At 64.4% G+C, this 110,071-nt stretch carries 108 protein-coding genes, 6 pseudogenes and 1 other annotated feature (1 of these 115 cut by a window edge); of the genes and pseudogenes, 79 read left to right on the forward strand and 35 right to left on the reverse strand.

Annotation, left to right across the window (positions count from 1 at the left end; all coding sequences use genetic code 11):
* The 8 genes from AC07Y4_RS03825 to AC07Y4_RS03860 form a co-directional block, all read left to right on the forward strand.
* Nucleotides 1-617 (forward strand): YbfB/YjiJ family MFS transporter (locus AC07Y4_RS03825; protein WP_495274192.1); only part of this gene is annotated, 617 nt, incomplete at its 5' end.
* Nucleotides 618-804: 187 nt separating this feature from the next.
* Nucleotides 805-1,434: a ribosome maturation factor RimP gene (gene rimP, locus AC07Y4_RS03830; RefSeq protein WP_487846888.1), complete on the forward strand. Its 630-nt coding sequence runs from the start codon at nt 805-807 to the stop codon at nt 1,432-1,434.
* Nucleotides 1,435-1,451: 17 nt separating this feature from the next.
* Nucleotides 1,452-2,936 (forward strand): transcription termination factor NusA, encoded by a 1,485-nt coding sequence (nusA, locus tag AC07Y4_RS03835; protein ID WP_487846889.1) that lies wholly within the window; start codon nt 1,452-1,454, stop codon nt 2,934-2,936.
* A gap of 23 nt (nt 2,937-2,959) precedes the next feature.
* Entirely contained in the window at nt 2,960-5,947 is a 2,988-nt protein-coding gene (infB, locus tag AC07Y4_RS03840; protein ID WP_062479820.1) for a translation initiation factor IF-2, read from the forward strand.
* Between the two features lie 21 nt (nt 5,948-5,968).
* Nucleotides 5,969-6,340, forward strand: coding sequence for a 30S ribosome-binding factor RbfA (rbfA, locus tag AC07Y4_RS03845; protein ID WP_070060772.1), 372 nt, complete (start codon nt 5,969-5,971; stop codon nt 6,338-6,340).
* Nucleotides 6,341-6,342: 2 nt separating this feature from the next.
* Nucleotides 6,343-7,299 carry a tRNA pseudouridine(55) synthase TruB gene (gene truB, locus AC07Y4_RS03850; RefSeq protein WP_487846890.1) on the forward strand — a complete coding sequence of 319 codons (957 nt, stop codon included), beginning with the start codon at nt 6,343-6,345 and terminating at the stop codon, nt 7,297-7,299.
* Nucleotides 7,296-9,134 (forward strand): translational GTPase TypA, encoded by a 1,839-nt coding sequence (gene typA / locus AC07Y4_RS03855; RefSeq protein ID WP_095745387.1) that lies wholly within the window; start codon nt 7,296-7,298, stop codon nt 9,132-9,134. Before truB ends, typA begins: the two co-directional genes overlap by 4 nt.
* Before the next feature lie 16 nt (nt 9,135-9,150).
* Nucleotides 9,151-10,068: a DMT family transporter gene (locus tag AC07Y4_RS03860; RefSeq protein ID WP_487846891.1), complete on the forward strand. Its 918-nt coding sequence runs from the start codon at nt 9,151-9,153 to the stop codon at nt 10,066-10,068.
* Nucleotides 10,069-10,081: 13 nt separating this feature from the next.
* Here the strand turns inward: AC07Y4_RS03860 and AC07Y4_RS03865 are convergent, their stop codons facing one another.
* From AC07Y4_RS03865 to smpB, 6 genes are all read right to left on the reverse strand, one after another.
* A complete protein-coding gene (locus tag AC07Y4_RS03865; protein WP_487846892.1) occupies nt 10,082-10,759 on the reverse strand; it encodes a hypothetical protein in 678 nt (225 codons plus the stop codon).
* A gap of 99 nt (nt 10,760-10,858) precedes the next feature.
* Nucleotides 10,859-11,254 carry a COG4315 family predicted lipoprotein gene (locus AC07Y4_RS03870; protein ID WP_062479812.1) on the reverse strand — a complete coding sequence of 132 codons (396 nt, stop codon included), beginning with the start codon at nt 11,252-11,254 and terminating at the stop codon, nt 10,859-10,861.
* A gap of 77 nt (nt 11,255-11,331) precedes the next feature.
* Entirely contained in the window at nt 11,332-12,156 is an 825-nt protein-coding gene (locus tag AC07Y4_RS03875) for an anti-sigma factor family protein (protein WP_487846893.1), read from the reverse strand.
* 16 nt (nt 12,157-12,172) lie between these two features.
* Nucleotides 12,173-12,679: a sigma-70 family RNA polymerase sigma factor gene (locus tag AC07Y4_RS03880; RefSeq protein WP_487846894.1), complete on the reverse strand. Its 507-nt coding sequence runs from the start codon at nt 12,677-12,679 to the stop codon at nt 12,173-12,175.
* Between the two features lie 24 nt (nt 12,680-12,703).
* The gene (locus AC07Y4_RS03885; RefSeq protein WP_487846895.1) at nt 12,704-13,087 is read right to left on the reverse strand and encodes a COG4315 family predicted lipoprotein; all 384 of its coding nucleotides are present in this window, start codon (nt 13,085-13,087) and stop codon (nt 12,704-12,706) included.
* Between the two features lie 95 nt (nt 13,088-13,182).
* Nucleotides 13,183-13,659, reverse strand: a complete 477-nt coding sequence (gene smpB / locus AC07Y4_RS03890; RefSeq protein WP_062477854.1) for an SsrA-binding protein SmpB — start codon at nt 13,657-13,659, stop codon at nt 13,183-13,185.
* A gap of 62 nt (nt 13,660-13,721) precedes the next feature.
* On the opposite strand from smpB, the gene AC07Y4_RS03895 reads away from it, so the two are divergent.
* Nucleotides 13,722-14,168, forward strand: a complete 447-nt coding sequence (locus AC07Y4_RS03895; RefSeq protein WP_062477851.1) for a type II toxin-antitoxin system RatA family toxin — start codon at nt 13,722-13,724, stop codon at nt 14,166-14,168.
* A complete protein-coding gene (locus tag AC07Y4_RS03900; protein WP_139701627.1) occupies nt 14,168-14,515 on the forward strand; it encodes an RnfH family protein in 348 nt (115 codons plus the stop codon). Before AC07Y4_RS03895 ends, AC07Y4_RS03900 begins: the two co-directional genes overlap by 1 nt.
* A gap of 15 nt (nt 14,516-14,530) precedes the next feature.
* On the opposite strand, the gene AC07Y4_RS03905 is transcribed toward AC07Y4_RS03900, so the two are convergent.
* Nucleotides 14,531-15,049 (reverse strand): DUF4124 domain-containing protein, encoded by a 519-nt coding sequence (locus tag AC07Y4_RS03905; RefSeq protein WP_447744302.1) that lies wholly within the window; start codon nt 15,047-15,049, stop codon nt 14,531-14,533.
* 128 nt (nt 15,050-15,177) lie between these two features.
* Between AC07Y4_RS03905 and guaB the strand changes: the two genes are divergently transcribed.
* The 5 genes from guaB (at nt 15,178) to AC07Y4_RS03930 (ending at nt 20,588) form a co-directional block, all read left to right on the forward strand.
* Nucleotides 15,178-16,647: an IMP dehydrogenase gene (guaB, locus tag AC07Y4_RS03910; protein WP_062477841.1), complete on the forward strand. Its 1,470-nt coding sequence runs from the start codon at nt 15,178-15,180 to the stop codon at nt 16,645-16,647.
* A gap of 77 nt (nt 16,648-16,724) precedes the next feature.
* Nucleotides 16,725-16,973: a type II toxin-antitoxin system Phd/YefM family antitoxin gene (locus tag AC07Y4_RS03915; RefSeq protein WP_070060762.1), complete on the forward strand. Its 249-nt coding sequence runs from the start codon at nt 16,725-16,727 to the stop codon at nt 16,971-16,973.
* 11 nt (nt 16,974-16,984) lie between these two features.
* A complete protein-coding gene (locus tag AC07Y4_RS03920; protein ID WP_083259193.1) occupies nt 16,985-17,404 on the forward strand; it encodes a type II toxin-antitoxin system VapC family toxin in 420 nt (139 codons plus the stop codon).
* Nucleotides 17,405-17,415: 11 nt separating this feature from the next.
* Nucleotides 17,416-19,035 (forward strand): glutamine-hydrolyzing GMP synthase, encoded by a 1,620-nt coding sequence (guaA, locus tag AC07Y4_RS03925; RefSeq protein WP_487846896.1) that lies wholly within the window; start codon nt 17,416-17,418, stop codon nt 19,033-19,035.
* Between the two features lie 296 nt (nt 19,036-19,331).
* Nucleotides 19,332-20,588, forward strand: coding sequence for a tyrosine-type recombinase/integrase (locus tag AC07Y4_RS03930; protein WP_494797425.1), 1,257 nt, complete (start codon nt 19,332-19,334; stop codon nt 20,586-20,588).
* Here the strand turns inward: AC07Y4_RS03930 and AC07Y4_RS03935 are convergent.
* The 6 genes and pseudogenes from AC07Y4_RS03935 to AC07Y4_RS03960 form a co-directional block, all read right to left on the reverse strand.
* Nucleotides 20,566-20,937 carry a helix-turn-helix transcriptional regulator gene (locus AC07Y4_RS03935; RefSeq protein WP_494797424.1) on the reverse strand — a complete coding sequence of 124 codons (372 nt, stop codon included), beginning with the start codon at nt 20,935-20,937 and terminating at the stop codon, nt 20,566-20,568. The genes AC07Y4_RS03930 and AC07Y4_RS03935 overlap by 23 nt on opposite strands.
* Nucleotides 20,938-21,032: 95 nt before the next feature.
* Complete coding sequence (locus AC07Y4_RS03940) at nt 21,033-21,296, reverse strand: DUF2274 domain-containing protein (RefSeq protein WP_494797423.1); 264 nt, start codon at nt 21,294-21,296, stop codon at nt 21,033-21,035.
* Nucleotides 21,293-22,579, reverse strand: coding sequence for a TraB/TrbI/VirB10 family type IV secretion system protein (locus tag AC07Y4_RS03945; RefSeq protein WP_494797422.1), 1,287 nt, complete (start codon nt 22,577-22,579; stop codon nt 21,293-21,295). The genes AC07Y4_RS03940 and AC07Y4_RS03945 overlap by 4 nt, the downstream gene beginning before the upstream one ends.
* A complete protein-coding gene (gene trbG, locus AC07Y4_RS03950; protein WP_494797478.1) occupies nt 22,576-23,553 on the reverse strand; it encodes a P-type conjugative transfer protein TrbG in 978 nt (325 codons plus the stop codon). Before trbG (AC07Y4_RS03950) ends, AC07Y4_RS03945 begins: the two co-directional genes overlap by 4 nt.
* Nucleotides 23,554-23,597: 44 nt before the next feature.
* Nucleotides 23,598-24,128: pseudogene (trbF, locus tag AC07Y4_RS03955) on the reverse strand (conjugal transfer protein TrbF); the annotation flags it as partial.
* A gap of 728 nt (nt 24,129-24,856) precedes the next feature.
* Nucleotides 24,857-25,939: an IS630 family transposase gene (locus AC07Y4_RS03960; protein ID WP_494797420.1), complete on the reverse strand. Its 1,083-nt coding sequence runs from the start codon at nt 25,937-25,939 to the stop codon at nt 24,857-24,859.
* Between the two features lie 468 nt (nt 25,940-26,407).
* Here AC07Y4_RS03960 and AC07Y4_RS03965 point away from each other — a divergent pair, with 468 nt between their 5' ends.
* The gene (locus AC07Y4_RS03965) at nt 26,408-27,097 is read left to right on the forward strand and encodes a fatty acid desaturase (RefSeq protein WP_494797419.1); all 690 of its coding nucleotides are present in this window, start codon (nt 26,408-26,410) and stop codon (nt 27,095-27,097) included.
* 245 nt (nt 27,098-27,342) lie between these two features.
* On the opposite strand, the pseudogene AC07Y4_RS03970 reads toward AC07Y4_RS03965, so the two are convergent.
* A pseudogene (locus AC07Y4_RS03970) lies at nt 27,343-28,574 on the reverse strand (IS3 family transposase).
* Nucleotides 28,180-28,296 (reverse strand) — a sequence feature (AL1L pseudoknot). (Overlaps the previous pseudogene by 117 nt.)
* Before the next feature lie 471 nt (nt 28,575-29,045).
* On the opposite strand from AC07Y4_RS03970, the gene AC07Y4_RS03975 reads away from it, so the two are divergent.
* The 9 genes from AC07Y4_RS03975 (at nt 29,046) to AC07Y4_RS04015 (ending at nt 38,490) form a co-directional block, all read left to right on the forward strand.
* On the forward strand, nt 29,046-30,470 hold the full coding sequence (locus AC07Y4_RS03975; protein WP_494797418.1) for an FAD-binding oxidoreductase: 1,425 nt from the start codon (nt 29,046-29,048) through the stop codon (nt 30,468-30,470).
* Nucleotides 30,467-30,769 carry a hypothetical protein gene (locus AC07Y4_RS03980; RefSeq protein ID WP_494797417.1) on the forward strand — a complete coding sequence of 101 codons (303 nt, stop codon included), beginning with the start codon at nt 30,467-30,469 and terminating at the stop codon, nt 30,767-30,769. The genes AC07Y4_RS03975 and AC07Y4_RS03980 overlap by 4 nt, the downstream gene beginning before the upstream one ends.
* Entirely contained in the window at nt 30,766-32,325 is a 1,560-nt protein-coding gene (gene xylB, locus AC07Y4_RS03985) for a xylulokinase (protein WP_494797416.1), read from the forward strand. Before AC07Y4_RS03980 ends, xylB begins: the two co-directional genes overlap by 4 nt.
* A complete protein-coding gene (locus AC07Y4_RS03990) occupies nt 32,325-33,422 on the forward strand; it encodes an ABC transporter ATP-binding protein (RefSeq protein ID WP_494797415.1) in 1,098 nt (365 codons plus the stop codon). Before xylB ends, AC07Y4_RS03990 begins: the two co-directional genes overlap by 1 nt.
* Before the next feature lie 85 nt (nt 33,423-33,507).
* A complete protein-coding gene (locus AC07Y4_RS03995) occupies nt 33,508-34,857 on the forward strand; it encodes an ABC transporter substrate-binding protein (RefSeq protein ID WP_494797414.1) in 1,350 nt (449 codons plus the stop codon).
* 9 nt (nt 34,858-34,866) lie between these two features.
* Nucleotides 34,867-35,754 (forward strand): carbohydrate ABC transporter permease, encoded by an 888-nt coding sequence (locus tag AC07Y4_RS04000; protein ID WP_494797413.1) that lies wholly within the window; start codon nt 34,867-34,869, stop codon nt 35,752-35,754.
* A complete protein-coding gene (locus AC07Y4_RS04005; RefSeq protein ID WP_494797412.1) occupies nt 35,751-36,590 on the forward strand; it encodes a carbohydrate ABC transporter permease in 840 nt (279 codons plus the stop codon). Before AC07Y4_RS04000 ends, AC07Y4_RS04005 begins: the two co-directional genes overlap by 4 nt.
* A gap of 5 nt (nt 36,591-36,595) precedes the next feature.
* Entirely contained in the window at nt 36,596-37,369 is a 774-nt protein-coding gene (locus AC07Y4_RS04010; protein WP_494797411.1) for an SDR family NAD(P)-dependent oxidoreductase, read from the forward strand.
* On the forward strand, nt 37,366-38,490 hold the full coding sequence (locus tag AC07Y4_RS04015; protein WP_494797410.1) for a glycerol dehydrogenase: 1,125 nt from the start codon (nt 37,366-37,368) through the stop codon (nt 38,488-38,490). Before AC07Y4_RS04010 ends, AC07Y4_RS04015 begins: the two co-directional genes overlap by 4 nt.
* A gap of 4 nt (nt 38,491-38,494) precedes the next feature.
* On the opposite strand, the gene AC07Y4_RS04020 is transcribed toward AC07Y4_RS04015, so the two are convergent.
* Nucleotides 38,495-39,532 carry a LacI family DNA-binding transcriptional regulator gene (locus tag AC07Y4_RS04020; protein WP_494797409.1) on the reverse strand — a complete coding sequence of 346 codons (1,038 nt, stop codon included), beginning with the start codon at nt 39,530-39,532 and terminating at the stop codon, nt 38,495-38,497.
* A 155-nt stretch (nt 39,533-39,687) separates the two neighbouring features.
* On the opposite strand from AC07Y4_RS04020, the gene AC07Y4_RS04025 reads away from it, so the two are divergent.
* The 3 genes from AC07Y4_RS04025 to AC07Y4_RS04035 are packed head-to-tail and all read left to right on the forward strand — an operon-like array spanning nt 39,688 to nt 41,809.
* Nucleotides 39,688-40,944 (forward strand): tyrosine-type recombinase/integrase, encoded by a 1,257-nt coding sequence (locus tag AC07Y4_RS04025; RefSeq protein ID WP_494797408.1) that lies wholly within the window; start codon nt 39,688-39,690, stop codon nt 40,942-40,944.
* Between the two features lie 60 nt (nt 40,945-41,004).
* Nucleotides 41,005-41,280: a hypothetical protein gene (locus tag AC07Y4_RS04030; protein WP_494797407.1), complete on the forward strand. Its 276-nt coding sequence runs from the start codon at nt 41,005-41,007 to the stop codon at nt 41,278-41,280.
* 4 nt (nt 41,281-41,284) lie between these two features.
* Nucleotides 41,285-41,809: a helix-turn-helix transcriptional regulator gene (locus tag AC07Y4_RS04035; RefSeq protein ID WP_494797406.1), complete on the forward strand. Its 525-nt coding sequence runs from the start codon at nt 41,285-41,287 to the stop codon at nt 41,807-41,809.
* 14 nt (nt 41,810-41,823) lie between these two features.
* On the opposite strand, the gene AC07Y4_RS04040 is transcribed toward AC07Y4_RS04035, so the two are convergent.
* A complete protein-coding gene (locus tag AC07Y4_RS04040; protein WP_494797405.1) occupies nt 41,824-42,222 on the reverse strand; it encodes a helix-turn-helix transcriptional regulator in 399 nt (132 codons plus the stop codon).
* 125 nt (nt 42,223-42,347) lie between these two features.
* On the opposite strand from AC07Y4_RS04040, the gene AC07Y4_RS04045 reads away from it, so the two are divergent.
* The 3 genes from AC07Y4_RS04045 to AC07Y4_RS04055 all read left to right on the forward strand — a co-directional run bounded on the left by AC07Y4_RS04045 (nt 42,348) and on the right by AC07Y4_RS04055 (nt 44,669).
* Nucleotides 42,348-43,220, forward strand: a complete 873-nt coding sequence (locus tag AC07Y4_RS04045; RefSeq protein ID WP_494797404.1) for a hypothetical protein — start codon at nt 42,348-42,350, stop codon at nt 43,218-43,220.
* Between the two features lie 40 nt (nt 43,221-43,260).
* Nucleotides 43,261-44,022, forward strand: a complete 762-nt coding sequence (locus AC07Y4_RS04050) for an abortive infection family protein (RefSeq protein ID WP_494797403.1) — start codon at nt 43,261-43,263, stop codon at nt 44,020-44,022.
* Between the two features lie 296 nt (nt 44,023-44,318).
* Entirely contained in the window at nt 44,319-44,669 is a 351-nt protein-coding gene (locus AC07Y4_RS04055) for a DUF2958 domain-containing protein (RefSeq protein ID WP_494797402.1), read from the forward strand.
* Between the two features lie 30 nt (nt 44,670-44,699).
* Here AC07Y4_RS04055 and AC07Y4_RS04060 read toward each other — a convergent pair whose 3' ends face one another.
* The 4 genes from AC07Y4_RS04060 to AC07Y4_RS04075 form a co-directional block, all read right to left on the reverse strand.
* Nucleotides 44,700-44,975: a DUF6988 family protein gene (locus AC07Y4_RS04060; protein WP_494797401.1), complete on the reverse strand. Its 276-nt coding sequence runs from the start codon at nt 44,973-44,975 to the stop codon at nt 44,700-44,702.
* A gap of 342 nt (nt 44,976-45,317) precedes the next feature.
* Nucleotides 45,318-45,734: a hypothetical protein gene (locus AC07Y4_RS04065; protein WP_494797399.1), complete on the reverse strand. Its 417-nt coding sequence runs from the start codon at nt 45,732-45,734 to the stop codon at nt 45,318-45,320.
* Between the two features lie 9 nt (nt 45,735-45,743).
* Entirely contained in the window at nt 45,744-47,309 is a 1,566-nt protein-coding gene (locus tag AC07Y4_RS04070) for a hypothetical protein (RefSeq protein WP_494797398.1), read from the reverse strand.
* 24 nt (nt 47,310-47,333) lie between these two features.
* Nucleotides 47,334-48,143, reverse strand: coding sequence for a hypothetical protein (locus AC07Y4_RS04075; RefSeq protein ID WP_494797397.1), 810 nt, complete (start codon nt 48,141-48,143; stop codon nt 47,334-47,336).
* 621 nt (nt 48,144-48,764) lie between these two features.
* Between AC07Y4_RS04075 and AC07Y4_RS04080 the strand changes: the two genes are divergently transcribed.
* From AC07Y4_RS04080 to AC07Y4_RS04100, 5 genes and pseudogenes are all read left to right on the forward strand, one after another.
* Entirely contained in the window at nt 48,765-49,592 is an 828-nt protein-coding gene (locus AC07Y4_RS04080) for a DUF932 domain-containing protein (RefSeq protein WP_494797396.1), read from the forward strand.
* Between the two features lie 69 nt (nt 49,593-49,661).
* Nucleotides 49,662-51,720, forward strand: a pseudogene (locus AC07Y4_RS04085) (ParB/RepB/Spo0J family partition protein).
* A 94-nt stretch (nt 51,721-51,814) separates the two neighbouring features.
* Nucleotides 51,815-52,159, forward strand: coding sequence for a hypothetical protein (locus AC07Y4_RS04090; RefSeq protein ID WP_495274226.1), 345 nt, complete (start codon nt 51,815-51,817; stop codon nt 52,157-52,159).
* Between the two features lie 92 nt (nt 52,160-52,251).
* Nucleotides 52,252-53,004, forward strand: coding sequence for a hypothetical protein (locus tag AC07Y4_RS04095; RefSeq protein ID WP_494797395.1), 753 nt, complete (start codon nt 52,252-52,254; stop codon nt 53,002-53,004).
* Between the two features lie 809 nt (nt 53,005-53,813).
* Nucleotides 53,814-54,128, forward strand: a complete 315-nt coding sequence (locus AC07Y4_RS04100; protein WP_494797394.1) for a DUF736 domain-containing protein — start codon at nt 53,814-53,816, stop codon at nt 54,126-54,128.
* Nucleotides 54,129-54,487: 359 nt separating this feature from the next.
* Here the strand turns inward: AC07Y4_RS04100 and AC07Y4_RS04105 are convergent, their stop codons facing one another.
* Nucleotides 54,488-54,781 carry a helix-turn-helix domain-containing protein gene (locus AC07Y4_RS04105; RefSeq protein WP_494797393.1) on the reverse strand — a complete coding sequence of 98 codons (294 nt, stop codon included), beginning with the start codon at nt 54,779-54,781 and terminating at the stop codon, nt 54,488-54,490.
* Nucleotides 54,782-54,996: 215 nt separating this feature from the next.
* Here AC07Y4_RS04105 and AC07Y4_RS04110 point away from each other — a divergent pair, with 215 nt between their 5' ends.
* From AC07Y4_RS04110 to AC07Y4_RS04150, 9 genes are all read left to right on the forward strand, one after another.
* Nucleotides 54,997-55,344, forward strand: a complete 348-nt coding sequence (locus AC07Y4_RS04110) for a DUF2958 domain-containing protein (RefSeq protein ID WP_494797392.1) — start codon at nt 54,997-54,999, stop codon at nt 55,342-55,344.
* A 339-nt stretch (nt 55,345-55,683) separates the two neighbouring features.
* The gene (locus tag AC07Y4_RS04115) at nt 55,684-56,466 is read left to right on the forward strand and encodes a DUF2285 domain-containing protein (RefSeq protein ID WP_494797391.1); all 783 of its coding nucleotides are present in this window, start codon (nt 55,684-55,686) and stop codon (nt 56,464-56,466) included.
* 83 nt (nt 56,467-56,549) lie between these two features.
* Nucleotides 56,550-56,831 carry a helix-turn-helix transcriptional regulator gene (locus tag AC07Y4_RS04120; protein WP_494797390.1) on the forward strand — a complete coding sequence of 94 codons (282 nt, stop codon included), beginning with the start codon at nt 56,550-56,552 and terminating at the stop codon, nt 56,829-56,831.
* Nucleotides 56,832-56,857: 26 nt separating this feature from the next.
* A complete protein-coding gene (locus tag AC07Y4_RS04125) occupies nt 56,858-57,715 on the forward strand; it encodes a replication initiator protein A (RefSeq protein ID WP_494797389.1) in 858 nt (285 codons plus the stop codon).
* Nucleotides 57,716-57,968: 253 nt separating this feature from the next.
* Nucleotides 57,969-58,607 (forward strand): ParA family partition ATPase, encoded by a 639-nt coding sequence (parA, locus tag AC07Y4_RS04130; protein WP_494797388.1) that lies wholly within the window; start codon nt 57,969-57,971, stop codon nt 58,605-58,607.
* A 47-nt stretch (nt 58,608-58,654) separates the two neighbouring features.
* The gene (locus AC07Y4_RS04135; RefSeq protein ID WP_494797477.1) at nt 58,655-58,888 is read left to right on the forward strand and encodes a chromosome partitioning protein ParB; all 234 of its coding nucleotides are present in this window, start codon (nt 58,655-58,657) and stop codon (nt 58,886-58,888) included.
* Entirely contained in the window at nt 58,885-59,430 is a 546-nt protein-coding gene (locus tag AC07Y4_RS04140; RefSeq protein ID WP_494797387.1) for a DUF2840 domain-containing protein, read from the forward strand. The genes AC07Y4_RS04135 and AC07Y4_RS04140 overlap by 4 nt, the downstream gene beginning before the upstream one ends.
* A complete protein-coding gene (locus tag AC07Y4_RS04145; protein ID WP_494797386.1) occupies nt 59,427-60,026 on the forward strand; it encodes a S26 family signal peptidase in 600 nt (199 codons plus the stop codon). The genes AC07Y4_RS04140 and AC07Y4_RS04145 overlap by 4 nt, the downstream gene beginning before the upstream one ends.
* A gap of 456 nt (nt 60,027-60,482) precedes the next feature.
* Nucleotides 60,483-62,468, forward strand: coding sequence for a relaxase/mobilization nuclease domain-containing protein (locus AC07Y4_RS04150; protein ID WP_494797385.1), 1,986 nt, complete (start codon nt 60,483-60,485; stop codon nt 62,466-62,468).
* A gap of 617 nt (nt 62,469-63,085) precedes the next feature.
* On the opposite strand, the gene AC07Y4_RS04155 is transcribed toward AC07Y4_RS04150, so the two are convergent.
* From AC07Y4_RS04155 to gcvA, 6 genes are all read right to left on the reverse strand, one after another.
* On the reverse strand, nt 63,086-63,817 hold the full coding sequence (locus tag AC07Y4_RS04155; RefSeq protein ID WP_495274193.1) for a helix-turn-helix domain-containing protein: 732 nt from the start codon (nt 63,815-63,817) through the stop codon (nt 63,086-63,088).
* A 72-nt stretch (nt 63,818-63,889) separates the two neighbouring features.
* The gene (locus AC07Y4_RS04160) at nt 63,890-64,987 is read right to left on the reverse strand and encodes an acyl-CoA dehydrogenase family protein (RefSeq protein WP_494797383.1); all 1,098 of its coding nucleotides are present in this window, start codon (nt 64,985-64,987) and stop codon (nt 63,890-63,892) included.
* 8 nt (nt 64,988-64,995) lie between these two features.
* Nucleotides 64,996-66,177, reverse strand: a complete 1,182-nt coding sequence (locus AC07Y4_RS04165) for an acyl-CoA dehydrogenase family protein (protein ID WP_494797382.1) — start codon at nt 66,175-66,177, stop codon at nt 64,996-64,998.
* Between the two features lie 58 nt (nt 66,178-66,235).
* Nucleotides 66,236-66,979, reverse strand: coding sequence for an enoyl-CoA hydratase-related protein (locus AC07Y4_RS04170; protein WP_494797381.1), 744 nt, complete (start codon nt 66,977-66,979; stop codon nt 66,236-66,238).
* A gap of 85 nt (nt 66,980-67,064) precedes the next feature.
* Nucleotides 67,065-68,048, reverse strand: coding sequence for a Bug family tripartite tricarboxylate transporter substrate binding protein (locus AC07Y4_RS04175; protein WP_494797380.1), 984 nt, complete (start codon nt 68,046-68,048; stop codon nt 67,065-67,067).
* A gap of 457 nt (nt 68,049-68,505) precedes the next feature.
* Complete coding sequence (gene gcvA / locus AC07Y4_RS04180; RefSeq protein WP_494797379.1) at nt 68,506-69,399, reverse strand: transcriptional regulator GcvA; 894 nt, start codon at nt 69,397-69,399, stop codon at nt 68,506-68,508.
* 102 nt (nt 69,400-69,501) lie between these two features.
* On the opposite strand from gcvA, the gene AC07Y4_RS04185 reads away from it, so the two are divergent.
* From AC07Y4_RS04185 to AC07Y4_RS04200, 4 genes and pseudogenes are all read left to right on the forward strand, one after another.
* Complete coding sequence (locus AC07Y4_RS04185) at nt 69,502-70,716, forward strand: CaiB/BaiF CoA transferase family protein (RefSeq protein WP_494797378.1); 1,215 nt, start codon at nt 69,502-69,504, stop codon at nt 70,714-70,716.
* Nucleotides 70,713-71,837: pseudogene (locus tag AC07Y4_RS04190) on the forward strand (acyl-CoA dehydrogenase family protein); the annotation flags it as partial. The gene AC07Y4_RS04185 and the pseudogene AC07Y4_RS04190, both read left to right, overlap by 4 nt.
* A 96-nt stretch (nt 71,838-71,933) precedes the next feature.
* Nucleotides 71,934-72,920, forward strand: coding sequence for an acrylyl-CoA reductase (NADPH) (acuI, locus tag AC07Y4_RS04195; RefSeq protein ID WP_494797476.1), 987 nt, complete (start codon nt 71,934-71,936; stop codon nt 72,918-72,920).
* Nucleotides 72,921-73,052: 132 nt separating this feature from the next.
* The gene (locus AC07Y4_RS04200; RefSeq protein WP_494797377.1) at nt 73,053-74,021 is read left to right on the forward strand and encodes a tripartite tricarboxylate transporter substrate binding protein; all 969 of its coding nucleotides are present in this window, start codon (nt 73,053-73,055) and stop codon (nt 74,019-74,021) included.
* A 43-nt stretch (nt 74,022-74,064) separates the two neighbouring features.
* On the opposite strand, the gene AC07Y4_RS04205 is transcribed toward AC07Y4_RS04200, so the two are convergent.
* Nucleotides 74,065-74,865: an IclR family transcriptional regulator domain-containing protein gene (locus AC07Y4_RS04205; RefSeq protein WP_494797376.1), complete on the reverse strand. Its 801-nt coding sequence runs from the start codon at nt 74,863-74,865 to the stop codon at nt 74,065-74,067.
* Nucleotides 74,866-74,989: 124 nt separating this feature from the next.
* Here AC07Y4_RS04205 and AC07Y4_RS04210 point away from each other — a divergent pair, with 124 nt between their 5' ends.
* From AC07Y4_RS04210 to AC07Y4_RS04245, 8 genes are all read left to right on the forward strand, one after another.
* Nucleotides 74,990-76,018 (forward strand): Bug family tripartite tricarboxylate transporter substrate binding protein, encoded by a 1,029-nt coding sequence (locus AC07Y4_RS04210; RefSeq protein ID WP_494797375.1) that lies wholly within the window; start codon nt 74,990-74,992, stop codon nt 76,016-76,018.
* An 82-nt stretch (nt 76,019-76,100) separates the two neighbouring features.
* Nucleotides 76,101-76,961, forward strand: a complete 861-nt coding sequence (locus AC07Y4_RS04215) for a VOC family protein (protein WP_494797374.1) — start codon at nt 76,101-76,103, stop codon at nt 76,959-76,961.
* A gap of 1 nt (nt 76,962) precedes the next feature.
* Entirely contained in the window at nt 76,963-78,387 is a 1,425-nt protein-coding gene (locus tag AC07Y4_RS04220) for an aldehyde dehydrogenase family protein (RefSeq protein ID WP_494797373.1), read from the forward strand.
* Between the two features lie 17 nt (nt 78,388-78,404).
* A complete protein-coding gene (locus AC07Y4_RS04225) occupies nt 78,405-79,670 on the forward strand; it encodes a CaiB/BaiF CoA transferase family protein (protein ID WP_494797372.1) in 1,266 nt (421 codons plus the stop codon).
* Nucleotides 79,670-79,819, forward strand: a complete 150-nt coding sequence (locus AC07Y4_RS04230) for a hypothetical protein (RefSeq protein WP_494797371.1) — start codon at nt 79,670-79,672, stop codon at nt 79,817-79,819. The genes AC07Y4_RS04225 and AC07Y4_RS04230 overlap by 1 nt, the downstream gene beginning before the upstream one ends.
* The gene (locus AC07Y4_RS04235; RefSeq protein WP_494797370.1) at nt 79,816-80,565 is read left to right on the forward strand and encodes an enoyl-CoA hydratase/isomerase family protein; all 750 of its coding nucleotides are present in this window, start codon (nt 79,816-79,818) and stop codon (nt 80,563-80,565) included. The genes AC07Y4_RS04230 and AC07Y4_RS04235 overlap by 4 nt, the downstream gene beginning before the upstream one ends.
* A 41-nt stretch (nt 80,566-80,606) precedes the next feature.
* On the forward strand, nt 80,607-81,356 hold the full coding sequence (locus AC07Y4_RS04240) for an electron transfer flavoprotein subunit beta/FixA family protein (RefSeq protein WP_494797369.1): 750 nt from the start codon (nt 80,607-80,609) through the stop codon (nt 81,354-81,356).
* Nucleotides 81,357-81,358: 2 nt separating this feature from the next.
* Nucleotides 81,359-82,291, forward strand: a complete 933-nt coding sequence (locus tag AC07Y4_RS04245; RefSeq protein WP_494797368.1) for an electron transfer flavoprotein subunit alpha/FixB family protein — start codon at nt 81,359-81,361, stop codon at nt 82,289-82,291.
* Between the two features lie 130 nt (nt 82,292-82,421).
* On the opposite strand, the gene AC07Y4_RS04250 is transcribed toward AC07Y4_RS04245, so the two are convergent.
* Genes AC07Y4_RS04250 through AC07Y4_RS04265 form a run of 4 tightly spaced genes read right to left on the reverse strand, consistent with a single transcriptional unit; the run spans nt 82,422 to nt 86,314 of the window.
* Entirely contained in the window at nt 82,422-82,982 is a 561-nt protein-coding gene (locus AC07Y4_RS04250) for a tripartite tricarboxylate transporter substrate-binding protein (RefSeq protein ID WP_494797367.1), read from the reverse strand.
* A gap of 5 nt (nt 82,983-82,987) precedes the next feature.
* A complete protein-coding gene (locus AC07Y4_RS04255; protein WP_494797366.1) occupies nt 82,988-83,404 on the reverse strand; it encodes a Bug family tripartite tricarboxylate transporter substrate binding protein in 417 nt (138 codons plus the stop codon).
* Between the two features lie 55 nt (nt 83,405-83,459).
* Nucleotides 83,460-84,707 carry a CaiB/BaiF CoA transferase family protein gene (locus AC07Y4_RS04260; RefSeq protein ID WP_494797365.1) on the reverse strand — a complete coding sequence of 416 codons (1,248 nt, stop codon included), beginning with the start codon at nt 84,705-84,707 and terminating at the stop codon, nt 83,460-83,462.
* Between the two features lie 2 nt (nt 84,708-84,709).
* The gene (locus tag AC07Y4_RS04265; protein ID WP_494797364.1) at nt 84,710-86,314 is read right to left on the reverse strand and encodes an FAD-binding oxidoreductase; all 1,605 of its coding nucleotides are present in this window, start codon (nt 86,312-86,314) and stop codon (nt 84,710-84,712) included.
* 146 nt (nt 86,315-86,460) lie between these two features.
* Between AC07Y4_RS04265 and AC07Y4_RS04270 the strand changes: the two genes are divergently transcribed.
* From AC07Y4_RS04270 to AC07Y4_RS04280, 3 genes are all read left to right on the forward strand, one after another.
* A complete protein-coding gene (locus tag AC07Y4_RS04270) occupies nt 86,461-87,168 on the forward strand; it encodes a LysR family transcriptional regulator (RefSeq protein ID WP_494797363.1) in 708 nt (235 codons plus the stop codon).
* 110 nt (nt 87,169-87,278) lie between these two features.
* The gene (locus AC07Y4_RS04275) at nt 87,279-87,734 is read left to right on the forward strand and encodes a hypothetical protein (protein WP_494797362.1); all 456 of its coding nucleotides are present in this window, start codon (nt 87,279-87,281) and stop codon (nt 87,732-87,734) included.
* Nucleotides 87,677-88,555 (forward strand): helix-turn-helix transcriptional regulator, encoded by an 879-nt coding sequence (locus tag AC07Y4_RS04280; RefSeq protein WP_494797361.1) that lies wholly within the window; start codon nt 87,677-87,679, stop codon nt 88,553-88,555. The genes AC07Y4_RS04275 and AC07Y4_RS04280 overlap by 58 nt, the downstream gene beginning before the upstream one ends.
* Before the next feature lie 79 nt (nt 88,556-88,634).
* Here AC07Y4_RS04280 and bsrA read toward each other — a convergent pair whose 3' ends face one another.
* On the reverse strand, nt 88,635-89,582 hold the full coding sequence (bsrA, locus tag AC07Y4_RS04285) for a LysR family transcriptional regulator BsrA (protein WP_494797360.1): 948 nt from the start codon (nt 89,580-89,582) through the stop codon (nt 88,635-88,637).
* A gap of 151 nt (nt 89,583-89,733) precedes the next feature.
* Here bsrA and AC07Y4_RS04290 point away from each other — a divergent pair, with 151 nt between their 5' ends.
* Nucleotides 89,734-90,645: a TauD/TfdA dioxygenase family protein gene (locus AC07Y4_RS04290; protein ID WP_494797359.1), complete on the forward strand. Its 912-nt coding sequence runs from the start codon at nt 89,734-89,736 to the stop codon at nt 90,643-90,645.
* Nucleotides 90,646-90,733: 88 nt separating this feature from the next.
* Nucleotides 90,734-92,092, forward strand: a complete 1,359-nt coding sequence (locus tag AC07Y4_RS04295; protein ID WP_494797358.1) for an MFS transporter — start codon at nt 90,734-90,736, stop codon at nt 92,090-92,092.
* A gap of 292 nt (nt 92,093-92,384) precedes the next feature.
* On the opposite strand, the pseudogene AC07Y4_RS04300 reads toward AC07Y4_RS04295, so the two are convergent.
* Nucleotides 92,385-92,752, reverse strand: a pseudogene (locus tag AC07Y4_RS04300) (IS701 family transposase); the annotation flags it as partial.
* A 74-nt stretch (nt 92,753-92,826) separates the two neighbouring features.
* On the opposite strand from AC07Y4_RS04300, the gene AC07Y4_RS04305 reads away from it, so the two are divergent.
* The 16 genes and pseudogenes from AC07Y4_RS04305 to AC07Y4_RS04380 all read left to right on the forward strand — a co-directional run.
* A complete protein-coding gene (locus AC07Y4_RS04305; RefSeq protein ID WP_494797357.1) occupies nt 92,827-93,741 on the forward strand; it encodes a LysR family transcriptional regulator in 915 nt (304 codons plus the stop codon).
* A 26-nt stretch (nt 93,742-93,767) separates the two neighbouring features.
* Nucleotides 93,768-93,995: an EexN family lipoprotein gene (locus AC07Y4_RS04310; protein ID WP_494797356.1), complete on the forward strand. Its 228-nt coding sequence runs from the start codon at nt 93,768-93,770 to the stop codon at nt 93,993-93,995.
* A 215-nt stretch (nt 93,996-94,210) separates the two neighbouring features.
* Nucleotides 94,211-96,223: a conjugal transfer protein TraG gene (locus AC07Y4_RS04315; RefSeq protein WP_494797355.1), complete on the forward strand. Its 2,013-nt coding sequence runs from the start codon at nt 94,211-94,213 to the stop codon at nt 96,221-96,223.
* Entirely contained in the window at nt 96,220-96,684 is a 465-nt protein-coding gene (locus AC07Y4_RS04320; protein WP_494797354.1) for a CopG family transcriptional regulator, read from the forward strand. Before AC07Y4_RS04315 ends, AC07Y4_RS04320 begins: the two co-directional genes overlap by 4 nt.
* Nucleotides 96,681-97,748, forward strand: coding sequence for a P-type conjugative transfer ATPase TrbB (trbB, locus tag AC07Y4_RS04325; protein ID WP_494797353.1), 1,068 nt, complete (start codon nt 96,681-96,683; stop codon nt 97,746-97,748). Before AC07Y4_RS04320 ends, trbB begins: the two co-directional genes overlap by 4 nt.
* Nucleotides 97,745-98,137: a TrbC/VirB2 family type IV secretion system protein gene (locus tag AC07Y4_RS04330; RefSeq protein WP_494797352.1), complete on the forward strand. Its 393-nt coding sequence runs from the start codon at nt 97,745-97,747 to the stop codon at nt 98,135-98,137. The genes trbB and AC07Y4_RS04330 overlap by 4 nt, the downstream gene beginning before the upstream one ends.
* Nucleotides 98,134-98,406: a VirB3 family type IV secretion system protein gene (locus AC07Y4_RS04335; protein ID WP_494797351.1), complete on the forward strand. Its 273-nt coding sequence runs from the start codon at nt 98,134-98,136 to the stop codon at nt 98,404-98,406. The genes AC07Y4_RS04330 and AC07Y4_RS04335 overlap by 4 nt, the downstream gene beginning before the upstream one ends.
* 10 nt (nt 98,407-98,416) lie before the next feature.
* Entirely contained in the window at nt 98,417-100,888 is a 2,472-nt protein-coding gene (trbE, locus tag AC07Y4_RS04340; protein ID WP_494797350.1) for a conjugal transfer protein TrbE, read from the forward strand.
* A complete protein-coding gene (gene trbJ, locus AC07Y4_RS04345) occupies nt 100,885-101,640 on the forward strand; it encodes a P-type conjugative transfer protein TrbJ (protein WP_494797349.1) in 756 nt (251 codons plus the stop codon). Before trbE ends, trbJ begins: the two co-directional genes overlap by 4 nt.
* Nucleotides 101,641-101,649: 9 nt before the next feature.
* Nucleotides 101,650-103,011, forward strand: a complete 1,362-nt coding sequence (gene trbL / locus AC07Y4_RS04350; RefSeq protein ID WP_495274194.1) for a P-type conjugative transfer protein TrbL — start codon at nt 101,650-101,652, stop codon at nt 103,009-103,011.
* A gap of 11 nt (nt 103,012-103,022) precedes the next feature.
* A complete protein-coding gene (gene trbF / locus AC07Y4_RS04355; RefSeq protein ID WP_494797347.1) occupies nt 103,023-103,727 on the forward strand; it encodes a conjugal transfer protein TrbF in 705 nt (234 codons plus the stop codon).
* Complete coding sequence (gene trbG, locus AC07Y4_RS04360; protein ID WP_494797346.1) at nt 103,724-104,704, forward strand: P-type conjugative transfer protein TrbG; 981 nt, start codon at nt 103,724-103,726, stop codon at nt 104,702-104,704. Before trbF (AC07Y4_RS04355) ends, trbG (AC07Y4_RS04360) begins: the two co-directional genes overlap by 4 nt.
* 2 nt (nt 104,705-104,706) lie before the next feature.
* Nucleotides 104,707-105,975: a TraB/TrbI/VirB10 family type IV secretion system protein gene (locus AC07Y4_RS04365; RefSeq protein ID WP_495274195.1), complete on the forward strand. Its 1,269-nt coding sequence runs from the start codon at nt 104,707-104,709 to the stop codon at nt 105,973-105,975.
* Nucleotides 105,972-106,217 carry a DUF2274 domain-containing protein gene (locus AC07Y4_RS04370; RefSeq protein ID WP_494797344.1) on the forward strand — a complete coding sequence of 82 codons (246 nt, stop codon included), beginning with the start codon at nt 105,972-105,974 and terminating at the stop codon, nt 106,215-106,217. Before AC07Y4_RS04365 ends, AC07Y4_RS04370 begins: the two co-directional genes overlap by 4 nt.
* Before the next feature lie 462 nt (nt 106,218-106,679).
* Nucleotides 106,680-107,129 (forward strand): hypothetical protein, encoded by a 450-nt coding sequence (locus tag AC07Y4_RS04375; protein ID WP_494797343.1) that lies wholly within the window; start codon nt 106,680-106,682, stop codon nt 107,127-107,129.
* 168 nt (nt 107,130-107,297) lie between these two features.
* Nucleotides 107,298-107,675: pseudogene (locus AC07Y4_RS04380) on the forward strand (FAD-dependent oxidoreductase); the annotation flags it as partial.
* Nucleotides 107,676-107,708: 33 nt separating this feature from the next.
* Here AC07Y4_RS04380 and AC07Y4_RS04385 read toward each other — a convergent pair.
* Nucleotides 107,709-108,623: a LysR substrate-binding domain-containing protein gene (locus AC07Y4_RS04385; protein WP_494797475.1), complete on the reverse strand. Its 915-nt coding sequence runs from the start codon at nt 108,621-108,623 to the stop codon at nt 107,709-107,711.
* 452 nt (nt 108,624-109,075) lie between these two features.
* Between AC07Y4_RS04385 and AC07Y4_RS04390 the strand changes: the two genes are divergently transcribed.
* Nucleotides 109,076-110,071, forward strand: the 5' portion of a protein-coding gene (locus AC07Y4_RS04390) for a tyrosine-type recombinase/integrase (RefSeq protein ID WP_495274196.1). It continues 348 nt past the right edge of the window; 996 of the gene's 1,344 nt are visible here — the first part of the coding sequence; the start codon lies at nt 109,076-109,078; its stop codon lies beyond the right edge, outside the window.

Below are 110,071 nucleotides of genomic sequence, written 5' to 3' on the forward strand. Positions count from 1 at the left end.
GGGCGGCGGCGAGTCCGGCTGTTGCAGCGGGCAGTGCCTCTGGATCGGCGTCAGCCCGAAGCGATGCGATCTGGCTGGTCGCGCTCTATGGGCTGGCAGGCTTTGGTTACATCATTACGGCCACCTTCCTGCCGGTGATCGCCCGGCAGGCGCTGCCGGGATCGCCGTGGCCGGATTTCTTCTGGCCGCTGTTCGGCGCGGCCATCATTCCGGGCGCATTGATCGGCGCCCGCGCCCCGGTGCATTGGGACAACCGGCTGCTGCTGGCCGCCGCTTATGCATTGCAGGCGCTCGGCGTCGTTTTTTCGGTGGCCTGGCCGACGATTGCGGGTTTTGCGCTGGGCAGCCTGTTGCTCGGCATGCCTTTCACCGCCATCACTCTTTTCGCCATGCGGGAAGCCCGCCGGCTGCGCGGCAATGCCGCGGCCGGGCTGATCGGCTATGCCACGGCGTCCTACGGGGTGGGGCAGATCATCGGGCCGCTTTTTGCGGCGCCGTTGGCCCAGCGCACCGGTTCTTTCGAGCTGCCTTTGCTGGTGGCGGCGGCCGCATTGGCCCTGGGCGCGGTGCTGTTTGCCGTGGTCTGGTCGAAATACCGGCGCCCTGTGGCCGCCTGAATACCGATGTCCTTCATTTATGCACGCGAATAGCATATAATTCGAGGCTCACGACCAAACGGGCGGGTACCAACCGCCCGTTTTTTTTGGTCTATGCATTCTCAAGCAGCAATTATTTGGCGTCGTGGCATCCGTGGTGGGCGGGTGCTGCGGCTTGGGCATTGATTCAGAAGGCGCTTTCAAACACGTGGCATTGCAGCAAACAGTAGAACAAACCGTGGCCGGTCTCGGCTACGACCTGGTCGAGGTCGAACGCTCGGCCGGTGGATTGCTGCGCGTGACGATTGATTTGCCCTGGACGCCCCCCACCTCTGAAGATGTGGCGGCCGGCGTGCCCGAACCCTTCGTGACGGTGGAAGACTGCGAGAAGGTCACGCGCCAGCTGCAATTCGCGCTGGAAGTCGATGCGGTCGATTACAAGCGGCTCGAGGTCTCCTCGCCCGGTATCGATCGCCCCTTGCGCAATGAACAGGATTTCGAGCGATTCGTGGGCGCGGTGATCGACATCACCCTCAAGGCGCCCATGGGTGCTGCCGCGGCGGGCCAGGTGTCGGCCAATCGCAAGAAGTTTCGCGGCACGCTGGAGCGTGCTGAAGGCGGTTCGGGTTGGCAGATCGTCTGGAGCGATGCGCCCGAGACCAAGCCGGGTCAAAAAGTGAGCAAGAAGCGCGCGCCTGCACCGTTGCATGCGCTGGGCTTCGTATTGGACGAGCTGCGCGATGCGCGGCTCGCGCCGATTGTGGATTTCAAGGGCCGCAAGGCCAAAACCCAACCGGGTTTTTCGGATATTGACGACGGAACGAACGTTTCGGACTGAACAAGAGGAGTGGTGGCATGAATCGCGAAATGTTGATGTTGGTGGATGCGATCTCGCGCGAGAAGAACGTCGAACGCGACGTGGTCTTCGGCGCGGTCGAATCCGCACTGGCGCAAGCCACCAAGAAGCTCCATCAGGGTGACGTGGATATCCGCGTGGCGGTCGATCGCGACAGCGGCGACTACGAAACTTTCCGCCGTTGGCACGTCGTTCCCGATGAAGCCGGCCTGCAGCTGCCCGACCAGGAAATCCTCCTGTTTGAGGCCAAGGAAGAAATGTCGGACATCGAAGTCGGCGAGTACATCGAGGAAGCGGTGGACTCGGTGCCGATCGGCCGCATCGGCGCCATGGCTGCCAAGCAGGTGATCCTGCAGAAGATCCGCGACGCCGAGCGCGAGATGCTGCTCAACGACTTCATGTCGCGCGGCGACAAGATCTTCGTGGGCACCGTCAAGCGCCTGGACAAGGGCGACATCATCGTGGAAGCCGGGCGCGTCGAAGGCCGCCTGCGCCGCAGCGAGATGATCGCCAAGGAAAACCTGCGCAACGGCGACCGCGTGCGGGCCATGATCATGGAGGTCGACCTGACGTTGCGCGGCGCGCCGATCATCCTGTCGCGCTCGGCCCCCGAGTTCATGATCGAGCTGTTCCGCCAGGAAGTGCCCGAGATCGAACAAGGCCTGCTCGAAATCAAGAGCTGCGCCCGTGACCCCGGCTCGCGCGCCAAGATCGCTGTGCTCTCGCACGACAAGCGTGTCGACCCGATCGGCACCTGCGTCGGCGTGCGCGGCACTCGCGTCAACGCCGTGACCAACGAGCTCGCCGGTGAGCGCGTGGACATCGTGCTGTGGAGTGAAGACCCGGCCCAGTTCGTGATCGGCGCCCTGGCGCCGGCCAACGTCTCGTCGATCGTGGTCGATGAAGAAAAGCACGCCATGGACGTGGTGGTCGACGAGGAAAACCTCGCGATCGCCATCGGCCGCGGCGGCCAGAACGTGCGTCTGGCTTCCGACCTCACCGGTTGGAAGATCAACATCATGGACGCCAACGAGTCGGCCCAGAAGCAGGCCGTCGAAACCGATACCAGCCGCAAGCTTTTCATGGAAAAGCTCGATGTCGACGAGGAAATCGCCGACATCCTGATTTCGGAAGGGTTCAACAGCCTCGAGGAGGTGGCCTACGTGCCGATCTCCGAGATGCTTGAGATCGAGGCCTTCGACGAAGACACCATCAATGAGCTGCGCGCCCGTGCAAAGGATGCGCTGCTGACCATGGAAATCGCCAAGGAAGAAGGTGTCGAAACCGTCTCGCAGAACCTGCGCGACCTCGAAGGCCTCAATCCCGACCTGATTCCGCAGCTGGCTGAAGCGGGTGTGAACACCCGTGACGACCTGGCCGACCTCGCGGTCGATGAACTCACCGAAATCACCGGCCTGAGCGCCGATGACGCCAAAGCCCTCATCTTGAAAGCCCGCGAACATTGGTTCGCCGGCCAAGAGTGACGGTATGGAGGCACGAAAGCAATATGTCCAGTACCACTGTCGCCGAGTTCGCGAACGAGCTCAAGAAGACTCCCGAAACCTTGCTTGACCAGCTCAAGAGCGCAGGCGTGCCCAAAGCGGCCGCCACCGATGCACTCACGGAGGCCGACAAGCAGCGCTTGCTCGGCTTCCTGAAGGCCAGCCACGGCACGGCCGAGCCCGAGCGCAAGAAGATCACGCTGACCAAGAAGTCGACCAGCGAGATCAAGCAGGCCGACGCCACCGGTCGCGCCCGCACCATCCAGGTCGAAGTGCGCAAGAAGCGCACCTTCATCCAGCGCGATGAAGGCCACCCGGCCACGGCCGAAGGCGCGCAGCAGCAGGCGGCCGAAACGTCCGCCGCACCGGCCGCGCCCCAGATCGACGAAGCCGAACTGGCCCGTCGCGAGGAAGATGCACGCCGCCAGGCCGAGCTGATCCGCCGCCAGGAAGAAGAGCTGGCCGAGAAGCGTCGCCAGCGCGAAGAGACCGAAGCCCGCGAACGCGAGCAGGCCGAAAAGGCCGAGCGCGCCGAACAGGCCGAGCAGGAAGCTGCGCGCATCGCCGCCGAGAAGAAGGCCGCTGAAGCCGCCGCCGCCTCGGCCAAGGAAGCCGCGAAGCAGCCGGTGGCTGCCCCGGCCGCGCCGGCCGCTGTGGCCGCCGCCGCTGCGGCTGCAGAAACCGCTGCCGTTGCCGAGAAGCAGGCTGCCGACACCAAGCTGGCCGCCCAGAACGCCGCTACGCAGGCCAAGGAAGACGCCAAGGCCAAGGCCGCCGCCGAATCGAAGGCCCGTGCCGACGAAGAAGCCGCCCGCGCCAAGGACCTCGACGAGCGTCGCCGCAAGGCCCTGGCCGAAGCCGAAGCCATCCGCGCCATGATGAACGCACCGGCCCGCGTGCTGGTGCCGCACAAGGCGCCGGAGAAGCCGCAGCCTGAAAAGTCGACGGTCAAGGGCACGCTGCACAAGCCGGCCACGCCGCCGGGCCGCCCGGGCGCCCCTGCGGCCCCTGGCGCCGCAGCGCCGGCCGCCGCCGGTGCTGGCAAGGAAGTCAAGTCCGCCAAGCTCTCGTCGAGCTGGGCTGGCGATCCTGCCAAGAAGAAGGAAATCAAGACCCGCGGCGATGCCAGCGGGGGGGTCAGCCGCGGGAACTGGCGCGGAGGCCCGCGTGGCCGTCGTGGCAACGACCGTGGCGGTCATGACGAGCAGCACGCACCGGCCGCACCGGTCGAGGCGCGCGTGCTCGAAGTGCACGTGCCCGAGACCATCACGGTCGCCGAGCTCGCGCACAAGATGGCCGTGAAGGCGCAGGAAGTCATCAAGCAATTGATGAAGCTGGGCATGATGGCGACCATCAACCAGTCGCTCGACCAGGACACCGCGATGATCATCGTGGAGGAAATGGGCCACAACGCGGTGGTTGCCGCGCTGGACGACCCCGAAGCCTTCACCGACGAGGACGTGTCGGCGCAACAGGCCGAAGCCCTGCCGCGCGCACCGGTCGTGACCGTCATGGGTCACGTCGACCACGGCAAGACCTCGCTGCTGGACTACATCCGCCGCGCCAAGGTCGCCGCGGGCGAAGCCGGCGGCATCACGCAGCACATCGGTGCCTACCACGTCGAAACCGAACGCGGCATGGTGTCGTTCCTCGACACCCCGGGTCACGAGGCGTTCACCGCCATGCGTGCCCGCGGTGCGCAGGCCACCGACATCGTGATCCTGGTGGTGGCGGCCGACGACGGCGTCATGCCCCAGACCAAGGAAGCCATCAAGCACGCGAAGGCGGCAGGTGTGCCGATCGTGGTTGCGATCAACAAGGTGGACAAGCCCGACGCCAACCTGGACCGCGTGAAGCAGGAACTGGTGGCTGAAGAGGTCGTGCCCGAAGAGTACGGCGGCGACGTGCCGTTCGTGCCGGTGTCGGCCAAGACCGGCCAGGGCATCGACGACCTGCTCGAGCAGGTGCTGCTGCAGGCCGAAGTGCTGGAACTCAAGGCGCCGGTGGATGCCGCCGCCAAGGGCCTGGTCATCGAAGCCCAGCTCGACAAGGGCCGCGGCCCGGTCGCGACCGTGCTGGTGCAGTCCGGCACACTCAAGACCGGCGACGTGGTGCTGGCCGGCTCGACCTATGGCCGCGTGCGCGCCATGCTGGACGAAGACGGCAAGGCCACCAAGTCGGCAGGTCCGTCGATCCCGGTCGAAATCCAGGGTCTGACCGAAGTGCCGCAGGCGGGCGACGAGTTCATGGTGATGGCCGACGAGCGCCGTGCGCGCGAAATCGCAACCTACCGTGCGGGCAAGTTCCGCAACACCAAGCTGGCGAAGGCGCAAGCCGCGAACCTGCAGAACATGTTCACCGACCTGTCGGCCGGCGAAGTGCAGACGCTGCGCATCATCATCAAGGCTGACGTTCAGGGCTCGCAGGAAGCACTGGCCCAGTCGCTGCTCAAGCTGGCGACCGAAGAAGTCAAGGTGCAGATCGTGTACGCCGGCGTCGGCGGCATCAGCGAAAGCGACATCAACCTCGCGATCGCGTCGAAGGCGGTGGTCATCGGCTTCAACGTGCGGGCCGATGCCGGTGCGCGCAAGCTGGCCGAAGGCAATGGCGTTCAGCTGAACTACTACAGCATCATTTACGACGCCGTCGACGAGATCAAGGTCGCGATGTCGGGCATGCTGGCACCGGAGCGCCGCGAAGAGATCATCGGCTCGGCCGAGATCCGCACGGTGTTCGTGGCCTCGAAGATCGGCACCGTGGCCGGCTCGTACGTCACTTCGGGCTCGGTCAACCGCAGCGCGCATTTCCGCCTGCTGCGCGACAACGTGGTGATCTACACCGGCGAAGTCGACTCGATCAAGCGCATGAAGGACGATGTCCGCGAAGTCCGCGAAGGTTTTGAGTGCGGTATCAAGCTCAAGAACTACAACGACATCAAGGAAGGCGATCAGCTCGAATTCTTCGAGATCAAGGAAATCGCCCGGACGCTGTAAGCGTTCGACGCGAAAGAGTCCATGCCGAAAAGAAAAGCAGCCGCACCCAACCGCGCGTTCAAGGTCGCCGACCAGATCCAGCGCGATCTGACGGAGCTGATCGCGCGCGAGTTGAAGGACCCGCGCGTGGGCATGGTCACGATCCAGGCGGTCGAGGTCACGCCTGACTATGCGCATGCGAAGGTCTTCTTCAGCCTGCTCACGGGCGACGTGGCCGAGACCACCGAAGCGCTGAACCAGGCCGCAGGCTTCCTGCGCAATGGCCTGTTCAAGCGCCTGCACATCCACACCGTGCCGACGCTGCACTTCCTGTTCGACCGCACCACCGAGCGTGCGGCCGACATGAATGCGCTCATCGCACAGGCCGTTGCTTCGCGCTCGAAAGACGACTAGCGATGAACGCGCCACGCACACGGGTGCAGCGGCGCCCTGTGCATGGGGTGTTGCTGCTCGACAAGCCGCTGGGGTTTTCCAGCAACCAGGCCTTGCAAAAGGCCAAGTGGTTGCTGCGCGCCGAAAAAGCGGGCCATACCGGCACGCTCGATCCGCTCGCCACAGGCGTGCTGCCGCTGTGTTTCGGCGCCGCCACCAAATTCAGCCAACTGCACCTGGACGCCGACAAGACCTACGAGGCAGTCGCGCGCCTGGGTGTCAAGACCGCCACGGGTGACGCCGAAGGCGAGGTGATCGCCGAACGCCCGGTACAGGTTTCATCCGACGACCTGGCCCGCGTCCAGGCCCAATTCACCGGCCCGATCCGCCAGGTGCCGCCGATGCACAGCGCGCTCAAGAAAGACGGCAAAGCGCTGTACGAGTACGCGCGCGAAGGCATCGAGATCGAGCGCGCACCGCGCGACGTCGTCATTCACCAGCTTGCGCTGACCCGGCTGGATGACACCAGCATTCGCATCGTTGCGAGCGTGAGCAAGGGCACCTACATTCGCACCCTGGGCGAGGACATCGGCGAGGCGCTGGGTTGCGGCGCGCACCTGACCTCGCTGCGCCGCACGGCCACGGGCGGATTCGGGCAGGCGCAGTGCGTCACCATCGAAGCGCTCGAAGCCATGACCGAAGACGAGCGCCTGGCACGCCTGTTGCCTCCCGAAGCGCTGGTCGACGGCCACAGCCGCGTCACGCTCGCGGCCGAAGATGCCGCACGTTTTCTCTCGGGCCTGCGCCGCCGCGGCGGCTGGGCCGATGCCGAGGCGGTGGCCGTGTTCGGCACCGACCCGCAGGCGTTCCTGGGCACCGCCCACGTGAGCGCCGGCGAACTGATCCCGGGGCGCTTGCTGAACCCCATCGAAATTCAGCAAATTCTTTTGAACGCACCACAGACCGAAGCGACACCATGAGTACCAAGCAAATCCGCAATATCGCCATCATTGCCCACGTGGACCATGGCAAGACCACCATGGTCGACCAGCTGCTGCGCCAGTCGGGCACCTTCGCCGAGCACGAGAAGGTCGTCGACACGGTGATGGACAACAACGCGATCGAAAAGGAACGTGGCATCACGATCCTGGCCAAGAACTGCGCCGTGACCTGGGAAGGCACGCACATCAACATCGTCGACACCCCGGGTCACGCGGACTTCGGCGGTGAAGTGGAACGCGCACTGTCGATGGTCGACGGCGTGGTGCTGCTGATCGACGCGCAGGAAGGCCCGATGCCGCAGACGCGTTTCGTGACCAAGAAGGCGCTGGCCCTGGGCCTGAAGCCCATCCTGGTCGTGAACAAGGTCGACAAGCCCGGCGCGAACCCCGACAAGGTGGTCAACGCCGCCTTCGACCTGTTCGACAAGCTCGGCGCGACCGACGAACAGCTCGACTTCCCCGTGGTGTACGCCTCGGGCATCAATGGCTGGTCGTCGCTCGAAGAAGGCGCGCCGGGCGAGCAGTGGGGCCCCGACATGTCGGCCCTGTTCAACACCATCCTGAAGCACGTGCCGTCGCAAAAGGGTGACCCGAACGCGCCGCTGCAGCTGCAGATTTCCGCCCTCGACTTCTCGACCTTCGTGGGCCGCATCGGCGTGGGCCGCATCAGCCAGGGCACGCTCAAGCCCATGACCGACGTGCTGGTCATGGAAGGTCCGGACGGCAAGACCGTCAAGGGCCGCGTCAACCAGGTGCTGACCTTCCAGGGCCTGGACCGTGTGCAATCGACCGAAGCCGGCCCCGGCGAAATCGTGCTGATCAACGGCATCGCCGACATCGGCATCGGCGTCACCGTGACCGACAAGGACAAGCCTGCGCCGCTGCCCATGCTCAAGGTCGACGAGCCGACCCTGACCATGAACTTCTGCGTGAACACCAGCCCGCTGGCCGGCCGCGAAGGCAAGTTCGTGACCAGCCGCCAGATCTGGGACCGCCTGCAGAAGGAACTGCAGCACAACGTGGCCCTGCGCGTGAGCGAGACCGACGAAGAAGGCATCTTCGAAGTCATGGGCCGCGGCGAACTGCACCTGACCATCCTGCTGGAAAACATGCGCCGCGAAGGCTATGAAATGGCCGTGTCCAAGCCGCGCGTGGTGTTCCGCACCGTGAACGGCGAAAAGCACGAGCCTATCGAATTGGTCACGGCCGACATCGAGGAAACCCACCAGGGTGGCGTGATGCAGGCACTGGGCGAACGCAAGGGCGAGCTGGTCAACATGGAACCGGACGGCCGTGGCCGCGTGCGCCTGGAGTACCGCATTCCGGCGCGTGGCCTCATCGGCTTCACGAACGAATTCCTGAACCTGACGCGTGGCTCGGGCCTCATCAGCAACATCTTCGACAGCTACGAAGCCCACAAGGGCGAGATCGGCAGCCGCAAGAACGGCGTGCTGATCTCGATGGACGACGGTGAAATCTTCACCTACGCGCTGGGCAAGCTGGACGACCGCGGTCGCATGTTCGTGAAGGCGAACGATCCGGTGTACGAAGGCATGATCGTCGGCATCCACAGCCGCGACAACGACCTGGTCGTGAACGCCACGCGCACCAAGCAGCTGACCAACTTCCGCGTCTCGGGCAAGGAAGACGCGATCAAGATCACGCCCCCAATCGACCTCACGCTGGAATACGGCGTCGAGTTCATCGAGGACGACGAGCTGGTCGAAATCACGCCCAAGAGCGTGCGCCTGCGCAAGCGTTTCCTGAAGGAAAGCGACCGCAAGCGCGCCGGCCGCGACACGTCGAACGGCTGATCGCCTTCGATCGGCCATGCGCTTGACGCACGGCGCCGCTGTCGGGCTGATGGTCGTCGTGACCCTCATGTGGGGCACGGCGGGCGTTGTCACGCGGCACCTGGCGCAGGCGCACAGTTTCGAGATCACCTTCTGGCGCAGCCTCTTCACGATGCTGGCGCTGCTGGTGATCTTGCCGCTTTGGCGGGGGCGGGCGGTGTTCTCGCTGCTGCGCCGCGGCGGGCGGTCGTTGTGGATCTCGGGCGTCTGCTGGGCCGTGATGTTCACGGCCTTCATGGTGGCGCTGACCCTCACCTCCACCGCGAGCGTGCTGGTCACGATGTCGCTCGGGCCGCTGTTCACCGCACTGGCCGCACGCCTCTTCATCGGGCACAGGTTGCCCGCACGCACCTGGGCGGCCATCGTGGTCGCCGGGCTGGGCATCGGCTGGATGTACGGCACGCAGCTGCTGGGCGGTGGCGGTGGGTCGCTCGTCGGCACGCTGGTGGCGCTGTGCGTGCCGCTGGCCGGCGCGACGCAATGGACCGTGGTCCAGCATGCGCACGCCAAGGGGCAGGATGTCGACCTGGTGCCCGCGGTGCTGATCGGCGCGACCCTCTCCGCACTCGTCACCTTGCCGCTGGCCTGGCCGTTCCATGCCGGCCCCCATGACCTGGGACTGCTGGCCTTCCTGGGGGTGTTTCAGCTGGCGATTCCCTGCGTGCTCTCGGTGCTGTGCGCGCAGGTGCTCAAGGCGCCCGAGGTGGCGTTGCTGGCGCTGCTCGAGGTGATCTTCGGCATCGCGCTGGCCTGGCTCGGCGCCGGGGAGGCGCCTGCGGCCAGCGTGCTGACGGGCGGCGTGCTCGTGATCGGCGCGCTGGTATTCAACGAGCTGCTCGCGCTGCGCGGGCGCCGCACCACGCTGGCGGACAGCGCGCTGCCCGGCGCGCACTGACCTTTCGCCGCCCTCAGCGGCCGAAGAGGTACCAGCCGATCACGATCACGACGGCCACCACGATCATTCCGAAGTTGCGCCAGCTGGCTTGCTGGCTGCGCGCGAACTCTTTGAGCATGTCGGCGGTCTCCTGCTCGTCGGCAGCGACGATCGCCTGGGCCTCGTCGAGGATGCGCCGATGGTCGGCTGCCGTCGCAAAGGCCGGCTCGGCGGCGACTCGGGTGCGGAGCGCTTCGAACGGCGCCGTGTCGAGCAGGCCGTCGGTCACCAGCCAGCCCAGCGTGGGGCCCAGGGCGGCGGGCGCGCCGGTCAGAGGCGCGGCACGCAGCGCCAGGTCGCGGGTCTCGGTGTCGATCAGTCCTTCGTTGAACAGCGCGACCACGGCCTCGTGCGTGATGCCGGTCTTGCCGAGGTCCAGCAGGTCGTCCGCGTCGTAGGCGATGTCTTCCGCTTCGGTGAACGCCGTGACGGCCGGCGAGGCGGCTTCGAGGCGTTCCACCGCTGCATCCAGTTCTTCCTCGGCGATCAGGTTCTTGAGGCGCATCCAGGCCAGTGCATGCGCGGGGCCGGGAATCGGTGGCAGGGCTGTGGCCTCGGGGTGTGCGAGCGCGGCATCGTGCTGCGCGTCGGTGATGAGGCCGTGAGACACAAGCGCGTGGAAGGCATCCGGGGTGGTGTCGGCAAAAGTCATCGGGCCATTCTGCCGTGCACCATGAAAAAAGCCCCGGCGGATGCCGAGGCTTTCGTGGGTGGCGGCGCCGGTCAGGCCGACGCCATCACATCAGCGGCATCAGGGACGGGCAACCTTCCAGGCACCGTTGGCCACGCCGTCACCGGTCTTGTCGCCGGCCTTGGTGTCCTTGGCCCAGTAGTACAGCGGCCAGCCCTTGTAGGCCCACTGCTTCTTGCCGTCTTCACGCACGATGATGGTGTAGCCGCCCATGGGCTTGGCGGCGTCGGCCACGGCGAGCGGCGGCCAGTTGGTGGCGCATTGGCCGTTGCAGGCGGAGGTCCCGGCATTGGCGGTGTCGCGGGCGAAGGTATAGAGCGTCATGCCGTTCGGGCCGACCAGCACGCCGTCGGCGGTGCGGGTGGGCGTGTCGGGCGCTCCAGCGGTCTTGGTGGACATGCCGCCGCAGCCGGCGAGCAGTGCCGCTGCGAGGATCGAGGCGCTGAGCAATTTCATGCAGTTTCTCCTTCAGTTGAAAAATCAATCGCGAAAACAAGCCAGGTGAATGCGCGAACCGGCAGTTTATGCCGTCGCTACGATAACTCGCGGTAGGCCAGGGTCGCGAGTCTCAGTAGCGCATCGCGCGGCAGGCGACCGGCCACGGCATAGCCGAAACCCCGGTCGACCCAGTAGAAGCTCGGCACGGCGCCGTCCGAAGCAAAACGGAAGGCGGTTTCGCGCGAGGCAGCGGCGTCCGCGGCCTGCGCGTCGAGCGTGCCGATGTACAGCGTGATGCGTTCACCCGCCGCGTCCTCGAACATGAACTGGGCGCGCGCGCCGGTTTCGCCGGGCAGCAGGCGTCCGCCGACCAGCGTGTAGCCGAGTGAGGACAGATCGGGCACCTTGAGCGGGTGATCGAGGCGCTTGGACAGCCACTGCACCAGGTGCTGCTGCTCGGCGGCGGCCACTTCGACGGGGTGCCGTTTCTCGGGGGTGTAGACGACGTGGGCCACCGAGGCGTCGCGCACGAACTCGCGCACGGCCGGTACGCGTGCCAAGGAGGCACCGGCCGCGCGCGGCGCGCTCGACCACTGGGCATTGCCGAGCCAGCCGGCCGCGAAGGCGGCCAGCAGGCCGGCGGCCATGCCGCCCCAGCGTAGCCAGGGGGCCGAGCGACCGGCCTCGGCACGGCGCCGCTCGAGCACGCCCATCAGCGGCGCAGGCACGGGTTCGTCGAGCAGGCCGCCGTGCAGGCGGCGCAAGGCGTCGCGCTGGGCATGCCAGGCCGCCACGCGGGCCGCCACGGCCGGATCGCGCGCCAGCGCATCCTCGACCGCCTCGCGGCGTTCGGGCGGCAACTGGCCGTCGACCCAGGCGTGCAGCTCGTCGTCGGTGGGGGGCAGGGTGGGGCGGTTCATGGCGGAGTGCTTCACGTCACTTGAGGCGGCGCAGGCCGGGGCGGCTGGACGCGGCGGCGCCGTCCATCAGCTCCTGCAGGCGAAGGCGGGCGCGCGAGAGGCGCGACATCACGGTGCCGATCGGAATGCCGAGCACCTTCGCCACTTCGGCGTAGGACAGGTCTTCGAGCGTCACAAGCAGCAGCACGGCGCGTTGCTCTTCGGGCAGCTGCATCAGGCAGCGCTGCAGGTCGAGGCCCAGGCCCGGATCGACGCCGCCCTGCAGCTGCTCGGGCGCTACATCCTCCAGCGGCACGACCGCATGCGGCGGCGGCCGGCGCCGCACCTGGCTGGCGAAGAGGTTGTGCATGACCGTGAAGAGCCAGGCGCGCAGGTCGGTGCCCACCACCCAGAGCCGCCACTTGCCGCAGGCGCGCTCGAGCGTGTCCTGCACCAGGTCGTCGGCCGCCCAGGCATTGCCCGTGAGCGCACGCGCATAGCGGCGCAGGCTCGGGATGTGCTCGACCAGCAGGCGGGCGTCCATGGGTAGACCGTGAGCCTGTCCGTGTCAGGGCTTGGCGGTTTTCCAGGTGCCGTTGACGCCGTCGCCGGTCTTGTCGCCCGGCTTGGTGTCCTTCACCCAGTAGTACAGCGGCCAGCCCTTGGCGGCCCATTGCTTCTTGCCGTCGTCGCGCGTGACGATGGTGAAGTCGCCGCTGGGCTTGTCGCTGTCGGCTGCCATGAAGGGCGGCCAGTTGGTGGCACAGCCGCCGTTGCAGGCCGACTTGCCGCTGCCGGCCGTGTCCTTGTCGAAGGTGTAGAGCGTCATGCCGTTCGCACCGACCAGCGCGCCATCGGCGGCCTTGGGCTGGGCGAACGCGGGGAGGGCGAGCAGGCTGCCGAGCAGTGCGGCGGCGATGCCGACGGAGGACGACATGCGGATAGGTGACATGGAAAGACTCCTGGGTTGATGGCATCGAGGATCGATGACACCGCACAAACGCCCGCAGAGCGCGTTTTATTCCATGCCGCCCAAAAAAAGAAAAATTAGCGGTTGCGGCTCTTCATCGCGCGCTCGACTTCGCGCTTGCCTTCGCGGTCCTTGATGGTGTCGCGCTTGTCGTGCTCGGCCTTGCCCTTGGCGAGCGCGATCTCGCACTTCACCTTGCCGGCCTTCCAGTGCAGGTTCAGCGGCACCAGCGTGTAGCCCTTTTGCTCGACCTTGCCGACGAGGCGCTTGATCTCTTCCTTGTGCAGCAGCAACTTCTTGGTGCGGACCGAATCAGGATTGACGTGCGTCGAGGCGCTCTTGAGCGGGTTGATCTGGCAGCCGACCACGAACAGCTCGCCGTCGCGGATCACCACGTAGCCGTCGGTCAGCTGCACCTTGCCTTCGCGCAGCGACTTGACTTCCCAGCCCTCGAGGACCATGCCGGCCTCAAAGCGTTCTTCGAAGAAATAGTTGTAGGCGGCCTTCTTGTTGTCGGCGATGCGGGAGGAGGTGTCTTGTTTCTTGGTGGCCATGGCTCGAGAAGTTGGGGGCGCATGGCTTCAATACAATCCGTCGCGCACGCTGTGCCGATTCTATGAAAACAGTCCACAAGTCCGTCCTCATCTGGTACAGCGCCGAAGAAATGTACGCGCTCGTCACCGATGTGGCGAAGTACCCGCAGTTCCTGCCTTGGTGCGACAAGTCGCGCGTCATCGAGCAGGACGAGGGCGGCATGACCGCCGAAGTCGGCCTGGCCTTCGCCGGGCTGCACCAGAGTTTCACCACCCGCAACACGCACATTGCGGGCCGCGAGGTGCAGCTGAAGCTGGTCGACGGGCCGTTCTCCAACCTCGACGGCACCTGGAAATTCCACCCCGTGGGCGAGCAGGGTGAACGCGCCTGCCGCGTCGAGCTGCAGATGAGCTACGGCTTCAGCAACTTCGCGCTGCAGGCCCTGGTGGGGCCGGTGTTCGACACCATCGCATCGAGCCTGGTCGAAGCCTTCGTCAAGCGCGCCGAACAGGTCTACGGCGAAGGCTGATGGCCGACAGCCGCATCGAGGTCACGCTGAGCTGTTCGCCGGCGGCGCGCGAGGTGTTCGAGCAGGTCCTGCAGCTCGCGCCCGGCACCGCGGTGGCCGAGGCGGTGAAGGCCAGCGATCTCATGCAGCGCTTTCCCGACCTGGACTGGCGGCATGCCATGACGCCGGGCATCTGGGGCCGGGCGGTGGCGTGGGAGCAGCCGTTGAAGGACGGCGACCGCATCGAGCTGTGCCGTCCGCTCACGGTCGATCCGAAGGTGGCGCGCCGTGAACGCTTCCAGCGGCAAGGCGCGCGTGGCACGGGCCTGTTCGCGAACAAGCGCAAGGGTGGCAAGGACGGCTACTGAGCCGCCGCCGCCGGCTTACTTGCAGTCGCTGTCGATGACCGACTGAACCCGCTTCTGCTCAGCCGCACGCGCAGCGTCGTCCATGATTTCGCGCTCGCCCTTGGCGTTGACCTTGGCGAGGCGGATGCCACTGTCGATCGTGGCTTTGCCTTCCCGTGCGCGGGCGCAGCTCTCGGCCTTGGCCTTGGCGATCTTTGCCGCTTCAGCCGCTTCCTTGGCCTTCTGCTCGGCCTCGGCCTTCTTGGTCTTTTCCTCGAGTTCCTTGTCCACGCCCGTCGGCTTGGGCGGCGGCGCGGCCTTGGGGGCTGCGGCCGTGTCGCTGCTTCCTTCGGGGGCCGGCGTGGCCGGGGCGGGCGCACGGGCCGACGGCGAGGGGCCGGCGCGGCGCAGGATGTTCTTTTCGGGGATGTCGGTGGGCGGCGGTTGGTCGCTGAAGACCTTCTTGCCGCTGTTGTCGACCCATTGCCATTGCGCGCTCGCCGAGAGCGGCAGCGCGCACGCGCAACCCAGTACCAGCCAATGCAGGAGATTCATGCGCGGAGTTTAGCTGGGCCTTACTTTTTGCAACATCCGGAATAGGCGGTTTTGCAACGGTCAAAAAGAACCCGTGCCGGCGAAGCGGGCGAGGGCCTCGTTACAATCCGTCTTTTGGAGCCTCACCCATGCGCCTTCTCGGCAAAGCGCTCACCTTCGACGACGTGTTGTTGGTGCCAGCATTCTCCCAAGTCCTGCCCAAGGACACGTCTCTCGCCACCAAGTTCTCCCGCAACATCACGCTGAACCTGCCGCTCGTCTCGGCGGCCATGGACACCGTGACCGAAGCCCGCCTCGCGATCGCCATCGCGCAGGAAGGTGGCATCGGCATCGTGCACAAGAACCTCACCGCGCAGCAACAGGCCGCCGAAGTGGCCCGCGTCAAGCGCTACGAGTCGGGCGTGCTGCGCGACCCGGTGGTGATCACGCCGACGCACTCAGTGCGCCAGGTGATGGCACTGTCCGACCAGCTCGGCATCTCGGGTTTCCCGGTGATCGACGGCGGCAAGGTCGTCGGCATCGTCACGGGGCGCGATCTGCGCTTCGAGAACCGCTACGACGTGCCCGTGAGCGAAATCATGACGCAGCGCGACCGGCTCATCACCGTGCCCGACGGCACCACGCTGGCCGAAGCCAAGGCGCTGCTGAACAAGCACAAGCTCGAGCGCCTGCTGGTCATCAACGGCGACTGGGAGCTCAAGGGCCTCATCACCGTCAAGGACATCACCAAGCAGACGAGCTTCCCCAATGCCGCACGCGACGCCAACGGCCGCCTGCGCGTGGGCGCGGCAGTCGGCGTGGGTGATGGCACCGAAGAGCGCGTCGAAGCCCTGGTGAAGGCCGGCGTCGACGCCATCGTGGTCGACACCGCCCACGGCCACAGCGCCGGCGTGATCGAGCGCGTGCGCTGGGTCAAGAAGAACTATCCGCAGGTCGACGTCATCGGCGGCAACATCGCCACCGGCGATGCAGCGCGTGCGCTGGCCGACGCCGGCGCCGACGCGGTCAAGGTCGGCATCGGCCCCGGCTCCATCTGCACCACCCGCATCGTGGCCGGCGTGGGCGTGCCGCAGATCATGGCGGTCGACAGCGTCGCCACCGCGCTGCAGGGCACGGGCATTCCGCTGATCTCCGACGGCGGCGTGCGCTACTCGGGCGACATCGCCAAGGCCATCGCGGCCGGCGCCAGCACCGTGATGATGGGCAGCATGTTCGCCGGCACCGAAGAGGCGCCGGGCGAAATCGTGCTGTACCAGGGTCGCAGCTACAAGAGCTACCGCGGCATGGGCTCCATCGGCGCGATGCAGCAGGGCAGTGCCGACCGGTACTTCCAGGAATCGACCACCGGCAACCCGAACACCGACAAGCTCGTGCCCGAGGGCATCGAAGGCCGCGTGCCCTACAAGGGCTCGATCGTCTCCATCGTCTACCAGATGGCCGGCGGCGTGCGCGCCAGCATGGGCTACTGCGGCTGCGCGACCATCGAGGACATGCAGAACAAGGCCGAGTTCGTCGAGATCACCACGGCCGGCATCCGTGAGAGCCACGTCCACGACGTGCAGATCACGAAGGAAGCGCCGAACTACCGCGCTGAGTAAGCCCAATCTGGCCAGACCTTGAAAGTCAGGCCAGACTCGGCTTAAAATTTGGGCCAGATTCAAATTTTCTGGCCCAAATGCAATCCATCGGCATCGCTGAAGCCAAGAACAACTTCTCGGCCCTGATCGACCTGGTCGAAAAGGGCGAGGAGGTTCGCATCACCCGCCACGGCAAGGAAGTCGTGCGCATGCTGCCGGTGCGCCGCAAACCCGTCATCACCGACGAGCAGATCGCCCGCGAGCTCGGGCAGATCGACGCGCTGCACGCCACCATCCAGCCCGGCCCCACGACCCGCGAGCTCCTGGACCAGGGACGCCAGCCGTGACCGCCTTCGTCATGGACGCCTCGGTCACCGCCGCCTGGCTGCTGCCCGACCAGGCCAGCGAACACACCCGCAGGCTCTACGCCGCCATCCGCCGCGACGAGGTCGAGCCGCAGGCGCCCAACGCCTGGCAATGGGAGTGCGCCAACATCCTCGCCAACGGCGTGCGCAGCGGCCGCATCCCGGCATCGGCCGTCGAAGGCCTGTGGAGCGTGCTCGACGCCATCCGGCACCGCGTGGAGCTGCACGACCTCGCGCCGGCCCAGCACAAGGCCGTGCTCGCCGTGGCCATCGACGCGGGCGTCTCGCTCTACGATGCGGGCTACCTCTGGCTCGCCAAATCGCTCAACCTTCCGCTCGCCACCTTCGACGAGCACCTCATCCAGGCGGCGCCGCACGCGGGCGTCAAGCTGTTCGACATTTCAACGCTCTGAGTCCTTTCGCCATGCAACACGACAAGATCCTCATCCTCGACTTCGGCTCGCAAGTCACCCAGCTCATCGCACGCCGCGTGCGCGAAGCGCACGTGCTCAGCGAAGTGCATCCCTGCGACGTCACCGACGAGTGGGTGCGCGAATACGCGGCCGACGGCCACCTCAAGGGCGTGATCCTCTCGGGCAGCCACGCCAGCGTGTACGAAGAGACCACCGACAAGTGCCCGCAAGCCGTGTTCGACCTCGGCATTCCGGTGCTCGGCATCTGCTACGGCATGCAGACCATGGCCCACCAGCTCGGCGGCAAGGTCGAAGGCGGCCACAAGCGCGAGTTCGGTTTCGCGGCCGTGCGCGCCCATGGCCACACCGCGCTGCTGAAGGACATCGCCGACTTCACCACGCCCGAAGGTCACGGCATGCTCAACGTGTGGATGAGCCACGGCGACAAGGTCACCGAGCTGCCGCCCGGCTTCAAGCTCATGGCCAGCACCGACAGCTGCCCCATCGCCGGCATGGCCGACGAGGCGCGCCGCTACTACGCGCTGCAGTTCCACCCCGAAGTCACGCACACCGTGCAGGGCAAGGCCATCATCGACCGCTTCGTGCTCGGCATCTGCGAGGCCAAGCCCGACTGGGTCATGCGTGACCACATCGCCGAAGCCGTGCAGAAGATCCGCGAGCAGGTGGGCGACGAAGAAGTCATCCTGGGCCTGTCGGGCGGTGTCGATTCGAGCGTGGCCGCCGCGCTCATCCACCGCGCCATCGGCGACCAGCTGACCTGCGTGTTCGTCGACCACGGCCTGCTGCGCCTGAACGAAGGCGACATGGTCATGGAGATGTTCGAAGGCAAGCTGCACGCGAAGGTGATTCGCGTCGATGCCAGCGACCTTTTCCTGGGCAAGCTCGCCGGCGTGAGCGACCCCGAAGCCAAGCGCAAGATCATCGGCGGCGAGTTCGTCACCGTGTTCAAGCAGGAAGCCGCCAAACTCAAGGCCGGCGACGGCGGCCACAAGGGCGCGACCTTCCTCGCGCAAGGCACCATCTACCCCGACGTCATCGAGTCGGGCGGCGCCAAGAGCAAGAAGGCCGTCACCATCAAGAGCCACCACAACGTGGGCGGCCTGCCCGAGCAACTGGGCCTGAAGCTACTCGAACCGCTGCGCGACCTGTTCAAGGACGAAGTGCGCGAACTCGGCGTGGCCCTCGGCCTGCCGCCCGAGATGGTCTACCGCCATCCGTTCCCCGGCCCCGGCCTGGGCGTGCGCATCCTGGGCGAAGTGAAGAAGGAATACGCCGACCTGCTGCGCCGCGCCGACGCCATCTTCATCGAAGAGCTGCGCAACTTCACCGACGCCGAAACCGGCAAGACCTGGTACGACCTCACGAGCCAGGCCTTCACCGTGTTCCTGCCCGTGAAGAGCGTGGGCGTGATGGGCGACGGCCGCACCTACGACTACGTCGTCGCGCTGCGCGCCGTGCAGACCAGCGACTTCATGACCGCCGACTGGGCCGAGCTGCCGTACGCGCTGCTCAAGAAGGTGTCGGGCCGGATCATCAACGAGGTGCGCGGCATCAACCGCGTGACCTACGACGTGTCGAGCAAGCCGCCGGCGACGATCGAGTGGGAATGATTTGCCGCATTTCGCGGACATTCGGCTGCTATCGATAAATCACCGTAAGTTGTTGATCTATAAGTATTTTAATATCGAAGTCTATCGGCAACGATTGGTGGTAAGCAACTCAAAGTGTCGGTCGATCTGACGGTGACCAAATCGCGTTTTCTTGGTCTAGAATTTCTACCGTCAGCCCGTTTCGACGCATGACGGTAAAAAACAAGGCGAAAAGCTAGGTTTCATGCGGGCTCCGGGCGTGTTTGTAGTTTGAGAGCGCTTGACGGTAAAGGGTGCTCTCTCCTCGGAGAACGCCCATGCTCACCGACACCGCTCTCAAGAACCTGAAACCCAAGGCGGCCCCTTACAAGGTGACCGACCGCGACGGCATGTACGTCACCGTGTCGCCGGTCGGCACGGTCACCTTCCGCTACGACTACCGCATGAACGGCCGCCGTGAGACCCTGACGATCGGACGTTATGGGGCTGATGGCTTGTCGTTGGCCAGGGCCCGCGAGAGGTGTATAGACGCCCGGCGCGCGGTGTCTGACGGTAAATCTCCAGCACAGGAGAAACAGCGCGAAAAGCGCCGCCTGTCGGAGGCAAAGAACTTCCAGGAATTCACCGACAGGTGGGCCAAGGGTGCCAGGATGGCCGACAGCACTCGCTCGATGCGCAAGAGCATCCTCGACCGCGACATCCTGCCCGCCTTCAAGAACCGCCTTCTGACCGAAATCACGTCGGACGATCTGCGCGACCTTTGCAACAAGGTCAAGGGCAGGGGCGCACCGGCTACGGCCGTCCATGTGCGAGACATCGTCAAGCAAATCTATGGGTTTGCCATCCTGCACGGCGAGAAGGTGGCCAATCCGGCCGACGACGTGGGACCGTCGTCGATCGCGACCTTCGTGCCGAAAGACCGCGCCTTGTCGCCCGTCGAAATCCGACTGATGCACCAGCAACTGGAAACGGTGGCGTCGTACCCGACCATCCGCCTGGCACTCCGACTCATCTTGCTCACCCTGGTGCGCAAGGGTGAGCTGATCCATGCCACCTGGAACGAGATCGACTTTGAGAACGCGCTCTGGACCATCCCCAAGGAGCGCATGAAAGGTTCCAAGGCGCACAACGTCTATCTGTCGCAGCAGGCGCTCGACATCATGGTCGCGCTGCGCACCTGCGCTGGCGGTTCCAGGTTCGTGCTGCCTTCGCGCTATGAGCCCGACAAGTGCATGTCCAATGCGACCCTCAACCGTGTGACGCAACTGGTTGCCGCGCGGGCGAAGGAGAAGGGCCTGCCCTTGGACGGCTTTACCGTGCACGACCTGCGCCGTACCGGCTCGACCATCCTGAACGAACTGGGCTTCAACAGTGACTGGATCGAGAAGTGCCTCGCCCACGAAGACGGGCGCTCGTCGCGCGGGGTCTACAACAAGGCCGAGTACGCCGAGCAGCGCCGGCACATGCTGCAAGAGTGGGCCGACATGATCGACGCCTGGGTGGCAGGCAAGTCCCACACGCCGACCTTGCTGCCCCCGTCGATGAAGGTCATCACGACGCAAGCGTTGCTTTGACCGGGCGGCGCTTGCGCTGCCGAACGTCGGGGGAGGGCGCACGCTTCATTTGCGCGGCGTCCGAGACCTGGCGGCGGGCCTCGATCCAGGCCTCGACCTCTGCGAGATCCCATACCACGCAGCGCGAGGTCAGGTTGAACCGGCGCGGAAACTCGCCTCGACGCTCCATGTCGTAGATGGTTGTTCCGGAGAGCGGCACCATCTTGTGCAGTTCCGTCCGCCGGATCGTGCGCCGGTAGGACACGGCGAGTGGAACCTCCGATTGGAGTCGCTGTTCGGAACTCTGCAAGTGTTCGACGTGCCCGCGGTGAAAGGCCTCGACAGCGGTTGACTCTTCGCCTTTTCTCATGATCGACTCCATCCGTGCCACAGCGTCACGGAAATCCTGTCACGCTGATTGCATTGCAACTGTTGATGCCGTCATCGTGCAGGAGCCGACATCTATCAAGAACCTGCTGCAGCGTGCCCGGTCGTAGTTCGGGGCGGCGGTCGCTTGCCCGCGGCTCTGCTGAAGGCGCGATCGCGTGCCATGAAGGCTTCCAACATGTGCGGAATAAGAGAAGCTGCGTCAACCGGCTCGCCGTAGGCCTGTGAATGTTGAGCCGCATAACGGTCGAGCATGTCCTTCAGGGCGGCAGGCATGGTCACAGCAAGCCTCACCGTCGTTGCCTTTGGCAATGGTCCAAGGCGGAGCTTGGCTGCGCTCATTGCGGTACTCCCCGCACAAAGAACAATGGCTGGTACGGCCGCAGCACCAAGTCCTTGCTCACCATCACCCGCATCGGAAACCCCGGACGGATGGTCAGCGTTGGCTGGATGCTCGTGTTGCGCTTAGTGATATCCTGCCCGACTTGATTGATCGAGTCCTGCGCGCCCTCCCGAATGGCGATCACCGTTCTGTTGCCGTTCTGGTCCGTACGGCTCTCCGGCGCTGCCTGCTCTGCCCCCACGCCCAGTAGCGTCGACAGCGCCGCGCCGGCCACGATTCGGTCCCAGTGCCAGTCGACTCCATCCTCGAGCCCGGCATAGCCCGCTGGATCGATCCCCGGCAAACGGTCCAGCGCCACCGACGACGTGTCTGGCAGGATCAGCCGCGTCCACACCAGCAGCACGCGCCGCTGGCCAAACGAAACCTGGCTGTCATAGCGCCCAATCAGCCGCGAGCCCTGCGGGACCAACAGATGCCGCCCCGTGGCGGTGTCGTAGACCGCTTCGGTCACGTTGGCGATCACCTGCCCCGGCAGATCCGAATTGATCCCCGTCACCAGCGCTGCAGAAATCACGGTGCCCGCCATTACCTGGTACGGCGATGCGGGCAACTGCAGGGTTCCTGGATTGCGCGTGGCCCCGTCTCCCGATTTCGCCAGGAAGGCCTCCTTCGGACCCTGCCGGTTCTGGGCTGCAGTCGGATCGTTCGGCACCGCGGGCAGCGTGCCGCCGGCCGTTGCATCGAACGGATTCTGGGTCGGAGCGGCAATGCCTGCATTCGGATTGGCCACTGATGTCGTAGGTGGGGCGGCAGCCGCCGGCCTGCCGCCACCGGCCCCGCTCCCGGCCCCCCGGAAAAACACCGACGACCGCGCCGCTTCTTCGGCAGCCAGCTGCGCCGGATCGGTACCAGGCGGCGCCATCCGCTGTTCCATCGGCTGCTGCGATTTCACGATCGCCAGCCCGAGATCGCCAGGCAACGGTTCGCCCAGCACGGGCGGCGCAGCCTTCTGCACCGGCGGAAGTGCCGCATAGTCCTTGGGCAACCGATCCAGGCTCTCCGACTTCGCAATGCGATCAACGTTGAACAACTCATTCGCAGGAGCACGGGAGCGCTGCTGCGACTGCAACGACCAGAGCGTGCCGCCCAGCACCGCCGCGGCGAGCGTGCCGGCTCCGACTGCCAGCACGCGGCGATTCAGGCGAACGACAGGGCGCGGCTGCGCGCGCAGCGCCAGCGTTTCAGGATCAGCCTTGATGGATGCTGCGCCGGCCTCGCTCACGATCCGCTCCCGCGTTGAGCGCCATCCGTGCGCTCGATCCGTACGATCTCGGCCTTGCCGCCCTTGAACCCACCCAGCCGTAGTTCGGCAGCGCCGAAGAGCCGATCGACGACATAGTAAGGCGACCGGAAGCGGTAATTCACGAGCTGCCCATCCCCCTGCGCCCCAATCACGAACAGGGGCGGCAGCTCGCCCTGTGCAATACCGCCCGGGAACTGAATGTAGACCCGCTGCCCGTCGTGGAACGCACGCAGCGGCTTCCACGAGGGCCCGTCGCCCGAGATCGAATAGCGGAACTTGATCTGCTCCAGCGACAGGCCCGAGTCCACCGGCGCGGCCGCTTGGGCTTCGCGCGCCTGCTTCTGCAGCGCGAGCATCCGATCCTTCGGATAGTCCCACGACACCGATGCCATCCAGGCTTGTGGCGTCGAGGACAGCTCCAGCAGGTAAGTGCGCCGGTTCGTGGTGACGACGAGATTCGTCTTCAGCCCGATGCGCGTTGGCTTCACCAGGACGTTCACGCGCAGCGTGGCCCCCGAGCCGCTGGCCGTGTCGCCGACGATCCAGCGCACAGTATCGCCGGCGGAGACCGTCACCAATTCCTCACCCTCCTGCAGCGCGATCACTGTGACACGACCCGGGCTGGTGTACACCTGATACAGCGCTCCGTCCGCGTAGGGCCAGACCTGGATCGCATTCACGTACCCCTCGCGCGTCGGCGCGATGCGGGCGTCCTCATTCGCGCGGGAGACACGCACCTTGTCGTCGGCCGGCTCTTGCGCCGGCTTCAACTCAGTCTCGGTCGGCAGCGCCTTCATCTGCTCGGGCAACTGCAAGGGCTCCGGAACAGCCACCACTTCGATGGGCTTCGCAGGCTCAGGCAAGACCTTTGCAGCGACGGCCACGGGCTCGTCGAGCGAGATCACCGGCGGCGGCTTGCCCTGCGTGGCGCAGCCTGCGACAGACGCCAGCATGGCCAGCAGGATCAGCGGCGTTGTGGTTCTACGGAAATGTGGCTTCACGGTTTTGCTCCTTGCATTGCTTCGAGTTCACGGCTCCAGGACAGGCCGTTGACGTAGATGCCCAATGGGTTTTTGCGCAGCCGCTCTTCGGTGCGCGGCGGCTGCAACACGACGGACAGCACCGCCGTCCACCGCTCGGTGCCCGAAGGCGACCCATTCGTATAGCTGCGCTCGATCCAGCGCACCTGGAACGAGGCATCGCTGGCGCGGACCACGCTGGTCACTTCCACCGCCACCGAGCTTTGCCCGATGCGGGAGAACGGATCATTGGTGCGCGCGTAATCGTTCAGCGTCGCGGCACCGCGGTCGGTCGTGTAGTCGTAGGCTTCGAGCCAGTTGCGCCGCACCACGATCGGGTCGATGGAGAGCGACCGCACGTCGCCAATGAAGCGCGCCAGGTGGAACGCGATTTGCGCATCGGCCGGCTTGTACGGCGCGGCCGCTTCGCCCACGGCCCGCACCTGACCGGCGTTGTCCACCTCGATAACATAGGGCGTGACGATGGACTGCGCTGAGCGCCAGACTAAGACGAGTGGGGCGGGGCTGTCGTGGACAACAAACTCCTTCGGTCAGAACCTGACAAGCAACGCTTCGTCTCCGAAGTCACGTTAGCGACGCGCCTAGGCGTCCGTCCCATCACCGTTCGTAATTGGACTGCCCGAGGCTTCATCCAGTCGAAGACGATTCAAGCTGGCAAGAGTTTCCGCTATGTCGCAGATGCTTCGGTTGTGGATCAGACTCCGAGACGTAGCGAAGATCGCCTCCAAGCTCGCGCGGCCGGGAAGCTGTCAGGATTGCCAGTGAGCGTCCTCCAACAGTTGAAGCGCTCAGGCCACTACTCAAGCAACCCTGTTGCAAATGTTCGATTGGGCTACTGGCCAGATGATCTGAAGGCACTTACCGAACGGTTGATCGGGATTGCCAGAAAGCCAACTAATGGAGTCCAAGGCCCCAGCTCTGAAGGTGAAGAGCTCATATCATTGGATCGAATTCTGGCACTCAAAAAGCTTGGGGAAGTTCGATCCAAAGGTATTTTCTTGGGTGAGGTTTTGGACGGGAAGATTGTGCCCAGTGCAAGGTCGGGTAGCAAGCTGGGCTCGTTAATGTTTGACCTCGCGGACGTCGAATCTTTCAGGATTCGACAAGCCGTTGATTCAGCTCGCCAGTTCATCTCGGCCAAGGCTGCGGGTAGCTTGGTGGGTACACACGCTGACGTTGTGACCGCCCTAGTGCAGTGCGCCGCTCTGTTCTGTACTTATCCGGCGGTCGCCGCCAATGCTGCTTTTGCCCGGGTGACCTTGGCCAGGATGTCCGTTGCACTGGCGGTCCAGATGAACGGCTTGGGGTCGATGTTGTGATGGGCCACGTACAAGTCGATCGCCAGTTCCAACTCGGCCACGCTGGTGAAACTGTCGCGCCGGATGCGCTTGTCGGTGATGTCGCGGAAGAAGCGCTCGACCATGTTCAACCACGACGCGCTCGTCGGGGTGAAGTGCATGACGAAGCGCGGGTGGCTGGCCAGCCACTTCTGCACCTCGGGGTGGTTGTGCGTGGCGTAGTTGTCCACGACCAGATGCAGGCTCAGGTGCTTGGGCGTGCGGCGATCGATGAGCCGCAGGAACTTGAGCCACTCGCTGTGGCGGTGCCGCGGCTGACACATCGAGATCACGCTGCCGTCCAGGGTGTTGAGTGCAGCGAACAGCGTGGTCGTGCCGTGGCGCTTGTAGTCGTGGGTCACGGTGCCTGCACGACCGCGTTTGATTGGCAGCCCCGGCTGTGTGCGGTTGAGGGCCTGAATCTGGCTCTTCTCGTCGCAACTGAGCACCAGTGCGTGCTCGGGTGGGTTCATGTACAGGCCCACGACGTCCAGCAACTTGTCCTCGAAGCGTGGGTCGCGCGAGAGCTTGAAGGTGCGGCTCAGATGAGGCTTCAGGCCGTTGCCTTGCCAGACGCGGCGGATTGTCGTCGCACCGACGCCCAGGTGCTCGGCCAGCGTGCGAGTGCTCCAGTGCGTGGCGTTGACCGGCTTGTCGTGCAGCGTGGCCTGCACGATGCGAGACTCCATCTCGGCGGTGATAGTGGCCGGTCGTCCACTGCGCGGGGCGTCCTTGCGCAGCGCATCGATGCCGCCGGCCAGGAAGCGCTCACGCCACATCGCAATCTGGCGCCGGTCCAGCCCAGCCTCGATGGCAATGTCTTTGTTCTGCCGTCCCTGCGCTGCCAGCAGAATGACCAGCGCCCGCTGCTGCAGCCTGGCCTCCACCGTACGACGCCTGGCAAGCCCACGAAGCTCCCGCAAGGTGGTCTCGTCCAACTCAATCGTCTTGGCAACTCTCACTGTTCCAGCCTCCTGGAACGTCTGAGTATGCCGACAAAATTAAGTTCTACAAATTCACGCGCACTGCACTAGTGGCTGCTGGACATGTAGTTCGTTCTGCCAAGCACATCAACGGCATCTGCCGGAGGTCTGTCGAGAACTTCTTGAGTCAATGGCGACCGCTCTGCACGTTGGCAAATGAACTTGGTACTTCCACTCCAGCTCTCTTGGCCCATGCGGAGCGGCTGGGTATCAGCGTTATGAAGGTGGCACGCTCTGCAGGATTTGAAACTTCCTTCGTCACCCTGGAGGATGTTCAGTCACTTCGCACCGATCCCCGTGAGCGCCCCAGCGCACGTTCACGTCGAGGGAGGATCCTTAAGGGAGCCAAACTGCCGCAGCCATTCGGGGCACTTGCCGACGGGCGCGAAGCGACCCCAGGTGTTGTCCTTCGGAGATCGCATTCAAGCGTCTCAGTCCAGCGTTGAAATGACTTTGACGCTGGATGCTCTGCAGTGCAGGGACTGCAAGTATCCGGACATCGGCTATGGCCTGCTGCGCATGTCCGCCGCGCAGCCCTGGAAACCCTTCCACTTGGGCCAGCCGCTCTACGCTTTGTTGCTCGCGTTATTGTTCGAATGGGGCGTCGCTATCCAGGAGCTAGAGTTGGGCAAGTTCTTCACGCGGAAGAAGCACATGGAAGCCGTTGGCCCGCAGTTGCGTCGCACCGGAAGGAAGATGGCGGCCCAGGTGACCAAGGACTACATCGCCTGGCCGCTGCTGGGCGTCGCCCTGGCGCTTCCGTTCGCACTTGCAGGCGCCGGCCCGTCCCTGCTGACGGTGTTCCTCGTCGTATTCGGTGCCGGCGCCGTGGCCTGCCTGCTGCGCAGCCTGTGGACTTACATCATCATCTTCTGCGGCCACTTTCCGGAAGACGTACATGTGTTCACCAAGGCGCAGGAGGAGAACGAGACCCGCGCGCGCTGGTACGTGCGCCAGTTGCTCGGCTCCTGCAGCATCGGCGGCGGCCGACTGTTCCACGTCCTGTCCGGCAACCTGTCGCATCAGATCGAACACCATCTGTTCCCGGACCTGCCAGCAACCGGTACCCGGGTCTGGCCGTGCGCGTGCGCGCGCTGGCATCGCGCTACGGCATTCCGTACAACATCGGGTCGTTGACGCGGCAATTCGGGACGACGGTGATGAAAATCGTGCGGTTGTCGCTGCCCGGAGTTGGAGCGGCGGCTGCAGCTTGAGGTAAGAGGCCTATCCCATACCTATTCGGCCGCAATAATTCAAGATGCAGTAGCCGCCTGGATGGGCCTTTGCTTGCAATCTCCGCTTATGGTCGGGTGCTACAACCGTTCGCGGTGCTCAGGTAGCAGTGAATCGCCCCGGGATTCGTGGAGGCTGGTTGGTTTAAGTCAGGCCGCCACCGTGGTGGCTTGACTGGCGAGTTGCCGGTAATAGTTTGCCTCAGCTTCTGCAGGCGGGATGTACCCGACGGGTCCAAGGAGCCGTTGGTTATTGAACCAGGACACCCATTCCAGCGTCGCCAGCTCTACGGATTCCTTGGTCTTCCATGGTGCTCGCCGATGAATCAACTCAGCTTTGTAGAGGCCGTTGATAGTCTCGGCCAGCGCGTTGTCGTAGCTGTCACCTTTGCTGCCCACAGACGGTTCGATGCCGGCTTCACCCAGGCGTTCGCTGTACCGGATGGAGACGTATTGCGAGCCACGATCCGAGTGATGTATCAGGCTGCGATCCCGCTGCGGTTGACGGTCATAGAGAGCCTGTTCCAGCGCGTCCAGCACGAAGTCCGTGCGCATCGAACTGCTCACGCGCCAACCGACGATGCGCCGTGCAAACACATCGATGACGAAGGCCACGTAGAGCCAGCCCTACCAAGTCGACACGTACGTGAAGTCCGAAACCCACAGCTGGTTCGGTCGCTCGGCACGGAACTGCCGGTTGACCTTGTCCAGCGGGCATATCGCGTTTCTGTCACTGATCGTCGTGCGCACAATCTTGCCGCGCATCACACCGCGCAACCCGAGCCTGCGCATCAACCGCTCGACGGTGCATCGCGCCACGACCGTGCCCTCGCGTGCCAGTTGCCTCCAGACCTTGTCGGCGCCGTAGACCTGCATGTTGGCTTGCCAGACGCGCTGTATCGTCGGCATGAGGACATCGTCGCGATGTGCTCTGGCGCAGCGTCTGTGCGGCTCACGCGCCAGCGCCGCCTGCCGCCAATAACCTGACGGGGCGATCTGCAGCACCCTGCAGATCGGCTCGACCCCGTAGGCATGACGATGCTCGTCGATGAACCTCTTCAGGACTTCAGTCGGCGGTCGAGCTCCGCCTGGGCGAAAAACGCGCTGGCCAACTTCAGAATCTCGTTGGCCCGGCGCAGTTCCTTGACCTCGCGTTCCAGTTCCTTCATCCGCTGGGCCTCGCTGGTCGTGACGCCCTCGCGCACGCCGGTGTCGACCTCCACCCGCTTGACCCATTCCAGCAGCGTCTGCGGCACACAGCCGATCTTCGGTGCGATCGACTCGACTGCTGCCCATAGAGACGGGTACTCCCCACGGTGCTCTTGCACCATCCTCACGGCCCGCTCACGGACCTCGGGTGAGAACTTGTTCGACTTCTTCATGGCTCAATCCTCTCAGAGTGTTGAGCCTCCTCAAAAACCGGGGCGATTCAATCCAGGGTCAGCTACCCCTCTTTGCCTTCAAGCACTTACGCACGGCTGCACGGGCCGGCGAGCCAAAGTAAGTGCCATTCTCCCTAAAAGCGATTACGGGCTCCAGTTGAGCGCTTCAAGAACGGAGCTCGACCGCGATCGATCACTGCTGTGGTTTCCGTTCTCCACGCATCTCGCCTCACAAAAACATTGACAAAGAAATCTGTATCTACAAGAATTTGGACAAACGTTTGTTCAACAAAGATTTTTTTCTCACGAGGAGAGCGGTCATGAGCAATGGCGGCGCCCCCCTCGGGAATTCACCACAGGAGACATATGACGACAGTTTCACCAAGCGCTCTCACGGGCGACGCCCGCCAAGTCCCAAGCGCAACAACCTCTTGGTCCGCAACATCTCTGACATCGGCCATCGCTCATTCCTTGCGAGATATCGTTGGTGAAGAAAATTTTCTGGATACTGTCGCGGACCGATATGCCTATGCCCGGGATCGTCTGCCCTATGGCCTGTTCCGGCTGCGTACCGGTGATCTGCCGGGAACCTTGCCGGCGGCAATCGTCATTCCGGCCAATGAGGACGAGCTGATTGACATCGTCAAACTGGCAAATCGAGAGCGCATACGCCTGATTCCATTTGGTGCAGGCTCGGGTGTGCTGGGTGGAGCGATCGCGCTGTGCAGTGAGGTCGTGGTCGACTTGAAGCGGATGAACCGATTGCTTGAGCTCAACGAGATAGACGGCACGGCAGTTGTGCAATCCGGCATGAATGGGGGACATTTCGAAGAGGCACTTGGTGAGCGGGGCTATACAGCCAATCACCTGCCACAGTCGCTGTTCATGTCCACCGTGGGCGGTTGGGCGGCCTGTCGCGGCGCTGGTCAGGTGTCTTCGCGCTACGGAAAGATCGAGGACATCGTGGTCGGCTTGAAAGCCGTGCTGCCCGATGGCCGACGGCTCACGGTTCGTCCGGTGGCCCGCCGTGCGGTCGGCCCCAGCATCAAGGACTTGCTGATCGGCTCTGAGGGCGTGCTGGGCTTCATAACCGAACTCACATTGCGGGTGGGGCGCAAGCCGCAGACTCAGAAAGGCGTCACGCTGGCCTTTCCGTCGCTGCACAGCGCGATGGAAGCGTTGCGCGAGATCGCGCAGAGCGAAGGCAGACCCAGTGTCATGCGACTGTACGACGAGGAAGAGTCGCGCCAGCGCACCGAAGGGTTGGCAATGTTCCAACAAAAACCTGTGCTCGCAATCCTGCAATTCTGTGGCCCTGCGACGTTGGCACAGGCCGAGGAGGCGTTTGCCGTGCGCATTTGCGAGAACCATGGCGCCAGCGTGGTCGACAACAAGCCCTACGAGCATTGGATCGAAACACGCTACCAGTCTTACTCCATCAAGTGGCAGACCGCGGGTTACTACATGGACACCATCGAGATTACCGGCGCCTGGAGTGCGCTGCCAGCGATGTACCAGCGCATGCGCGAGGCAGTGCTTGGGCTGCACCCACAGGCCTACTTTGGCGCGCACTGGTCGCACATCTACCCCGAGGGCGCCTGCCAGTACATGACGCTGCGCCTGCCGCCCATGCCCGAGGCTCAGGCCCTAGCCATGCACCACCAAGCGTGGAACGAGTTGCAACAGATCTGCTTGGCACTGGGCGGCTCGATCTCCCACCACCATGGTGTGGGTGTGTTCCGCAACGAATGGCTGCGCGAAGAGCTGAACACCGGCATGGACCTGCTGCAGATCCTAAAGGACGGCATCGACCCACACAACTTGATCAACCCAGGCAAGGTGGGGCTGCGCGCTCCGGATGGAGCCGTTTCCCTGAGCGTAGGAGGTGCAGCATGAGCGCCGCTTCTGCTCCAGCCTCCTCGCAAGATCCCGTGGTCAGCCTGCGTGTGTGCGCCTACTGCCCCAACACGTGCCGACCCTCCTATCCCGCAGAGGCAGCGCGGCAGATGGAATCGCACACGCCGTCGGCGCTGTCGCTGATGGCGTTGGCCTATCTGGATGGTCGCCTGGACGTCGACAGCGGCGTGATGCAGGCCTTGCAGCGCCGGGATGCGCTCGTGGCCAGCCGAGGCCACTGTACCTATGGCCTGGACATGCCCGCCGTGCTGGACGCGGCGTTGAAAGGCACGTCATGAGCGCGCAAGCCCCCGTGCAGCACGCCTGGCTGATGGGCATCGACATCGGCGCGGGCAGCCTCAAGACCATGGTTGTGCGCAGCGATGGTCACATCGGCGGCAGCGCCTCCATGGACATCGCTACACATTCGCCGCAACCCCGCTGGAGCGAGCAAGATCCGCACGACTGGTGGCGCGCCGTGTGCGATACCGTGCCGCGCGCGCTGGCCGAGGCAGGCCTGACTGCGGGGGACATTCGCGCCGTGTCGTTCAGCGCGGGTGCCCACACGCCCGTGCTGGAAGATGCGATGGGCCGCGTGCTGCGCCCTGCCATTCTCTGGAGCGACCAGCGCAGCGGCGCGCAAGCCGCTGAACTGCAGGACGCGCACGGCGAACAGATCCTGCGCACCGCGCTAAACAGACCCACACCGACTTGGACCTTGCCGCAGTTTAAATGGCTGGTGGCCCACGAACCCGAGGTGGTGCGTGCCACGCGCCGCGTCTACGTGGCCAAGGACTGGCTGCGGTCGCGCATGACCGGAACATGGGAGACAGACCGTACCGAAGCCGTGGGCACGATGCTCTTCGACGCGGGGCAGGACCGTTGGTCTGCGGAGCTGTGCGACATGATCGGCTGGCCCCTGGACACGTTGCCGCCGCTGGTGCAGCCGACCACCGTGGTCGGTGAGGTCACGGCGCAAGCCGCCCAGCAATGTGGCCTGCGCGCCGGCACACCGGTGGTTTGCGGTACTTCCGACACTTCGATCGAAACCTTCGGGGCCGGTTCCATCACCCCGGGCGACGGTACGGTGAAGCTCGCCACGGCGGGCACCGTTAGCATCGTGGGCAACGCGCCGCACGTACACCCCACGCTGATTAACTATCCGTTGGCCGTCCCTGGCCTCTGGTACACGATCACCGGCACCAACAGCTGCGCTTCGGCCCATCGCTGGCTACGCGACACCTTCTTCATGCAAGGCGCTACCAGTGGCAGCACCGCGTTCGCCGAGATGGACCGGCTGGCCGGCACGGTGCCGCCCGGCGCCGACGGACTGCTGTTCCACCCCTACCTGCAAGGCGAGCGTGCGCCGTACTGGGATCCGCTGCTGCGCGCCGACTTCGTGGGCATGACGTTTCGCCACAACCGCGCCCATTTCGTGAGAGCTCTGTACGAAGGCATTGCGTTTTCCCTGCGCGAAGTGCAAGAGCAGTTCAACGCCGAGAACATGGCGATCCAGCGCGCCCGTATCATTGGTGGCGGCGCCAAAAGCACCGTGTGGCGGCAGATCGTGGCAGACGTGCTGGGCATCGACATTCTGCTCCCCCGCACCACCGACGCTTCGTTCGGTGCGGCCTTGCTGGCTGGCGTGGGCATCGGCGTCTTCGCCGACGAGCGAAGTGCCGCCCTTGCCTGCACCGAGGTGATGGAAACGGCGCGGCCCGATCCCCGTCGCGCGGCCTACTACACAGAACTGTTCGCGCTGTACAAGCAAGCCCAGCGCGGGCTGGCTGACGTAAACCACGCGCTGTCACGCCTGCCCACCATGACTGCAGACTCGGCGAAAGGGGCAACCTGATGGCGCAGATCGTACTGAACAAACTGCGCAAGGACTTCGGCCCGGTCTCGGTCGTCTCGGAGTTTTCTCTGACAGTAGCGCACGGAGAATTTGTCGTGTTGGTCGGCCCTTCGGGTTGCGGCAAATCGACCACGCTTCGCATGGTGGCCGGGCTGGAGGACACCAGCGGCGGGAGCATCTGCATCGGCGAGCGTGACGTGACGCACCTGGAACCCAAGGACCGCAACATCGCCATGGTGTTCCAGAACTACGCGTTGTACCCACACAAGACGGTGTACGAAAACCTCGCCTTCGGCCTGCGCATGCGCAAGACCGCGCCGGCCGAGATTGCGCAGCAGGTGAAGTGGGCGGCCGAGATCCTCGGCATTGAACATCTGCTGGAGCGCAAGCCGCGTCAGCTGTCGGGCGGGCAGATGCAACGCGTCTCGCTGGGCCGCGCGCTGGTGCGCAAGCCCGACGCCTTCCTGCTGGACGAACCGCTATCCAACCTGGACGCCAAACTGCGTGTGCGCATGCGAGAGGAAATCGGCCAGCTGCACAAGCGCATCCACACCAGCATGATCTACGTCACGCACGACCAGGTCGAGGCCATGACACTGGGCGACCGCATCGTCGTCATGCACCAGGGTCGGGTGCAGCAGGTGGGTACGCCGCTGCAGGTCTATGACCACCCCGCCAACCGCTTCGTGGCCGGCTTCATCGGTGCGCCCGAGATGAACTTCATTGAAGGTGAGCTGGTGGCCGATGCTCAGGGCCTGAGGTTCGACGGGCCGGGCGTGCAGGTGCCGATCCCTCGCGAACGCTGGATCGGGGGCAGCGCGCCGGCCGTTGCACGCCGCGTCGTACTGGGTGTGCGACCCGAGCATCTGGTGCCCAACGACACCGGCGAGATCGCCGCGACGGTGGGCCTGGTTGAGCAACTTGGCTCGCAGACCTTGCTGGTCTGCGACATCGGCGCGGGCAACAGCCTGCGCGTCCTGGGCGGCCGCGAAGACCGATTCACCCGTGGCGCGGCCTGCCGCCTGACGTTGCATCCGCAGAAGGTCCACCTGTTCGATGCGGAGGACGGCGCCAGCCTGTTGCCACCGCCCCCCTGAGTTCCCGAGCGTTTTCCCCATAACAAGAAGAGACCCTGCCCCGGGGCACATGATGCCCTTCACTACAAACCTAACGGAGACAACGATGGCCACACAAATTGAAGATCGCACAAGTGCCCCCGCGCAATCACTCACCACAGAAGAGACCTCGCATTCCCGCAGGCGTCTGCTGGGCGGTGGCGCCACTGGCGCCGCGCTGATGGCGCTAGGCGCCCCGGCCGTGCATGCGCAGACCAAAACCATCCGCTTTCTCAACGCCGAGCCTGGCCGCGAGTCGGTACGAGCACTACGCGTGGCTGCGGCCGAATACGAGAAACTGACGGGCGTGAAGGTGCAGGTGGATACGGTACCGCCGGATGAGGCGTACAGCAAACTGCAGGCATCGATCTCCAGTGGCACGCCCTACGACATTGGCACGCTGGCGTTTGCCGGCCATATGCTCATCCTGGCCGAGGCCGGCAAGCTCGCGCCCATGACCAAGTTGATCGAGAAGTCCAAGTGGGGTCCACGCATCCTGTTTCCGGTCAAGGGCGAACACTATTGGTACCCCTATGACTACAACTTCTGCTGGATGTACTACCGCAAGGATCTGTACCAGCAAAAGGGACTGAAAGTACCGACGACCTTTGACCAGATGGCAGAGAATTGCAAGGTGTTGACGGGCGACGGCAAGTTCGGCGTGGGCCATCCGCTGGGCGCGAACTCGGCCATGCAATGGATGTCCATCGGCTATCTCTGGGCTGACGGCGCCAAGCTGCTGGACGACGACTTCAAGCTCGTGATCGACAACGCGGAGATGAAGCCGAAGATGATCCGCTATCTCGACTTCATGAAGAAGCTGCAGCCTTCTATGCCCACCGGCATGACGCAGGCCCTGTTCGGTACGGTGCTGGGCCAGTACTCCGGCGGGCAGATCGCCCACGCGCCCTACGCCGGACGTCTGATGGAAGTGCTGGAGGACCGTGCACCAGATCTGGCGGGGAAAACCGGCTTCTTCATGTACCCGGATAGCACTGGCAAGGGCCAGGCAGTGAACCATGGTTACGACGGATGGGTGCTGCTCAACACGCCCATGAAGGACGAGGCCTACAAGTTCATGGAGTGGTTCACCGAACGCCACTACATTAACTTCCTGCATTCGGCACCGCTGCACTTTCAGCCCCCGCGGCTGGACGTCTACGACGACCCGCAATGGCGCGCGCACCCGCTAGTGGAGAAACACGCCGAATTGGTCGAGTTCATGCGCGGCATCCTCACGAACAAAGATGTCACCATCCGATCGATCGACACCGAAGGCTCGCGCATCGACCTGCGGCCAGGCAAGATGTTTGAGACCTTCGCCATCAGTGAGGCGGTGCAGAATCGCCTGCTAAAGGACATGCCTGCGGCTGAAGCCGTGGACATCATGGCGAAAAAGTACCGCACGGTTCTGTAGTCCAGAGCGATGAAACGCATACGAACCGGCAGCGATCGCGCGCTGCTGTGGGCGTTCGGCGCCGGGGTCGCAGTCACGCTGCTGCTGATCCTGGTGCCGGTCCTTGACGCCATCCGACTGAGCCTCTACCACGCAGAGTCCTTTATCTCGATACGGACCTGGGTGGGTCTTGCCAACTACACCCGCATCCTGTCCGACGAGACGTTCTGGCACGCCCTTCGCGTGGGTCTGCTGTTCGCTGTCGTAACCATCGCGGCGCAGGTCGTGCTGGGCGTGCTGTTTGCGCTGCTGCTGGACCAACAGTTCCCAGGGCGTCCCCTGGTGCGCGGCATCACGGTACTGCCCTACCTGCTGCCTACGGTGGTCGTGACGGTCATTTTCCAGTGGCTGCTGGACGGTGGTCTGGGTCTGTTCACCGTTTGGTCGGAACAGCTGGGGCTGGGCCGGCCGGCCTGGTTCGAGAATCCGACGTCGGCGATGCTGATCCTGATCGGTGTCAGCGTCTGGACCTGGACGCCGTTCGTCACCGTGTGCTTCCTGGCCGCTTTGCAGACCGTGCCGAAGTCGCTCTACGAAGCAGCGCGAGTCGATGGCGCCAGCGCCTGGAAGCGTTTCTGGCACATCACCATCCCGATGCTTGCACCCATGCTAACCGTCACCGTCCTGTTGCGCAGCATCTGGATGTTCAACAAGTTCGATGTGGTGTGGCTGCTCACCAAGGGCGGTCCGCTATCGGCCACCGAGCACCTGCCCGTGCTGTCTTACCGACGCGCTTTCAGCCAGTTCGATGTGGGCGGCGGCGCGACGGTGGCCACGCTGTCGTTCCTGCTGCTCACGCTGCTGATTGCGGTGTATTTCCACTACTTCCCGTTGGAAGAAAAAGAGGCCAAACCATGAACGCCCGGCGATCTCCCCTGGCACGCTTCACGCTCTTCTCGGGTGTGGCGCTGATGTGCCTGTGGTCCTTTTTCCCGATCTACTGGATGGTCGTATCCAGCCTGCGGCCCGAACGCGACCTGTTCGCCCCGCCCACGCTGTGGCCCAGCAGCATCGACACCGGCCTGAAGGCGTACCGCACGTTGCTGGAGCTGACCGACTACCCCGTGCAGTTCCGCAACAGCGTGCTGGTGGCGCTGGCGGTGGTGGCCATCACGCTGGTGGTGTCGGTGCTGATCGCCTATGTGGTGACGCGCTACCGCATCCCGGGCAAGACCATCATCGTGGGCAGCATGCTCTACGCCTACATGTTCCCGCCGTTGCTGCTGGCCATCCCGCTGCTGTCGATCTTCGCGAACCTGGGCCTGGCCGACACCTTGTGGGCGGTGATCGCCGCACACTGCACGCTGACCATTCCACTGGGCGTGTGGCTGCTGTGGGGCTTCTTCAAGGTCATGCCGCTGGACCTGGAGGAAGCGGCGATGGTGGACGGCTGTACGCGGGCCGGCGCGTTCTTCCGTGTGGTGCTGCCGCTGTCGCTGCCTGGCATCGTCACGGTGGCCATCTTCGCCTTTCTGCTGTCGTGGACGGACTACATCTTCGCGTTCGTGCTGGTCAGTAGCGACAGCCAGAAGACCCTGCCAGTGGGTCTGGCCTCGATCCTTGGCACCTTCGACGCGCGCTGGGGTGAGCTCATGGCTGGCGCCACGCTGATAGCCTTGCCTTTGTTGATCCTGTTCACCTTCCTCAGCCGATACTTCATCCAGGGGCTGGCGGCCGGGGCCATGAAGGGCTGAGAAACATGAACTTCGGACTGAAAGGCAAGCTGGCTTTGATCACCGGCGGGGGCCGGGGCATTGGGCTGGCGGAAGCGCGGGCGCTGGCGGCCGAGGGCGCGCAGATCGCCATCGTCGACCGCGACCCCGAAGCGGCCCATGCGAGTGGGGCCGAACTCGTGGCCGCCGGAGCGCGGGCCGAAGCCTATGTGGGCGACGCGACCAACGAAGCCGACGTGGTCCGCGTGTTGGCTGCGGTGCAGCAGCGCTTCGGCCGGCTCGACATCTTGGTGAACAACGCAGGCATCGGCGTCAAACCGGCCTACTCCGTGGAAACCATGCCCGCGCAGGCCTGGGACCTCATGGTGCATGTGCACATGCGCAGTACCTTCCTGTGGTCGCGCGGGGCCATCCCTCTGATGGCGGCAGGCGGCTTCGGGCGCATCGTCAACACTTCGTCGATGAACTTCACTGGCGGTGGCCGACCCGGCGTGTCGCACTACGCGGCGGCCAAAGCCGGCATCGCGGGCTTCACGCAGACGCTGGCCAAGGAGGTGGGCCCCAAAGGCATCACAGCCAACGCCATCGCGCCGGGCTATGTGGAGACCGAGCTCATCGCGCAGTTCAACCCCGCGATGCGTGACTTGCTGCGCCGGCAGAATCCGGTCGGGCGCCTGTGCCAGCCGCAGGAGGTGGCCGCGCTCGTGGCATTCCTGTGCTCGACGCAGGCCGGTTTCATCAATGGCGAGTTGGTCTGCCTGGATGGCGGCCGCCGCGACTTCTATTGGGGTGAGGAATGAACGAAGACATCACGGTGCGGGCCATCGGTTTCCCCGGCCGCTACATCCAGGGCCCCGGCGCAATCGCACAACTGGCGCCCCTGGTGACGGAGCTGGGATGCCATGCCATCGTGGTCATCAGTGACGACATCGTGTGGGCCGCCGTCGGCGAGGCGCTGCGCACCTCCCTGCGTTCGGGCGGGCACGAGGCCACGTTCCTGCGCTTTCCCGGCGAGTGCTCCAGCAGCGTGATCGCCGCGCTGGCGCAAGAGGCGACCACCGTGGGACCGAGCGGGGCCGATATTGTGGTGGCGCTGGGTGGCGGCAAGACCATCGACACCGCCAAGGGTGTGGCCAAGGCATGCGGTGCGAGGCTGGTGGTGGTGCCGACCATCGCCTCCAACGACTCGCCGACCAGCCGGCTCATCGTGCTCTACGACGACGCCCACCGTGTGGCCGGTGTGGAGATGCTGGCGCGCAACCCCGACGCCGTGCTGGTGGACACGAGTATCGTGGCGCGCGCGCCCGCGCGTTTTTTCGCGGCTGGCCTGGGCGACGCTTTGAGCAAGAAGTTCGAGTCCGAACAATGCCACCTGGCCGGCGGCCTCAACTTCTTTGGCACGCCCTCGCTGCCCACGGCACGCTTGCTGGCGCGGCTGTGCTACGAAACCATCCTCGAGCACGGCGCGGCCGCGCTGGCGCGCGTGGCGCAGACCCAGTCGCCCGACGCATCAGTGGAGCGTGTCGTGGAAGCCTCGGTACTGCTGTCGGGCCTGGGCTTCGAGAGCGGCGGGTTGTCTCTGGCCCACGCGTTGACGCGCGGCTTCACGGCGCACCCCGCGCTGGCGCGCTGGTTGCATGGCGAGTTGGTGGCGTTCGGCACGGTTGTGCAACTGGTGGCCGAGGATCGGCCTGAGATCGAGATAAAGGACCATGCGCGCTTTGTGGCGTCGTTGGGTCTACCGGTGTGCTGGGCCGACCTCGGTCTGACTGCGGTCATCGCGGAGGAACTCGCCGAGATGGCCCGCCTGACTTGCGCCGCCCCCTACATCGGCAACCTCTTTCCTAAGGCCGATGCCGCGCGCATCGTGTGGGCGCTGCAGCGCGCCGATCTTTTAGGGCGGATGGTCAAGACTACCTGAACCACTACCGAGAAGGAGGGGCCGTCGACTGGCGCAGCATCAGCCCCATGGGTGCCAGTTGTCTGTCCACGCGCGGGAGGTCGCCGTCGATCAATGCGATCAAGGCCTGCGCGCCGTCGAAACCCATCTGCTCGACAGGCATTGTCACGGTCGACATCGGCGGGAACATCACCTCGGCAATCGGGCCGTCGTGCACCGTTATGAGAGACATGTCTTGAGGTACACGGATACCTTCGGCGTGCAGCACTTTCATCGCACCGGCCGCCGCAGACAGGGTTAGCGCGAAGACCGCTGTCGGGCGCGGTCCCTGGCGGTTGAGGATAGTCAGCATCGCTTGCGCCCCACCTGCCATCGTATAGCCCGAAACCTGTACCAGATCCGATTCCAGTGCAATGCCTGCCGCAGCAAGTGCGTCGCAGTAACCAGCGTAGCGGCCGATACCGGTGGAGGGGTTCACTTGGCCAGATAGGTGCGCGATGCGGCGGTGCCCTAATCCGATCAGGTGATCTACCGCCATGCGTGCTGCGGTGCGGCTGTCGAAGTAGATGCAATTGCGCACACCTTGCACCTTGCGATTGAGCAGCACGAAAGGCACTTTGGCGCGCTTCACGGCGCGCAACATCACACTGTTCTCGTCCAGCGTCGTCACTAGCAGACCATCCACCCGGTTGATACGCGCCAAGCGCTCATAGGCACCTTCGTTGTCACCCGGCTGCTCAATGTGGGCGATCAGGAGCGAATAGCCAAGGTCGCGCGCGCCTCGCTCTGCACCCAAGATGATGTCTGCGTACACCGGATTGTCCAGTTGTGGCACCGCGATGCCCAGGGTGTAGGTGCGCGCCGTGCGCAGGCTGCGCGCCTGCAGATTCGGCTGATAGGCCAACTTTTTGGCCGCGGCCTCAATGCGCTTGCGCGTCTCTTCGCTGGCGCGCTGATTTTTGTCACCGCACAGCACGCGCGAGACGGTGGAGACATCCACCGCGGCCAAGGCGGCGACGTCGGTAAGGGTGCTGCGCTTGCTGGCCGGTGTCTTGACGGGCATCGTTAGGTCTAGAGCGAAATTCGATAGGTCTACTTCGGTTGTGCACCGCAATTTTAGGGCGTTTGAGCAGGGGAACCAGGAGGTCAATATTCCATCGGCTCCAACATCCTGACCCCTGACGGTAAAAGCCGTCATGAACAGGAGGAAAAACCTCGATGCTTACCGACACCGCACTGCGCAATTTGAAGCCTAAGTCCTTGACTTATAAGGCTTCTGACCGGGACGGAATGTACGTGACGGTATCGCCCACCGGTACCGTCACCTTCCGCTTCGATTACCGTCTCAACGGCCGCCGCGAGACCCTGACCATTGGCCGCTACGGGCCGGCGGGCATTTCGCTGGCGATGGCCCGAGAAAAGCTGCTGGATGCCAAGAAGGCTGTCGCCCAGGGCAAGTCCCCGGCGCATGAGAAACAGCGCGAGAAGCGCCGCCTGACCGCCGCCAAGAACTTCGGCGACATGACCGCCCAATGGCTGGCCAGCGCCCGGATGGCCGACAGCACGCGAGCGATGCGCAAGAGCATCGTCGATCGGGACATCCTGCCGGCCTTCCAGAATCGTCTGCTCAACGAAATCACCGCCGACGACTTGCGCGCCTTGTGCGGCAAGGTGAAGGGGAGGGGCGCCCCGGCCACCGCGGTGCATGTTCGCGACATCGTGAAGCAGGTCTATGCCTTCGCCATCCTGCATGGGGAGAAGGTGGACAACCCGGCGGCCGACGTGGGCGCGGCCTCGATTGCAACCTTCGTACCCAAGGACCGCGCCTTGTCGCCGCTGGAGATCCGTTTGATGTCGCGGCAGATGGAGTCGGTGGCCACGTATCCGACCATCCGTTTGGCGCTGCGCATGATTCTGCTAACGCTGGTGCGCAAGAGCGAGCTGATCGAGGCCACCTGGGACGAGGTTGATTTCGAGACCGCGACCTGGACCATCCCGAAGCAGCGGATGAAGGGGCGCAACCCGCATGTGGTCTACCTGTCGCGCCAAGCGCTGGACATCCTGGTGGCGCTGCACACTTGCGCGGCCGGCTCGAAGTTCGTGCTGCCGTCGCGCTACGACTCCGACCGCTGCATGTCCCACGCGACCCTCAACCGGGTCACTCAGATCGTCGCGCAGCGGGCCAAGGCTGCAGGCCTGCCTCTGGAGCCGTTCACCGTCCACGATCTGCGCCGCACGGGCTCGACGCTGCTCAACGAGATCGGGTTCAACCGCGACTGGATCGAGAAGTGCCTTGCGCACGAGGAGGGGCGTTCCTCGCGGTCGATCTACAACAAGGCCGAATACGCCGAGCAGCGGCGCCACATGCTGCAGGAGTGGGCCAGCATGGTCGATGCCTGGATCGACGGACGGACCTACGTGCCAAAGCTGATGCCGGAGAACTTTATCGTGCCGGTGTTGAGTGCGATGGCCTGACATAGAGGATGGGTTGTCACTTGACAACCCAGCCGATTATTCCCATACTGGAGATTGCTGATGGCCCGTTCCCCTCATCCAAAGAAAGAGGTCGAGGACGCACTCAGGCATGCCGAAGGGCAGAGCTGGCGCGTGGAAGTTGGTGGCAGCCACGCCTGGGGGCGGATTTATTGCCCGTACAACGACGCGGAGTGCCGCTGCGGCGAGTTCTGTATCACCAGCGTGTGGAGCACGCCGAAGAACCCGGGGAACCACGCACGCGCCTTGCGGCGCGTCGTGGACAACTGCACGACGCACCGCGCGCAGCAGGAGGCGGCCGACGATGTCGAGGAATAGCGCGATGGAATACACCTTTACCCTGAAATACCAGCTTGCCGATGATGACCGAGACCCGGATGGGCTGGTCGAGCGCCTGGGCGAGGCAGGTTGCGACGATGCCCTGGTGGGCATTGGCCAGCCGGGGCGACTCGCATTGGAGTTCGTTCGCGAGGCGGACAGCGCGGACGCGGCGGTGCGCAGCGCGCTGGCCGACGTGCGAAGCGCCGTACCGTCGGCAAAGCTGATCGAGGTCGCGCCGGATCTTGTCGGACTGACCGATGTGGCCGACATCGTGGGTGTGTCGCGGCAGAACATGCGCAAGCTGATGCTGGCTTATCCGGGCAGCTTTCCGGCACCGGTGCATGAGGGCAGTGCATCGATCTGGCACTTGGCGGATGTGTTGGCCTGGCTGCAGGCCAAGGGCAGCTATACGCTGGCCAGCGATGTTCTGGAGGTGGCGTGCGTTGCCTTGCAGGTCAATGTGGCCAAGGAGGGGCGGCGCCTATCGCGCTCGGCTTCCAAGGTATTGGAAACTCTTGTTGGATGAGGCTCTTGCTGATCTCATTTCTGACTCGGACCCGCCCGAACAGGGCGTGTTTTTCGTAGGTGGACATCCGGCTTGCCGGCGCTGATGCGAGGGGCTTGCTTGCGCTCCTCGATCCAGGTTTCCACTTCGGCCAGATCCCACACCACGCAGCGCTGCGTCAGATTGAAGCGCCGTGGAAATTCGCCGCGGCGCTCCATTTCGTAGATCGTCGTTTCGGCCAGTGGGACGATCTGCCGCAGCTCATGACGGCGGATGGTGCGACGAAATGGCAGCGCGCCGTGTTTCGGGAACTGCGGGAGATCGTCGTAGGCGTTCGAGCCCGGCAAGGGGAGGGATGTAGGTTGCGGTCGCATGGCTGCGCTGCTGTCCCGGCCGATTTTTCCTGACGGGTTATTCTCCATGTCGAACTCCATGGTTGTTCGGCGATATGTCTTGCCACCGTATGACGATATGGTGGCTTTCACCGGCTATCGCGGAAACTCACAGGAGCGTAGAGAGGCGTACTGAAGACAAATGGCCAAGGGAAAGGGGGGAGAGCATGGCGACGGTAACGGTTTCTCCGATTCATTTCGAAGACTACAGCGGCACTCAGTTTGAGCGCCTGGTCTTTGCGTACCATGTACGCGCTGGCTGGCGTGACCTGATCTGGCACGGCCAATCGGGAGGCGACCAAGGGCGGGACATCTCGGGCATCGAGCCATTCGATGACCAGCCGGCACGCAAAACCATCATCCAATGCGCCAACCGGGACACACTGACCTTGGCGAAGGCCAAGGGCGATATGACCAAGGCGCTCAAGGCCGCTGACGGGACGCCGAATGCCTTCAAGTTCGTCTCTCGCGGCGCTGTTTCGGACGCCAGCCGAACACGAATCGAGCAAGCAGCAGCTTCTCTTGGGGTTGCTCATGTGACGATATGGTCCGGCGTGGAATTCGAGGAAAACCTGCGGCTTCGTGCCGAGTACCTGCTGCATCGTTTCGTCCAAGGTATCGAGTTTCCCGATGCTGAAGCGGAGATCCGAAAGTTCGTGGACGACTTCCCCGACCTTTCGGATGCCGATGCGCTGCAATTGATGACGGCCGTGTTTGATCGGCCGGCCTTTCGCACGCCGTTTCAACAGGAAAGCTCCTTGCCTGCCTTTCAGCAGGCGGTCGAGGACACCATTGGCGCACTCAACACTGGCGTGTGGCGGACGCGCGAGGGCGACGAGATCAGGCGTATTCCTTCGATCCACCATCTTCAAGATCAACGTATCCAGGCGGTGCTTGCAAAGGTGGTTCGTCAGGTCGATGAGCTGCGCCGCATCTTTGTGACCCGGCTCAAGGAAGGAGAGATCAGGCACTGCGGATGCGGTCTGACCCTGCCTCGATTTCACGTACAGCAAGAAGTTGGTAACTTCTGGAGTACGTGAAATCGAGGCAGGGTCAGATTGTTCATTTCAAGGGGCAGGAATGAACTATGAATTGTTAGGGGATTCGGTATGGCGCGGCCCGCTCGTACTGGCGATGCAGCGCGCCATGCTGGCCGAATTCAACTCGTCGGATTGGCATGAGCTTGGCTACCTGACAGGGTGCCATGACTACATTCGTGGACACGCTCGGCTGCTCCGAAGTCTAGGGTTTGGGGATGACGACTACGGTGCTTGTATCTTTCAGGCGCTTGAGCATTTTGCAAATAACGGCACTCAGGCCTTGGTTGCCGTCGTAGATCATCCCAAGGTTCGTCCGCATCTCGAGCGGGAACAGGCAGCCAAGCTGATAGAAATGGGTTATCAGGCGGGGCATGTTCCCGCTGTGCTGCCGACAGTCTCGGCCTCAGAGGTCGTGCGCCGTGCTCTGCAAGATGCCGATCACTTGCTTTCTACATCTGGGGCGCCGAGTGCGATCGACCGCCTTCACACCGCCATGCATGGCTACCTGAAGTCGACTTGCCACGACTGTGCGATCTCGCTCCCCGACGGGGCCACGCTCACACAGGCCTACAAGGCGCTTCGTGCTCACCATCCCGCGTTGCAGTCGTTGGGGGAACATGATGGTGAGATTGGCAGAGTATTAGGGTCGTTCGCATCTGTTCTCGATGCGCTCAATACCCTACGCAACCATGGAAGCGTCGCCCATCCCAACGAATACATCGTTGAACGGGCTGAGGGCGAACTGGTCGTCAATGCGGTTCGAACGATCTTTCACTATTTGAGCCAGAAGATTCGCTCGTAAGTGCGGCGTGTCAGCGCATTCTCGCGTCGTCACGCTCTTGAGCATTGCCCCGGGGTTCCGATCCCTTGCGTGGCTCTTTGGTTCACGCGCTACGCTTGCTCGGGAGGTAGGTCGGCGTACGTGGCGATTGGGTGGCTTGCTACGGCCTTGATCGTGCCACGGTGTGCTCGCCGTCAAGGGCGGCGCGTGCCTTGCACGCTTGCGGCCTGCGGCCGTCGTGGCCCCCTGACTGCTTGCGCTCCACCGCGACCCGGAAGGGCTGGGCAATTCCGCCCGGCATCCTTCAGGAGTTCACCATGAACTGCGCATTCATTACCGACGAGCAACGCATGTTGCTGCTAGCCAACGGCCGCGAATCCTTGGAAACCCCGGACTTCGATCCGGCCCCTGTGGTCAAACTGTTCACGCCCGACGCCGGCGCAACCTGGCTGCTAACTGAGATCGATCCTGACAACCACGACCATGCATTTGGGCTTTGCGATCTGGGCCTGGGGATGCCTGAGTTGGGTTGGGTCAGCTTGGCCGAATTGGCTTCGGTGCGTGGACGCCTGGGTCTGCCAATCGAGCGTGATCTGCACTTTCGTGCGGAGAAGCGATTGAGCGCCTATGTGCGTGATGCACGACACGTTGGCCGAATCGTCCACTGATATGACATGGGGCGTCACAAGGTGCCCTGTTCAAGATCTCAACAGATCCGGTAGGCAGTCGGCGAAGGCCGGCTGAATCTTGCTTATGAGCTTGGCCACCGCCTCATCGCCGGTGAGGACCGCCGTCGTCATGCCCGTCATGGTGGTCAGCCCATTGGAGTCGCGCAGCACCTGCGGCGCGAGATCGACGGGAAAGCCATCGGCGCTGCGCCGCAGCGGATGGATGCCGCCATGCACGATCGAGTTCATGGCAGTCCAGGACACATCCTTGAAGTGCGACAGCATCTGGTGCGCCGCCGGCGGCACACCTTGCGGGGTTCTTCCATGCGGGGATGGTCAGAAGGTGCCTTCGGGTTCTTTCCAGCACCAACGGACGCAGTCACCAAGCCTTCCAGCGTGGCTGCTGTGTCCGGGGCAGTTCGGCCAGGAGGCGCACCTTCGGCAGCGGATGTGGCGCATCATTCCTGGGCATGCCAAAACGGCGGTGCACTTCGCGCTCCAGTTCGTGCGCCATGCCGCGCGCATCCCTTTCTCCACGAAGCGATCGCTGTCTCCATTCGCGGGCCAGCGCAATAAGTTCCTCGTCCTGTAGCTCTCGTATGTCCATCGTTGGTGTCATTGTGCCGGGAGACGCACTGCCTTGGCGCGTTACTCGGACTGCGGGTTTCGGCCATAGCCGTTGGCAAGACGCGGTGCCATCTCGGGGAAAAGCACACCGAGCAGCGCGTCATGGCGCCCGGGCCGCAGGTGCGTCTTGTCACCCGCGTTCACCTTGTCGATGACGCCTTGTCGCCAGGAGCCATAGCGCTCGACTTGCCCTGGGGTGAGCCGCGCGTCTAGGCCGTAGGCCTTGACGGCCATGAGAAACAGCGTGTGCCAGTGCTGGTAGCCGGGCCTGCTCTGCATGATGGCATTGAGCACTTGGTAACCGGTACTGAATGCATAGCCGATGCCCCGGTTGTGCTGGATCGACAGCAGCCGCGAAACGATGCCGGCGCCACCCACCATCTCGTGGGCAGCACCGCCTGGGTAGCCATGTGCGGCCAGGGCTTCCGCGGCCTCCATGAGCCGCAGCTAGGGCTCGCTGTCTTCCCCCAATGGGTCGGGTTCTGGGGCCGGCCCCCGATGTGCACGCCGGGCTTTGTTGATGCGGGTGTTGGTGTCGAGGAGTTCCGTGGCGGCGGCAAGATAGATCCTGGCCCACTCCGACGCCGGCGTCGCGAGCAAGCGGGGGCGTCTCAGCTCAGCCAGGCGCTCCTGAAACCGTACCGTGACCGGATGCTGGTCCAGTTTCGTTTTGAGGATCTGGTGGCTCCACCGCAGGGCTGGGTGATGCACCCAGCGCTTGCCGATGGTTTCGTTTACCACCAGGTGGCGCAGGCCCTCCCGGGTCACCTGGCCACCGAGCGAGCCTATGTCGATTTCCAGCGTCGGCGTATTGAGCGCCTGGATGCGGCGCAGCTTCTCCTGATCGATGCCGTGGGTCACGGTGACCTCGATCAGCAAGGTCTGCGGCCAGCGCTGACTGCTGTGGGTGTCTTCTATCAACTCTTCGAAGTCATCATCGAGCCAGATTTCAGTGTCCCCGAAGATGAATGGCCGAGGCTCGCGCAGGGTGCAGATGACGTCGGGGACGATGCTGCCCTGATGCTGTTCCAACTGGGTCGTTTCCAGCGACAGCGTCGTGGAGGCTGTCCACCACCCGACGCGAAGCGTGTTCTCTTCCCATTCACCGCTGAACTCGTCCGGGGCGTAGCGGATCAATTTGGCATGGAGGCCGGGCGTCGCAATCTGCGAAGCCTGTTCAAGGATCGTCTTGACTTCACTGTGCAACAACGTCTCGCGGCGCCATTGCTGGGCAGCGGATGGCTCCAGGTCCGGGGGCAGATGCTGATGGAATTGTGCTTCGTCTGCGGCGTCCCAGGCATCCATGGCCTCGCGCGCGGCCTGTTCGGCCTGCGCGCTCGCAGCCGCTTGCAACGCCAGGTCGTCCCAGTGCGCGCACCAGCGGATGTCGGGAAGCAGGCGCAGCCGCGCGCGGATCTCGTCCGGCGACATCATCGCAATGGCGGGATCGGAGAGGAACAGCGTGACGACGGCCCGTCCTTGGCCATCGGTGCCGGCATCGCGCTGCCCCGTGAGGTCGACCAGGAATTCGCGGCCGTCATCCAGCGTTAACAGCGCTGTGGCGTGGTCGTGGAGCACCGCGCTGGTGATGGAGACGCGCTCTCCGGGCTTCTCGACCCAGCCTTCGTAGCCCTGGCCGCTGAAGCCGATGGCGTTGGCCGACATCCGGCGCCTGGGCAGATCGATGAAGCCCCGTTCCTGCAGATGCCGGATCGCGGCTAGCCGCGCGGCAACGAGGGTGCAGTCATCCTTCTGGGCCCCCTTGGGATGCCGGAAATGCGCCGTAGGATTCCTGCGCAGGGGCTGCCCCGCCAACACCGGCGTCAGCGAAAGATCGCAGGCCGGGCATTGGCATTCGGCGTTTCCGTCGACGACTTCAGCGTCGTGGATGTAGCGCGGCTCACCGGTGCTCGAGTCGTGCGCCCATGTCAACGGCACGGTGTCGGCATGGGGCGTGGGACGCGCCGGTGCGGCTTCGGTGTCCACCCGCCAGATGCTCGAATCGTGCGCCATCGCCGTCCTTTCCTTGCTGAAGCATCACTTGGCACCTTCGCGCTCGCGTTGACGCAGACGCTTCACGTAGGGCCCGTCCACCATGCTATCCGCGTCGAGATCCAGCGCGCAGTTCACCAACATGGCGAACGTGCTGTCGCTGATCTGCAGCCCATGGGGAAGGTGGCCGAAACTCCGGGCGCTGTTCTCTTCGATGCTCGCGAACAGGGCCTTGAAGAAATCGGCCCGAGAAGCCCGCGAGGCGGCCGTTGCTGCCGCCGTCAAAGGATCGGAGGCCTGTGCAACCGCCGTCGCGGCATCGCGAGCCAGTTCACGGGCGAAGTCGCTCAACGTGGGCCAGTACTTGAGATCGAACTGTCCTTGCAGATTTTCGAGACGCTCCTGCACATAGTTTTTGAATCCGTAGTTCTGCTGGGAAGATGCCTGGATCACATCACAGACGTGGTAGTGCGTATCCGTCCGGAAGCCTGACGTGTTGCCGAGATCCGAGCGCTGCTGTAGCAGTTCAGCCAATTCGGCAGCTTGCCTGGCAATCTGCTGATTCACCTTAGTTAGTTCGCTGCGCGCATTGCGCGCTTCCGCGATCTTCTCGGGATTCCAAAGTGCTGCCGCAGTCAGAACCAGTCCCAGAAATGTCTTGAGGGCCTTCGGATGCTGGTGCAGCTTGCTGTGCAACTCCTCATAGGCCGGGGTCATTTCCAGGCCTCTGGCCAGAAGCCGATCCGCCACGGCGCTTTCGCTGGACAGGATGTCGTGCTCGGCGTTGTACCGCTTTTCCTCCATGAGGAGCTCTTCGCAGACGTTCTTGGGAGAGGTGAGGGGATGCAATGTCATGGACGGTCGTGGCTGATGGACATGCTGGCAGCATATTGAAGCACTGGGGTTCTGTCGGTACCTGAAGCGATGCTGCGAAGTCTTGCTCCAGGTACATCGGTCTCTCCAAGGCGTCATGGGCGTCCCCGGCCAATGGCATATGGCCGGTCGCGCCCTCGTGCTGGCGCATCGAGCCGCCTGCGGCGGCTCGCCCCATTCGGGCTTCCATCGTTTGCTCGCTCCGCTCGGCTGACGCCTCCGGCCCGGCTTCCAGCTTCGGGCCTGCGCGCTTCGCTTGCCGTGCGATCGGCGCATGGGGAAGGCCGTTGCCATGTCCAGCCGTCTTCCCTGACTTCATCACCTTGTCCGCGACTGTAGCCCGCGGCCGGGCGCCATCAAGGCGCGCAGGGCCGTGTCCTCGGCTGCGCCTGCGGGCCGCACCCACCCTGCGCTGGTTTCCCTTGACGGCGCCCGGCCGCGCTCTCCCTTTCGTCGCGGGCGATGAACTCAGGAAAGACGGTGGCAACGAGGCCAACCGGGTTCTTCGTGCCGACCGCACCGAACAGCCGAAAGGCTGGGCTCCGAATCTAGGAATCCGGTGTGCGGTTTTTTTCAACAGCCAACTTTGTCAGGAGAACGATCATGCAACTTGCTTCCCGGTTTGCGCCCCATTCCCCGGCGCTGCGCAGCGATCACCCGCTGTCCGATGACCAGATTCGCAGGGTGGCCCCGTCCATCTTCGCGGATGCCCCGCACCGAAGCCGTTCCGAACGGTACAGCTACATCCCCACGGCGGCGGTGCTGACCGCGCTTCGCAAGGAGGGTTTTCACCCCTTCATGGCCTGCCAAACCCGCGTGCGTCACGAGGGCCGGCGCGAGCACACGAAACACATGCTGCGGCTGCGCCATGCCAACCAGATCAACGCCCGCGAAGCCAACGAAATAATCCTGCTGAACTCGCACGACGGCACGAGCAGCTATCAATTATTGGGTGGCATGTTCCGCTTCGTTTGCCAGAACGACCTTGTCTGCGGCGACACCGTGGGCGATGTGCGCGTGCCGCACAAAGGCGACGTGGCCGGGCATGTGATCGAGGGCGCTTATCAGGTGCTGGGCGGATTCGAGCGTGCGCAGGAATCCCGCGAAACCATGCAGGCCATCACGCTGGACGCAGGGGAATCCGAAGTGTTCGCCCGCGCCGCGCTGGCCCTCAAGTACGACGACCCCGACAAGCCTGCGCCCATCACGGAAACGCAAATCCTGATGCCGCGCCGGTTCGACGACCGCCGCCTGGACCTGTGGAGCGTGTTCAACCGCACGCAGGAGAACTTGACCAAAGGCGGATTGTCCGGCCGCGCCGCCAACGGCCGAAGGCAGCAAACCCGCCCCGTGCAGGGCATTGATTCGGATATTCGCCTGAACCGCGCCCTGTGGCTGCTGGCCGATGGCATGCGGGCCCTCAAAGCCTGAACCGTTCCCCCGCCGGAGGGGCGGTTTCCCCTCCATTCCCTGTCTATTTCATTTGATTGGAGATACACCATGAACGCCACTACCCAAGTTCGCCGCACCGAATCCCAAGCTCTCACCACCGCCGCGCTGCAAATCGCCGCCCCGGCGCAGAACCTGATTCTGGTGCCGCTGTCGCAGCTTCGTCCCTCACGCCGCAACGTGCGCAAGACCGCAGGCGCATCCGTGGATGCGCTGGCCGCGAGCATCGCCCGCGTGGGCCTGCTGCAAAACCTGACTGTGATCTTTGCCGCCGATGGCGAGCATTACGAAGTGGTGGCCGGTGGCCGTCGCCTCGCGGCCCTCAAGCTGCTGGCGAAGAAGCGTCGCATTGACCGCGATTGGGAGGTGCCTTGCCTGCTGGTGCGGGACGCCAGCGCCCGGACCGTGAGCCTGACAGAGAACGTGCAGCGCGAAGCGATGCACCCGGCTGACCAATCCGAGGCGTTTGCCGCGCTGGTGGCCGAAGGCCGACCCATCGAGGACATTGCCGCAGACTTCGCCGTCACGCCGCTGGTGGTGCAGCGCCGCTTGAAGCTGGCGAACGTTTCGCCGCGCTTGATGGCCGACTACCGGGCCGATGCCGTCAGGCTCGATCAACTCATGGCGCTGGCTGCTACCGACGATCATGCCTCCCAAGACGCCGCGTTCTACGATGCGCCGCAGTGGCAGCGCAGTCCGTCCGCGCTGCGCGAACGCCTGACCGAGCGCGAGATCGGGGCATCCCATCCGCTGGCGCGCTTCGTGGGGCTGGATGCCTACGAGCAGGCGGGCGGCGGCATCCGCCGTGACCTGTTCGCGGAAGGCGATGCGGGCGTGTACCTCAACGATGCCGCATTGCTGGAAACGCTGGTGCGCCAGAAGCTGGCGAGCATGGCCGACACCATCCGCGCCGAGGGCTGGGCATGGGTGGACGCCACGCCCGCCATGACCTATGCCGACCTGCAAGCCTTCCAGCGTGCCCCGAAGGAACGCCGCACGCCGAGCAAGCGCGATGCCCTGCGCATCGAGAAGCTGCAAGAAAAGATGCAGGCGATTGGCAAGGCCGTGGATGCCGCGATGGAAGCCGATGACGAGGACAAGGCCGAAGCCTTGCAGGAGGAGGGCGAGCGCCTGGGCCAGCAGTTGCAGGCACTGGTGGATGGCTTGCTGGACTATGCCCCGAACGTGCGGGCCGCAGCCGGTGCCATCGTCACCATCGACCGCAATGGCGAGGCCGTGATTCATCGCGGGCTGCCTGCGCGAAGCCGAGGCCAAGGCACTGCGCACGCTGGAAAAGCTGCGGCAGGGTTCCGGCAGCGTGGAGGGCGAAGCCGAGAACGACGACGAAGGCGAGAGCAACGCAGCGCCCAAGGCCGCAATCTCCGACCGGCTGGCCCAGCGCCTGAGTGCCCACCGCACCGCCGCGTTGCAAATCGAAGTCGCACGGCATCCGCAGGTGGCGCTGGCTGCGCTTGTGCATGGCATGGTGCAAACCGTCCTGCAGGATCGCCACTACGGGCACGATCTGCCGCTGGGCGTGCGCCTGACGGTGCAAGACCGTCTGGGAGGCATGGCCCCGGACTGGCCGGAATCGCCTGCCGCCGTGGCGCTGCGCGAATTGCAGCAGGCATGGGGCGGCAAGCTGCCCGAGGACTGTGCTGAACTGTTCGCCGCGCTGCTGGCGATGGAGCAGGGCGAATTGGTCAAGCTGCTGGCTGTGTGCGTGGCCTCCACGGTGGACGTGGTGACGCCCCGCGCCACGCGGCACCAGCCGGGCGAGGAACTGGCGCAGGCCATGGGGCTGGACATGGCTGCATGGTGGAAGCCGACAGGCGAAGGCTTTTTCAAGCACGTTTCCAAGGCCGTGGTCCTGCAAGCCCTGGGGGAGTTCGCACCGGAGCACATCAACCGGCTGGCGAAGCTCAGGAAGGCCGACATTGCCAGCGAAGCCGAGCGGCTGGCCGATGGCACGGGCTGGATGCCCGCCATCTTCAAGACTGAAGGCACGCAGACGGATACGCCCGAGGAAGGGCCGCAGGATGCGGCGCAGGACGACGCGGAAGTGGCCGCCACCGTGGCGGATGAATCAGCCGAGGCATTGGCCGCGTGACCCTGCCGCAGAGCAACGCCCTGGTTTCGGCCGGGGCGCTGCTCTGTAAGGAGCCAGACCATGCCCAACCCGCACCAACATGAGCCTCCGAAGCATGGCAGCGGTCTATGCTCCCGCGCAGTGCGCGCCCGCCGATGGCGACATGCGCGGCTACCGTCCGCCGCTGGGTTGGACGGCCCGCGTCGACCTCACGGATATTCACCCCATCATGGGCCGCGCCTTACCGTGTGCCGTGCGGTGGCTCATCGACACGAAGGAATACCGCGATCAGCATCGGCCTCGAGTCGTTCCGGCCTGGGGCCGGTGGAATCAAAAATCCGGGCGCAGCAGTGGCCGCGCCCGGTTCCAAAGCCCACAGCAAAACGCCGTGTCAGTGCTGGCGGCCATGCGGTATAATGAAAATTACAGCCGCGTCACGCTGAACCTGCTGCCGGGTTAAACGACGTTTCCACGCTTCCCCTTCGCTGACCGTGCCTATTCCCCGGTCGATGCGTAATCGGCAGACTTCGACCAGTCACTGAGGAATTTGGCATGACTGTCTCGACGTTTTTCGTTTCCGAAACTGCCTTGCGCACCCTCAAGCAGAGGGCGCAGCGCAGCGTGAAAGGTGTTTCTTCGTCCCACCTGAGCGAAGCGGTTGCTGCGGCATTGGGATTCAATACCCATGCGGCGCTACGCGCAGCCCTTGCTGGCCACGCGACTGCCCAGGCGCAGAAGCCGAGCAATGCCCGGCTGGTGCAGCGCCTGCGGCAGTTCGGCTACGCCGCTCCCGAGGACCTGCGGCTGCTGCCGGAATTCGAGCACTCCTATTCGCCGTTCAAGACTTTCCCACTGCGAACGCAGCGGAGCGCGCGCTGGTGGGTTTGGCGAAATCTGATGGTGGCGGCGGTCAACGCCGGCCTCCAACAGCGCCTGTTCGGGCTGTCGGAGGGCGAAAACTGGTGGCCCGGCGGTGCCGAGGACAGCCATCACTGCGCGCGCAGCACCTATCGTTTCATGTTCGACGGGGATCTGCCGGCGGTTGCCAGTGTGGATGCCATCAGCGGTGGCGAGCTTTCCATCAATGTGGTTCTCAAGCCCCGGAAAGCTGACATTCAGCCGGAGTGGTATTGCGATTTGAGTAGCGGGGGCGCCGTAGCTTGTGGCTGGATGGAGCGGCGCCTGGGGGCTTGGATTCAGGACGGTGGCGAGAATGTCCACTGCAAGCGTGCCATTCAGTCGCGCATTGCGGATGTGGCGATCGAGCCCGCTGGTTACTCTGATCAAGGCAGTTTCTTCATGTAGCTGACCTGCGGCACTATCGCAATTTCGGAAGCCTGGCGTGGCGGCGCGATGCGCCGCCGGGCTTTCGGGCTGCGCCCCGCGCCGTCTTTGCCGTCACGGCCATTTGGCTCCAATCCCTCACGCCTTCGCGCCTGCGGCGCTGCGCGCTTCGCTTACCTCCAGGGAAAGCCCTGCGGGCTATCCCCGCCGCATGTTGCTTGGCGCCCCTCGATACCGCCGAACCGGCTGTGCCGGATCGGCGAGGCCAGCGCAGCGCCCCGCCGCCATGGGCAGGGCGCGGCGGATACGCCGGACCTTGCTGCGGCAGGTTGTGCGGATGAGTGTCGTCCTCAACGCTGTCGGTTCTTGCCCATCACGTCACGAAGGACGGTTCACGGACCGCCGACCGACCTCGCTATGGAGCTTCCACGCAACGCGTCAAGACCGGCGCCGCAGAATGCGGCAGGGGCGTTCTCGCCTGTCGTCGGGATATTGACCTGGCCCGCGTCGGGGAACGAGCCGTTGAAGCCTTCGTGCGGGGATACCCAGCCGGCCATGCTTCCTTTCGGAGCGGTTCGGCCCAAGGCGTCCTTGTCTCATTGTGAATCCTGGCGGTGGCGCGGCTGCGCCTCGGCCTTCATGGCTGCAACCGTCTGGCGAAAACAATTTCCCCTGCGCTGCGCGCATTCCTCGCGCGGCAAATTCTTTTCGCCTCCCGGCCCTCCACTGCGTTGCGGCCGCAAGCGGTGCAGCCCGCCCGTCCCCCGCCGGCCGGATCACAACAAGGACGCGATGGGCGCGAACCTTGTTCAACCGAAAGGAGTTTCATCATGGCCAACATCGGCACCTTCACCGCAGACAAAGACGGCTTCACCGGCACGCTTCGCACCCTGACGCTCAACATCAAGGTCAAGCTGGTTCCCAACGACAAGGGGGACAGCGAGAAAGCCCCGGACTTCCGCGTTCAGGCTGCCAGCCACGACATCGGCGCGGCGTGGAAGAAGACCAGCGAGACCGGACGGAACTACGTCTCCGTGACCCTCGACGACCCTGCGTTCCCGGCCACGGTCTACGCCCGCCTGATCGAAGGCGAGGACGGCACACACGACCTGATCTGGTCGCGCAGCAAGCCGCAGGCGGCGTGACCGCCGCAGCGCCCCGCCCATCGCGGCGGGGCGCTGTGCTGCTGATCGCAAGACAGACTCCAGACCGTGGACTGGTCCATCCCCGGCGGCGCCTGTCATGGCTATGGTCAGGGCTGCAACTGCAAAAGCACCATGGCGTGTCGGCGCAAGGCGCCGCCGGGCTATTGGGCTGCGCCCCGTGCCGACTTCGCCGTCACGGCCATCCGGCTGCTATCCCTCACGCAACTTCGCACCTGGGGCGCTGCGCGCTTCGCTTGCCTCCAGGGGAAGCCTTGCGGCTATCCCCGCCGCGCAGAGCTTGGCGCGCCTTGAACACCGCCGAACCGGCTGCGCCGGATCGGCCGGCAAGTTGGCTGCAGCTACGCTTCGGCGCTTGCCTTGAGCACCGCCTCCAGCTCTTGCCGCACCTGCGCCAGAAGCTGGTCGGCTTGTTTCGGGCTCCTGCCTGTGTAGGCCAGCGCCAGTAGCGTGACGGGATGCACCTGCATGACCTCGCACAGCTCGGCCAGCTTGTTCAGGGTCGGGCTTTTGAGGTCGCGTTCCAGCGAACTCATGTACGTGCGGCTGGATACGTCGGAAAATGCTTCCTGGCTCAGGCCGCGCGCCTTGCGGACTGTTTTCAATGCCGTTGCCAACGAGTGCTTTGCCGCCAACTAAGGTTTCTCCCCAAAACCCAAGATGACATTCGATTGCGCCCTATAGGACTACAATCTATAGGGCTCATTTGTGCTTCTGAGGAAATCAGTAAATCCGCTTCCGTGTCTTCCGACAGAGCCGCAGAACCGCATTCACGTCTTTCCTCGCTTCCACCGATGCGGCTTTGCGCCTTCACGCTTTGGCGGAGTCGTGCAACGAAGGGATTGCCCCCATGAACCCACTCATCACCGAGGACGAGCGTGTGCAACTGCTGGCGAATGGCCAGGCCCGCGCTGCTGGTCAGCGCACTGACCTGTGGCCCGTCATCCGTCTGTTCACGCCGGATGCCCATGCCACCTGGTTGCTGGCTGCGCTCGATCCGGCGGACAGTGACACGGCTTGGGGCGTGGTGGATTTGGGCATTGGCATGCCGGAGTTGGGCGAAATCAAGTTGTCTGTTCTGGCCTCGATCGTCGGGCCCAACAAACTGCCGGTGAGGCGGGACCGGTATTTCCAGGCGGTACGGCCGCTGTCGGAGTACCTGCGGCTGGCACAGGAAAACGGCGCTGTCCTGGATTGAGCCGTTCGCGCTCCGACCAAGCCGGGCGCATTGAGACTATTTCCGTCTCGCTTCAGACCTGTCAGGTCTCAATCCGCACTGTTGCACCCAACTCGTGAGCCTGTGACTGAAACAGTCACGATCTTTCATGCGGGTTGCGGCACGCTGTTTTGTGCCGCGTGACATTCTTGGGTCATCCGGCCGTCGCATTCGGACGGATGTCGCAATATCCCGGAGCCCATCGGTCTTGACTACCAATGGTTGCGGCTTAGCCCGGTTCTGAAGATGGTTTGACCTTGATGCGATAGCTCCGCGCTTCTTGCCGTGGCGGCGTTCCTGATTCCGACAGGAGCTTTCGTCATGGTCGATCCTCACCATCTCGCGCACTGGTATCCCACCGCCGCGTACCTCTACATCTTGTGGCTGGATGCGCTCGCGCTGGCCTGGGAGTACCTGCGCCGCCATCCCGATTACCGACTTGACTGGTTGCGTCGCCATCGTCGGCACCACATACATCCGGCGGCAGCATCAGCGGCGCATCGCTGGGGGCTGCGCCTGCTGGAAGACCCGGCCTTGGATGCGCGTGACGCGCATCCGGCCTGGCTGCCCGGACATGCTGCCGTGGTGCAGCTCTACCCGGATGCCGATCCACCACCGGACGCCACCGCCTTTGCGTTTTGGCGCGTCCCTGGCCACAAGCAATTGCTCCATGACGGGAAGGGGTTGGTGCTGATCGCGCGTAGCCCCGGCCATTGCCTGCGCTTTGCGCTGGCGCCTGGCCTGGAGGACGGCATGGCCGTGGCCTATGCCCATCGCGGCGGCGCTGCCGCGCCTGCACGCGGTCATATGCCCGGCGCAACCCTGGCCGATACCAAGCCCAGGCCCACGCCCGCCGCGCTATTGGAATTGCACACCTTGCAGGCGCTCGACGCAACCCAGGCGGGCGCGTCCTTGCGTGAGGTGGCCGAAGGCTTGTTCGGCCCGGATGCCGTGGCCGATTGGTACAGCGACGGCGGCCTGCGCTCCAAGGTGCGCCGCCTCGTGCGGCGCGGGCATGCATTGATGCGCGGCGGCTATCGCCGATTAGCACAAACGCCGTCGCCCGAGAAGGGCCGTTTTGCAGGAAGCGCAAAACGACCCTGAGCAGGAGTGCTTCACTTTCTGAGACTGCCCCCATCCGGTTGCGCTGTGTGGCCGGCGCTTTGCAACCGATGGAGGTTCTCACCATGCGTCCTGCTCCTTTGCGGCCTGCCGCCGCTGCCGTCGCCACGACGGTGCAACCTCAACGCTATCTGACCAACGACGAAGCCGCCGACTATCTGCGACTCTCACCGCGCACGCTGGAGAAACAGCGCGTGCTCGGTGGCGGCCCCAAGTTCCGCAAGTTCGGCCGGCGCGTCATGTACGCCGTGGCCGACCTCGATGCCTGGGCCGCCGAGCGCAGTTTCGAGAGCACGTCCGATCCCGAGTACGCCGAGCAGCACTCGGCGGACAGCCGTGCGCGCTGACCGCTGGCACGCGGGGGGCCTTCGTCATGTCCAGTCCATCGCTGCCATCGCGGCAGCGACCGTCGCAGGAGCGCGAACAGCTCGATCTGTTCCGTGCCTTGCCGGGCGACATGGCACCGCGCGACAGCCAGGACTTGATGGCCTTTCCGTTCTTCTCGCTGGCGAAGTCGCGGCGCACGGCGCCGATCGACTTCCGCGCCAGCGGCATCACGATCCGCGTGGAGGGCACGGCCGAGCATGGCATCGCCACGATCTGGGACGCCGACGTGTTGATCTGGGCTGCCAGCCAGATCGTGGAAGCGCGCGATGCGGGCTTGCGCCCATCGCGGCTGATGCAGGCCACGCCCTACGAGATCCTGCGCTTCATCGGGCGCGGAACCTCGCTGCGCGACTACCGGCGCCTCAAGGCCGCGCTGGATCGTTTGCAGTCCACGACCGTGGCCACGTCCATCCGGGAGACGATCGGCCGGCGGCTGCATCGGTTTTCGTGGATCAACGAGTGGAAGGAACTGGCCGATGCTCGCGGCACGCCGCTGGGCGTCGAGCTGATCCTGCCGGACTGGTTCTATGCGGGCGTGCTCGATGCGGCACTGGTGCTGACCATCGACCCGGCGTATTTCCGACTCACCGGGGGCATCGAGCGGTGGCTATACCGGCTGGTGAGAAAGCACGGCGGGCGACAGCCGGGCGGCTGGCAATTCGACTTCCAGCATCTGTTCCGCAAATCGGGCAGCGTGGCGCGGTACTACGACTTCGCTGCCGATTTGCGCGCGCTGGTGGCTCGGCAATCCTTGCCGGGCTACCAGTTGGGCATCGAGTACATCTCCGGCATTTCCTCGCCGCTGCTGACGTTCCGGCCCGTGCCGCAAACGGCACGGGGATAACTGCTGCGCAGTCTGTGGACGGGCTCGTGCTATCAGGCAACAGAGGTATCGTGCTATCAGGCAACAAATCCTCGTGCTATCAGGCAACAAAATCGGCCGCAAAGCCAATAGCGGCGCGGGTTTCGGCCTCTCCTAACTTACCTAACTCAAATTCGCTAACTTTTAGTAGAAGCGCCGTGCCACGGTGGACAACCGCCACGCGGCTACAAACGCAGCAGCAACAGCCGGGCTTTCCAGCAGGGAGGGCCAGGCCATGATCGTTGCTCTGCTCAACCAGAAAGGCGGCGTGGGCAAGACCACGCTCGCCACGCACATCGCGGGCGAACTCGCGCGGCGTGGGCAGCACGTCGTTCTGCTCGATGCCGACCCACAGGGTTCATCGCTGGACTGGACGCAGCGCAGAAGTCAGCAAGGTTTGCCACGGCTGTTCAGCGCCGTGGGCCTCGCACGCGAAACGCTGCATCAGGAGGCACCAGAACTCGCCAAGCGGGCCGATCACGTCATCATCGATGGGCCGCCGCGCATCGCGGCGCTGGCGCGCTCTGCGCTGCTGGCGGCCGAGCGCGTGTTGATCCCGGTGCAGCCCAGCCCCTACGATCTCTGGGCCAGCGCCGAGATGGTGGCGCTGATCCGCGAGGCGCAAGTCTTTCGGCCTGCGCTGCGCGCGGCCTTCGTCATCAACCGGCGCGTCAGTACCACCGTGATCGGGCGTGAAGCACGCCAGGCGCTTACCGACCAGCCGCTTCCTGCGCTGCGCGCGGAAGTGCATCAGCGCATCGTGTTCGCCGACAGCGTGGCCGCTGGCCGGCTTGCACGCGAGACGGCGCCCGACAGCGCCGCCGCGCGCGAAATTACAGCGCTTGTCGATGAACTGCTGCGATGGCCGGCATGACCGCGAAGCCACCAACCGACAGCAAACGTTAAGCCAAGCGCGTCGGCATCGGCGCGCGTCCGCCCGCGAATCCGCACGCCGAGGCGTGGATTCGCCAGGGCGACGCCGATGCGCTGAACAAGGGCGATCTCTACACCGCGCGCCTGACCCTCGACATCACGCCCGCGCTGCGGGCGCGCATCAAGGTATCGGCCTTCACGCAGGGCGTGACCGTGGCCGACCTGCTGCGCGGCCTGCTGGAGCGGGAGTTTCCGGAACATCGCAGAGAGAACACGCCATGAATGCATTCGCTTTGCCTGCTGCTACCGCAGCGACGGCGGCATCGCCGTCGTCAGTCGCGGTGCTCACGGGCCGGCCTACGTCAACGCCGCTGACGCGCGTTTCTCTGGCCTTCCTTGAGCATCGCTTCAAGCTCTACCTGCGCTTTGGCGAGCCGGCGCGTACGCTGCGGCTCGACCGCTGGCGCAGCGTGGCCGTGTTCCTGCCAAACGCCGTGTTCTGCCGCATCCGCTGGCAGTCCAACGACTACGGCACGATCCGCTGGCAGCTCATGGCGATGCAGGCTTGCACACCCTTGGATGCGGCGCAGCGCATCCAAGGCGTGCAACCCGGTGCGCGCCTGCTGCTGCATGCCGAAGGGGAGAATCAAGTCCGCGCCGTGCTGGAACGCATCGACGCCATCGAGGCAATGGGCATCGCACCCGCCGCCGCATCGCCCGCGTACTGGTGCACGGTGGGCAACCGGCTCGCTGCGCGCTTGCCGCTGCCCGAATACACCGTCGAACGGCACGCCGGCTGGCTGACGGGGAGGGCGCTGCGATGATCGCTGTTTCCACGACTGGCACCGCGCCGCGTCCTTGCTCGCACAGCCGTTCACGTTGGCGCGCTCGCATCGTGCTGGCGAGCCTGACAGCCTGCGGCCTCGCTGCGCTGGCCTGGGCGTCCTTCGTGCACCCGCCGCCGCGCCTGATCTACAACTCGTCCGACAGCGTGGCGGTCGGCTGGTATCGCATCGATCCGCTGGGCCACGGCTCTGGCTCGCTGCCACGTCCGTTGTCCATGGGCAGCATCGTCCTGGCTACGCTGCCGCCAGATGCTGCAGCGCTGGCCGCGCAGCGCGGCTACCTGCCGACGCGCGTTCCGCTGCTCAAGCGCGTGGGCGCCGTCGCGCCGCAGGAGGTGTGCGTCGTTGGCGCCGTCGTCCGCATCGACGGCGTGCCTTCGGCCGCCGTGCTGCCCGCCGACCGCTGGAGCCGGCCGCTGCCGTCCTGGCAGCAATGCCGTCGCCTCGAATCCGGCGAACTGTTCCTGCTCAGCGTGACCAACCCGGCGTCGTTCGACGGCCGGTATTTCGGGCCGGTCAGCGCATCCGCCGTGATCGGCATCGCGCGCCCGGTCTGGTTGGAGGCCCGCCCATGATGGCTGTCGTCTCGCTGCACGTTGCCGTGCATCTCGTCGTGCCATCGGGCATGTCGTTCTGCTGGCTGCCACCGTGTCATCGCGCGTGCAGCGCGGGTGCATTCGCACCGCACTTCGCGCTGCCTCCGGAGCGGCTGTCCAACGTGCAGGTGTCTTGCCTCGAACGCGCCCGGCCTGCGGCCGTGTCCGCGTTCGCCGGCGCGCTGGCTGCTCACGCAGCAGCGCCGCCGGGCCGCCGCTGCCCCGAGCGTCAGCGAGGGGCAAAGGCGGAAGGCAAGACAAAAGGGGGCGGCCCCTGTCGGCCCGCAAACCCAGTCTGCACGTGGGGGTGGGGGGGGGGGGGGGGGGGGAGCGGCTTCGCCGCCGTGCCGCGCAGGAAGCGAAGCCCCCGCCCATGCAGGCATGTCCGCGTGCTTCGCACGACCGGGCATGCCAGAGCTTGCAGGGAGCGCAGCCATGAGCGACCGCCGCGACGATGATTTCCGCATCCGCCCCAGCACCCTGAAGAACCGGGGTAAGGGCCAGGGCCAGGGCTTCGTCTCCAAGGTGCTCAAGCAGGCTGGCAAGGCAAGCAGCGGCAAGTCCTCGGTGCGCCGCCCGGCATCGGCGCGTGGCACCGGCCAGCGGCCTGGCTCACGGCTGGGGCGTGGCCACACGGCGGCGCGCTTCGCGGGCGCAAAGCGGACGCCCATGTCGCGGCGCGTGACCATCAAGACGCTGCTGGTCAACCAGCGTCAATCCAGCCCGCAGTCGCTCGCCAAGCACCTGCGCTACATTGAGCGCGACGGCGTGGGCCGCGATGGTGAACCGGGTCGGGCCTACGGGCCGCAGACCGACGAAACCGACCTCGATGCGTTCAAGGAACGCTGCACAGACGACCGGCACCATTTCCGCTTCATCCTCTCGCCCGAGGATGGTGCGGAGTTGGAAGACTTGCGCACCTACACGCGGCACCTCATGGGCCGCATGGAGGCCGATCTGGCCACGCGGCTGGAATGGGTGGCCGTCGATCACTGGAACACCGACAACCCGCACACCCACATCGTCGTGCGAGGGCGCGACGACACCGGCAAAGACCTCATCATTTCGGCTGACTACATCGCCGATGGCTTCCGCCATCGCGCCGCCGAGCTGGCGACCGAATGGCTGGGGCTGCGCACCGAGCGGGAGATCCAGCAGACCTTGCAGCGCGAGGTGGAGCAAGAGCGGTGGACGAGCCTGGATCGCACGCTCAAGCGCGAGTTTGGCGATGATGGCTTGGTGCATGTCGAACGCTTCAACGAACCGCAGCTGCAACGCCAGCGCCTGCTGCTGATCGGCCGCCTGCAACGCTTGCAGCGCCTGGGCCTGGCTGACGAGATGAAGCCCGGCACGTGGGCCGTCCATGCCGACACCGAGAAGACCTTGCGCGCATTGGGCGAGCGTGGCGACATCATCCGCACCGTGCAGCGGGCCATGCGCGGCGAGCCGCGCGAGTTGGCGGTGTTCGAGCCGGGTGACGACGGCCGAACCATTCTCGGCCGCGTGGCCGCCAAGGGGCTGGCCGACGAACTGCGCGACCGGGGCTATCTGGTCATCGATGGTGTGGACGGCAAGGCCCACTACGTCGCGCTAAACGCCCGCGACGAGCTGGCGAACTATCCGGCTGGTGCCGTGGTGGAGGTGACGGGATCGGCCGATGTGCGCGCGGCCGACAGGAACATCGCCGCGCTGGCGAGCGACGGCTTGTATCGCACCGACCATCACCTCGCCATCGCGCAGGGCCAGGTCATGCCGGACCGGGACCCGCAAGAGGGCGTGGCGGCTCACGTTCGCCGGCTTGAAGCCCTGCGCCGTGCGGGCATCGTGGAACGCGTCGCTGAAGGGCTATGGAAGGTGCCGGACGACCTGCCCGAGCAGGGCCGCCGCTACGACGCGCAGCGCATGGGCGGCGTGGCGGTGGAGCTGAAATCGCACCTGCCCATCGAGCGGCAAGCCCGCGTCATCGGCACCACCTGGCTCGACCATCAGTTGATCGGAGGAGGCAAGGGGTTGGGCGACCTAGGCTTTGGCGGCGAGGCGAAGCAGGCCATGCAGCAGCGCGCGGACTTCCTGGCCGAACAGGGGCTGGTCCAGCGGCGTGGGCATCGCGTGATCTTGGCGCGCAACCTGTTGGTCACGCTGCGTAGTCGCGAACTGGCGCAGGCCGCGAAGGACATTGCCGCCGAGACGGGCCTGGAACACCGCCCGGTGGCCGACGGCCAGCGCGTGGCGGGCATCTATCGGCGCAGTGTCATGCTCGTCAGTGGGCGTTACGCGATGCTCGATGACGGCATGGGATTCAGCTTGGTGCCGTGGAAACCCATACTCGCGCAGCGGCTAGGGCAACACGTGAACGCCATAGTACGAGGTCGCAATGTTTCATGGCAATTTGAACGACAACGCGGACCTATCATTGAATAGTTTCCTGTTTGTCTGCTGCAGAAGAGGCGTTCCATCCAATGTCCCTCACATTGGCTTCGATCATGTTCGAGTGGGCAGCGATATGTCGTCGCGACTCAAGACCTGCGCATCACGGACGCGCACGAAATAGGTGCTTCGGGGGCACGCCGTAGCTGTTGCCGCGCTTCACCATACCGATCGCCACCCGCGCATCGATCGATTTAGCGACGCTGTCATGCGTGGACCATTGAACCGATCGCGAGGACACTTCATCAATCCATGCGGCTAATCGAAGTTCTCATAGCTTCGTATCGTCGGCGCATGAGCACGTCGAATCCCCTCGATCGCAGCGTTGGAGACACTGTCTTGCCCGAGCGGGCCAGATGGACGGTGAGAGGCGTCTGCGTGTCACCCGCCGGGGCCTGCGGAACAGCGGACGCTTTGAACCACTCGACGTGGAGGGTTGACGGTGACCGGGCCCGACGATGTGGCCGGCCCACTCGCACGGCGCGGAGCAGCGGTTGCGCGCGGCTGCCGCCAGGCAAGTGCTGCTGGCCCGGGCCAGCCGCTCGACGTAGCCATTGAAGGAGGGCTGGCATGGACATGAGGTGAGGCAGCGCAACATACTTACATTGCGCTCAAATAGGGCCGATATCAAGGATGTGCCCAATCCTGTGTGCCTCTTCGTGCAAACGGGCGACGGCTTCTTGCACTCTGCGATCGTCAGCGAACTCTTCCGATTCGGCGGAAACGCCCAATGCGAGGGTGCGCCCCAGAGCACTAGGCATCCGAACGGCCAACGAAGTTTGAGATCCATTGGGGTAGTGCAAGATTGCAAAAGTCTCTTGGATCGGTATAGATAGAGCATTGGCCAGCGCGCTTTCGGCCGGCAGTATGCTGCCCACGCGCAAATTCGCCACATGCAGCCGCCTGCGCTCGGCAGGCGCCAGTGCACGAGCAATGATCAGAACCCCGCTATCGCAGGATTCCCCGATATTTGAAGTTCCAGAGAATGCATCTGCCAGCGACTGCACGGTGGTCTGCACCGTCTCCGATATTCCCGAACTTTCCAGCGCGGCGAAACCGATCTCCAGCACCCTGCTCGTCAATCGCCATTGGCTCTCGTGCCGAGCAACATAGCCCTCCTCCTCCAGAGTAAGCAGGAATCTCAGAACCGTTGCATGAGGAAGAGCGGTTGCCTTACATAACTCCGAGAGCGATGGACGCGCATGGCCCCGGAAGGCCCTCAGCAAGGCGAGGCATCGTTGGATAGACCGGTTGGTTTTCATCGGTTTGGAATAGAAGCGCTGTCGGATACCAATTTTAGGAGCGCGCCGCAGCGCCGACGTCCTCGGCAGACGTCGGCGCATGCGATGTCGTCCTTATGGGAGCAACGTCCTGACTATTCCGCTCCGCTCGCCCCGTGCTTCCGGGGCGCTGCCTCACTGACAGGTAGCGGATATCTGGCCCAGATGGTAGGCGGTGTCGCCAAAGGTCATCTCCAGCTGCGTCAGGCGCTTGAAATAGTGGCTCACCACGCACTCGTCCGTCATGCCGATGCCGCCATGCAACTGGACCCCCTGCTGGCCGATGAATCGCATGGAGTTGCCCAGCTGGTACTTGGCGCGCGAGACGGCAAAGTGTCGCTCCTCGGGCGAGTCGTTGAGCTTCAAGGTGGCCAGATAGCTCATGGACCGTGCCAGTTCAAGCTGTGTCTTCATATCGGCGACCCGGTGCCGAAGCGCCTGGAAGCTGGCCAATGGCACACCGAACTGCTTGCGCACGTTGAGATATGCCAGGACTTCGGCAAGCATCGCCTCCATCACGCCGACGCCTTGCGCGCATATGCATGCGATCCCTAGATCCACGGCCGCCTGCAGCGCCCGATATCCGTCCTCGGTGATGAGATGCCCCGTGGCGTCATGGAGCGCAAGATGGGCGACGCGGGCGCCATCCAGGGTCCTGTAGCTGTCGAGGGCAACGCCGGGGTCGTTCCGATCAACCCAGAAAAGCGCCATGCCTTGCGCCGTGCGGCCGGGAACGATGAAGGCATCTGCTTCGTCTCCGGCTGCCACCAGGGACTTATGCCCCTCCAAGCGCCAATGCGTTCCTGTTTCGTCTGGCGTGGCGGTGGTCGTGCACGACGAAAGCTCGTATCTCGCGCCAGGCTCTTGGTAGGCCAGTACGGCGAGGCTGGAGCCTGAAGCGATATTTTCCCGCCAGATGGCCGCCTGCGGCGCCGTGGACTGGGCCAATACCCAACTGCACAGGAAGGCATGCATCAAGGGCTCCAGCACGATGCCGCGCCCCACCTCCTCCATCACGACCATCATCTCGACCGGCCCCAGCCCCATTCCCCCGTCTTCTTCTCCAAAAAGAAGCGCGGGAAGCCCAAGCGCCGCGAGTTCGGCGTAGACCTCCTTAGAGAAGCCAGTCGATCTTTCGATTTGCCGCCGCCGCTCGAACGTATAGCTGCGCCGCACCCAGTTGCCGACGGCCTCGCGCAATTGATCCTGTTCGGATGAAAAATCAAAATCCATGGTTGTTCCTAACCCAGCAAGGCCTGGGCGATGATGTTGCGTTGAATTTCGTTGGAGCCGCCGTAGATGGTCGTCTTGCGCAGATTGAAGTACGTCCCGGCCAGCGGCGCGTGGGTGCGGTCGCCCTCGGGATAGCTTCCGGCCCAATCGATATCCAACGCTTCCTCGATAATGGGCAGCGCGGAAGGGCCTGCCGCCAGCATCATCAGTTCGCTGTATCTTTGCTGGATTTCACTGCCCCGGATCTTGAGCAGGCCTGCAATGTCTAGCGCTTTCTTGCCGGACCTTTCTGCAGAGAGAACCCGCAGCACCAGGATTTCCAGCGCCTGTATCTCCACCTCCAATTTTGTGATTTCATCGCGAAACCGGAAGTCATCTAGCAGATTCTGTTTTCTAGCGATGCGCCTGAGCCGTCCCAGTTCGCGCTTTGCCCTTGCAACCTCGGCAATGTTCGAACGCTCATGCGCAAGCAGATGCTTGGCATAGGTCCAGCCGTGGTTTTCTTCCCCGACCAAATTTTCCACGGGGACTTCGACGTTGTCGAACCAGACCTCATTGACCTCGAAGTCGCCATCCAACAGTTTGATGGGGCGCACGGTCACGCCGGGCGACTTCATGTCGATGAGCAGGAAGCTGATGCCGCTTTGCGGCTTTCCGTCGAATTTCGTGCGGACCAGACAGAAAATCCACTCGCCATACTGGGCCAGCGTCGTCCATATTTTCTGTCCATTGACGATATAAACGTCACCCTTGCGTTCGGCCCTGGTTTTCAGCGATGCGAGATCCGAGCCGGAGCCCGGCTCGCTGTATCCCTGGCTCCACCATACTTCGCCCGACGCGATGCCCGGCAGAAATCGCGCCTGCTGCGCCCGGTTGCCGAAAGCCATGATCACCGGAGCCACCATGACCGGACCATAGGGAATCAGGCGGGGCGCCCCGGCCAACGCACATTCCTCTTCGAAGAGATGCCGCTCGATAATGCTCCAGCCCGGGCCGCCAAATTCCTCGGGCCAGCGGTAGGTCAGCCACCCCTTCTTGCCAAGGATCTTGTGCCAGCCTTGCATGTCCTCGCGGGACAGGCGCCATCCATTGTGAACCTTCTCGGCCGTCGAGGCCGGCAGATTTTCTCGGATCCACAGCCGGACTTCTTCACGAAATTTTTCCTCTTGTTCGGTATATTCGAGGTTCATTGTTTAATTCCAATCATGATGCTTTTCTTCACGAATCGGCCCCGGCGAGCCCCGGGGTTCAACGTCGGCTCGATTTGTTGAGAAATGATTTGAAAATGGCTTGCGTGGCTTCGCTATTGATCAGTTTGGCGAAATTTCGCACCTCGTCGTCGAGTGCGGCTTGAACCGCGGCTTTGTCGCCCCGCGCCAGCATATTCTTGGTGGTGCGCAGTGATACACCCGGCAGCTGGCTCAGTTTTTTCGCGGTCGCACGCGCCATGTCGAGAGCCTGCCCCTGAGGCGCGGCGGCAGTCAGAAGGCCCGCGGCGAGCGCCTCGTCGCAGTCGAAAAAGCGAGCACTCATGAGCCAGTCGCGTGCCTTTCTCGGCCCCACTACACGCTCCAGCAAATGACTCGATGCGCCTTCGGGGCAAAGGCCAAGTTCCACGAATGGCATCCGAAATCTGGAACTTTGGCCGGCATAGACAAAATCGCAATGCAGCAGCATGGTCGTGCCAATCCCTACAGCAAAGCCCTCAACCGCAGCAACGACGGGGATTTCGATGCTGGCCAATTTGCGCAGAAACACCACGGCAGGTGAATCTCCTTCGCCTCGCTTTTCCTGAAAATCTCCTATGTCCGCGCCTACCGTGAAATGGTCGCCTTCCCCATGAATAATGATTGCATTGCATTCCGCTGTTTTTTGAATTTCATCCAATGCATCTGCAAGCTGCTGGTACATGGCTCGGCTGAGCGCATTGCGCTTTTCGGGGCGGGAGATCTTCAATTCCAAGACCCCATTTTCAAACTTCTTGTCAATCACTGCGTTTCCTATCAATCCGTGCGCGAGCGGTTTTTCAATCCTGACCGCTTGCTTGTGTGGAATTATTTGTTTGCTGATTTGACCGTTATCCGATGGAGATATTGGCGGACTTGATGAGCTTTCTCCATTTTTCGGTTTCCGTAGCGATGAAGCGTGCAAATGCTTCAGGATCCGCGCCGGAAACAATGCCGCCCATTTCCTCCAGTTTTACTGTTATTTCTGGCATGGCGAGTATTGCGCGTATTTCGGCATGGAGTTTTTCGATAATGAACTTTGGCGTGCCGGTACGCAGCATGACGCCGAACCACCCCGTAATCGCGTAATCGGGGATACCTGCTTCCACCATCGTCGGCACATTGGGGAGCATGGGGGAGCGTTTGGAACTGGTGACGGCCAGCGCTCGCAATTTGCCCGTCTTGACGAGTTGAAGCGCGGAAGGCAGGTTGTCGAACATCATGGGCACATGGCCCGCCATGGTGTCGTTGAGCCCTGGCGCACTGCCCTTGTAAGCGACGTGGGTCAAGCGCATTTTGGCCTTTGCCGCGAACAGCTCGCCGGCCAGATGCAGCGATGTGCCAGCACCGGGCGTCGCATAACTCAAGGGCGCATTTTGGCGGGTGCTATAGGCAATCAGGTCCTGCACCGATTTGATCGGTAGCGCTGGATTGATCACCAGCACATTGGGCACTTCCAGGAGCAGGGTCACCGGGGCCAGATCCTTGATTGGATCGAAGGAAAGATTGGGATACAGCGAGGGGTTTACCGAGATGGGACCAATATTGCCCATGAGCATGGTGTAGCCGTTGGCTTGCTGTTTCGCCACGTGGTCCGTGCCGATGTTGCCGCCCGCACCAGGCTTGTTTTCGATCACGATTGGCTGCCCCAAGCGCTCGCCGAGTTTTATGGCAATGACCCTGGCCAGCATGTCGGTGGTGCCCCCTGGAGGGTATGGCACGACCCATTTGATGGGTTGGCTCGGCCAGTTGTCGGCATGCGAAACCAAATGATGCAGCGCTGGCAGGGCAAGAGCCGAGCGAAGCACAGAGCGACGTGAAGCAACGTACGTCATATGTCTCCTGAATGGTGATGAGTTTCCAGTTAAGTTCACTAGATGAACACTCAATTCATCGAGTGAACATGATCATCATTCGGGCACACTCATATGTCAAGAGTGGAAAGCCCCGAGTCGGCATAGGAAGTGTCTTCGTCAGCAAAGCAAAGGAGCCGCCGGCCCACGCACGAGCCTGCTTGGATTGAGGCATGAGTAGTGCCATCCGAATGCGGGGTGCCAATATGCTGCCCCCGAATGAGGGCGGAGCCTTCGTGTGTTCCAGACGAACCGGAGGGCGGACGGCTAAATCCCAGCCGCGAAGGTCTTGGCGGCACCGGGGGAGAGAAGGATCACTGCTGACGTGTCGTCATCGTGACTAGGATCTGGACTGCGCGGCCAGTGACGGGCTTCCTGTTCGCGATTCGGTTCGCCATGTGCGAGCGCAGTGTGCGGAGGGCGTGCGCGAGCACACAGCTCACCGGCCTTCGTCGAAGCGCGAGCCCTGCTCCAGCAGCCATTCGCAGAAAGTCTTAACCACCGGATCGTGCTGGCGCTCGGTGCGCGTGATGACGAAATAGCCGGGGGTGGTGAGCACCTTGTCGCCGAACGGCGCCACGAGCTGCCCCGAGGCCAGGTCGGGCGCGACCAGCGGCGAATAGCCCATGGCCACGCCGATGCCGTCGATGGCCGCCTGCAGGCAGAAGTACAGGTGCTCCAACTCCAGCGACTGCGCGGGCACCACACGGCTGTGGTGCGCGATGGCCAGCCAGTCGTCCCAGGCCGTGCGCCGCGCCGGGCAGTGCAGGATGGTGTGCTGCGCCAGGTCGGCGATGCGCGTGAGCGGCACGCGCTCGAGCAGCGACGGCGCACACACGGGAAATGCCGTTTCCGACAACACGCGTACCTTGTGCAGACCCGTGACCTCATGCGGCTCGCGGCGGATCACCACGTCAATGTTCGCGGGCAGGCGGCTCATGGGCTCAAGCCCGGTGGAGATTTGCACCTCGATGTGCGGGTACAGCGCCCGGAACTGGGCTAGCCGCGGGAACAGCCAGCGCATGGTGAAGGTGGGCAGCGCGTTCACACGCAGCACCTCGTGTGTGCTGATGCGCCGTGACGCAGCCGCAATGGCCGCCAGCGCCGGACTGATCGAGTCCAGGTACAGCCGCCCCTGATCGGTCAGCGCCACCGACTTGCCCTGGCGCAGGAACAGCGGCACGCCCAGCCAGCCTTCCAGAGCCTTGATCTGGTGGCTTACCGCGCCATGCGTGACCGACAGCTCGTCCGCCGCCTTCGAGAAGCTCAGCAGCCGGCCCGCCGCTTCGAAGGCGCGGATCGATCCCAGTGGGGGCAGGCGGCGCAAGGCCATGATGTGAGGTTTTCTAACAAGAAAGGGCAGTTTATATCGTTTGATACCTCAGTTTGCCGGTGATGGAATGTGAGCGTTACTCAATTTTGGAGATCCCAACGCATGCTTTCTCAAAAACGCATCCTCGACCTGAGTTGGGTGCTCGGCGGCCCCTTTGCGGGCCAATTGCTGGCGCAGTTGGGCGCCGAGGTCATCAAGGTGGAAGCACTGGATGGCGACTTGGCGCGCCGCGTGCCGCCGGTGTCCGACACGCAGGACTCGCCCTTCTTCCTGTCCGTCAACCGGGGCAAGCGCAGCATCGCGCTGGAACTGAAGTCGCCTGGCGGCCGGCTGGCGCTGCATGACTTGGTGCGCGAGGCAGACGCCGTGATCTACGGCTTTGCGCCCGCCGTGCCTGCTCGGTTGGGGCTGGACTTCGCCAGCCTGAGCGCCATCAACTCGCGCATCGTGGTCGCGCAGATCATCGGCCTGCACGACGAGGGCGAGTGGGCCAACGCGCCCGCGTTCGACCTGATGCTGCAGGCCCTGTCCGGCGTGATGAGCATCACCGGCGAAGAGGGCGGCAAGCCCGTGCGTGTGGGCTACCAAGTGGCCGATCTCGCGGGCGGACTGTACCTGGCGCTGGCCACGGTTGCGGCGCTGGTCAAGGCCCTGGGCACCAGGCGCGGTGAGCATGTGCAGGTCTCGCTTTACGACGCGCAGATCGCCATGCTCACCTGGCAGGCCCAGGGCTGGCTCAGTGGCGGCCCGGTGCCGCGCGCGACCGGAGCTCGGCACGGCATGATCGCGCCCAGCGACACCTATCTCGCGGCCGACGGCAAATGGATTGCGCTGGCGCCCACCGGTGAGGCGTTCTGGCGCAAGCTGTGCGATACGCTGGGCCGCCCAGCGCTGGCCGACGATCCGCGCTTTCATGACGCGGCCGCGCGCATCGCCAATATCCAGGCGTTGACGGCCGAGTTGGGCGCACTGGTCGCCACGCGGCCGTCCGCAGAATGGCTGGCGCTGTTTGCCGAGGCGCGCGTGCCGGCTTCACCGGTGCTCGGCGTAGATGAGGCGCTGCGCCACCCGCTGACGCGGGCGCGCCAGATGGTCGAGGATGTGCCGCGCCCCGGGGCGAATACGGGCGTGGAAATGATCGGCAATCCCTTCAAGTACTGCGGCACGCCGGTGCTGGACTATCCGCCCGCGCTGGCCGCCGACACTGCCGAGGTGCTGCAGCGCGTGGCCGGCTACACGCCCGCGCGCATTGCCGAGCTGGCCCAGGCCGGCGCCATACGTGTGTCCGGCAAGCCGGGCAGGGAGGCTTGGGCATGAGCACCCGCGACGCCCTCATCGAATCGCTGCCGTCCGAGGCCGCACCGGTGCTGGCCGCGCTGCGCCGCTTTGCCCAGACTAAGGTTGCGCCGCTGGCCGGCACCGGCCAGTGGGCGGGCCCCGCCATCCGCGACGCCTGTGTGCAGGGGCTGGCGGGCCTGGAAGTCCCCAAGGCCCTGGGCGGCCTGGGGCTGCCCTATACCGTGCGGGCTGCGGCGGTCGAGGCACTGGCGCGCGTGGACTTTGCGTTTGCATTTGCCTTCATCAACCACCATAACGCCATCCTGCGCATTGCCGAGAGCGCTGGCGCCGAGGCCCGGGCGCGCTACATCCCTGGCATGCTGCGCGGCGAGCTGATCGGCTGCACCGCCATGTCGGAGGCCGGCGCGGGCAGCGACTTCACGGCCATTGGCATGGCCGCGCGCAAGGTCGACGGCGGCTGGCGGCTCACGGGCGGCAAGCAGTGGATCGCCAATTCCGTGGGGGCCGAGGTGGCGCTGGTCTTTGCGCAGACCGATGCGCAGCTCGGCCCCGCGGGCATTGCCTGCTTCATCGTGCGGCTGGATGGGCCGGATTGCCGGCGCGTGGTCGATCAACCCTTGGATGGCCTGGAGTTGGCGGGCATCGCCGGCTTCGAGCTGCACGACAGTTTCGTGCCCGACAGCGACGTGCTCTACCCGCCCGGCCATGGCTTCAAGCTGGCGATGACGGGCGTGAACAAGGCGCGCGTGCATATCGCGGCCATGGCCTGCGGCCTGCTGCACAGCGCGCTGCAACAGGCCACGGCCTACTGCAGCGCACGAATGGTAGCGGGCCAGCCGGTGCTGAACCAGCAGGGCCTGCGCTGGTCGCTGGTCGATGTCTCGCTGGTGCACGACGCGCTGCGCCTGCTGACTCAGCGCGCCGCCGCGCTGATCGAGGCGCGCGCCGACGAGGCCGTGGAGGCCGCCGCCGCCGCCAAGCTCTACGCCGGCAACGAGAGCCTGGCTGCCATCGGGCAATGCATCCAGGCGCTGGGTGCACGCGGCATGACCGAGAGCCGGGGCCTGACTCGCAGCCTGCTCGCGGCCAAGGCGCTGTGCCTAGCCGATGGTGCGAGCGAAGTCATGCGCGAGCGCCTGGGCGCCTCGCTGGTGCAGCGCTATGCGCGTGACTGGCGCGATGACGTCCGCGCCGCGTCCGCTTCATCCCCATCTTCCAACCCCACTGCAACCGCCATGTTCCCCACCCTTTATTTGACTCGCTCCGACAGCGGCGCCACCCAGGCTGAGCTGCGTTCGCTGGCCATCGACGACCTGCCCGAAGGCGAAGTGCTGGTGCGCGTGAGCCACTCCACGCTGAACTACAAGGACGCGCTGGCCATCACCGGCAAGTCGCCCGTGGTGCGCAGCTTTCCCATGGTGCCGGGCATCGACTTCGTGGGCTCGGTGGAACGCAGCAGCGACCCGCGCTTTGTGCCCGGCGATGCCGTGGTGCTCAACGGCTGGGGCACGGGCGAGACGCGCTGGGGGGGGCTGACCGGCTACGCCACCACGCGCGCCGACTGGCTGGTGGCGCTGCCCGCGGGCATGACGGCACAGCAGGCCATGTCGATCGGCACGGCAGGCTACAGCGCCATGCTGTGCGTGATGGCGCTCGAAGCCCATGGCGCGCAGCCCGACGCGGGGCCAGTGCTGGTCACCGGCGCCAACGGCGGCGTGGGCAGCATCGCCATCGCGCTGCTGTCGCGGCTGGGCTATGCGGTGACGGCCTCCACCGGCCGGCCTGAGGAGGCCGCCCACCTGCAGTCGCTGGGCGCCAGCGGCATCATCGACCGCGCCGCGCTCTCCGGCCCCGGCAAGGCGCTGCAAAAGGAGAATTGGGCCGCCGCTATCGACGCCGTGGGCAGTCACACGCTGGCCAATGTGCTGGCCAGCATGCGCTACGGCGGCGTGGTGGCCGCCTGCGGACTGGCCCAGGGTATGGACCTGCCCGCCAGTGTGGCGCCCTTCATCCTGCGCGGCGTCACCCTCGCCGGGGTGGACAGCGTGTACGCCCCGCAGGCGCGCCGCCGCACGGCCTGGCAGCGCCTGGCTGCCGAGTTGCCCACCGAAGTCATTGCGCGCAACACCCGCGTGGTCGGGCTGGCCGAGGCGCTGGCCCTGGCGCCAGAGTTGCTCGCTGGCCGTGTGCGCGGGCGCGTAGTGGTCGATGTGAACCGCTGAGCCATGCCGCAATAAACATAACTGCTGGCGCTTATCACCATTGATTCTTGAAATGGAAAGCACCTGAAAACCTTTGGTAGTGAGCGCAAGAAGCTCACTTTTGATAACGAGAGATCCCAGCAACCAAATACCATGCAACACCAGACCTTTGTGCGCAGCCTGCTAGGCTGCGCCATCGCCACGTTCGCGCTCGGCGTCCAGGCACAGGGCAGCTACCCCAGCAAGCCCGTGCGGCTTATCGTGCCATTTCCGCCCGGCGGCTCGGTGGATTACGTGGCGCGCACCATCTCGCAGAAGTTCGCCGAGCACCTGGGCCAGAGCGTGGTGGTCGATAACCGCGGTGGCGCCTCCGGCACCATCGGCACCTACGAGGCCGCGCGTGCCGCGCCCGACGGCTACACGCTGCTGCTGGTGTTCGACTCGCACGCCGTCAATGCCAGCCTCTACGGCATCAAGTACGACACCTTCCATTCCTTCGACTACGTGAGCCTGATCGGCACCATGCCCATGGCGCTGGTCACATCCAAGAAATCGGGACTGACATCGCTGCAGGCCGTGATCGACACCGCCAAGGCGCAGCCCGGCAAGCTCAACTACGGTTCGTCGGGCGTAGGCGGCTCCAACCACCTCAACCCCGTGGCCTTCGCGCGCCAGGCCGGCGCTCAACTCACCCACGTGCCCTACAAGGGCGGCGGGCCCATGCTCACCGCGCTGCTGGGCGGCGAAGTGGACCTGGTCATCGGCAGCCTGCCCACCGTCGTCAACTACATCAAGGCCGGCCAGGTCAACGCGGTAGCCATCGGCAGCCCCGAGCCCGTGGTCCAGTTGCCCGGCGTGCCCACCATCGGCTCGGTCGTGCCAGGCTACACGGCGCAGTCGTGGATAGGCATGATGGTGCCCAAGGGTGTGCCGCGCCCGGTGTTCGAGCACATCCAGTCCGCGCTGCGCAAGACATTGGCCCAGCCGGCCGTCAAGGGCAGGATGGAGGCCGACGGTTTTCGCATCGTTAACAGCAGCCCGGCCGAGTTCGAAGACCAGGTGCGGCGCGAGTCCAGGCGGTGGGCTGAGATCATCCGAGCTGAACACATCCGGGTGGAGTGACCGCATGCAGCGCCTGATCTCCGAACAGGGCCTCCCTGCGCACTCAGAGCCCGCCCAGTCGCGCGGCGACTTCCTGCATGCGGTCCAGATAGCGCGGCTTCATCTCATGCGGCGCCGTGTAGCGCGGGCTGACGGTCACGCTCAGCGCAAGTTGTGCCGCGAATCCCTGCATCTTGACAGGCACCGCAATGCCCACCAGATCCAGTTCCACCTCCTGGTTGACGACCGCGAAACCGTCTTTTCGCACTTGGGTAAGAATGTCGCGCAGCGCGGCCTCTTCCGTCACTGTATGCGGCGTGATCCGCGGACGGGGCACCTGCACGAAATACTCGTCCAGCTCAGTCGCGCCCAGATGGGCAAGCAGCACCCGACCCAGCGACGTGCAGTGCGCCGGCAATCGGCTACCCATGCCCAGCGAGCGCTGCATCAGCCGGCGGCTTTGCGAACGCACCAGGTAGACCACGTCGCTCCAGTTGAGCATGGCCAGCGCGCAATTGGTGTGCACCGCATCGCCCAGCTCATCCAGCAAAGGCTGAGCACGCTGCACCAGATCGATGGACGAGAAGTAGGCGTGGCCAAGGTTCAGCACGCTCGCATCCAGCACGTACTTGGTGCCGTCGCGTCGCACCAAGTCCACGCATTCCAGCGTGTGTATGCAGCGACGCACGACCGCGCGGTCCAGCCCGGTGCGCCGCGCGATTTCCGCGCCGGAAGACGGACTTTTTCGCTCCGAGAACGCAAGCAGCACCTGCAATCCTCGGGCCAGTGAGAGCATGAAGTCGGGATCGCCCCGATGCTTCTGCGCTACTTGCTCCATGTTGTTGAAGGCTGCGGAATCCGCCATTGCTTGGCCTTATTTTTTCAAACGGGTTACGTGCGATGTTCGCACACATTCGTCAAAAGCCATGTCCCGCGCTGCCGCTTGCTGCCCAAGAATGAGCCTATTCAAAAAGCAACAGGAGACACACATGCGGATTCAAACTGGCCGTGTTCCTATTTCGCGCCGACGTTTGAGGCAGATGGCCTTGGTGTCGGTTGCCATGGCCCTAGGGGGTACGTCGCTTGGTGTGCAGGCACAACCCGAGAGCGAAGCCGCCTGGCCTCATAAAGCGATCACGCTGGTGCTGGGCTATCCACCGGGCGGCATCAACGACGTGATCGCCCGTAAGCTCGCCGCGGAGCTGCAGGGGGAGCTGAAGGTGCCGATGATTGTGGACAACCGCGCAGGCGCGAATGGCTCCATCGCCGCGAGTTACGTGGCCAAGGCCAAGCCGGATGGCTACACGGTCATGTTCGGTGCGATCGGGCAAGTCAGCGTCAACCGTTTCCTGCTCAAGAAAATGCCCTATTCACCGGGTGACCTCATTGCCGTGGGCAAGGTGGCCGATGGCGCCAACGTGCTGGTGGTGAACGCAGACAAGTCCAGGAACTATTCCAATCTCGCCAAGCTCATCGAAGAAGCCAAGAGAAAGCCCGGGCAGTTGAACTACGGCTCGTTCGGCGCGGGCTCATCGCCGCACCTTTCCGCGGCGCTGTTCGCCCAGCAGGCCGCCATTCAGGTCACCCATGTGCCTTACAAGGGCAGCGCTCCAGCGATGACGGACCTGCTCGGCGGAAATCTGGACTTCATGTTCGACAGCATCAACACGGCATTGCCGCATATCAAGTCCGGAAGGATCGTGCCGCTGGCGGTGACGAAGGCGCAGCGTTCTCATGCGCTACCGAACGTGCCAACGTTTGTCGAAAGCGGATTGCCCAACGTCGAGGTGGCATCCTGGTTCGGGCTGCATCTGCCCAAGGGAACGCCCGGGCCCATCGTCAACCAGCTAAATGCCGCGCTGCGCAAGGTGCAGGCCAAGCCTGATTTCGTCGAGTATTTCAGGGCGCAGAACATCGACATCACACCCAGCACGCCTCGGGAATATGGCGACTTCATTGCGCGCGAAGACCGGCGCTGGGGCGCCTTGATCAAAGAACTGGATATCCAGATTGATTGAGTCCCCACGAACGTGGGAATCCTTTATTCCGCCGCATCGTGCGTCATGGCCGCTGCGTGCGCCTTTTCAGAAAGCCTGCCTCATGCTTGATTACGTAGACCGAATTCTGGTTGCCGTGCGTTCACTGGACGCCGCGCAAAGCAACTACTCCAATATCCTGGCCGCGCGCCGGATCGAAGATTTTGACAGCACGTGGCTGAACGCCCGCGTGCGCCGCATGCAACTGGGCGCCACGCAGGTCGAGCTGTGCGAGCCACGCGGCGAGGGCGTCGTCCACAAGCACCTGGAGCAGTGGGGCGAGGGGCTCATGTATGGTGGCGTCTCCACGCCGGACCTGGAGGCGTTCACCCGGCATCTGGCGGCCCACCAAGTGCGGTTCACGGCGGCCGACGGACGCCTGTACCTCGAACCCTCGGACCTGCACAACATGCCGCTGGTGGTCAGCACAACCGCCCGGAATGCGCGCGGCGAGGGGCCGATCGAGTTTCTCTACGAGTTGACGATGGTGCTCAACTCGCCTTGGCAGGACGTGGCCGCGCGCTACGCGGACGGCCTGGGCCTGCAGCCGGAGCGCAACGTGGGCATCACCTTCGAGCGCTTCGGCTATGTGGGAACGCTCATGATGTTCGATCCGGACCGTCTGGACCGCATCGAGCTTTCCGAGGCACACGATCCGGCGTTCCCCATGGGCCGCTTCTCGGCCAAGCGCGGCGACGCGCTGTACATGTGCTACGTGCAGACCGATGACCTGGCCGATGTCATCGCGCGGCTCGAAAAGCACGGGCAGCGCTACACGCGCCGCACCCAGACGCCCGTGGAGCGCGATGGCCTCTGGATCCATCCAAGTGCACTAAACGGCGTGTTGCTGGGGGTGTCGCGCCATTCGCTGGCCTGGCAATGGTCGGGCGGCCCCGACCGCGTGCAGGCATTGGAGGAACTGTGAAATGACCCATCTCTACGACCGCCAATACATCGCCGGCGCCTGGTGTGCCACGCAGGGCAAAGAATTTGTTGAGGTGTTCGACCCCAACTCCGGCGCGCTGGCCGCGAGGGTCGGCATGGGACACGAGGACGACGCACTGCGCGCGGCGCAGGCCGCCCGCGCGGCCTTTGCGGGCTGGAGCGCGATGCCGTTGCCGGAGCGCGTACGCATCGTCCAAAAATGGGCACAGGCACTGGCCACCCGCAAGGATCGACTGGTGCGCGCGATCGCGGCCGAAGTAGGCACGCCGTTGAAGATCTCGCAGATCGTCCAGGTCGAGTCTCCGCTGTGCAATATCGGCAGTTTCGTGGACACCGTGCAGTCGCTGACATGGGAGACGATGGTGGGCAATTCGCGCATCGCGCGCGAGCCCTTTGGCGTCATCGCCTGCATCACGCCCTGGAACTTTCCACTGCACCAGATCGTGCTCAAGCTCGCGCCCGCCCTGCTTACGGGCAACACCGTAGTGCTCAAGCCGAGCGAGCTGACGCCGCAAACCACGCAGTTGATCTGCGAAGCGCTGCACGAAGCTGGCTTTCCCGACGGCGTCGTGAACGTGGTGAACGGTACGGGCCCAATGGTCGGTGCACCGCTGGCGGCCAGCGAAGCGGTGGACGTGTTGAGCTTCACCGGCTCGACGCAGGCTGGCAAGGCCGTGACCGCACTGGCGGCGCAGACCGTCAAGAAAGTGACCACTGAGCTGGGAGGCAAGTCGCCGAGCGTGGTGCTGCCGAGCGCTGATCTTGCGCGTGCAGTGAAGGCGACGATGGCCTCCTGCATGCTCAACAATGGCCAGACCTGCAGCGCATTGACGCGCCTGCTGGTTCCGGCCGATCTGGCGCAGCAAGCCTGTGCGTTGGTGGCGCAGGAAATCGCCAAGCTGACAGTGGGCAGCAGCCTGTCCGAAGGTAGCCGTGTCGGACCGCTGATTTCGCAGCGTCAGCAAGCCAGCGTCCAGGCGCTGTTGCACGAAGGCGAGCGGCAGGGGGCCCAGCGCATTGCCGAGGCCAGCGCCGTGCCGGAACAAGGTTTTTTTGTCGCGCCCAGGGCATACGCGGTCGACGAAGACAACGCGCTGGCGCGCCAGGAGGTCTTCGGTCCGGTGCTGAGCATCCTCACCTATTCGGACGTAGACGATGCCGTGCGCCTTGCCAACGCCACGGCCTATGGACTGGCCGCCGCGGTCTGGGGCGAGGAACAGCAGGCGATGGCCGTGGCACGCCGCATCCAAGCTGGGCAGGTAGACATCAACGGCGCGCGCTTCAATGCGCTGGCTCCTTTCGGCGGCTACAAGCAAAGCGGCGTTGGCCGCGAGGGCGGACTCTTCGGTGTGGAAGAGTTCCTGCAAGTCAAGTCCATTCAGATCAACCTGCCTAGCGGGAACTGAAAGTGGGAGCCGAAACGATGAAACCGCAAGCCTTGGGAAACATCCGTGTACTGGACTTGACGCGTGTGCTGGCCGGACCCTGGTGCACGCAGACACTGGCCGACATGGGCGCCGATGTCATCAAGATCGAACACCCGGCGCGTGGCGACGACACCCGGCATTGGGGTCCGCCGTATTTCCGCACGACGGACGGCCGCGAAACCCCTGACGCGACCTACTTCGCCTCCGCCAACCGCAACAAGCGCTCGGTGGGCGTGGATATCGCCAGCCGCGAAGGCGCGGACCTGATCCGCGCCCTGGCCGCGCAGTGCGACGTGTTCGTCGAGAACTTCAAGGTCGGCGACCTGGCTCGTTATGGCCTCGACTACGAAAGCATCCGCGCCCTCAATCCCGCTATCGTGTACTGCTCCATCACCGGCTATGGCCAGACGGGCCCTTATGCCGACCGCCCTGGCTATGACTTCGTATTCCAGGCCGAAGGGGGCTTGATGAGCATTACCGGTGAGCGCGACGATCTGCCGGGCGGCGGCCCCCAGAAGGTAGGCATTGCCATGGCCGACCTGACCACCGGGCTGTACGCGAGCATTGCGATTCTCGCGGCACTAAACCACCGCAACGCAACGGGCGAAGGGCAATACATCGATATGGCGCTACTCGATTGCGTGACGGCGCTTGCCTCCAACCAGGGGGCGTTCCACCTCGTCAACGACCTGGATCCACGCCGCTGGGGCAATGCGCATCCGACGCTGGTGCCGTATCAGGTCTTCGACACCTCGGACGGAAAGATCGTGATCGCTGTGGGCAACGACGAGCAATGGCGGCGCTTTTGCCAGGCGCTGGGCAGCCAGGAGCTGGAGACAGACCCCGCTTATGCCCGCATGTCCGGCCGCATCCTGCACCGCGATGCCCTGCTGCCGCGTGTGCAGGCCATCATGGCAAAGTTGCCGTGCGAGCACTGGCTCAAGGAATTTTCGGATCGCGGCGTGCCCAATGGTCGTATCAACAGCTATCGCGAAACCTTCCAGCATCCGCAAGTCATCCATCGCCAACTGGCGGTCGACGTCGGTAGTGACAACGGCGAAGGCTATATGCGCGGCATCGCCAACCCGATCAAGTTCAGCGCTACGCCCGTGCAGTACAAGCGGGCGCCCAGCGCCCTGGGTCACCACACGCGTGAAGTGCTGGAGCAGGTGCTCGGTCTCAACTCCCAGTGCATCGAGAAACTGGCGTCCAAGAACATCATCAGCGCCGTGGCGCGGAGCTCGCAACAGGAGGCTGCGTGATGTGTTCTGAATGGAAGCATACCGTCCGTGCGGCCCTGGAGTGGCTGATCATCAGCATGGGCTATCCGCTTCTGCTGCATGTCGAGGTGGCATACGCCATGGCGCAGATGCGGCAGGCAGCGGCCACACGGGCGGAGCTTTCAGGATGACAGTGGCCGCCCCTCGCATCGATGTGCGCTCCATCGGCCGGGTGCGCGTCATCACGCTGGACCGCGCGACCAAGCGCAATGCGCTGGACGAAGCCGCGGTGCAGGCTCTTGAACGGGCATGGCGGGACTTCGCGTCATCCGATGACCGCGTGGCGGTATTGCGTGCCAATGGTCCGGTCTTCACGGCGGGGCTCGACATGAAGGCCGCGCCGGCCCAGTTCTGGCGCGCCATACCCGAGCTCGGCGTGCCGGTGGGCAAGCCGATCATTGCCGTGGTGGATGGCCCCGTCATCGCAGCGGGCGTGACACTGGTTACCTTCTGCGACCTCTGCATCGCGACGGATCGCAGCACCTTTGTTTACCCCGAGGCGCGGATGGGCAACGCGGCAGGCTTGGTGGCGTCGATCATTGCGCGCATACCGCACAAGATCGCCATGGAGCTGATGCTGCTCGGCCGGCCCGTATCGGTGCAGCGCGCCTATGAAGCGGGCTTCGTCAACCGCCTGTGTGTGCCCGGTGAGGAAATGGCCGTGGCCATGGAGATGGCGCACGACATGGCGGACTCGTCACCGACAGTCATGCGCTTTCTCAAACGCATGGCGCAGGAGACGCTAGCACGCAGCCCCGTGGAGGCGATGGTTTGCACGCAAATGCTGGCGCAGGACGTGGCCGGCAGCGCTGATGCGGCGGAAGGCGTCGCGGCGCGGCGCGAGCGCAGGGCTGCGCGGTTTACGGGACTTTCTTAAGCGTTGGCGCATCAAATACTTCGAAAATCACAGGAATCGAAATGAAACTTCTCGTCCCCGTCAAGCGCGTGGTGGACTACAACGTGAAGGTGCGCGTCAAGAGCGACGGCACCGGGGTGGACATTGCCAACGTCAAGATGAGCATGAACCCCTTCGACGAGATCGCTGTCGAAGAAGCGGTGCGGCTGAAGGAAAAGGGCCTCGTGACCGAAGTCATCGCCGTGTCCTGCGGTGATGCCAAATGCCAGGAAACCCTGCGCACCGCGATGGCCATCGGCGCCGACCGCGGCATCCTGGTCGAGACCACCGAAGAGCTGCAGCCGCTGGCCGTGGCCAAGCTGCTCAAGGCGCTGGTCGACAAGGAACAGCCCCAGCTGATCATCCTCGGCAAGCAGGCCATCGATGACGACGCCAATCAGACCGGCCAGATGCTGGCTGCTTTGGCCGACCTGCCGCAAGCCACCTTCGCCTCGAAGGTCGACCTGGCAGCCGACAAGGTCACCGTCGCGCGCGAAGTCGACGGCGGCATGGAAACGCTGACGCTCACGCTGCCCGCGGTCATCACGACCGACCTGCGCCTGAACGAGCCGCGCTACGTGACGCTGCCCAACATCATGAAGGCCAAGAAGAAGCAGCTCGATGTCTTCAAGCCTGAAGACCTGGGCGTGGACGTGAAGCCGCGCCTCAAGACCCTGAAGGTCAGCGAGCCGCCGAAGCGCGGTGCCGGCATCAAGGTGCCTGACGTTGCAACGCTGGTGGACAAACTGAAGAACGAAGCGAAGGTGATCTGAACATGACCGCACTTGTTATTGCCGAACACGACCACGCCAGCATCAAGCCGGCCACCCTCAACACCGTGACCGCAGCCCTGGCTTGCGGTGGCGACGTCCACATCCTCGTGGCCGGTGCCAATGCAGCAGAAGCCGCTAAGGCCGCCGCGCAGATCGCTGGCGTGTCCAAGGTGATCGCTGCCGACAGCGCTTCGCTGGCAGAGAACCTCGCCGAGAACGTCGCAGCCCAAGTGCTGGCCATCGCCGGCAACTACAGCCACATCCTGTTCCCCTCGACCGCCAACGGCAAGAACGTCGCACCGCGCGTGGCCGCCAAGCTGGACGTGGCGCAGATCAGCGACATCACTTTGGTTGTCAGCCCCGACACGTTCGAGCGTCCGATCTACGCTGGCAACGCGATCGCCACCGTGCAGAGCACCGACGCCACCAAGGTGATCACCGTGCGCACGACCGGCTTCGATGCCGCAGCCGCCACGGGTGGCAGCGCAGCGATCGAAACCGCTGAAGGCGTTGCAGACAGCGGCAAGAGCAGCTTCGTCGGCCGTGAAGTCACGAAGAGCGAGCGTCCTGAACTGACGGCAGCCAAGATCATCGTCGCGGGTGGCCGTGCCCTGGGCAGCGCAGAGAAGTTCACCGAAGTGATGGCCCCGCTGGCCGACAAGCTGAACGCCGGCCTCGGCGCCAGCCGCGCCGCCGTCGACGCGGGCTACGCCCCGAACGACTGGCAAGTGGGCCAGACCGGCAAGATCGTCGCGCCGCAGCTGTACATCGCAGCCGGCATCTCGGGTGCCATCCAGCACTTGGCCGGCATGAAGGATTCGAAGGTCATCGTCGCGATCAACAAGGACGAAGAAGCCCCGATCTTCTCGGTGGCCGACTACGGCCTCGTGGCCGACCTGTTCACGGCCGTGCCGGAGCTGGTCGACACGCTCTAACACCACTGCCCTTTTACGGGTGCTTCGAATGGCGTCCTGGGTGCGCTTTAGCGACTCGGGTCAGAAGCGGCGTGCCTGGCTTCACGTGCCGCGGCTGGCACGATGCGTGACTTCCGTCCAGCGCATGGGCTCACTCGAGTCGGACCTTGGCGGCTTCCGCCACACGCTTCCATTTGGACAGCTCCGAGCGTAAGAAAGTACCGAAGGCCTCGGGAGTGCCTCCCATGACTTCAGCCCCTTGTGCCGACAGCTTGGTGCGGATGTCGGGCATCTGCAGCGCCCTGTTGGTCTCGGTATTGATCCGAGCGACGATGGGTGCGGACGTGCCCGCTGGCACCATGAGGCCTCCCCAGGAAACCGCCTCAAAGCCGCTGGTGCCGAGCGCTTCGTCTACTGTTGGTACGTCAGGCAACGAAGGGATGCGCGACTGGCTCGTGACGGCGAGCGCGCGCAGTTTGCCGCTCTTGACGTGGGGAACGCCTGCAAGTGCCGTGGGAAGGGCGACCGTAACCTGGTTGCTCATCAGGTCTGTCAGCGCGGGCGCGTCGCCCTTGTAGGGGACGTGCAGCATCTTGGTGCCCGTCGTCATGGCCAAGAGCTCGCCGGCCAAGTGGCTACCGGAGCCATTGCCAGCGGAGCCGAAGCTGACTTGGCCCGGCTTTTCCCGAGCAAGAGCGATGAATTGCGCCAAGCTCGTCAGAGGCGAGCCACGGCCGCTACGATCAACAGCGGGACCTTCGTCGTGAGGATCACCGGAGCGAAGTCTTTGGCGGTATCGTAGGGAAGCCGGGCGTAGACGGCTGGGTTGATGGCGTTTGGGCCGAGGTTTGCCATCAGGACGGTGTAGCCGTCGGCCGCAGACTTGGCCACGAGTTCGTTGGCGATGATGCCGTTGGCGCCGGGGCGGTTCTCGACGATGACGGAAGCGTTCAGGGCCAGCCCCAACTGGTGGCCCAGCAGGCGGGCTGTGACGTCCGAGGCGCCGCCTGGCGGATATGGCAGAACGATGCGGACTGCTTGCGCCGGCCAGTCCTTGGCGATTGCAGCGCCTGCGCCGACCAGCGCGCCGATGCATAGAAGTGTGGTCAAGGCCCGGCGAATAGAGTGCGTCATGGAAAGTCTCCTTTGTAGTGAGTAGCCGTCGGGGAACTAGCGCTGTTCGCGGGCTTCAGACGATGCCCTGGTGCTGCAGGGCCGAGATCTGGGCCACAGTCCAGCCCAAGTCTTGGGCCAGCACCTCAGCGGTGTGTTCGCCTAGGACGGGGGGCGGGCGTCGGTAGGCGATGCGGGTGCGTGAGAACTTGATTGGATTGGCGATCTGCGGGGCCTCTGCGCCGCTGGCGTGCGGCAGCGAGAACACCATGCCGCGTGCTTGGACGTGTGCGTCTGCCAAGGCCTGGGGAATGCTCTGGATCGGTCCACATGGCACGCCGGCCTCCTCGAGCCGGGCCAACCAGTGGTCGCGGCTCTGGCCGGCGAATAGTGCAGCCAGCAGAGAGATGAGCTGGGCTCGGTGCTCCAGCCGCTGTGTGTTGGTGGCGAAGCGCGACTCGGCGGCAAGCGCCGCGTTGCCCAGCGTCCGGCACAGCGCGGCGAACTGACGGTCGTTGCCAACCGCGACGATCAGTTCCCCGTCCCGCGCGGCAAATGCCTGGTAGGGCGCGAGGTTGGGGTGTGCGTTGCCCCAGCGCTTGGGAGTGTGGCCCGACACCAAATAATTGGCCGCCTGGTTGGCAAGCCACGCCACCTGAGTATCCAGCAGGCTCATGTCAATGCACTGGCCTTGGCCGCTGCCGACGCGCTCGAGCAGGGCGCTCAGGATGGCAGTGGAAGCGTACATGCCGGTCATCAAGTCTGCGATCGGGACTCCACACTTCTGTGCTCCGCCGCCGGGTTGGTCGTCGCTCTGCCCGGTGATGCTCATCAGGCCGCCCATTGCCTGGATCACGAAGTCGTAGCCCGCGCGGTGGCTGTATGGGCCTGTCTGGCCGAATCCGGTGATCGAGCAATAGACCAGCCGCGGATTGAGCTCGCTCAGCGCCGTATGGTCCAGTCCATATCGTTTCATGTCGCCGATCTTGTAGTTCTCCACGAAGACATCCGCGTTCCGAGCCAGCGCACGCACGATGTCCTGCCCCTCGCTCGTGCCGATGTCGACGGTGATCGACCGCTTGCCGCGATTGGCCGCCAGGAAATAGGCCGATTCGACCGTCGGTGTCCCATCCTCCCGTGCCAGGAATGGCGGACCCCAACTCCGGGTGTCGTCGCCGCTGACGGGGCGTTCGATCTTGATCACGTCCGCCCCCAGATCCGCCAGCAACTGGGTGCTCCACGGTCCCGCGAGGATGCGGCTGAGATCGAGAACCCGGATTCCGGACAGAGGGGCTGCGGTGGTGTGAGTCTTGGATTCCGTCATGGTCAACTCGGGTCGAAAAGTACACCCGGATTCAGGATCTGCTTCGGGTCAAAGGCCTGCTTTGCGGCTCGCAGCGCGGTGCAGAACAGCTCGGGCCGCTCCTTGTCGTACCAGGGACGGTGATCGCGTCCGAGTGCGTGGTGGTGGGTGACCGTGCCGCCCGCGTCGACCATGGCCTGCTCGGCGACGCGCTTGATCGCCATGTACTGCTCCGGCAGCCGTGCCTTGTCGCCGTAGGCGAACCAGGTGAAGTAGGGCGCCGGGCCGTCCGGGTAAAGGTGGGTAAAGCGGCAAGTGACCGAGCCGGGCCGGCCAGTGACATCGCGGATTGCGCGATGGGTTTCTGCCTTGACATGGGCGTGCAGCGCTGCGAAGCCGCTCCAGGGAATGGCCGTCTCCATGGTCTCGCGCATCACCCCGCGCGCGATGGCGTATTCGCGCATGAAGGGACCGCGCAGAAACTTGTTGCGCCAGTTGGCCGTGTCGGAATCGGAGCCGGCCTTCTCACCGTCCAATGCTTTCGCGTCCCATTCGCCAGCGCAGGCGGCGCAGATCTCCAGCGCACGGCCCATCCAGGCGTCGACCGGGTGGTCGGCCGACTCGAAACCGAGAACCAGGATGTCGTAGCTACCGTCGCTGGACTCGGTGTAGGCGGCTTCCTCACGCTCGATCAGGCGGGCGTTGGCAGGGTTCAGGCCGGACTGGGACAACTGGCGCGCGGCTTCCACGGCGTCCTCGTAGCGCTTGAAGCGCACGGTCGTCATCTTGCGAAAGACGGGGCGTCGGTGCAGCCGGACCCACGCTTCGGTGATGATGCCCAGCGCACCCTCGGAGCCGAGGAAGAGCCGATCCGGGTTGGGGCCCGAGCCCGACACCGGGAAGCGGCGCGAGGCGATGTTGCCTGCCGGCGTGACCACCTTGAGGCTCTGCACATGGTCGTCGATCTGCGTGTACGCCGTAGCGAAATGACCTGCGGCCCGGGTCGCGATCCAACCGCCCAGTGAGGAGAACTCCCAAGCCTGCAGGAAAAAGCGCAGGGTTAGACCAGTGGGCTTGAGCTGGCGTTCGAGGCTTGGGCCGAGCACGCCGGCCTGGATGCGCGCCGACTGCGAGGTCTCGTCCACCTCCAGTACCTGATCGAAATGCTTCATGTCGATACTGACCACGCCGCGGTAGCGGTCGCTGTCGGGTGGATTGACGCCGCCGACCACACTGGTGCCACCGCCATAGGGAACGACGGCCAGGTTGTGCGATCCGCACCAGTCGTAGAGGTTGACTATGTCCTCCTCCGTGCGCGGATAGGCGATCACGTCTGGCGGGTTGCGGAACTCGCCTCGCAGCGCACGGGCTACATCGACCGTGCCGGCCCCGTAGGTGTGATACAGGCGGTCGTAGTGCCCCGTCGTGCAGATCGCAGCCAGGCTCGCCGGCGGCTGCATGCGCGGCGCGCGCAGTGCGATGTCCTCCTCGCGCGGAAACGGTGTGGCCTCGAAGTGCTCGACGCCGAGCAGCCGGCTCCAGGCGCGCTCGAAAGTCTCGATCTCTTTCTCGGGCACGGTGTCCCCCTCGTATCCCCAGCCATAAAACTTGCGGCGGCGTTCCTGCATATACGTGTCTCCTTGCGTTGTGGTGGCTGCACACACCGGTGTGCAGATACAAGCCGATTGGAGCGACTGCTGCCGAAATATGGAAATGATGAATATCGTCCTTTAGCATGGATGGCATCGATCAATGAATTGCCGGAGACGACTCAATGGAACTGAGGCACCTGCGCTATTTCGTGGCCCTGGCCGAGTGCCTTCACTTCACCAGGGCAGCCGAGCGGGTGCATGTGACGCAATCCACTTTGTCGCACCAGATCCGCCAACTCGAAGACGAGATCGGCCATCGTCTGTTCGAGCGCGTGGGCAAGCGCGTGCTGATCACTGAGGAAGGGGAGTTGTTCCTGGGCTATGCCGCCAAGGCCTTGAAGGAGGTCGACCAGGGGATAGGCGCATTGAAGGCGTCCGCCAGTGGACTCACGGGAAGCCTGCGCATCGGCGCGACTCACACGTTCAACATCGGATTCATCCCCGAATGCGTGGCTTCCTTGCTGGTGCGGCATCCCACTGTCAACGTGACCGTCAATGAACTCACGGTCGATGAGATCGGTGCTTACCTTATCGAAGGGAAGGTCGACATGGGTATTTCCTACCGCGCACGCACTTCGGAAGGGTTGCGGTTCGAGCCCCTGTACAACGAGCAGATGGTGCTGGCAGTCTCTCCGGCGCATCCGCTGGCTGGGCGAAAGCGACTGCGACTGGTGGAACTGCACCGCCAGCCGGTGGTTTTGCTGCCCGAGACGTTTGCCACACGCGCGATGTTGGATGAATGCTTTCGGGCCTGCGGAGCAGAGCCGCTTGTCGTTTCGCCGTCACCTGACGGTCTGATGCTCGTGCGCGATTGCCCGCCCCCGCGCTAAGCCAGTTTCCTCGCAGCCGCCACGAGGCTTCTCGGCTGCTCCTGCATCCACTGGGCCAGTGATCGCCCGAGCTTCCGTTCTGGCTGACCAACCAGCTGGGCGTCTACACCGTGGTGCACTTCCTGCCGTCCATCGTCGCCGCTGGTGGGCCGGGGCTGAGTTCCCTGCAGGTCGGTCTGCTGATTGCGATCCCGTGGATCTGCGCCGCGATCGGGGCCATCGTGATCCCGCGGCTCGCGGAACGAGACCTCAAGCCCAAGCGATGGATGCTGATCTCAACCGCCGGCATGTTCGTCGGGCTGCTCATTGCGGTCTTCGGCTCGCCTTGGGTCGCGTTCGGGGGCTACTGCCTCGTCGAACTGTGCTTCATCGCCCCGCAGCCGCTCTACTTTGCCCATGTTGGCTCGCGCTTGCAGGGGGCCATGCTGGCGGCGGGGCTGACAGCGGTCAATACCTGCCGACAACGAGCGACGTGGGTCTGCCGGACCACACCATTCTGGGCTATCGCATGCTGGCGCGCCTTGCCTTCGACGGTGGCGACGTGGACGAATGCTTCCGTCTGCTGATCGAACTCGAGGGGATCGGCCACCAGCGCCTGCTGCCGCGCGTGGTGGCGAGCGCGCACCTGGAGCGCGCTCGCGTGCAACTGCTGCAGGGGCGCGCGGATTCAGCGCGGGTCGAACTGGAGCGTGCTGACAACGGCGCCGTGTGGCCCAACGCATCGCAGTTCCGCCTGCTGGGCAACGACGTCGACGACCTCACGCTGGGACGCTTGCGCTGGGACGCGGTGACCGGCGACGCGCGCCACGCCGCACTGCGGCTTGCACGGGAGGCGGCTGACGCGGTGGGTGCGCAGCGCCATCGGCGCGCCGTGGCTTGCCGACTGCTGCATGCCATCGCGCTGATACGCTGCGAAGGTGTGGAGTCGGCCCTGAGCCTGCTGGCCCAGACGCTGCGCCGCTGTGCCAGCCAGGGCTTCATGCGGCTGGTGCTCGACGAAGGGCCGAGCATGGCGATGCTGATCGGACAACTGGCGACCTCGTTGAAGACCGAGGATCCAAACGATGCGCTGGTGCGCTATGTCGGAACCCTCGTGAAGGCCTTCGGGTTGAATTCGGCTGAGACAGCTCCGGAGCATGACGTGGTGACCACAGATGGGGCTGCGGCGGTAATGCCGATGCCGGCGCTGCTCGATCCGCTGACGCAGAAGGAACTTCTGATCCTGCGGCTCCTGGCCGACGGCTACTCCAACAGCGCGATCTCCGAGAAGCTGTTCATATCGGACAGCACCGTGCGGACCCACCTGCGCAACATCAACAGCAAGCTGTCGGTGGGAAGCCGCTCGCAGGCGGTCAGCGCGGCGCGGCGGCTGGGTCTGGTGCGCTGAGCCGGCCGACGGCCCAACCTATCGCGACCTCGCCGAGATCGGTGGACGCGAGATGGAGACGGCGGATGTCCTCTGCCGATCAGCCGTGCAGGTGCCGCGCTTCGATTTCACCAGCGCTTTTTCCGCGGAGCGCAGTATGAAGAATCTGCTCCTTCAGCCATTGCAAGTCGGAGACGTGCTCTTGCTTGCGATGCCATATGAGACTGATCTGTATCGGAGACATCTCGAATGGAAACTCCGCGATCTGGAAACCCTGGCTGCGAGCGAAATATCTGGCCAGGTTCAGCGGTATGGTGCCCAGCAATTCGGTGCCGGCGACTATGGCAGGAATCGTCAGGTAATGCGGCACCTGGAGTTGCACATGACGTCGCACCTTGGCCGATCCCAAAACGATTTCAAGAGGACTGCCGCGGCCGGCTCGGGGCAGAATCGAGACGTGCTGTGCTTTCAGGTAGGCCTTCTTGTCAAGGCCGTCCTTGAACGCAGGATGCCCCGCGCGACCGATCACCGCGAGTGATTCTTCGGTGATCGGCTGGTAAAGAAGATCAGGATCATCGAAGTACAGATAATCCATTGCCAGATCCAGATCCCCACTGGCCAGCCGTTGTGGTAGCGAGGTGCCTTCGTCGGGCAACACCTGCAGTATCACCCGCGGCGCCAGTTGCTTCAGCCGCGCCATCAAGGCTGGCAGCAATCGTAATTGGGCATCGTCATTCATAGACAACCGAAAAATTCGCTCGGTGTCGGGGCGGAAGCTTTCCTGGCCACCAATTCCAGACTGCAACAGATACAAGGCTTGCCGCACCGACCTGTGCAGTGCCATGGCCTCGACAGTTGGTTCGAGCCCTTTGGCCGTGCGACGAAACAGCGGCTGCCCCAGTTGCTCGCGCAGGCGGCTGAGCGCGTTGCTCATGGCCGGCTGACTCTTGTGCATTCGCTCTGCGGCGCGTGACAGGTTGCGCTCCTGCATGAGGGTGTCGAACACCAACAAGAGGTTGAGGTCGATCTTCTGCAAATTCTGATTCATGAATGATGCTTATCAAGAATATCCATTGGCATGAAGATGATGGCATCCATAGACTGCAAAGCCAAGCGGGCTACTGACCCTCGATCAGAAAGTTGCGGAGAGCACCTGTCTCTCGCTTTCATGGGGCAATCACTTGATGAAGGAGACATAGATGGAAATGAATGTTCTGCGACAGGACGCGCCGTGCGGCGCGGTAGTGGAAGGCGTGGATCTGACGCGCACGCTGACGGACGCGCAGGTCGTCGAAATACGCAAACACTGGCTTGAACATCAAGTCCTCGCATTCATCGATCAAGACATGGCCATCGAGGACATCGAGCGCTTCGCCCTGACCATTGGCCCGTACGGCTCCGACCCTTTCTTTGAATCGATTCCCGGCCATCCCCATGTCGCACAAGTGCGCCGGGATGCGAATGAAAAGACGCCCTTGTTTGCCGAGACTTGGCATTCGGACTGGAGTTTCATGGCGGAGCCGCCAGCAGCGACCTTGCTGTACGGCAACGTCGTCCCGCCCATAGGCGGTGACACGTTGTTTTCCAACCAATATGCCGCCTGGGAGACGCTTCCCGCCAATTTGAAATCTCTGGTGGCCGAAAGGCGCGGCATCCATTCGGCAGGCCGCGCCTATGCACGCGACGGCGCCTATGGTGAAAAGGACACGGGACGCTCGATGAAAATCCGCTATTCGGATGAGGCATTGGCGATCGCAATCGCACCCCCTTGCACGAGTGCATCCCGAGACAGGGCGCGTGGCCTTGTTCGCCAGCCCGGGTTACACCATCGGCATCGAAGGCATGAGCGGGGAAGAAGCGCAGCCCATCCTGCGCGCGTTGTTCGAGCACCAAGCTCGCTCGGAGGTCGTGTATCGCCATCGCTGGACGCAAGGAACGCTTTTGTTGTGGGACAACCGTTGCGTCAACCATGCGGCCACGGGTGGCTACGACGGGCACGACCGACTTCTGCATCGAATCACCGTGGCGGACCGTACCTTTTTGTGATCGCTGGAAAGTCGATCGCTCGTGTCTACGCGAAGTTCGACGCTATCGACTCCCATTTGACGTAGTTCATTGGACGCCAGATTGCTGCGTCGATGCCGCGCCGCACCCGTCTCTGCCCTCGAGGATGAGGCATGAGGCTACAGGAGACAACCCATGGCAGTCACACACGCGCCGAACGGCGGCCCGATCACCGAGACCTCGGTCGAGGCGGCGATTTTTTCCAAGGTCAACTGGCACATCCTGCCGTTGCTGCTGGTCGCCTACGTTTTCGCCTTCATTGATCGCGTCAACATCGGCTTCGCGCAGCTGCAGATGAAGAGCGACCTGCATTTGAGCGACCACGTCTTCGCGCTCGGCGCGGGCCTGTTCTTCGTCGGCTACTTCCTGTTCGAGGTGCCTAGCAATCTCTTCCTTGAGAAGGTCGGCGCCCGAAAGACGATTCTGCGCATCATGCTGTGCTGGGGCGCCTGCGCCACTCTGATGGCCTGGGTCACTGCGCCCTGGCAGTTCTACGTCCTGCGTTTCCTGCTCGGTGCCTTCGAGGCAGGTTTTTTCCCAGGCGTGATCCTTTACTTCACCTACTGGTACCCGTCGACACGGCGAGGGCGGGCCATCGCGATCTTTATGACCGCCACCGCGCTAGCCGGCGTCATCGTCGGCCCACTGAACGGCGCGTTGATGAAGTTCGGCGAAGGCTTCATGGGCATGCATGGTTGGCAATGGATGTTCATAGCCAATGGTGCGCCCTGCTTGGTCGTCGCGTTCATGGTCTATTTCATGCTGAGCGATACCCCGGCGCAGGCCAGGTGGCTCACGGACGAGCAGAAGAAGATCCTCATCCGTCGCGTAGAGAGTGAAAAAATCACCACCGGACGCACGCACAGCGCGATGAAGGATTTGCTGAGCGATCCAAAGATCTTCGCGCTAGCGTTGATCTACTTCCTGATGAGCGCCGCCGTCTACGCCTTGCTATTCTGGGCGCCGACCCTGATCCGCAGTTGGGGCGTGACGGACGTGTTCCACGTCGGTCTGCTGAAGGCCATTCCCAGCGTCATCGGCATGATCGGCATGGTTCTGATCGGCCGTAGTTCCGACCGCATGAATGACCGACGCTGGCACTTCGTATTCGCCATGTGTTGCATCACCGTCGGCCTGGGAACGATCGCGATGCTAGCGCCGGGCTTGGTCGTGTCGCTGAGCCTGTACTCGCTCGCCATCATCGGCACGTCCGCTTCGACACCATTGTTTTTCGCCTTTATCAGCGAGTACCTGCCGAAGGAAACGGCGGCTGGTGGCATTGCGCTTATCAGCTCGCTGGGCAACCTCGGTCCAGCGATCTCGCCGTCCATCAGCACTTGGATCCTGACCTCGACAGGGGACAACAAATACAGCCTCATGTTCATTGTCGCAATGTACGCCTTGGCCGGAATCTTCATGGTGTTGGCGGCGCGCAAGGGGGCGGCTGCCTCCGCGGTACGCAGCCGGTCTAACGACGCGCAGCAGCCGGTCTAACGACGCGCACGTCAGCCGCCTGAAGGAACAGCCAGTTTGGCGGATCAAACGCTGGGAAGAATGGAGCGTGGGTGCACGCTCGTCGATATGCGCAGCTTAGGTGGTGATCCCGGAAAAAAAAGGCTGTCGCTGGTAGTGCGATCGACTCGCCTGATTACGTCCTGCAGCCGAGTTCGCGCGAGATGCTCTTGGAGGATTCGATGACGATGGGCGCGCCGTTGCGCGTGACTGATTCAGGTTTCCGCTCTCCAGGCGCACCGAGCTGATGGCGGCGATGCATCGAACCCCGTCACCCTCGGCTCGCGTAATGGCCAAGGCCAAAGTCCTGCTTCGGGTTCTGGTAGTCACGCTCGATGCGCCAGCGCTGATGGACGATGTCGACCAACTCGTTGATCGTGTGTCCTCTGGCAGGGAGGACAGGAAGTACTTGCTCGGTTCAGCGTCGCTCGCCGGCCACTGGATCAAGAGTCACTGCTCGGACGCAGACGTGTCTTGCCCGTACTGCCGCCAGGGTGGCGCACCCGCACGGCCGAAAAAGCGGCCGTTCAGCGTGCTGTTGGTTCCCTCGCGCCGGCTGATGTTCTGGAACGCTCGGCTTGGCAGCGACTGCGCCAATGCCTTGACACTCATGGGCTGCAGCGCCGCCGTGCGCATGGGCATCGAGATCGTGGCCAATCATGCTAAGTGAGAAAGCTAAAGTCCAAACATCGCTGGTAACAGCAACGTGGTGATCTATGGAACTTCGTCATCTCCGCTGTTTCCTTGCCGTGGCCGAAGAACTCCATTTCGCCCGAGCTGCCGAACGGTTACACGTTGACCAGTCGCCGTTATCCCGCACCATCAAGGAACTGGAGGAAGAACTCGGCACTCATCTGTTCGTCCGCACCACACGCCGCACGCAACTGACCCGCGCGGGTCGTTTGTTCTGTGAGCACGTTCAGCGTGTCTTTGCGGCGCTGGATCAGGCGCGCGATAGCGTCAAGTCTGCCGCCAACGGCTTTCACGGTCAGTTGCGCATTGCCTTGTCCGACGGCATCACACCATCGCGTCTGCCGGCGCTCTTGGCACGTAGCCGCGAAGAAGATCCCGAGGTGGAAATCCGACTGTTCGAGGTGCCGTTGGATCAGCAGATCAAGGGGCTTCACAGCGACCTGTATGACGCCGGGTTTTCGATGGCCGAAGATGCGGGCGACGGCATTCTGGTCACTCCCGCGTGGGAGGATGAATTGATGGTGGCGGTGCCTGCTCGCCATCCCGTGCTCGCCTTCAAGCAGGTTCCTCTGGAGGAAGTGCTGCGCTATCCGTTGGTGCTGGGCGATCCGGCCATCTGCGAAGGCCATGCGCGACAGGTCGATCGATTTCTTCGCAAGTGCAGACAGGAACCGCTGATCGCGCAGCGTGTGGCAACCTTCGATGTGATGATGACTCTGGTTTCTGCTGGGCTGGCCTTGGGTCTGGCGGGCGCGGCACACGTTGCCTCCAGCCGCGAGCCGGGCGTCGTGGCTCGGCGCTTGGCGGGCAAACCGCCCATGCTCATGACCTATCTGCTGCGCAGCAAAGCGGAGCCTTCGGGGATGCTGGCCCGGTTCATCGAACGAGTGGCCTTCATTGATTCAGCGGATGACACGAACGGCGCCGGAGATTCATAGACCCACTCGATGAAAGGACTCGAACCATGAACAAAGTGATGCTGCTGATGCTGGCTGCCGCGCTGACTGCATGCGGCCCCTCTCAACCGTCGGAAACTGTGGACGCACTCGTGGCAAATCCCGAGCGCATCAAGGAAATTCAACGGCTGTGCAAGGACGACCGCGCCAAGGTCGGCGACGAACTCTGCCGCCGCGCGGCGGAGGCCGCCAACCGGCGCTTCTTCGGAGATCGGCCGGAGCAGAAATCCAAGTAGGGCTCTTCGCCGTCGCTTCGCTGCGACGAAGTTCTCGCTGTCACCTCACTACGCCGCAGCACGCTCGCGCCTGCGGCGCTTTTATTGTCTTCGCCACGAAAAGAAGTCTGGCTTTTTCGGCCTGAATCGTCGCCACGACGGCCTTTGACCGGCCTGCACGCGCGCCTTGATCCTCAGTGCTGCGGCACCTCCGTGTCGTGATTGGAGGCAGGGTCATGCAAGGGACGAACGTACTGTTCGGTCAGATCGCCGTGGTGTTCGGCATCGTGGTCGCCGGTGTGTGGAGTGCCACACAATGGACAGCCGCCGCCCTGGGTTATCAGCTACGCCTGGGCTCGCCATGGTTTGACTTCTTCGGCACGCCGGTCTATCACCCCTGGCGGCTGTTCGAGTGGTGGTTCTTCTTCGACGCCTACGCGCCGCGTGTCTTTGACATCGGCGGCGCGATCGCGGGCGGCAGCGGCCTCGTGGCCGTGGTGGTGGCCATCGGCATGTCGATCTGGCGCTCGCGGCAATCGCGCCTGGTCACAACCTACGGCTCGGCCCGCTGGGCAAACGCGGAGGACATTCGCAAGGCCGCCCTCACGCGGTCAGTCGGCGTGTTCCTCGGCCAGCACGATCGTCAGTATCTGCGGCATGAGGGCCCGGAACACATCCTGACCTTCGCGCCGACGCGCTCGGGCAAAGGTGTCGGCCTGGTGGTGCCGACGCTGCTGTCCTGGCCCGCGTCCGCAGTCATCCACGACATCAAGGGCGAGAACTGGGCCATCACCGCCGGCTGGCGTTCGCAGTTCTCGCACTGCCTGCTGTTCAACCCCACCGATGCGAAGTCGGCGGCCTACAACCCGCTGCTGGAAGTCCGGCGCGGCGCGCATGAAGTGCGCGACGTGCAGAACATCGCGGACATCCTGGTCGATCCCGAAGGTGCGCTGGAGCGCAGGAACCATTGGGAAAAGACCTCGCACGCGCTGCTGGTCGGCGCCATCCTGCATGTGCTCTACGCGGGCGAGGACAAGACGCTGCGCGGCGTCGCCAACTTCCTGTCCGATCCGGCCAGCCCGTTCGAGCTGACCTTGCACCGGATGATGACCACGCCGCACCTCGTGAACGAGGTGCGCGATGGTCCGCATCCCGTCGTTGCTTCGGCGGCGCGTGAAGTTCTCAACAAGTCGGACAACGAGCGTTCCGGCGTGCTGTCCACGGCCATGTCGTTCCTCGGCCTGTACCGCGACCCCACGGTGGCCGAAGTCACATCGCGGTGCGACTGGCGCATCGCGGACCTGATCGCCGCCGAGCATCCGGTATCGCTGTATCTGGTGGTTCCGCCTTCGGACATTTCGCGCACGAAGCCACTCATTCGCCTGATCCTCAACCAGATCGGGCGGCGGCTCACCGAATCGCTCGATGGCTCCGACGGCATCGAGCGCCGCCACAAGCTGCTCCTGATGCTCGACGAATTCCCTGCGTTGGGCAGGCTCGATTTCTTCGAGACGACGCTGGCCTTCATGGCCGGCTATGGCATCCGCAGCTTCCTCATCGCGCAGTCGCTCAACCAGATCGACAAAGCCTACGGCCAGAACCATTCGATTCTGGACAACTGCCATGTCCGCGTGACGTTCGCCACCAACGACGAACGCACCGCCAAGCGCATTTCCGAGACCCTGGGCACAGCCACTGAACTGCGCGCGCAGCGCAACTACGCGGGCCATCGGCTCGCGCCGTGGCTCGGGCATCTCATGGTGTCGCGCCAGGAAACGGCCCGACCGCTGCTCACGCCCGGCGAAGTGATGCAGCTACCGCCCGACGAGGCGGTGGTGATGGTCTCCAGCGTGGCACCGATCAAGGCGAAGAAGCTGCGCTACTACGCGGACAGCAATTTCAAGAGCCGCGTGCTGCCGCCGCCTGTGTTGGCAGACGGGCACTATGCCGATGCACCGCCGGCGCGTGCCGATGACTGGAGCGCCTTGGCGATTCCACCGATGCCGACCATGCCAGCCACGGCATTCGCCGATGGCTTGGATTCCACCGACGACGGTGGCCCGCGCCGTCAGCCCGAACTCTCCGAAACCGTCGCCTACGACCTCGAGCTGGCCGCGCCCGCGGCCGACCTCGGGCTGCTCGATGACGACGACGACCTGCCGCTTTCCCTTCCTCGCCAGCTTGATCCTGTGCACCAGCGCACGGCTCGGCTGGCTTCCCTCGACCCCAACGACGGAATCGAGCTATGAGCCACTACCGCCTGAATCTCTTTATCCAGCCCGAGCACGCCAAGCGGCTCGACGAACTGGCCGCCAAGAAGGGCGTGTCCAAGTCATCCATCGTCGCGGCGGCGCTGGCATCGTGGCTGTCGCCCGATGCTGCCGATCAGCGCGAGGCGGCCATTGCCAAGCGCCTCGATCGCCTGTCGCGTCAGGCCGAACGGCTGGAGCGTGACCAGAACATCCAGATCGAAACGCTGGCGCTGTTCATTCGCTATTTCCTGACCGTCAGCACTCCCGTGCCCGAGGCCCATCAGGACGCGGCACGCGCCCAGGGCAAGGCGCGCTTCGAGCAGTTCGTCGAACAACTCGGCCGCCACCTGTTGCGCGGGCGAAGTCTGGTGCGCGACGTGGTGGAGGAACTGCACCCCGATCCGATGCGAATGGAAGGCGCGGCGGCGCAGGCTCAAGCACAGGAGCGTGTGTCATGAGCGCTGTTGCGCAATTCCCGCCCGAACCACGTTCATCCGCTGCGGCCTCGCTGGATCGCCGCATCCAGATGCTGCGCACGGCAATGGGGCCGCTGATCGCCACCGCGCTCGAAGACCCGGACGTGGTGGAAATCATGCTGAACCCGGATCGAACCTTGTGGATCGACCGGCTCTCATCGGGCCGCGCGCCGATGGGCGTGGAGCTGTCCGAAGCGGATGGCGAGCGAATCATCCGCCTTGTGGCCGCCCACGTCGGCGCGGAAGTGCATCGCGGCCAGCCGCTGTTGTCGGCGGAACTGCCCGAAACGGGCGAACGCTTCGAAGGCATCCTGCCGCCCGCCGCGCCGGGGCCGACCTTCGCGTTGCGCAAGCGTGCCATCGGCGTGATTCCGCTGGAGCGGTACGTCGTGGACGGGATGATGACCGCCGCCCAGGCGGGCCTTCTGGTGCGGGCCGTGCGCGAGCGGCAGAACGTTCTGATCGCCGGGGCCACGAGCAGCGGCAAGACCACGCTCGCCAATGCGCTGTTGGCCGAGATTGCCGCTACGGGCGACCGAGTGCTGGTGCTCGAAGACACGGTGGAGCTGCAATGCGCGGCCCGCGACCACGTGCCGCTGCGCACGCGCCAAGGCGTCGTGTCGATGACCGAACTGGTGCGCTCGTCCATGCGCCTGCGCCCGGATCGCGTCGTCGTCGGCGAGGTGCGCGGCGCCGAGGCGCTGGATCTCATCAAGGTGTGGGGCACGGGCCACCCCGGCGGCATCGCCACCATCCATGCCGGCTCCGCGCTGGGCGCGCTGTTGCGCCTGGAGCAATTGATTCTCGAAGTGGCGGTAAATCCGCCCCGTGCGCTGATCGCCGAGGCGGTCAACGTAGTGATCCACATTGCCGGGCGCGGGCGCAAGCGCCGCATCGAGAGCATCGCCCGCGTCGTCGGCTTCGATGGCGTGGGCTACCGATTGGTCGACGGTTTGGCGGATGCGCTGGACGCGCCGTTTCCCGAACTGCCATCGCAGTCCGACCTTTCTTCCCCGTCCCTCAACCACCCTGGAGAACTGCCATGACGCAGATGCACGTTCCTGCTTTCCGTGTTTCCGTAAACCCGCTTTCGCGCTTGCCCAGGCTGGCTCGGCTGCACAGCCTGGCCCGCCCTGCGGGGCACGGGCTGCTGCTGACCGCACTGCTGCTGTTCCTGGCCGGCACCGCGCAGGCCGCCGGTTCCTCGATGCCGTGGGAAGGCCCCTTGCAGTCGATCTTGGAGTCGATCCAAGGGCCGGTCGCGCGAATCGTGGCAGTGATCATCATCATCGCTACGGGCTTGGCACTCGCCTTCGGTGACACCAGCGGGGGCTTTCGCAAGCTGATCCAGATCGTGTTCGGTCTGTCCATCGCGTTCGCCGCGTCCTCGTTCTTCCTGTCGTTCTTCAGCTTCTCCGGCGGAGCCGTCGTATGAGTGCCCCGGACACCTTCGCGGCTGGGTTCGAGGTGCCGCTGCATCGCTCGCTGACAGAGCCGATCCTGCTGGGCGGCGCGCCGCGAACCGTGGCCATTGCCAACGGCACGCTGGCCGCCGCCGTGGGCTTGGGCCTGCAACTGTGGATTCCGGGTGTGGTGCTCTGGATCGTCGGCCACTCGCTGGCGGTCTGGGGCGCGCGTTTAGATCCACAGTTCATGCAGGTCTTTGCGCGGCACATCAAGCAGCGCCCGCTGCTGGACGTGTGAGGGAAGTGCCATGCTGAACCTCGCCGAATACCGCCAGCGGCCCGCACTGCTCGCCGACTGGCTGCCCTGGGCCGGACTGGTCGCGCCGGGCGTCGTCTTGAACAAGGACGGCAGTTTCCAACGCACGGCCGGCTTTCGCGGGCCGGACCTCGACAGCGCGACGCAGGGCGAATTGATCGCCACGTCGGCGCGCTTGAACAACGCGCTGCGCCGCCTGGGTTCGGGCTGGGCACTGTTCATCGAGGCAGAGCGCCGCGCCGCCGCCGACTATCCGCACTCGGAGTTTCCTGAGCCTCTGTCGTGGCTGGTGGACGAGGAACGCCGCGCGTCGTTTGAGGGATCGGGCAACCACTTCGAGAGTGGCTATCACCTGACATTGGTGTACCTGCCGCCCGAGGAATCCCGCGCCCGCGCGGCGGAGATGCTGTACGAGAACCGGCCAACCGAGGGCGTGGATTGGCGCGACCGCCTGACCGCATTCATGGCTGAAACGGATCGCGTCTTCGACCTGCTCGATGGCGTGATGCCGGAGATCGCCTGGCTCGACGACAGCCGGACGCTGACCTGCCTGCACGCCACCGTCTCGACGCGGCGCTATCAGCTGGCGGTGCCCGAGGTGCCGTTCCACATCGACGCGCTGCTGACCGATTCGCCGCTGGTCGGCGGCCTGGCGCCCATGCTGGGCGACCAGCACCTGCGCGTGATGTCGGTGCGGGGCTTCCCGACCTCGACCTGGCCGGGGATTCTGGACGACCTCAACCGCCTGGGGTTTGCGTACCGCTGGAGTACGCGTTTTCTCTGCCTGGACAAAGCCGAGGCGGAAAAGGAACTCGTCCGCCTGCGCCGCCAGTGGTTCGCCAAGCGCAAGAACGTCATCGCGCTGTTGCGCGAAACGATCTTCCAGCAAGAGTCGCCGCTGGTGGATACCGACGCCAGCAACAAGGCCGCCGATGCGGACGCCGCCTTGCAGGAGCTTGGCAGCGATCAAGTCGCCTTCGGCTATCTCACCGCCACGGTGACGGTGCTCGATGCCGATCCTGCCGTGGCCGACGAGAAGCTCCGCATGGTGGAGCGTGCGATCCAGGGCCGGGGTTTCGTCACCATCCCCGAAACCTTGAACGCGGTCGATGCGTGGCTTTCCTCGATTCCAGGGCATGCCTATGCGAACGTGCGCCAGCCCATCGTCTCGACGCTGAACCTGGCGCACATGATGCCGGTGTCAGCCGTCTGGGCCGGGCCGGAGAAGAACGACCACCTGGGCGGCCCGCCGCTGATCGTCACGCGAACCGATGGGGCTACGCCGTTCCGGCTCGTGACGCACATCGGCGACGTGGGCCATGCGCTGGTCGCGGGGCCGACCGGCATGGGCAAATCGGTCTTGCTCGCTACGCTGGCGATGCAGTTCCGCCGCTATCGCGGCTCACGCATCTTCGCCTTCGACATGGGCCGCTCGATGCGCGCCACCATCCTCGGCCTGGGCGGCGAGCACTACGACCTGGGCACGGATGGAGAGATCGCTTTCCAGCCGCTCGCGCGCATCGACCGCGAGGGCTACCGGACCTGGGCCGCTGAATGGGTCGAAGGCCGGCTGGTGCATGAGGGTGTCGCTGTCGGCCCCGACGAGAAGGCGACCATCTGGTCGGCGCTGGGAAGCCTCGCCGGCGCGCCGCTGAAGCAGCGCACGATGACCGGCCTGTCGGTGCTGCTGCAATCGAACGTGCTGCGCCAGGCGCTCGCGCCCTATGTGCTGGGCGGTGCCCACGGCAAGCTGCTGGACGCCGACCATGACCGGCTGGGCATGGCCGACGTGCAGTGCTTCGAGATGGAGGAACTGATGCACAGCAAGGCCGCCGTCATGGCCGTACTGCATTACCTCTTTGCGCGTTTCGATGAACGCTTTGACGGTGCGCCCACGCTGCTGATCCTCGATGAAGCGTGGCTGTTCCTTGATGACCCGGTGTTTGCGGCGCGCATCCGCCAGTGGCTCAAGACCCTGCGCAAGAAAAACGTCAGCGTCATCTTCGCCACGCAGTCGCTCGCGGACATCAAGGATTCGAGCATCGCACCCGCGATCATCGAAAGCTGCGCCAGCCGCATCTTCCTGCCCAACCCGCAGGCGACCGAGCCGCAGATTCGCACGATCTACGAAGGCTTCGGCCTCAACAGCCGGCAGATCGAGATCGTCGCCACGGCAGTTCCGAAGCGCGACTACTACTACCAATCCCGCCTCGGCAATCGCCTGTTCGACCTCGACCTGGGGCCGGCGACGCTGGCCTTCGCGGGCGCCTCCACGCCGCAGGATCAGCGCGACATCGATCGCGTGTTGCCGCATGCGAGCACGCCCGGCTTCGCGGGCGCCTGGCTGCGCCATCGCGGCCTCGATTGGGCGGCCGACCTGCTGCCCTCGTTCCCCGGTCTTGCGCCGCTTGCCTCCCATGTTCCCCCTCATATCACTGACCAACCACAGGAGAACCTGCCATGAAGTCATACACCCCCAAGCTCGCCGCGGTGGCCGTCGCCTGCACGCTCGCCTTCGGCGCCGTGCAGCCGGCCCACGCCATCTTCGGCATCGGCGACACCGTGTTCGATGAATTCAACTTCATGCAGAACATGATGACGGCGGCCAACACGCTGGAGCAGATCAGCAATCAGGTGCAGCAGTTGCAGAACGAGTCGCAGATGCTGATGAACCAGGCGCGCAACTTGGTCAGCCTGCCGTCCAGCGTGGTGAGCCGGCTGCGCAGCAATCTGGCGACCACCCAGCGGCTGATCGCCCAGGCCAAGGGCTTGGCTTATGACCTGGCGAACATGGATCGGGAGTTCGCGCGTCTGTACCCGGAACAGTACGCCGCCACCGTCAGCGGCGACCAGATGTACCGGGATGCGCAGGAGCGTTGGAAGAACACGCTCAACGGCTTGCAGACCACCATGCAGATGCAGGCGCAGTTATCGCAGAACCTGGGCGAGGACGAAAGCGTGCTGGCCGACCTCGTGAGCAAGAGCCAGTCGGCTGTCGGTGCGCTACAGGCGATGCAGGCCACCAACCAGCTTCTGGCCTTGCAGGCCAAGCAGTCGATCCAGGCGCAGCGGCTCCAGATCACCCAGGACCGCGCGGCTTCGCTGGAACTGGCGCGGCAGGCGGCGGCGGCCGAGCGCGGACGCGAGGTGACGCGACGCTTCCTGGGCAGTGGCACGCCGTACACGCCGCACACCGTGAACTTCTACGGCAACTGACGTGCCGCCATGAACGATGTGACGGTCATCGACCGCTTCCTCGACACGTTCTCGCGCTACATCGACTCCGGATTTGGGCTGCTGCAAGGCGAGGTGGCGTTCCTGACTGCCACGTTGATCGTCATCGACATGACGCTCGCCGGGCTGTTCTGGGCGATGGGCCACGCGACGGGGCAGGGCGAGGACGTGATCGCCAAGCTGTTGCGCAAGGTGCTCTACGTGGGTGCCTTCGCCTACATCATCGGCAACTTCAACGGGCTGGCCGGCATCGTGTTCCGGTCCTTCGCCGGACTGGGCCTGACGGCCAGCGGCTCGACCTTGAGCATGGGCAACTTCCTGCAACCGGGACGGTTGGCCAAGGTCGGCATCGACGCGGCAGCGCCCATCCTCGACCAGATCAGGGAGATGGCGGGCTTCCCCGAGGTGTTCATCCACATCGCGCCCATCGTCGTGCTGTTCCTCGCGTGGCTCGTGGTCATCGTCAGCTTCTTCGTGCTGGCGGTGCAGCTGTTCGTGACGCTGATCGAGTTCAAGCTGACCACGCTCGCGGGCTTCGTGCTGGTGCCGTTCGCCCTCTGGAACAAGACGGCGTTCCTGGCCGAGAAGGTCTTGGGCAACGTGGTGTCCTCGGGCATCAAGGTGCTGGTGCTCGCCGTCATCGTGGGCATCGGCTCGGGTTTGTTCGCCGAATTCAGGATACCGCCAGGTTCCGAGCCCTCCATCGACCAGGCGCTGGTCATCATGCTGGCCTCGCTGTCCATGCTGGCCCTGGGCATCTTCGGGCCGGGCATTGCGACCGGGCTGGTGTCCGGTGGGCCGCAGCTCGGCGCGGGCGCGATGGCCGGTGCGGCCATCGGCGCGGCCGGAACCGCCGTGGCGGTCGGCGCCGCGGCCACGGGCGTCGGCAGCGCCGTGGGGGCCGGAGCGCGCATGGCGCCGGCCGCCGCCAAGATGGCGGGGAACGGTGCCCGCTCGATGGCATCGACCGCCGGCAGTGCCAAGTCGGCGTATCAGGCGGGCTCCACTTCGGCCGGTGGTGGCCTCAAGGGTGCCGCCGCTGGCGTAGGCAACGTCGCCAAGACCGGTGCACAAGTAGCCGGGCAGAAGGTGGCCGATGGCGCACGCTCGATGAAGGATCGTGTCGCCGCTGCCTTCCGACCCGATGACGCCGGATCGGCGCCGGGGGCTGGGGCGCAGAACACCAGCGAAGCCGCCGCATCGCCCCCATCCACCGAGCAACCCGCCTGGGCCAAGCGTCTGCATCGCCGCCAGCAACTCACGCATGCCGCGACTACCGCCGCTCACACGCTGCGCGGCGGTGACGGTGGCAGCTCCAGCCAAGGCCCAAGCCTTCGTGATTCCGATTCATAAGGAGAACTCCCATGCGATTCAAAAGACCGCAGGTGCGCTACGCCGACACGCCGCAGCCTGCCACTCCATACCAAGCCGCAGGCCAGGTGTGGGACGAGCGCATTGGCTCGTCGCGTGTGCAGGCGAAAAACTGGCGTTTGATGGCCTTTTGCTGCCTCGCACTCGCGCTGCTGATGGCCGGCGGCTTGGTCTGGCGCTCGGCGCAGTCCATCGTGACGCCTTACGTCATCGAGGTGGACAACGCGGGCCAGGTGCGCGCCGTCGGCGAAGCCGCCACACCGTACAAGCCCAGCGAGGCGCAGATCGCGTACCACCTGGGCCGCTTCATCGGCCTGGTGCGCTCGCTGTCCATCGACCCGATTGTGGTGCGCCAGAACTGGCTCGATGCCTATGACTACACCACCGACAAGGGCGCCGTGGTGCTCAACGAGTACGCCCGCGTGAACGATCCGTTTGCGCGCATCGGCAAGGAGTCGGTGACGGTGCAGATCACCAGCGTGACCCGTGCCAGCGAGACGTCTTTCAACGTGCGCTGGACCGAGCAGCGTTTCGTCACCGGCGCGCTGGATCGTACCGAGCGCTGGAACGCCGTGATTTCCATCGTGCAGCAGACCCCGCGCACCGAGCAGCGCGTGCGCAAGAACCCGCTAGGCATCTACGTCAACGGCCTGTCGTGGAGCCGCGAACTCGATTCTTCCGAAGGAGCCAAGCCATGAATTCGTTTTTCCGCGTTTACGTTTCCGTGCTGACGCTCGCCGCTCTGGCGGGCTGCGCCACGCAGGGCAAGCCGCCGCCGGTGATTTCGCTCGATGAGCCGGTGCAGGCTCAGCCGCTGCCCGAGGCACCGAAGCCGGTGGAAGTCGTGGCCGTGCCCGAGGTGTTGCCAATGCCGGCGCAGATGAAGCCCGTACCGGAAGCCAAACCCGCAGCAGAACCCGTCGATGAAACCATGCGCGTGTCGCGCGCCAACGCCGAGGCGCGCATCGCACCCACGCGCGAAGGCTACGTGAATGCGATTCAGGTTTGGCCGTTCACCGATGGCGCGCTGTATCAGGTCTATGCGGCCGTGGGGCGCGTGACAGTGATTGCGCTCCAGGCGGGCGAGGAACTGGTGACAGTGGCTGCTGGCGATACCGTGCGCTGGATCGTCGGGGACACATCGAGCGGCAACGGGGATGCGCTGCGTGTCAACGTGATGGTCAAGCCGATCCGCTCGGGCCTCAAGACAAACTTAGTCATCACCACCAGCCGCAGGACATATCTGCTGGAGCTGACTTCTACCGAGAAGACATGGATGGCTTCGGTGTCGTGGGAGTACCCGAAAGACAAGATGCTCGCCTTGCAGCGCCAGGCGCAGGCCGCGCAGACGGCGACGCCTGTCGATGCGGGCCTGTCGCTGGAGAAGATCCGCTTCCGCTACGCGATCGGCGGCAGCAACCCGCCGTGGAAGCCGTTGCGCGCCTTCGATGACGGCGAGAAGGTCTATATCCAGTTCCCGGCAGGCATTGCCCAAGGCGAGTTGCCGCCGCTGTTCGTGATCGGCGCGCAGGGCGATGGGCAGTTGGTGAACTACCGCTTCCGCTCGCCGTACTACATCGTGGATCGGCTGTTTGGCACCGCCGAGCTGAGGCTGGGCGGGGACAAAGGCGACGTGGTGCGCATTGAGCGCACGGACGGCACGCGGAGGAATTGACCATGAGCCAGGACGACACTCCCGCCCATGCCACGCCGCAGGCGGGCAAGGGCGCGCCCGAGGCGGTGGCACTTCGCGCTCAGCCGCGTGCGGTGACGAGGCTGAACCGGCGCATGCTGGCCATCCTGATAGGCAGCCTGTCGGTTGCCGTGCTCGGGGCCACGATCTGGTCATTGCAGCCGCACCGGCGCGGCGTGGGCGAGCAGACCGAGCTTTACAACGTGGATCGCGTGTCGAAGTCCGAAGGGCTGGATGGCCTGCCTTCGGACTACTCCAAGCTGCGGAAGGTGCCGGAGCTGGGGCCGCCGCTGCCGGGCGATCTCGGCCCGGCCATCGTGAAGTCGCAGCAGCCGGTGACGCCCACCTATGCACCGCCGGGGCATGATCCGGAGGATGCGCGGCGCAAGGAGGCCGATGCGGCGGCGGCCTCGTCGGTGTTCTTCCGTTCTGGCACGCCCGGCAAGGCCGAAGCGCCAGCCACCGCGCAAGTCGCCGTGGCCGGCTCCGCATCCGCCTTGGCGGGCTTCGACCCGCTGGCGGCTGGCCCGGCCTCGACGGCGGCCCGGCCTGCCGATCCGACCGCCGTGCAGAACCGGCAAGACCAGAAAGAGGTGTTCCTGAAAGCCGGTCCTGCGGAAACGCGCAATTCTGGCAACTTGCAAACGCCGGCTTCGCCATATCAGGTCATGGCCGGGACGGTGATCGCGGCAGCGCTGGTGACGGGGATCAAGTCGGACTTGCCAGGTGACGTGATCGCCACGGTGACGGAGCCTGTCTATGACACGGCTACGGGCAAGTTCCTGCTGATCCCGCAGGGTTCGCGCATTCTGGGCCACTACAACAGCCAGGTGAGTTACGGGCAGAGCCGCGTGCAGATGGCTTGGAACCGGATCATCCTGCCAGATACGTCCTCACTGACGCTGGACAACCTCGTGGGCACCGATCCGGCGGGCTATGCCGGGGTGGAAGACGAGGTTGACCGGCACTGGGGCCGCATCTTGGCCGGCGCTGCGCTGACCACGCTGTTGGGCGTAGGCGCCGAACTGGCCGCGCCGGAGAGCCGGCAGGATGGCAACCGCATCATCATTGCCGGGCGTGATGGCTTGCAGGACGGCGTGAACCAGGTGGGCCAGGAGATGACCCGGCGCAACATGAACATCCAGCCGACGCTGACGGCGCGGCCTGGGTTGCCGGTGCGGGTGATCGTCAACCGCGATCTACAGCTTCGTCCTTACCAGCCCCTGTTCTATCAGCGCGGAAGTGCCCGATGAACGCGACCAGAAAACTGCGGCTCGGCCCGCTGCCTAAACTCGACTCCCTCAAGCTGACCTTCGCGTGTTCGGGCAGCTTGAAGGCAGACCTTGATCGTTACGCTGCGCTGCACGCACAGACGTATGGCGAAGCTGTGGACGCGGCCACGCTGATCCCCCACATGCTGGAAGCATTCATGGCAGGGGATCGAGGCTTCAAGAAAGGCAGCTGCGCCAAGGCATCGTGGCCGAAGACGGGTTGACGGCGTACCTGTCGCAAGCGTTCCCGATGCTTGGGCTATTGGCTTCGACATGATCCGTGTTCACGGGAGGGGACTCGCGGCAGAACCTGTGGTCTGAATGTGATAGACCACCGCAGTTTCATGGTCGACTCCACGCTGTGCTGCCACCCCCGCGCGCTTCGCCCTCCATGCGGTAAATCGACCGCGGGGCGGCCGGCAGCCGAGCGGCACGCCCACGATGCGCTCGAAACCGGCACATCGCGGTGCCAGCCCAGCGGCGTGGGGCTGTACTCGGGCACCAGTGCATGCACCAGCACTTCCGCGGCGACGCCGAGTCGCGACGCGCGCGCAAGCGTTTCACGCGCATCGAGCGCCGCTGCCGGAAGCAGCCGGTTCGCATCGATGTCGTAGGAGCCGCCGAAGCTCACCACGCGCGGTCGCGCGAGGTATTCTTTGTGGCGCGCGGCGCAGACTGGTGTCGGCATGGCGCAACTGGAGGTCCCGCTGCACATCCTGCTGGTGACCTTCCAGGCGATGAAGCTCAGCGGCCTTGCGTGGCCGATCGTCTCGGAGGACGTGCAGGAGACGTGCATGCAGCGCTTGACGGCACGCGCCCGCTTCAACGAGGGACTGCCGGGCGAACTGGCCGACCAGGTCGTGCAGCAGTTCTGCGATGAGCACCCCGAGCGCTATCTGCTCGCCTTCGTCTACGGATACCTCGGTGAGAACGACTTGCTGGGCGTGTGCACCGACGCCGAGAAGTACCTGATGCTGGCGCTCTCAACCTCATGGAGTGCGTCGCCTTCGCCGCATCCATGCCCCTGTCTGGCAAAACATGAAGAACATCGAGGCACTGATCGACGACGGCGGCGAGATCACGGTCGGCGCGATCGCATCGATCCAGTGCGCCGCCACTGCCGCCGACGGCTCTAACGCGCTGGCCATGCTGGTGAGGCGCGAAGGTGAGACGCTCAACGCATTGCTCAAGCGCCTGGACAAGGCCATCGCCAAGTTCTACGAAGACGGCGAGCCTACCGACGAGATCAACGGCCCTGCCGGTTGAAAACGTCGCCGTCAACATGGGACGGCAGGACGCTCACCAAGACCGCTGTCACACGATTCGATGACCGCATCCGCGTGGGCGGCATGGCCGAGCTGTTCCCGGGCGGCGACCTGCCGGCCGCCAGCGTCTGCACCGGCCTGCGCCCGATGACGCCCGACAGCACGCCCATCGTCGGCGCCACGCCGCTGGCCAACCTGTTCCTCAACACCGGCCACGGCACGCTGGGCTGGACGATGGCCTGCGGCAGCGGCAAGCTAGCGTCAGACTTGCTCACTGGCCAGCGCCCCGAGATTCGCTCCGACGGGCTGGATTTGGCTCAATACCTTTGCGCCGGGGCGCTGTCCTGTCTGATCCGCAAAACGAGCCAGTGTGAGTGGCTGCGGCTGAAGGGTAGAAGTCCACCGGCCCTGTGCTGAACGACCTCATCGGCGCTCGCGCAAGGCGAGCCTTCATGCTGAGAGCAACTGCATCCGCGCGTTGTCAAAGCGCTTGCACTCGGCCCTGAGCCAATCCGCAAACGCCCTCACTCGCGCATCGTCCGAAAGCCTGCACAGCAAGACGTAGCGCGCGGGCGCCGGTACATGCCTGCCGAGAACCTTGACGAGGCGGCCGCTCGACAACTCTTCGCAGACCAATGAACTGCGGATGACGGCGATGCCTTGGTTGTTCAAGGCCGCGCCAATCGCCAAAGCTGACAGGTTATATCGCGGCCCCATCAGACGCGCCTTCCATGAAGGGTGCAGACCCTCCGCCCAGGTTCGCGCCTCTATGAACTCGGGCGCGCCGTCCCACGCCTCTGCATCGTCGACCAGCACGACGCCATCGGGACACATGCCTGCGGTAATGCCGGGATGCTGCGCCAAATAGGCGGGCGTGGCGACGGCCACGAGGTATTCATCCAGGATGGTCTCGGCGTGAAGATGAGCGTAATCGATGGGGTCGTAGCGCACTGCCGCTTCGATGCCTCCCTCCTCCATGGTCACTCGGTCGAGGAACTGGTACTCGGCGGTCAGGCGCAATGTGATCTGGGGCTGCTCATGCTGAAAAGCCGAGAGACGCGGCATCAACCACTGCAGGGCGAAGGAGGGCAGACAGCTGATCTGCAGCGGCGTATCCCACACGGCGAGTTGTTTGAGCGTCTGGTCGATGCCGTGCAGCGCCTTGGTGGTTGCCGTCCAGAGCGTTGTGCCCTTCGCTGTGAGCATCAGTCCGCGCGCTTGGCGATCGAACAGTCGGTAGCCCAGCCGTTCCTCCAGGTGGCGAATTTGCTGGCTGACGGCGCTCTGGGTGAGGTTGAGGGCTGCGGCCGCCTTGGTGAAGCTCAGCAGGCGGCCCGCCTCTTCAAAGCAGCGCAAGGCGCCCAGGCGGGGTTCACGCGTGCCGGCGTTGGGCTGACGATGGAAGTTTTCTCCGGTATCCTGAGGGTTGATTGATCATGGTGTTGAAAGCGTTGCCATCCCGCAAATCGCTCCATCTCCCGCGTCAGCAAAAGATCTGCGCTTCTGACGGTAAAAGCGACGGTAAGGCCCCATGTCGATCACAGCCAATCCCTTTAACCATGCGGGTTTGGGGGGCCTGTTGATGATGGAGTGGGAGTGATCTAAGATCGTCTCACGCTGCTTCAGGCGCAATCAAAATCTAGAAAAACCGAATAGCGACAACGACTTGAGTGCTTCAGGCTGTATCAGCCAGCTTCACCCAATCTTTCGCAATTGTCGGTACTCGTGACGGTACGATTTGAAGCGGTGGAAATCGCCGCTTCCGGTACCGTCAGAGGGTCTGACGGTATCAGGCGGCAAACCAGAGTGAGGCTGATTTGCTGACTGATCGAGAGCTGGGCGCTATCAAGCCCAATGGAAAAGTGTTCAAGGTGTCCGACCGCGACGGCATGTACGCGGCGGTGTTGCCAACGGGCACGATTTCCTTCCGCTATGACTACCGCGTGAACAGCCGGCGCGAGACGCTGGCTATCGGCAGGTACGACGCGGATCTGGCGCGCAAGGTGGCGCGCGATCCCGAGGGGCTTGAGTACGGCATGGACGTGTCGCTGCGCGAGGCGCGCACGCTACTTGATCGTGCCCGTCGAGATGTGGAGCGGGGCATGTCACCCTCGCGGGCCAAGGTTGAAAAGCGAGCCGCGGCGGCCGAAGCGGTGACGTTCGCAGGCTGGGCCGAGAGCTACTTCCAGCACAAGGCGGACCCCAAGTCCGGCGCCGAACAACTGGCGGACAGCACTCTGGCCTTCCGGCGTTCCACCTATCGCCGCGTCATCGAGCCAGAACTGGGTCGACTGCGCCTGGAGGAGGTGACCCCTCAACGCTTGATGCGGCTGTGCGACGATGCCAAGGAGAAGCGCGGTCCCGCCGTGGGCGTTCACGTCCGCGAAGTCGTGCAGGCCGTGTTCCGCCACGCGCAGGGCAGGGGCCAATCGGTGAGCAACCCCGCCGAAGCCGTGCGCTCCAGCGCGATCGCTACGTTCAAACCGCGCGACCGCGCCTTGACGCCCGCTGAGATCCGCAAGTTTCTCACCGCACTGGAGCAGGTGGCGACCACCCCCACGCTGCGCCTGGCGCTCAAATTCGTGCTGCTGACCGGCGTGCGCAAAGGCGAGTTCATTGACGCCACGTGGAGCGAAGTTGATTTCGACGCGGAGCGCTGGACGATCCCCGCCGGCCGCATGAAAGCCGGTAACGCGCACGTTGTTCCTCTGGCCGAGCAGGCGCTCGACATCCTGACAGCGCTGCGCTCGTGCTTTGGCTCCAGTCAGTACCTGCACCCCGGCCGGTATGACAGCGAGACGCCGATCTCCAAC

Source organism: Variovorax sp. GW460-12-1-14-LB1, assembly GCF_059423605.1.

Excerpts from the sequence above, each read along its gene's own strand:
- trbL (WP_495274194.1), top strand. The coding sequence starts at position 101,650 with ATGAACGATGTGACGGTCATCGACCGCTTCCTCGACACGTTCTCGCGC.
- AC07Y4_RS03990 (WP_494797415.1), top strand. The coding sequence starts at position 32,325 with ATGGCGCAGATCGTACTGAACAAACTGCGCAAGGACTTCGGCCCGGTC.
- guaA (WP_487846896.1), top strand. The coding sequence starts at position 17,416 with ATGCAACACGACAAGATCCTCATCCTCGACTTCGGCTCGCAAGTCACC.
- AC07Y4_RS03880 (WP_487846894.1), bottom strand. The coding sequence starts at position 12,679 with ATGGACGCCCGCCTGCTGGTCGAGCACATCCCGAGCCTGCGCCGCTAT.
- AC07Y4_RS04305 (WP_494797357.1), top strand. The coding sequence starts at position 92,827 with ATGGAACTTCGTCATCTCCGCTGTTTCCTTGCCGTGGCCGAAGAACTC.
- AC07Y4_RS04100 (WP_494797394.1), top strand. The coding sequence starts at position 53,814 with ATGGCCAACATCGGCACCTTCACCGCAGACAAAGACGGCTTCACCGGC.
- AC07Y4_RS04210 (WP_494797375.1), top strand. The coding sequence starts at position 74,990 with ATGCGGATTCAAACTGGCCGTGTTCCTATTTCGCGCCGACGTTTGAGG.
- AC07Y4_RS03885 (WP_487846895.1), bottom strand. The coding sequence starts at position 13,087 with ATGTCACCTATCCGCATGTCGTCCTCCGTCGGCATCGCCGCCGCACTG.
- AC07Y4_RS04270 (WP_494797363.1), top strand. The coding sequence starts at position 86,461 with ATGGAACTGAGGCACCTGCGCTATTTCGTGGCCCTGGCCGAGTGCCTT.
- AC07Y4_RS04080 (WP_494797396.1), top strand. The coding sequence starts at position 48,765 with ATGCAACTTGCTTCCCGGTTTGCGCCCCATTCCCCGGCGCTGCGCAGC.
- AC07Y4_RS04220 (WP_494797373.1), top strand. The coding sequence starts at position 76,963 with ATGACCCATCTCTACGACCGCCAATACATCGCCGGCGCCTGGTGTGCC.
- trbF (WP_494797347.1), top strand. The coding sequence starts at position 103,023 with ATGCGATTCAAAAGACCGCAGGTGCGCTACGCCGACACGCCGCAGCCT.
- AC07Y4_RS04365 (WP_495274195.1), top strand. The coding sequence starts at position 104,707 with ATGAGCCAGGACGACACTCCCGCCCATGCCACGCCGCAGGCGGGCAAG.
- AC07Y4_RS03940 (WP_494797423.1), bottom strand. The coding sequence starts at position 21,296 with ATGAGCGCAGCCAAGCTCCGCCTTGGACCATTGCCAAAGGCAACGACG.
- AC07Y4_RS03980 (WP_494797417.1), top strand. The coding sequence starts at position 30,467 with ATGAGCGCCGCTTCTGCTCCAGCCTCCTCGCAAGATCCCGTGGTCAGC.
- trbB (WP_494797353.1), top strand. The coding sequence starts at position 96,681 with ATGAGCGCTGTTGCGCAATTCCCGCCCGAACCACGTTCATCCGCTGCG.
- AC07Y4_RS04090 (WP_495274226.1), top strand. The coding sequence starts at position 51,815 with ATGGCAGCGGTCTATGCTCCCGCGCAGTGCGCGCCCGCCGATGGCGAC.
- AC07Y4_RS04265 (WP_494797364.1), bottom strand. The coding sequence starts at position 86,314 with ATGCAGGAACGCCGCCGCAAGTTTTATGGCTGGGGATACGAGGGGGAC.
- AC07Y4_RS04005 (WP_494797412.1), top strand. The coding sequence starts at position 35,751 with ATGAACGCCCGGCGATCTCCCCTGGCACGCTTCACGCTCTTCTCGGGT.
- AC07Y4_RS03905 (WP_447744302.1), bottom strand. The coding sequence starts at position 15,049 with ATGAATCTCCTGCATTGGCTGGTACTGGGTTGCGCGTGCGCGCTGCCG.
- truB (WP_487846890.1), top strand. The coding sequence starts at position 6,343 with ATGAACGCGCCACGCACACGGGTGCAGCGGCGCCCTGTGCATGGGGTG.
- AC07Y4_RS04315 (WP_494797355.1), top strand. The coding sequence starts at position 94,211 with ATGCAAGGGACGAACGTACTGTTCGGTCAGATCGCCGTGGTGTTCGGC.
- AC07Y4_RS04330 (WP_494797352.1), top strand. The coding sequence starts at position 97,745 with ATGACGCAGATGCACGTTCCTGCTTTCCGTGTTTCCGTAAACCCGCTT.
- AC07Y4_RS04000 (WP_494797413.1), top strand. The coding sequence starts at position 34,867 with ATGAAACGCATACGAACCGGCAGCGATCGCGCGCTGCTGTGGGCGTTC.
- AC07Y4_RS03935 (WP_494797424.1), bottom strand. The coding sequence starts at position 20,937 with ATGAGAAAAGGCGAAGAGTCAACCGCTGTCGAGGCCTTTCACCGCGGG.
- AC07Y4_RS04375 (WP_494797343.1), top strand. The coding sequence starts at position 106,680 with ATGGCGCAACTGGAGGTCCCGCTGCACATCCTGCTGGTGACCTTCCAG.
- xylB (WP_494797416.1), top strand. The coding sequence starts at position 30,766 with ATGAGCGCGCAAGCCCCCGTGCAGCACGCCTGGCTGATGGGCATCGAC.
- AC07Y4_RS04175 (WP_494797380.1), bottom strand. The coding sequence starts at position 68,048 with ATGACGTACGTTGCTTCACGTCGCTCTGTGCTTCGCTCGGCTCTTGCC.
- AC07Y4_RS04070 (WP_494797398.1), bottom strand. The coding sequence starts at position 47,309 with ATGGCGCACGATTCGAGCATCTGGCGGGTGGACACCGAAGCCGCACCG.
- infB (WP_062479820.1), top strand. The coding sequence starts at position 2,960 with ATGTCCAGTACCACTGTCGCCGAGTTCGCGAACGAGCTCAAGAAGACT.
- AC07Y4_RS04280 (WP_494797361.1), top strand. The coding sequence starts at position 87,677 with ATGCTGGCGCGCCTTGCCTTCGACGGTGGCGACGTGGACGAATGCTTC.
- acuI (WP_494797476.1), top strand. The coding sequence starts at position 71,934 with ATGTTCCCCACCCTTTATTTGACTCGCTCCGACAGCGGCGCCACCCAG.
- AC07Y4_RS03870 (WP_062479812.1), bottom strand. The coding sequence starts at position 11,254 with ATGAAATTGCTCAGCGCCTCGATCCTCGCAGCGGCACTGCTCGCCGGC.
- AC07Y4_RS04020 (WP_494797409.1), bottom strand. The coding sequence starts at position 39,532 with ATGCCCGTCAAGACACCGGCCAGCAAGCGCAGCACCCTTACCGACGTC.
- trbE (WP_494797350.1), top strand. The coding sequence starts at position 98,417 with ATGCTGAACCTCGCCGAATACCGCCAGCGGCCCGCACTGCTCGCCGAC.
- AC07Y4_RS04150 (WP_494797385.1), top strand. The coding sequence starts at position 60,483 with ATGAGCGACCGCCGCGACGATGATTTCCGCATCCGCCCCAGCACCCTG.
- AC07Y4_RS04240 (WP_494797369.1), top strand. The coding sequence starts at position 80,607 with ATGAAACTTCTCGTCCCCGTCAAGCGCGTGGTGGACTACAACGTGAAG.
- AC07Y4_RS04185 (WP_494797378.1), top strand. The coding sequence starts at position 69,502 with ATGCTTTCTCAAAAACGCATCCTCGACCTGAGTTGGGTGCTCGGCGGC.
- AC07Y4_RS04095 (WP_494797395.1), top strand. The coding sequence starts at position 52,252 with ATGACTGTCTCGACGTTTTTCGTTTCCGAAACTGCCTTGCGCACCCTC.
- smpB (WP_062477854.1), bottom strand. The coding sequence starts at position 13,659 with ATGGCCACCAAGAAACAAGACACCTCCTCCCGCATCGCCGACAACAAG.
- AC07Y4_RS04035 (WP_494797406.1), top strand. The coding sequence starts at position 41,285 with ATGGAATACACCTTTACCCTGAAATACCAGCTTGCCGATGATGACCGA.
- parA (WP_494797388.1), top strand. The coding sequence starts at position 57,969 with ATGATCGTTGCTCTGCTCAACCAGAAAGGCGGCGTGGGCAAGACCACG.
- AC07Y4_RS04205 (WP_494797376.1), bottom strand. The coding sequence starts at position 74,865 with ATGGCGGATTCCGCAGCCTTCAACAACATGGAGCAAGTAGCGCAGAAG.
- AC07Y4_RS04145 (WP_494797386.1), top strand. The coding sequence starts at position 59,427 with ATGATCGCTGTTTCCACGACTGGCACCGCGCCGCGTCCTTGCTCGCAC.
- AC07Y4_RS03895 (WP_062477851.1), top strand. The coding sequence starts at position 13,722 with ATGAAAACAGTCCACAAGTCCGTCCTCATCTGGTACAGCGCCGAAGAA.
- AC07Y4_RS04230 (WP_494797371.1), top strand. The coding sequence starts at position 79,670 with ATGTGTTCTGAATGGAAGCATACCGTCCGTGCGGCCCTGGAGTGGCTG.
- AC07Y4_RS03915 (WP_070060762.1), top strand. The coding sequence starts at position 16,725 with ATGCAATCCATCGGCATCGCTGAAGCCAAGAACAACTTCTCGGCCCTG.
- AC07Y4_RS03900 (WP_139701627.1), top strand. The coding sequence starts at position 14,168 with ATGGCCGACAGCCGCATCGAGGTCACGCTGAGCTGTTCGCCGGCGGCG.
- trbG (WP_494797478.1), bottom strand. The coding sequence starts at position 23,553 with ATGCTGGCGTCTGTCGCAGGCTGCGCCACGCAGGGCAAGCCGCCGCCG.
- AC07Y4_RS04335 (WP_494797351.1), top strand. The coding sequence starts at position 98,134 with ATGAGTGCCCCGGACACCTTCGCGGCTGGGTTCGAGGTGCCGCTGCAT.
- bsrA (WP_494797360.1), bottom strand. The coding sequence starts at position 89,582 with ATGAATCAGAATTTGCAGAAGATCGACCTCAACCTCTTGTTGGTGTTC.
- AC07Y4_RS04115 (WP_494797391.1), top strand. The coding sequence starts at position 55,684 with ATGGTCGATCCTCACCATCTCGCGCACTGGTATCCCACCGCCGCGTAC.
- AC07Y4_RS04235 (WP_494797370.1), top strand. The coding sequence starts at position 79,816 with ATGACAGTGGCCGCCCCTCGCATCGATGTGCGCTCCATCGGCCGGGTG.
- AC07Y4_RS04295 (WP_494797358.1), top strand. The coding sequence starts at position 90,734 with ATGGCAGTCACACACGCGCCGAACGGCGGCCCGATCACCGAGACCTCG.
- AC07Y4_RS04040 (WP_494797405.1), bottom strand. The coding sequence starts at position 42,222 with ATGGAGTTCGACATGGAGAATAACCCGTCAGGAAAAATCGGCCGGGAC.
- AC07Y4_RS03860 (WP_487846891.1), top strand. The coding sequence starts at position 9,151 with ATGCGCTTGACGCACGGCGCCGCTGTCGGGCTGATGGTCGTCGTGACC.
- AC07Y4_RS04320 (WP_494797354.1), top strand. The coding sequence starts at position 96,220 with ATGAGCCACTACCGCCTGAATCTCTTTATCCAGCCCGAGCACGCCAAG.
- AC07Y4_RS04200 (WP_494797377.1), top strand. The coding sequence starts at position 73,053 with ATGCAACACCAGACCTTTGTGCGCAGCCTGCTAGGCTGCGCCATCGCC.
- AC07Y4_RS04050 (WP_494797403.1), top strand. The coding sequence starts at position 43,261 with ATGAACTATGAATTGTTAGGGGATTCGGTATGGCGCGGCCCGCTCGTA.
- nusA (WP_487846889.1), top strand. The coding sequence starts at position 1,452 with ATGAATCGCGAAATGTTGATGTTGGTGGATGCGATCTCGCGCGAGAAG.
- trbJ (WP_494797349.1), top strand. The coding sequence starts at position 100,885 with ATGAAGTCATACACCCCCAAGCTCGCCGCGGTGGCCGTCGCCTGCACG.
- AC07Y4_RS04160 (WP_494797383.1), bottom strand. The coding sequence starts at position 64,987 with ATGGATTTTGATTTTTCATCCGAACAGGATCAATTGCGCGAGGCCGTC.
- AC07Y4_RS04055 (WP_494797402.1), top strand. The coding sequence starts at position 44,319 with ATGAACTGCGCATTCATTACCGACGAGCAACGCATGTTGCTGCTAGCC.
- AC07Y4_RS03875 (WP_487846893.1), bottom strand. The coding sequence starts at position 12,156 with ATGAACCGCCCCACCCTGCCCCCCACCGACGACGAGCTGCACGCCTGG.
- AC07Y4_RS04255 (WP_494797366.1), bottom strand. The coding sequence starts at position 83,404 with ATGACGCACTCTATTCGCCGGGCCTTGACCACACTTCTATGCATCGGC.
- AC07Y4_RS04370 (WP_494797344.1), top strand. The coding sequence starts at position 105,972 with ATGAACGCGACCAGAAAACTGCGGCTCGGCCCGCTGCCTAAACTCGAC.
- AC07Y4_RS04155 (WP_495274193.1), bottom strand. The coding sequence starts at position 63,817 with ATGCGCCGACGTCTGCCGAGGACGTCGGCGCTGCGGCGCGCTCCTAAA.
- AC07Y4_RS04110 (WP_494797392.1), top strand. The coding sequence starts at position 54,997 with ATGAACCCACTCATCACCGAGGACGAGCGTGTGCAACTGCTGGCGAAT.
- AC07Y4_RS04075 (WP_494797397.1), bottom strand. The coding sequence starts at position 48,143 with ATGACATTGCATCCCCTCACCTCTCCCAAGAACGTCTGCGAAGAGCTC.
- AC07Y4_RS04065 (WP_494797399.1), bottom strand. The coding sequence starts at position 45,734 with ATGGAGGCCGCGGAAGCCCTGGCCGCACATGGCTACCCAGGCGGTGCT.
- AC07Y4_RS04245 (WP_494797368.1), top strand. The coding sequence starts at position 81,359 with ATGACCGCACTTGTTATTGCCGAACACGACCACGCCAGCATCAAGCCG.
- AC07Y4_RS04225 (WP_494797372.1), top strand. The coding sequence starts at position 78,405 with ATGAAACCGCAAGCCTTGGGAAACATCCGTGTACTGGACTTGACGCGT.
- AC07Y4_RS03930 (WP_494797425.1), top strand. The coding sequence starts at position 19,332 with ATGCTCACCGACACCGCTCTCAAGAACCTGAAACCCAAGGCGGCCCCT.
- rbfA (WP_070060772.1), top strand. The coding sequence starts at position 5,969 with ATGCCGAAAAGAAAAGCAGCCGCACCCAACCGCGCGTTCAAGGTCGCC.
- trbG (WP_494797346.1), top strand. The coding sequence starts at position 103,724 with ATGAATTCGTTTTTCCGCGTTTACGTTTCCGTGCTGACGCTCGCCGCT.
- AC07Y4_RS04120 (WP_494797390.1), top strand. The coding sequence starts at position 56,550 with ATGCGTCCTGCTCCTTTGCGGCCTGCCGCCGCTGCCGTCGCCACGACG.
- AC07Y4_RS04025 (WP_494797408.1), top strand. The coding sequence starts at position 39,688 with ATGCTTACCGACACCGCACTGCGCAATTTGAAGCCTAAGTCCTTGACT.
- AC07Y4_RS04010 (WP_494797411.1), top strand. The coding sequence starts at position 36,596 with ATGAACTTCGGACTGAAAGGCAAGCTGGCTTTGATCACCGGCGGGGGC.
- typA (WP_095745387.1), top strand. The coding sequence starts at position 7,296 with ATGAGTACCAAGCAAATCCGCAATATCGCCATCATTGCCCACGTGGAC.
- AC07Y4_RS04260 (WP_494797365.1), bottom strand. The coding sequence starts at position 84,707 with ATGACGGAATCCAAGACTCACACCACCGCAGCCCCTCTGTCCGGAATC.
- AC07Y4_RS04015 (WP_494797410.1), top strand. The coding sequence starts at position 37,366 with ATGAACGAAGACATCACGGTGCGGGCCATCGGTTTCCCCGGCCGCTAC.
- AC07Y4_RS04030 (WP_494797407.1), top strand. The coding sequence starts at position 41,005 with ATGGCCCGTTCCCCTCATCCAAAGAAAGAGGTCGAGGACGCACTCAGG.
- AC07Y4_RS03995 (WP_494797414.1), top strand. The coding sequence starts at position 33,508 with ATGGCCACACAAATTGAAGATCGCACAAGTGCCCCCGCGCAATCACTC.
- gcvA (WP_494797379.1), bottom strand. The coding sequence starts at position 69,399 with ATGGCCTTGCGCCGCCTGCCCCCACTGGGATCGATCCGCGCCTTCGAA.
- guaB (WP_062477841.1), top strand. The coding sequence starts at position 15,178 with ATGCGCCTTCTCGGCAAAGCGCTCACCTTCGACGACGTGTTGTTGGTG.
- AC07Y4_RS03965 (WP_494797419.1), top strand. The coding sequence starts at position 26,408 with ATGACTTTGACGCTGGATGCTCTGCAGTGCAGGGACTGCAAGTATCCG.
- AC07Y4_RS04310 (WP_494797356.1), top strand. The coding sequence starts at position 93,768 with ATGAACAAAGTGATGCTGCTGATGCTGGCTGCCGCGCTGACTGCATGC.
- AC07Y4_RS04125 (WP_494797389.1), top strand. The coding sequence starts at position 56,858 with ATGTCCAGTCCATCGCTGCCATCGCGGCAGCGACCGTCGCAGGAGCGC.
- AC07Y4_RS04045 (WP_494797404.1), top strand. The coding sequence starts at position 42,348 with ATGGCGACGGTAACGGTTTCTCCGATTCATTTCGAAGACTACAGCGGC.
- AC07Y4_RS04165 (WP_494797382.1), bottom strand. The coding sequence starts at position 66,177 with ATGAACCTCGAATATACCGAACAAGAGGAAAAATTTCGTGAAGAAGTC.
- AC07Y4_RS04215 (WP_494797374.1), top strand. The coding sequence starts at position 76,101 with ATGCTTGATTACGTAGACCGAATTCTGGTTGCCGTGCGTTCACTGGAC.
- AC07Y4_RS03920 (WP_083259193.1), top strand. The coding sequence starts at position 16,985 with ATGGACGCCTCGGTCACCGCCGCCTGGCTGCTGCCCGACCAGGCCAGC.
- AC07Y4_RS03865 (WP_487846892.1), bottom strand. The coding sequence starts at position 10,759 with ATGACTTTTGCCGACACCACCCCGGATGCCTTCCACGCGCTTGTGTCT.
- AC07Y4_RS04290 (WP_494797359.1), top strand. The coding sequence starts at position 89,734 with ATGGAAATGAATGTTCTGCGACAGGACGCGCCGTGCGGCGCGGTAGTG.
- AC07Y4_RS04140 (WP_494797387.1), top strand. The coding sequence starts at position 58,885 with ATGAATGCATTCGCTTTGCCTGCTGCTACCGCAGCGACGGCGGCATCG.